The sequence below is a fragment of the Streptomyces sp. NBC_00252 genome, assembly GCF_036187565.1.
Classification (GTDB): domain Bacteria; phylum Actinomycetota; class Actinomycetes; order Streptomycetales; family Streptomycetaceae; genus Streptomyces.
Genome location: NZ_CP108087.1, coordinates 8,968,994 through 9,080,826, shown reverse-complemented (window position 1 = coordinate 9,080,826; position 111,833 = coordinate 8,968,994). Strand labels below are relative to the sequence as shown.

Annotated in this window: 108 protein-coding genes and 3 pseudogenes (2 of these 111 running past the window's edge); 58 read left to right on the top strand and 53 right to left on the bottom strand. The window is 70.2% G+C overall.

Features of this window, described 5'->3' with window-relative positions; genetic code table 11:
- Together OHT77_RS40435 and OHT77_RS40430 are read left to right on the top strand one after the other, a co-directional pair.
- Window positions 1-993, top strand: partial view of an RHS repeat-associated core domain-containing protein gene (locus OHT77_RS40435; RefSeq protein ID WP_328833329.1) — the 3' portion only. Its footprint begins 5,808 nt before the window's first position; only the last 993 of its 6,801 coding nucleotides appear in the window; its start codon lies off the left edge, out of view; it ends in the stop codon at window positions 991-993.
- 2 nt (window positions 994-995) lie between these two features.
- Window positions 996-1,415 (top strand): hypothetical protein, encoded by a 420-nt coding sequence (locus tag OHT77_RS40430; protein WP_328833328.1) that lies wholly within the window; start codon window positions 996-998, stop codon window positions 1,413-1,415.
- 161 nt (window positions 1,416-1,576) lie between these two features.
- Here the strand turns inward: OHT77_RS40430 and OHT77_RS40425 are convergent.
- Both OHT77_RS40425 and OHT77_RS40420 read right to left on the bottom strand, forming a co-directional pair.
- Window positions 1,577-2,127: pseudogene (locus tag OHT77_RS40425) on the bottom strand (site-specific integrase); the annotation flags it as partial.
- A pseudogene (locus OHT77_RS40420) lies at window positions 2,123-2,475 on the bottom strand (transposase); the annotation flags it as partial. The pseudogenes OHT77_RS40420 and OHT77_RS40425, both read right to left, overlap by 5 nt.
- Before the next feature lie 519 nt (window positions 2,476-2,994).
- Here OHT77_RS40420 and OHT77_RS40410 point away from each other — a divergent pair.
- Both OHT77_RS40410 and OHT77_RS40405 read left to right on the top strand, forming a co-directional pair.
- Window positions 2,995-3,561, top strand: a complete 567-nt coding sequence (locus tag OHT77_RS40410; RefSeq protein WP_328833326.1) for a hypothetical protein — start codon at window positions 2,995-2,997, stop codon at window positions 3,559-3,561.
- A 139-nt stretch (window positions 3,562-3,700) separates the two neighbouring features.
- Window positions 3,701-3,820 (top strand): LPFR motif small protein, encoded by a 120-nt coding sequence (locus OHT77_RS40405; protein ID WP_328833325.1) that lies wholly within the window; start codon window positions 3,701-3,703, stop codon window positions 3,818-3,820.
- A 160-nt stretch (window positions 3,821-3,980) separates the two neighbouring features.
- Here the strand turns inward: OHT77_RS40405 and OHT77_RS40400 are convergent, their stop codons facing one another.
- Window positions 3,981-4,229 carry a WhiB family transcriptional regulator gene (locus OHT77_RS40400; RefSeq protein WP_328833324.1) on the bottom strand — a complete coding sequence of 83 codons (249 nt, stop codon included), beginning with the start codon at window positions 4,227-4,229 and terminating at the stop codon, window positions 3,981-3,983.
- A gap of 379 nt (window positions 4,230-4,608) precedes the next feature.
- Between OHT77_RS40400 and OHT77_RS40395 the strand changes: the two genes are divergently transcribed.
- Window positions 4,609-5,265, top strand: a complete 657-nt coding sequence (locus OHT77_RS40395) for an endonuclease (protein WP_328833323.1) — start codon at window positions 4,609-4,611, stop codon at window positions 5,263-5,265.
- 98 nt (window positions 5,266-5,363) lie between these two features.
- Here OHT77_RS40395 and OHT77_RS40390 read toward each other — a convergent pair whose 3' ends face one another.
- Window positions 5,364-5,720 (bottom strand): helix-turn-helix transcriptional regulator, encoded by a 357-nt coding sequence (locus tag OHT77_RS40390; RefSeq protein WP_328833322.1) that lies wholly within the window; start codon window positions 5,718-5,720, stop codon window positions 5,364-5,366.
- Between the two features lie 133 nt (window positions 5,721-5,853).
- Here OHT77_RS40390 and OHT77_RS40385 point away from each other — a divergent pair, with 133 nt between their 5' ends.
- Entirely contained in the window at window positions 5,854-6,615 is a 762-nt protein-coding gene (locus tag OHT77_RS40385; RefSeq protein WP_328833321.1) for an ANTAR domain-containing protein, read from the top strand.
- 153 nt (window positions 6,616-6,768) lie between these two features.
- Here the strand turns inward: OHT77_RS40385 and OHT77_RS40380 are convergent, their stop codons facing one another.
- From OHT77_RS40380 to OHT77_RS40355, 6 genes are all read right to left on the bottom strand, one after another.
- Window positions 6,769-7,317 carry a type 1 glutamine amidotransferase domain-containing protein gene (locus tag OHT77_RS40380; protein ID WP_328833320.1) on the bottom strand — a complete coding sequence of 183 codons (549 nt, stop codon included), beginning with the start codon at window positions 7,315-7,317 and terminating at the stop codon, window positions 6,769-6,771.
- A gap of 559 nt (window positions 7,318-7,876) precedes the next feature.
- A complete protein-coding gene (locus tag OHT77_RS40375; protein WP_328833319.1) occupies window positions 7,877-9,415 on the bottom strand; it encodes a CYTH and CHAD domain-containing protein in 1,539 nt (512 codons plus the stop codon).
- Between the two features lie 193 nt (window positions 9,416-9,608).
- Window positions 9,609-10,370, bottom strand: coding sequence for a glycosyltransferase (locus OHT77_RS40370; protein ID WP_328833318.1), 762 nt, complete (start codon window positions 10,368-10,370; stop codon window positions 9,609-9,611).
- Window positions 10,367-10,981: a class I SAM-dependent DNA methyltransferase gene (locus OHT77_RS40365; RefSeq protein ID WP_328833317.1), complete on the bottom strand. Its 615-nt coding sequence runs from the start codon at window positions 10,979-10,981 to the stop codon at window positions 10,367-10,369. Before OHT77_RS40365 ends, OHT77_RS40370 begins: the two co-directional genes overlap by 4 nt.
- The gene (locus tag OHT77_RS40360; protein ID WP_328833316.1) at window positions 10,978-11,757 is read right to left on the bottom strand and encodes a PIG-L deacetylase family protein; all 780 of its coding nucleotides are present in this window, start codon (window positions 11,755-11,757) and stop codon (window positions 10,978-10,980) included. The genes OHT77_RS40365 and OHT77_RS40360 overlap by 4 nt, the downstream gene beginning before the upstream one ends.
- Window positions 11,754-12,722, bottom strand: a complete 969-nt coding sequence (locus tag OHT77_RS40355; RefSeq protein ID WP_443048177.1) for an acyl-CoA dehydrogenase — start codon at window positions 12,720-12,722, stop codon at window positions 11,754-11,756. The genes OHT77_RS40360 and OHT77_RS40355 overlap by 4 nt, the downstream gene beginning before the upstream one ends.
- A gap of 468 nt (window positions 12,723-13,190) precedes the next feature.
- Here OHT77_RS40355 and OHT77_RS40350 point away from each other — a divergent pair, with 468 nt between their 5' ends.
- The 4 genes from OHT77_RS40350 to OHT77_RS40335 all read left to right on the top strand — a co-directional run bounded on the left by OHT77_RS40350 (window position 13,191) and on the right by OHT77_RS40335 (window position 17,041).
- Window positions 13,191-14,096: an alpha/beta fold hydrolase gene (locus OHT77_RS40350; protein ID WP_328833315.1), complete on the top strand. Its 906-nt coding sequence runs from the start codon at window positions 13,191-13,193 to the stop codon at window positions 14,094-14,096.
- Between the two features lie 115 nt (window positions 14,097-14,211).
- Window positions 14,212-14,472 (top strand): hypothetical protein, encoded by a 261-nt coding sequence (locus tag OHT77_RS40345; RefSeq protein ID WP_328833314.1) that lies wholly within the window; start codon window positions 14,212-14,214, stop codon window positions 14,470-14,472.
- Between the two features lie 676 nt (window positions 14,473-15,148).
- A complete protein-coding gene (locus tag OHT77_RS40340; RefSeq protein ID WP_328833313.1) occupies window positions 15,149-16,789 on the top strand; it encodes an NAD-dependent malic enzyme in 1,641 nt (546 codons plus the stop codon).
- A gap of 81 nt (window positions 16,790-16,870) precedes the next feature.
- Window positions 16,871-17,041, top strand: coding sequence for a hydrophobic protein (locus OHT77_RS40335; RefSeq protein ID WP_328833312.1), 171 nt, complete (start codon window positions 16,871-16,873; stop codon window positions 17,039-17,041).
- Window positions 17,042-17,056: 15 nt separating this feature from the next.
- On the opposite strand, the gene OHT77_RS40330 is transcribed toward OHT77_RS40335, so the two are convergent.
- Window positions 17,057-18,112 carry a CorA family divalent cation transporter gene (locus OHT77_RS40330; RefSeq protein ID WP_328833311.1) on the bottom strand — a complete coding sequence of 352 codons (1,056 nt, stop codon included), beginning with the start codon at window positions 18,110-18,112 and terminating at the stop codon, window positions 17,057-17,059.
- A gap of 476 nt (window positions 18,113-18,588) precedes the next feature.
- Window positions 18,589-19,269, bottom strand: a complete 681-nt coding sequence (locus OHT77_RS40325) for a type III effector protein (protein ID WP_328833310.1) — start codon at window positions 19,267-19,269, stop codon at window positions 18,589-18,591.
- Window positions 19,270-19,396: 127 nt separating this feature from the next.
- On the opposite strand from OHT77_RS40325, the gene OHT77_RS40320 reads away from it, so the two are divergent.
- The 3 genes from OHT77_RS40320 to OHT77_RS40310 all read left to right on the top strand — a co-directional run bounded on the left by OHT77_RS40320 (window position 19,397) and on the right by OHT77_RS40310 (window position 20,887).
- A complete protein-coding gene (locus OHT77_RS40320) occupies window positions 19,397-19,831 on the top strand; it encodes an Hsp20/alpha crystallin family protein (RefSeq protein WP_328833309.1) in 435 nt (144 codons plus the stop codon).
- A 98-nt stretch (window positions 19,832-19,929) separates the two neighbouring features.
- The gene (locus OHT77_RS40315) at window positions 19,930-20,325 is read left to right on the top strand and encodes a DUF2267 domain-containing protein (protein WP_328833308.1); all 396 of its coding nucleotides are present in this window, start codon (window positions 19,930-19,932) and stop codon (window positions 20,323-20,325) included.
- 127 nt (window positions 20,326-20,452) lie between these two features.
- Window positions 20,453-20,887: a DUF2267 domain-containing protein gene (locus OHT77_RS40310; protein WP_328834467.1), complete on the top strand. Its 435-nt coding sequence runs from the start codon at window positions 20,453-20,455 to the stop codon at window positions 20,885-20,887.
- On the opposite strand, the gene OHT77_RS40305 is transcribed toward OHT77_RS40310, so the two are convergent.
- On the bottom strand, window positions 20,842-23,379 hold the full coding sequence (locus OHT77_RS40305; protein ID WP_328833307.1) for an MMPL family transporter: 2,538 nt from the start codon (window positions 23,377-23,379) through the stop codon (window positions 20,842-20,844). The two genes, OHT77_RS40310 and OHT77_RS40305, sit on opposite strands and share 46 nt — an antisense overlap.
- 70 nt (window positions 23,380-23,449) lie before the next feature.
- Window positions 23,450-24,757 (bottom strand): serine hydrolase domain-containing protein, encoded by a 1,308-nt coding sequence (locus OHT77_RS40300; RefSeq protein WP_328833306.1) that lies wholly within the window; start codon window positions 24,755-24,757, stop codon window positions 23,450-23,452.
- A 323-nt stretch (window positions 24,758-25,080) separates the two neighbouring features.
- Here OHT77_RS40300 and OHT77_RS40295 point away from each other — a divergent pair, with 323 nt between their 5' ends.
- Window positions 25,081-26,418, top strand: coding sequence for a sensor histidine kinase (locus OHT77_RS40295; protein ID WP_328833305.1), 1,338 nt, complete (start codon window positions 25,081-25,083; stop codon window positions 26,416-26,418).
- Window positions 26,403-27,047, top strand: a complete 645-nt coding sequence (locus OHT77_RS40290; protein WP_328833304.1) for a response regulator transcription factor — start codon at window positions 26,403-26,405, stop codon at window positions 27,045-27,047. Before OHT77_RS40295 ends, OHT77_RS40290 begins: the two co-directional genes overlap by 16 nt.
- 7 nt (window positions 27,048-27,054) lie before the next feature.
- Here OHT77_RS40290 and OHT77_RS40285 read toward each other — a convergent pair whose 3' ends face one another.
- Window positions 27,055-27,501, bottom strand: a complete 447-nt coding sequence (locus OHT77_RS40285) for a MarR family winged helix-turn-helix transcriptional regulator (RefSeq protein WP_328833303.1) — start codon at window positions 27,499-27,501, stop codon at window positions 27,055-27,057.
- A gap of 142 nt (window positions 27,502-27,643) precedes the next feature.
- Between OHT77_RS40285 and OHT77_RS40280 the strand changes: the two genes are divergently transcribed.
- The 4 genes from OHT77_RS40280 (at window position 27,644) to OHT77_RS40265 (ending at window position 30,548) form a co-directional block, all read left to right on the top strand.
- Window positions 27,644-28,618, top strand: coding sequence for an amidohydrolase family protein (locus tag OHT77_RS40280; protein WP_328833302.1), 975 nt, complete (start codon window positions 27,644-27,646; stop codon window positions 28,616-28,618).
- A gap of 87 nt (window positions 28,619-28,705) precedes the next feature.
- Window positions 28,706-29,692: a YihY/virulence factor BrkB family protein gene (locus OHT77_RS40275; RefSeq protein ID WP_328833301.1), complete on the top strand. Its 987-nt coding sequence runs from the start codon at window positions 28,706-28,708 to the stop codon at window positions 29,690-29,692.
- Between the two features lie 127 nt (window positions 29,693-29,819).
- Window positions 29,820-29,987: a hypothetical protein gene (locus OHT77_RS40270; protein WP_328833300.1), complete on the top strand. Its 168-nt coding sequence runs from the start codon at window positions 29,820-29,822 to the stop codon at window positions 29,985-29,987.
- Between the two features lie 105 nt (window positions 29,988-30,092).
- Window positions 30,093-30,548 (top strand): hypothetical protein, encoded by a 456-nt coding sequence (locus tag OHT77_RS40265; RefSeq protein ID WP_328833299.1) that lies wholly within the window; start codon window positions 30,093-30,095, stop codon window positions 30,546-30,548.
- A 16-nt stretch (window positions 30,549-30,564) separates the two neighbouring features.
- Here OHT77_RS40265 and OHT77_RS40260 read toward each other — a convergent pair whose 3' ends face one another.
- Window positions 30,565-30,735, bottom strand: a complete 171-nt coding sequence (locus OHT77_RS40260) for a hypothetical protein (RefSeq protein WP_328833298.1) — start codon at window positions 30,733-30,735, stop codon at window positions 30,565-30,567.
- A gap of 32 nt (window positions 30,736-30,767) precedes the next feature.
- Window positions 30,768-31,130 (bottom strand): PRC-barrel domain-containing protein, encoded by a 363-nt coding sequence (locus OHT77_RS40255; protein ID WP_266774753.1) that lies wholly within the window; start codon window positions 31,128-31,130, stop codon window positions 30,768-30,770.
- A gap of 171 nt (window positions 31,131-31,301) precedes the next feature.
- Here OHT77_RS40255 and OHT77_RS40250 point away from each other — a divergent pair, with 171 nt between their 5' ends.
- From OHT77_RS40250 to tal, 3 genes and pseudogenes are all read left to right on the top strand, one after another.
- Entirely contained in the window at window positions 31,302-31,775 is a 474-nt protein-coding gene (locus OHT77_RS40250) for a hemerythrin domain-containing protein (RefSeq protein ID WP_328833297.1), read from the top strand.
- Between the two features lie 48 nt (window positions 31,776-31,823).
- Window positions 31,824-34,043: a transketolase gene (gene tkt, locus OHT77_RS40245; RefSeq protein ID WP_328833296.1), complete on the top strand. Its 2,220-nt coding sequence runs from the start codon at window positions 31,824-31,826 to the stop codon at window positions 34,041-34,043.
- A gap of 169 nt (window positions 34,044-34,212) precedes the next feature.
- Window positions 34,213-35,334 (top strand): annotated as a pseudogene (gene tal, locus OHT77_RS40240) (transaldolase); the annotation flags it as partial.
- 712 nt (window positions 35,335-36,046) lie between these two features.
- Here tal and OHT77_RS40235 read toward each other — a convergent pair.
- The 3 genes from OHT77_RS40235 to OHT77_RS40225 all read right to left on the bottom strand — a co-directional run bounded on the left by OHT77_RS40235 (window position 36,047) and on the right by OHT77_RS40225 (window position 37,591).
- Window positions 36,047-36,262, bottom strand: coding sequence for a DUF6243 family protein (locus OHT77_RS40235; RefSeq protein ID WP_328833294.1), 216 nt, complete (start codon window positions 36,260-36,262; stop codon window positions 36,047-36,049).
- Window positions 36,263-36,493: 231 nt separating this feature from the next.
- On the bottom strand, window positions 36,494-36,853 hold the full coding sequence (locus OHT77_RS40230; RefSeq protein WP_328833293.1) for a hypothetical protein: 360 nt from the start codon (window positions 36,851-36,853) through the stop codon (window positions 36,494-36,496).
- 141 nt (window positions 36,854-36,994) lie between these two features.
- Entirely contained in the window at window positions 36,995-37,591 is a 597-nt protein-coding gene (locus OHT77_RS40225) for a TetR/AcrR family transcriptional regulator (RefSeq protein WP_328833292.1), read from the bottom strand.
- A gap of 99 nt (window positions 37,592-37,690) precedes the next feature.
- On the opposite strand from OHT77_RS40225, the gene OHT77_RS40220 reads away from it, so the two are divergent.
- Window positions 37,691-38,551: an SDR family NAD(P)-dependent oxidoreductase gene (locus tag OHT77_RS40220; protein ID WP_328833291.1), complete on the top strand. Its 861-nt coding sequence runs from the start codon at window positions 37,691-37,693 to the stop codon at window positions 38,549-38,551.
- A 62-nt stretch (window positions 38,552-38,613) separates the two neighbouring features.
- Here the strand turns inward: OHT77_RS40220 and OHT77_RS40215 are convergent, their stop codons facing one another.
- A complete protein-coding gene (locus OHT77_RS40215) occupies window positions 38,614-39,387 on the bottom strand; it encodes a response regulator (RefSeq protein WP_328833290.1) in 774 nt (257 codons plus the stop codon).
- A gap of 112 nt (window positions 39,388-39,499) precedes the next feature.
- Here OHT77_RS40215 and OHT77_RS40210 point away from each other — a divergent pair, with 112 nt between their 5' ends.
- Window positions 39,500-41,062, top strand: coding sequence for a sensor histidine kinase (locus OHT77_RS40210; protein ID WP_328833289.1), 1,563 nt, complete (start codon window positions 39,500-39,502; stop codon window positions 41,060-41,062).
- Between the two features lie 51 nt (window positions 41,063-41,113).
- Here OHT77_RS40210 and OHT77_RS40205 read toward each other — a convergent pair whose 3' ends face one another.
- The 3 genes from OHT77_RS40205 to OHT77_RS40195 form a co-directional block, all read right to left on the bottom strand.
- Window positions 41,114-42,730 carry a sulfite oxidase gene (locus OHT77_RS40205; protein WP_328833288.1) on the bottom strand — a complete coding sequence of 539 codons (1,617 nt, stop codon included), beginning with the start codon at window positions 42,728-42,730 and terminating at the stop codon, window positions 41,114-41,116.
- Between the two features lie 100 nt (window positions 42,731-42,830).
- On the bottom strand, window positions 42,831-43,163 hold the full coding sequence (locus OHT77_RS40200) for a hypothetical protein (protein WP_266774742.1): 333 nt from the start codon (window positions 43,161-43,163) through the stop codon (window positions 42,831-42,833).
- A 162-nt stretch (window positions 43,164-43,325) separates the two neighbouring features.
- The gene (locus tag OHT77_RS40195; protein WP_328833287.1) at window positions 43,326-43,982 is read right to left on the bottom strand and encodes a fasciclin domain-containing protein; all 657 of its coding nucleotides are present in this window, start codon (window positions 43,980-43,982) and stop codon (window positions 43,326-43,328) included.
- Window positions 43,983-44,336: 354 nt separating this feature from the next.
- Between OHT77_RS40195 and OHT77_RS40190 the strand changes: the two genes are divergently transcribed.
- Window positions 44,337-44,738, top strand: a complete 402-nt coding sequence (locus OHT77_RS40190; RefSeq protein WP_328833286.1) for an ATP-binding protein — start codon at window positions 44,337-44,339, stop codon at window positions 44,736-44,738.
- A 52-nt stretch (window positions 44,739-44,790) separates the two neighbouring features.
- Here the strand turns inward: OHT77_RS40190 and OHT77_RS40185 are convergent, their stop codons facing one another.
- From OHT77_RS40185 to OHT77_RS40170, 4 genes are all read right to left on the bottom strand, one after another.
- Window positions 44,791-45,543 carry an anti-sigma factor gene (locus OHT77_RS40185; RefSeq protein WP_328833285.1) on the bottom strand — a complete coding sequence of 251 codons (753 nt, stop codon included), beginning with the start codon at window positions 45,541-45,543 and terminating at the stop codon, window positions 44,791-44,793.
- Window positions 45,540-46,124, bottom strand: a complete 585-nt coding sequence (locus OHT77_RS40180) for a sigma-70 family RNA polymerase sigma factor (protein WP_266774737.1) — start codon at window positions 46,122-46,124, stop codon at window positions 45,540-45,542. Before OHT77_RS40180 ends, OHT77_RS40185 begins: the two co-directional genes overlap by 4 nt.
- A gap of 422 nt (window positions 46,125-46,546) precedes the next feature.
- Window positions 46,547-47,155: an alpha/beta hydrolase gene (locus tag OHT77_RS40175; RefSeq protein WP_328833284.1), complete on the bottom strand. Its 609-nt coding sequence runs from the start codon at window positions 47,153-47,155 to the stop codon at window positions 46,547-46,549.
- Between the two features lie 452 nt (window positions 47,156-47,607).
- Window positions 47,608-48,519: a LysR family transcriptional regulator gene (locus OHT77_RS40170; RefSeq protein WP_328833283.1), complete on the bottom strand. Its 912-nt coding sequence runs from the start codon at window positions 48,517-48,519 to the stop codon at window positions 47,608-47,610.
- A gap of 221 nt (window positions 48,520-48,740) precedes the next feature.
- Between OHT77_RS40170 and OHT77_RS40165 the strand changes: the two genes are divergently transcribed.
- From OHT77_RS40165 to OHT77_RS40155, 3 genes are all read left to right on the top strand, one after another.
- Window positions 48,741-49,100, top strand: a complete 360-nt coding sequence (locus tag OHT77_RS40165) for an NAD(P)-binding domain-containing protein (protein WP_443048176.1) — start codon at window positions 48,741-48,743, stop codon at window positions 49,098-49,100.
- A 120-nt stretch (window positions 49,101-49,220) separates the two neighbouring features.
- Entirely contained in the window at window positions 49,221-50,159 is a 939-nt protein-coding gene (locus OHT77_RS40160) for an SDR family oxidoreductase (protein ID WP_328833282.1), read from the top strand.
- Window positions 50,160-50,228: 69 nt separating this feature from the next.
- Entirely contained in the window at window positions 50,229-50,897 is a 669-nt protein-coding gene (locus tag OHT77_RS40155) for an NADPH-dependent F420 reductase (protein ID WP_328833281.1), read from the top strand.
- A 205-nt stretch (window positions 50,898-51,102) separates the two neighbouring features.
- Here the strand turns inward: OHT77_RS40155 and OHT77_RS40150 are convergent, their stop codons facing one another.
- Window positions 51,103-52,866: a glycoside hydrolase family 6 protein gene (locus OHT77_RS40150; protein WP_328833280.1), complete on the bottom strand. Its 1,764-nt coding sequence runs from the start codon at window positions 52,864-52,866 to the stop codon at window positions 51,103-51,105.
- 788 nt (window positions 52,867-53,654) lie between these two features.
- On the opposite strand from OHT77_RS40150, the gene OHT77_RS40145 reads away from it, so the two are divergent.
- The 3 genes from OHT77_RS40145 (at window position 53,655) to OHT77_RS40135 (ending at window position 59,200) form a co-directional block, all read left to right on the top strand.
- Window positions 53,655-56,573: a glycoside hydrolase family 48 protein gene (locus OHT77_RS40145; protein WP_328833279.1), complete on the top strand. Its 2,919-nt coding sequence runs from the start codon at window positions 53,655-53,657 to the stop codon at window positions 56,571-56,573.
- Between the two features lie 240 nt (window positions 56,574-56,813).
- The gene (locus OHT77_RS40140; RefSeq protein WP_328833278.1) at window positions 56,814-57,836 is read left to right on the top strand and encodes a LacI family DNA-binding transcriptional regulator; all 1,023 of its coding nucleotides are present in this window, start codon (window positions 56,814-56,816) and stop codon (window positions 57,834-57,836) included.
- 230 nt (window positions 57,837-58,066) lie between these two features.
- Window positions 58,067-59,200: a GH12 family glycosyl hydrolase domain-containing protein gene (locus tag OHT77_RS40135; protein WP_328833277.1), complete on the top strand. Its 1,134-nt coding sequence runs from the start codon at window positions 58,067-58,069 to the stop codon at window positions 59,198-59,200.
- A 247-nt stretch (window positions 59,201-59,447) separates the two neighbouring features.
- Here the strand turns inward: OHT77_RS40135 and OHT77_RS40130 are convergent, their stop codons facing one another.
- The 3 genes from OHT77_RS40130 to OHT77_RS40120 form a co-directional block, all read right to left on the bottom strand.
- Window positions 59,448-59,918, bottom strand: a complete 471-nt coding sequence (locus OHT77_RS40130) for an SHOCT domain-containing protein (protein ID WP_328833276.1) — start codon at window positions 59,916-59,918, stop codon at window positions 59,448-59,450.
- A 141-nt stretch (window positions 59,919-60,059) separates the two neighbouring features.
- A complete protein-coding gene (locus OHT77_RS40125) occupies window positions 60,060-60,722 on the bottom strand; it encodes an HdeD family acid-resistance protein (protein WP_328833275.1) in 663 nt (220 codons plus the stop codon).
- Between the two features lie 310 nt (window positions 60,723-61,032).
- Window positions 61,033-61,242, bottom strand: a complete 210-nt coding sequence (locus OHT77_RS40120; RefSeq protein WP_328833274.1) for a hypothetical protein — start codon at window positions 61,240-61,242, stop codon at window positions 61,033-61,035.
- A gap of 257 nt (window positions 61,243-61,499) precedes the next feature.
- Here OHT77_RS40120 and OHT77_RS40115 point away from each other — a divergent pair, with 257 nt between their 5' ends.
- Together OHT77_RS40115 and OHT77_RS40110 are read left to right on the top strand one after the other, a co-directional pair.
- Window positions 61,500-63,347, top strand: coding sequence for a glycoside hydrolase family 15 protein (locus OHT77_RS40115; RefSeq protein ID WP_328833273.1), 1,848 nt, complete (start codon window positions 61,500-61,502; stop codon window positions 63,345-63,347).
- Window positions 63,348-63,386: 39 nt separating this feature from the next.
- Window positions 63,387-64,835, top strand: a complete 1,449-nt coding sequence (locus OHT77_RS40110; protein ID WP_328833272.1) for an MFS transporter — start codon at window positions 63,387-63,389, stop codon at window positions 64,833-64,835.
- Window positions 64,836-64,886: 51 nt separating this feature from the next.
- Here the strand turns inward: OHT77_RS40110 and OHT77_RS40105 are convergent, their stop codons facing one another.
- Complete coding sequence (locus OHT77_RS40105; RefSeq protein WP_405879093.1) at window positions 64,887-67,595, bottom strand: helix-turn-helix transcriptional regulator; 2,709 nt, start codon at window positions 67,593-67,595, stop codon at window positions 64,887-64,889.
- 710 nt (window positions 67,596-68,305) lie between these two features.
- Here OHT77_RS40105 and OHT77_RS40100 point away from each other — a divergent pair.
- Window positions 68,306-68,449 (top strand): hydrophobic protein, encoded by a 144-nt coding sequence (locus OHT77_RS40100; RefSeq protein ID WP_328833270.1) that lies wholly within the window; start codon window positions 68,306-68,308, stop codon window positions 68,447-68,449.
- 327 nt (window positions 68,450-68,776) lie between these two features.
- Here the strand turns inward: OHT77_RS40100 and OHT77_RS40095 are convergent, their stop codons facing one another.
- The 3 genes from OHT77_RS40095 to OHT77_RS40085 form a co-directional block, all read right to left on the bottom strand.
- A complete protein-coding gene (locus OHT77_RS40095; RefSeq protein ID WP_328833269.1) occupies window positions 68,777-69,124 on the bottom strand; it encodes a hypothetical protein in 348 nt (115 codons plus the stop codon).
- 100 nt (window positions 69,125-69,224) lie between these two features.
- On the bottom strand, window positions 69,225-69,566 hold the full coding sequence (locus OHT77_RS40090; protein ID WP_328833268.1) for a hypothetical protein: 342 nt from the start codon (window positions 69,564-69,566) through the stop codon (window positions 69,225-69,227).
- A 196-nt stretch (window positions 69,567-69,762) separates the two neighbouring features.
- Entirely contained in the window at window positions 69,763-70,113 is a 351-nt protein-coding gene (locus OHT77_RS40085) for a PRC-barrel domain containing protein (RefSeq protein ID WP_328833267.1), read from the bottom strand.
- 448 nt (window positions 70,114-70,561) lie between these two features.
- Between OHT77_RS40085 and OHT77_RS40080 the strand changes: the two genes are divergently transcribed.
- Both OHT77_RS40080 and OHT77_RS40075 read left to right on the top strand, forming a co-directional pair.
- Entirely contained in the window at window positions 70,562-72,145 is a 1,584-nt protein-coding gene (locus OHT77_RS40080; protein ID WP_328833266.1) for an FMN-binding glutamate synthase family protein, read from the top strand.
- A 37-nt stretch (window positions 72,146-72,182) separates the two neighbouring features.
- The gene (locus OHT77_RS40075) at window positions 72,183-73,943 is read left to right on the top strand and encodes a thiamine pyrophosphate-dependent enzyme (protein WP_328833265.1); all 1,761 of its coding nucleotides are present in this window, start codon (window positions 72,183-72,185) and stop codon (window positions 73,941-73,943) included.
- A 1,524-nt stretch (window positions 73,944-75,467) separates the two neighbouring features.
- Here OHT77_RS40075 and OHT77_RS40070 read toward each other — a convergent pair.
- The 6 genes from OHT77_RS40070 to OHT77_RS40045 form a co-directional block, all read right to left on the bottom strand.
- Complete coding sequence (locus OHT77_RS40070) at window positions 75,468-76,214, bottom strand: hypothetical protein (protein ID WP_328833264.1); 747 nt, start codon at window positions 76,212-76,214, stop codon at window positions 75,468-75,470.
- 194 nt (window positions 76,215-76,408) lie between these two features.
- Window positions 76,409-76,864, bottom strand: coding sequence for an RICIN domain-containing protein (locus tag OHT77_RS40065; RefSeq protein ID WP_328833263.1), 456 nt, complete (start codon window positions 76,862-76,864; stop codon window positions 76,409-76,411).
- A 660-nt stretch (window positions 76,865-77,524) separates the two neighbouring features.
- Complete coding sequence (locus tag OHT77_RS40060; RefSeq protein ID WP_328833262.1) at window positions 77,525-78,454, bottom strand: M56 family metallopeptidase; 930 nt, start codon at window positions 78,452-78,454, stop codon at window positions 77,525-77,527.
- On the bottom strand, window positions 78,451-78,822 hold the full coding sequence (locus OHT77_RS40055) for a BlaI/MecI/CopY family transcriptional regulator (protein ID WP_390918693.1): 372 nt from the start codon (window positions 78,820-78,822) through the stop codon (window positions 78,451-78,453). Before OHT77_RS40055 ends, OHT77_RS40060 begins: the two co-directional genes overlap by 4 nt.
- 176 nt (window positions 78,823-78,998) lie before the next feature.
- Window positions 78,999-79,403: a hypothetical protein gene (locus OHT77_RS40050; protein ID WP_328833260.1), complete on the bottom strand. Its 405-nt coding sequence runs from the start codon at window positions 79,401-79,403 to the stop codon at window positions 78,999-79,001.
- Window positions 79,375-79,746, bottom strand: coding sequence for a hypothetical protein (locus OHT77_RS40045; protein WP_328833259.1), 372 nt, complete (start codon window positions 79,744-79,746; stop codon window positions 79,375-79,377). The genes OHT77_RS40050 and OHT77_RS40045 overlap by 29 nt, the downstream gene beginning before the upstream one ends.
- A gap of 150 nt (window positions 79,747-79,896) precedes the next feature.
- On the opposite strand from OHT77_RS40045, the gene OHT77_RS40040 reads away from it, so the two are divergent.
- The 7 genes from OHT77_RS40040 (at window position 79,897) to OHT77_RS40005 (ending at window position 86,944) form a co-directional block, all read left to right on the top strand.
- Window positions 79,897-81,060: a sensor histidine kinase gene (locus OHT77_RS40040; protein ID WP_328833258.1), complete on the top strand. Its 1,164-nt coding sequence runs from the start codon at window positions 79,897-79,899 to the stop codon at window positions 81,058-81,060.
- A complete protein-coding gene (locus OHT77_RS40035) occupies window positions 81,057-81,719 on the top strand; it encodes a response regulator transcription factor (protein WP_328833257.1) in 663 nt (220 codons plus the stop codon). Before OHT77_RS40040 ends, OHT77_RS40035 begins: the two co-directional genes overlap by 4 nt.
- Before the next feature lie 197 nt (window positions 81,720-81,916).
- Complete coding sequence (locus OHT77_RS40030; protein ID WP_328833255.1) at window positions 81,917-82,585, top strand: DedA family protein; 669 nt, start codon at window positions 81,917-81,919, stop codon at window positions 82,583-82,585.
- A gap of 425 nt (window positions 82,586-83,010) precedes the next feature.
- Window positions 83,011-83,748 (top strand): response regulator transcription factor, encoded by a 738-nt coding sequence (locus tag OHT77_RS40025; RefSeq protein WP_443048175.1) that lies wholly within the window; start codon window positions 83,011-83,013, stop codon window positions 83,746-83,748.
- Window positions 83,745-85,133 (top strand): sensor histidine kinase, encoded by a 1,389-nt coding sequence (locus OHT77_RS40020; RefSeq protein ID WP_328833254.1) that lies wholly within the window; start codon window positions 83,745-83,747, stop codon window positions 85,131-85,133. Before OHT77_RS40025 ends, OHT77_RS40020 begins: the two co-directional genes overlap by 4 nt.
- Window positions 85,134-85,485: 352 nt before the next feature.
- Window positions 85,486-86,133, top strand: coding sequence for a nitroreductase family protein (locus OHT77_RS40010; RefSeq protein ID WP_328833253.1), 648 nt, complete (start codon window positions 85,486-85,488; stop codon window positions 86,131-86,133).
- Window positions 86,134-86,446: 313 nt separating this feature from the next.
- Window positions 86,447-86,944, top strand: coding sequence for a MarR family winged helix-turn-helix transcriptional regulator (locus OHT77_RS40005; RefSeq protein ID WP_328833252.1), 498 nt, complete (start codon window positions 86,447-86,449; stop codon window positions 86,942-86,944).
- A gap of 817 nt (window positions 86,945-87,761) precedes the next feature.
- Here the strand turns inward: OHT77_RS40005 and OHT77_RS40000 are convergent.
- From OHT77_RS40000 to OHT77_RS39985, 4 genes are all read right to left on the bottom strand, one after another.
- Window positions 87,762-88,766, bottom strand: a complete 1,005-nt coding sequence (locus OHT77_RS40000) for a chitinase (RefSeq protein ID WP_328833251.1) — start codon at window positions 88,764-88,766, stop codon at window positions 87,762-87,764.
- Between the two features lie 514 nt (window positions 88,767-89,280).
- Complete coding sequence (locus OHT77_RS39995; protein ID WP_443048174.1) at window positions 89,281-90,474, bottom strand: sensor histidine kinase; 1,194 nt, start codon at window positions 90,472-90,474, stop codon at window positions 89,281-89,283.
- A gap of 18 nt (window positions 90,475-90,492) precedes the next feature.
- Window positions 90,493-91,029 carry a hypothetical protein gene (locus OHT77_RS39990; RefSeq protein ID WP_328833249.1) on the bottom strand — a complete coding sequence of 179 codons (537 nt, stop codon included), beginning with the start codon at window positions 91,027-91,029 and terminating at the stop codon, window positions 90,493-90,495.
- Window positions 91,030-91,133: 104 nt separating this feature from the next.
- Window positions 91,134-91,355 (bottom strand): hypothetical protein, encoded by a 222-nt coding sequence (locus tag OHT77_RS39985; protein WP_328833248.1) that lies wholly within the window; start codon window positions 91,353-91,355, stop codon window positions 91,134-91,136.
- A gap of 290 nt (window positions 91,356-91,645) precedes the next feature.
- Between OHT77_RS39985 and dhaK the strand changes: the two genes are divergently transcribed.
- Genes dhaK through OHT77_RS39970 form a run of 3 tightly spaced genes read left to right on the top strand, consistent with a single transcriptional unit; the run spans window position 91,646 to window position 93,705 of the window.
- Window positions 91,646-92,638 (top strand): dihydroxyacetone kinase subunit DhaK, encoded by a 993-nt coding sequence (gene dhaK / locus OHT77_RS39980; RefSeq protein ID WP_328833247.1) that lies wholly within the window; start codon window positions 91,646-91,648, stop codon window positions 92,636-92,638.
- Between the two features lie 46 nt (window positions 92,639-92,684).
- Complete coding sequence (dhaL, locus tag OHT77_RS39975; protein ID WP_328833245.1) at window positions 92,685-93,293, top strand: dihydroxyacetone kinase subunit DhaL; 609 nt, start codon at window positions 92,685-92,687, stop codon at window positions 93,291-93,293.
- A 1-nt stretch (window position 93,294) separates the two neighbouring features.
- A complete protein-coding gene (locus OHT77_RS39970) occupies window positions 93,295-93,705 on the top strand; it encodes a PTS-dependent dihydroxyacetone kinase phosphotransferase subunit DhaM (protein ID WP_328834464.1) in 411 nt (136 codons plus the stop codon).
- A 213-nt stretch (window positions 93,706-93,918) separates the two neighbouring features.
- Here the strand turns inward: OHT77_RS39970 and OHT77_RS39965 are convergent, their stop codons facing one another.
- Window positions 93,919-94,572 carry a TetR family transcriptional regulator gene (locus tag OHT77_RS39965; protein ID WP_328833244.1) on the bottom strand — a complete coding sequence of 218 codons (654 nt, stop codon included), beginning with the start codon at window positions 94,570-94,572 and terminating at the stop codon, window positions 93,919-93,921.
- A 134-nt stretch (window positions 94,573-94,706) separates the two neighbouring features.
- Here OHT77_RS39965 and OHT77_RS39960 point away from each other — a divergent pair, with 134 nt between their 5' ends.
- The gene (locus tag OHT77_RS39960; protein ID WP_328833243.1) at window positions 94,707-95,468 is read left to right on the top strand and encodes an SDR family NAD(P)-dependent oxidoreductase; all 762 of its coding nucleotides are present in this window, start codon (window positions 94,707-94,709) and stop codon (window positions 95,466-95,468) included.
- A 42-nt stretch (window positions 95,469-95,510) separates the two neighbouring features.
- Here the strand turns inward: OHT77_RS39960 and OHT77_RS39955 are convergent, their stop codons facing one another.
- A complete protein-coding gene (locus tag OHT77_RS39955) occupies window positions 95,511-96,215 on the bottom strand; it encodes a glycoside hydrolase family 75 protein (protein WP_328833242.1) in 705 nt (234 codons plus the stop codon).
- A 478-nt stretch (window positions 96,216-96,693) separates the two neighbouring features.
- Between OHT77_RS39955 and OHT77_RS39950 the strand changes: the two genes are divergently transcribed.
- The 3 genes from OHT77_RS39950 (at window position 96,694) to OHT77_RS39940 (ending at window position 100,089) form a co-directional block, all read left to right on the top strand.
- On the top strand, window positions 96,694-97,716 hold the full coding sequence (locus tag OHT77_RS39950; protein WP_328833241.1) for a fibronectin type III domain-containing protein: 1,023 nt from the start codon (window positions 96,694-96,696) through the stop codon (window positions 97,714-97,716).
- A 21-nt stretch (window positions 97,717-97,737) separates the two neighbouring features.
- Window positions 97,738-98,679, top strand: coding sequence for a LysR family transcriptional regulator (locus OHT77_RS39945; RefSeq protein ID WP_328833240.1), 942 nt, complete (start codon window positions 97,738-97,740; stop codon window positions 98,677-98,679).
- Window positions 98,680-99,540: 861 nt separating this feature from the next.
- Window positions 99,541-100,089 (top strand): hypothetical protein, encoded by a 549-nt coding sequence (locus tag OHT77_RS39940; RefSeq protein ID WP_328833239.1) that lies wholly within the window; start codon window positions 99,541-99,543, stop codon window positions 100,087-100,089.
- Window positions 100,090-100,147: 58 nt separating this feature from the next.
- On the opposite strand, the gene OHT77_RS39935 is transcribed toward OHT77_RS39940, so the two are convergent.
- Both OHT77_RS39935 and OHT77_RS39930 read right to left on the bottom strand, forming a co-directional pair.
- Window positions 100,148-100,684 (bottom strand): PadR family transcriptional regulator, encoded by a 537-nt coding sequence (locus tag OHT77_RS39935; protein WP_328833238.1) that lies wholly within the window; start codon window positions 100,682-100,684, stop codon window positions 100,148-100,150.
- 22 nt (window positions 100,685-100,706) lie between these two features.
- Window positions 100,707-102,722 carry an NADPH-dependent 2,4-dienoyl-CoA reductase gene (locus OHT77_RS39930; RefSeq protein ID WP_328833236.1) on the bottom strand — a complete coding sequence of 672 codons (2,016 nt, stop codon included), beginning with the start codon at window positions 102,720-102,722 and terminating at the stop codon, window positions 100,707-100,709.
- Window positions 102,723-102,918: 196 nt separating this feature from the next.
- On the opposite strand from OHT77_RS39930, the gene OHT77_RS39925 reads away from it, so the two are divergent.
- On the top strand, window positions 102,919-103,659 hold the full coding sequence (locus tag OHT77_RS39925) for a hypothetical protein (protein WP_328833235.1): 741 nt from the start codon (window positions 102,919-102,921) through the stop codon (window positions 103,657-103,659).
- Between the two features lie 37 nt (window positions 103,660-103,696).
- On the opposite strand, the gene OHT77_RS39920 is transcribed toward OHT77_RS39925, so the two are convergent.
- The gene (locus OHT77_RS39920; RefSeq protein ID WP_328833233.1) at window positions 103,697-104,482 is read right to left on the bottom strand and encodes a putative protein N(5)-glutamine methyltransferase; all 786 of its coding nucleotides are present in this window, start codon (window positions 104,480-104,482) and stop codon (window positions 103,697-103,699) included.
- Between the two features lie 288 nt (window positions 104,483-104,770).
- Between OHT77_RS39920 and OHT77_RS39915 the strand changes: the two genes are divergently transcribed.
- The gene (locus OHT77_RS39915) at window positions 104,771-105,172 is read left to right on the top strand and encodes a MarR family winged helix-turn-helix transcriptional regulator (RefSeq protein ID WP_328834463.1); all 402 of its coding nucleotides are present in this window, start codon (window positions 104,771-104,773) and stop codon (window positions 105,170-105,172) included.
- A gap of 34 nt (window positions 105,173-105,206) precedes the next feature.
- Here OHT77_RS39915 and OHT77_RS39910 read toward each other — a convergent pair whose 3' ends face one another.
- Window positions 105,207-105,929: a GNAT family N-acetyltransferase gene (locus OHT77_RS39910; RefSeq protein WP_328833232.1), complete on the bottom strand. Its 723-nt coding sequence runs from the start codon at window positions 105,927-105,929 to the stop codon at window positions 105,207-105,209.
- Entirely contained in the window at window positions 105,926-106,852 is a 927-nt protein-coding gene (locus OHT77_RS39905) for an NADP-dependent oxidoreductase (RefSeq protein WP_328833231.1), read from the bottom strand. Before OHT77_RS39905 ends, OHT77_RS39910 begins: the two co-directional genes overlap by 4 nt.
- 283 nt (window positions 106,853-107,135) lie before the next feature.
- Here OHT77_RS39905 and OHT77_RS39900 point away from each other — a divergent pair, with 283 nt between their 5' ends.
- The 6 genes from OHT77_RS39900 to OHT77_RS39875 all read left to right on the top strand — a co-directional run.
- A complete protein-coding gene (locus OHT77_RS39900) occupies window positions 107,136-107,741 on the top strand; it encodes a sulfite oxidase-like oxidoreductase (RefSeq protein WP_328833230.1) in 606 nt (201 codons plus the stop codon).
- The gene (locus OHT77_RS39895; protein ID WP_328833229.1) at window positions 107,734-108,489 is read left to right on the top strand and encodes a ferredoxin reductase; all 756 of its coding nucleotides are present in this window, start codon (window positions 107,734-107,736) and stop codon (window positions 108,487-108,489) included. The genes OHT77_RS39900 and OHT77_RS39895 overlap by 8 nt, the downstream gene beginning before the upstream one ends.
- 184 nt (window positions 108,490-108,673) lie before the next feature.
- Window positions 108,674-109,258 (top strand): Rv1733c family protein, encoded by a 585-nt coding sequence (locus OHT77_RS39890; protein ID WP_328833228.1) that lies wholly within the window; start codon window positions 108,674-108,676, stop codon window positions 109,256-109,258.
- Between the two features lie 225 nt (window positions 109,259-109,483).
- On the top strand, window positions 109,484-110,452 hold the full coding sequence (locus OHT77_RS39885; RefSeq protein WP_328833227.1) for an acetylxylan esterase: 969 nt from the start codon (window positions 109,484-109,486) through the stop codon (window positions 110,450-110,452).
- Between the two features lie 10 nt (window positions 110,453-110,462).
- Window positions 110,463-110,867: a nuclear transport factor 2 family protein gene (locus tag OHT77_RS39880; RefSeq protein WP_328833226.1), complete on the top strand. Its 405-nt coding sequence runs from the start codon at window positions 110,463-110,465 to the stop codon at window positions 110,865-110,867.
- 98 nt (window positions 110,868-110,965) lie between these two features.
- Window positions 110,966-111,833: the 5' portion of a serine hydrolase domain-containing protein gene (locus OHT77_RS39875; RefSeq protein WP_328833225.1), read on the top strand. The gene runs 299 nt beyond the window's last position; the window shows 868 of its 1,167 coding nt (coding positions 1-868); the start codon lies at window positions 110,966-110,968; its stop codon lies off the right edge, out of view.

Here is a 111,833-nt window from a genome sequence, read left to right as displayed (position 1 = left end):
TGGCGATCCCTGGACCGCGCCTATACGGCGGTCAAGGACGCGGAGGAGGCCGCGAAGCTGGCCGAGGACGCTGTGAAGGCGGAACACGCCGTCGCCGAGGCTCGGGAGGCGGAGAGCGCGGGGGCCGACGCGGCGGGTTGTGCGACACACAGCTTTGTGCCGAGTACCGGTGTGCGTCTGGCTGATGGCACGTCAAAACCGATCAGCAAGGTCAAGGTCGGAGACACGGTCCTGGCGACGGACCCACAGACAGGCGTCACGGCCCCCGAGAAAGTCCAGAACGTCATCGTCACCAATACGGACAAGGACTTCACCACCCTCACCCTGGACACGGCCCCGGTCCGTGGACCGCCGCAGAAGACAAAGGCTGCCGCACCCACTCGGCAAACCCTCACCACGACCTGGCACCACCCCTTCTGGGACGCCACCCACCACCGTTGGACCAACGCCCACGACCTCACCGCCGGCACCAAACTCCGCACCACGGACGGCACCACCATCACGGTGGCCGAGGTCCACAACTTCCACCGGCACCAGACCACTTACGACCTCACCGTCGGTACCCTCCACACGTACTACGTGCTGGCGGGGGCTACGCCGGTCCTCGTGCACAACTGCAACGATGGGTATGCAGATGTCTACTTCGACGACGTCGAGGGACACGCGTCCGTCTCGGTTACGCATGGAGACACGACGATGCACACCGAGGCAGGTTCGCAGCCAGGATCAAATTCGGTTCCTGGTGTCCGCACTCGGCCCCACTCGCCCGGCACGATTGTTGTCAGGGTCCCGCTTCCCAACGCAACGAATGCGCAGCGAGCTCAGTATGCTATGGAGGATGTCAATCTCGGTCCACACGACAATGATACAAACAACTGCGTGACCTATTGCGCGAGAATCTTGAGGGCTGGTGGAGTGGACGTACCGGCCAATGACTCTCAGAATATCGCCGGTTGGCTACTCAATTCTTCCCATACGCAGAGGAGGCTCTAGTCGTGGCAGCTGATGGTTGGGAGTCACTCAAGGGCCAGCCTCCGAACTGGGAAGCACCCGAGCAGTTGCGAGGCCCCACGGCTTCAACGGCGGTCAATCTTGCTGTTCAGATGATGGGCAGCAACATGATCGGCAACGACGTGATCGAGGTTGTCGCGGAGTTCGTTTCCACCAAAGCCCGAATTGAGTTGTGGATGGGGCATCGTGAACCCCCTCTGACGCTTGGCCAGAAGTTTGCTGTTGGTCGGGCCAGTTCGGAGGGGCTGCGAATCGCTTATGAATCCTGGGTCAATTATGAAAGGGCATACGGTTTGGCGGGCGGGAAGATATCACAAGTCAACCAAGAGAAGCGCGCGCTCATCGGTGCCGTTCGTGAGGCTACTGCCATCCTCGCTCGCGCGAAAGCTGACTGCGAGGCTTGAGCCGGTAGGGCGTCCGGGTGCGCTTCTCCGTCATGGTTTACACCGTCGCAAATATGAGGCTCTATCAGGTGTGCTTCGGTGGGGCTTCAGAGCGCCGTGACGGCAGTAGTTGACAGCAACGGCGGCGGACACCAGGTGGCGTCCGCCGCCGTTGCCGTACGTCAGAGGCGGTCAAGGGCGCGGCCGAGGAGATCGATGGCGTCGCGTTGGAGGCGGATCCTTACGTGGGCGTAGACGGTGGCGGTGACGCCGATGTGGGCATGGCCGAGGAGCTCCTTGACCACGACGAGTTCGACGCCCTGTTCCAGGAGCAGGGTGGCCGTCGAGTGACGGAGGTCGTGGAAGCAGATGCGGCGGAGGCCGGCCTTGCGGAGGAGCGTGTTGAAGGTGCGGGTGAGGTTGGTCGGGTCGATCGGTCCACCCTGCGCAGTGGTGAACACGTGCTCGCTCTGCTGCCACCGGTGCCCACGGCCTCCCGCTCGGTCTTCTGCTGCTCGTGGTGGAGCTTCAGCGACTGAAGGCAGCGGGCGGGAAGGGCGATGCGGCGCTCGGAGGCCCGCGTCTTGGTGGGCAGCGTGGTGAGCCCGCCTGCGCTAGTGCGCTGCAAGGTTCGGCGGATTGCGGCGATGCCCGCTTCGAGGTCGAGGTCTTCCCAGCGCAGGCCGAGGAGTTCGCCCTTGCGGAGTCCGGTGTGAAGAGTGAGTTCGAATCTGGATGATCTCGCGCCAGACCTTGTTCTGAGCTGCCCAGTGGAGGGGCAGGTTGCGCAGCCCGGTGGACCGGGCGGCCCGGATCCGGTCCTCGGCTCGGGCCCGCAGCCGGTGACGGAGTTCGAGGGCGGCGATCGGCCGGCCAGGGGTATTGGTCGCGAAGCATGTGATCCGCATGCCGTCCGCGTCCGTGATCCTCAACTGGGCCCCAGGGTGGGGCCGTTCCTTTCGGACGATCAGCCGCATGTCATTTGGCCAGCCGTCCAGGAGCTTGTCGGTGAGCTCGGCGATCCAGGCCCCGTCACGGGTCTCACCGTTGGTCTCGACGGCCGGGTCCAGGCTGAGGCAGGGTGGCGGTCTGTCGGCCGCCCTCCAGCTTGTAGATCTTCGAGTGGAGCCGGCCGAGCGGATCGGCGAGTTGGGTGCCGGTGAGCCGTCCAGCAGGCCCGGTTACAACCACAGTCATGCCGTCGAGGCCGAAGTGCTTGAGGCGGGCAAGGTTGGCCGGGTCGCCGAGTGGTGGTCCTTGCACGATGATCTCGTCGGAGTCGAAGTCGGTGTGCAGGGCCGGGCAGCCGCCGTTGTCACTGTCCGTCCTGTTGAACCGAGCCGGAAGAGTCAGGGTGCGGGTCTCTCCTGGGCTCGGTGTGTGGCCGTGAGACCGCTGTGTGCTCTGCCCGTAGGCGTGGCCTGAGAGTTGGAGCCTGTCTGGGTGATCGCCAGAGGTGTTGTCGGGGTCCGACGCCACCCCGCCTTCTTTTAACTACCTTATATCCAGGGGTAGTTGACGCGATCAGCTCTACGATCGTCTCGACTGTGCGCATCCTGTGCGGCGCCAGAGATCGAACCGGAATCCGAGGAACCGTCCCGTGCCCGAGCGCATCGCTACTGGCATGGGGTGGCGCACGGCAGGCCGTAGAGGGGGCGACATCGTGGCGTACGCGAGAGCACTGCGGGTCAGCGGGGTGGCGGCGGCCTGCGGGGCCCTGGTGCTGGGGTGCACAGAGGGTGGTGGCGGTTCCGCGTCGCCGCCGACGACATCGTCCGGGACGGCCCGGAGCGCTACGGCCGACGCGCGGCCGTCGGCGTCGGCGACCTCCGAGAGGGATCCGGGCAGGGAGCCAAGGACGACAGCGCAGGCTCAGTCGCTGATCCAACAGGTCATCTCCGGCCCGGAATTGTTCGGGACCGGGGTGGTCCGGGCGACGCCGTACGAGAGTGACCCGGCGCAGTGGGCGGTGCTGGGTGACGACTGTCTGTGGCGGCTGCGCCCGTTACCGGCCGACGCGCTGGCCACGCTGACCCGGCACTTCGAGGTGCCCGCGTCCGACGTGTTGGGGGCCGTGCGGCTGTCGGCCACGGTCACCGTGCATCGCACGGCGTTGGACGCGTCGTGGGAACAGGCCAGGATGCTGGAGGAGGACCTCGGTCGTTAGAGCAGGCAGACCACATTGATGCGGAAGCGACGCAGAGATCGAGGCGGGCCGTCTCCCGGGACACCGAGTACCTGATGGCCTGGCGGGTACCCGTCGAGCCGACAGCCGCTCAGAACGCAGACAGATCCTGGAGGTCTCCATGTTCCGCGCCATCGCTGACGTGCTCCGTAGCATCGGCAGCGCGATCGCCACCGTCGTCACGCTGCCGTTCCGGGCCCTCGCACGACTGTTCGGTGGGGCGTCACGTTCCGCGCACTGAGGGCTTCCACGAGTAGGCCGGTGGCAGGCGGGGGCTCCAGTCGACCCCTTCTGCGGGGCGACGGGCCGGGGATCTCGCGGTGCGGCCGCTTGGCGGTTCCGGGCGAGATAGCCCCCGCCGTTCACCGGGCCCCATCATCTGGCGCGTGAGCCCAGCAGGTTCATTCGTGCGCCGCCACAAAGGCAGTCCTCCTGCGCAGTTCGGCGCGCTCCCGTTCGCTCGTTCCGCCCCACACGCCGTGGACCTGACCGCTGCTCATCGCCCAGTCGAGGCACTGCCGGACCACGGGGCACCGGAGGCAGACGCGCTTGGCGGCGAGTTCCTGCCGTAGCGCAGGTCCTGTGGAGCTGAGGGGGAAGAACAACTCCGGGTCTTCATGAGCGCAGGCAGCTCGCTGAGCCCATTCCATGACCGCCTCCTCTGCGACTTGTCCTGAATTCTGCTCGTCCGTCCGCATCCCGGCCCGAGTGCCCAGGTGTCGCGACCGGAAACCGAAGGTCAACCGCGTGGTGGAAAAGGGCTGTTGAGGTTCGCGCTTCGTCGGCTCACGCATCGGGGGTCGCCGACATGGTCTGCGGCCGTGTAGCCACCGTGAGCCGCGCACCCGGGGAGTCGAAGCGCGGGAACCGTTCCGGTACGAGTGCGAGCAGTGCGCCTCCCGTTCCGGCGCCCGTGGGAGACGCGCCTGCCACAGCCCGGTTCGTTTCGAGCCACGCAGATGGGGGCACCCGGGATCTCAATTACGTGCTTCCCGAAACACCGTCCGCGGTCTTCGGAGGTGAGATCGGATGGCGACGACCACTCGACGCGGTGTGATGCGGGCGCTGTTGGAGGCCCACGGCCGCACCTACGCCGACGAGGCGGGCATCCCGCTCAAGGACACCCCTCAACCCCTGTACCGGCTGCTAGTGCTCGCCTGTCTGCTGAGTGCGCGTATCCGTGCAGACATCGCGGTCGCCGCGGCACGGGAGCTGGCCGCCGCCGGGATGCGCGATCCACGCCGGATGGCCGAGGCCACCTGGCAGCAGCGGGTCGACGCACTCGGCCGCGGCGGCTACCGGCGCTACGACGAACGCACCGCCACCCAGCTCGGCGACGGCGCGGCACTGGCCACCGAACGCTACGGCGGTGACCTGCGACGGTTGCGGGACCAGGCCGACGGCGACATCGCGACGATACGGCGCCTGCTCCAGGAGTTCCCCGGAGTGGGACCGGCCGGCGCCGACATCTTCCTGCGCGAGGCACAAGCGGTCTGGCCCGGGACCGCGCCGTATTTCGACGCCAAAGCCCTCCAGGGAGCCCGCGCCCTGGAGCTGCCCACCGAACCCGCCGCCCTGCTTCGCCTGGCGGACGGCGCGGAGCCGGCCGTAGTAGCCGCGGCCCTGGTCCGTGTCGCCCTCGACAAGAAGGCCCCTCCGGCCATCCTCTTAGCCGCCCGCACCTGACAGCCGGTCCACGGGGCGTGGCCTACCGACGACCACGTCCCCCGAACTCACGAGCCCCCTCGATGCAGTCCCTGAAGTCCTTCAACCAGTCCGCCGTCTCACCGGGCGGAGTCGGAATCGCGCTCACGCGGCAGCGCAAGCGGCGCGTCACGCCGTGCGTCCTGCTGCGCGAGCGCGGACAGCAGACCATCGACCGTCATTCCCGCCTCGGCCGGGTGCCGCAGGATGGTCCCGGGCTGGATGCGGTACGCGTTGGTCCGCCCCTCCCGGGTGTGGGTGAGATAGCCGTCCTCCTCGAGATCGGAAATGATCTTCTGGACGGCTCTCTCGGTGAGCCGGCAACGCACGGCGATGTCACGGATGCGAGTGCGGCGATCCTCGGCGATCGCGGCCAGGACCCGGGCATGGCTGGTGAGGAACGTCCATCCAGTGTGTGTCTCGGATGCTTCAACCATGGACCCAGCATAGGATCCAGGTTTCATGCATATCAAGACGCGAAATAAAGTTCATGCATCTCTTGACGTGTTTCACGCGCCCGAAGAAACTTGTGCCGACAGAGCACACGCGAGGGCTTCGGGAGAGACCGCCATGCCGGAACACGACCCTTCCGCTCCACTCAGGAGCAGTGCAGCCGTCCCAGCCGACCGCGCGACTTCACGCGTCCCGACGACGGCCGACCCGTCGACCTTCCTGGAGATCGTGACCCGTCCGGCCGGAGCCCGGACGGTCGTGGTGGTCTCCGGAGAGATCGACATAGATACCGAACAGACGCTGCAGCGCGCCCTGCGGCTGGCGCTCGCCCGGTCGTCCGAGGGAGTGGACCTCGACCTGACCGGAGCCGGTTTCTGCGACTGTTCGGGCCTCAACGTCCTGCTGCGCGTCCGCCGCATCGCCCTGACGGACGGCAAGACCCTCCGCATCCGGGCGGCCGCCCCGGCGGTCGAGAGACTGCTGACCCTCACCGACACGTCGTCGCTGTTCACCGATGCGCGTACCCCCCTCGACGGGGTGGCCCACGACTGGCACCCGCATTCCCCCACGACGCACGACCTCACGGAGGAGTTCGGGGTGTCCGACGAGGCCGAGGAGCTGCGGGTCGAAGTCGCGCAGCTCAAGCGCGCGATGCTGACCCGGCCGGTCATCGACCTCGCCCGCGGAGTCCTGATGGCCTCCTACGGCCTCAGCCCCGAGGCCGCCTGGAACGTCCTTGCCGACGTCTCCCAGCGCACGAACACCAAACTCCACCAACTCGCCGAAGAACTCGTCGATTCGGTCAACGGGCCACCGCTGTCCCAGTCTCTGCGCCACCAGCTGACCGCGGCGGTCGACGCGGTCTCCGACCCGGCCTAGGGGCACCCAGGGCCGGCGTTTCCCGGTGCCGAGTTGGTGGAGCAGTCCCGGATGGCAGTACAGGCGGTGTTCACGTCCTTGCGGATCTCCGACCACTGCCACCCGGGAACGACGCGCAGGGCCAGAGCCCGTTCGTCCGGTCGCGAGGTCCGGTCAGGGTGCCTTCCGGGCCTTGGCGAACTCCACGAGGAGGGCTTCGCAGAACGCCTTCAGATCGTCGGGCTTACGGCTTGTGACGAGCGTGTTCGGGCCGTCGTCGCAGACGCTCACCTGTTCGTCGACCCAGGTGCCGCCCGCGTTGCGGATGTCCGTACGCAGACTCGGCCACGAGGTGAGCGTGCGGCCCGCGACCACGCCGGCCTCGACCAGCGTCCACGGCGCGTGGCAGATCGCGGCGACCGGGCGGCCCAGGTCGAAGAAGTCGCGTACGAACGCCACGGCGTGCTCGTCGGTACGCAGCAGGTCGGGGTTGGCGACCCCGCCCGGGAGCACCAGGCCGTCGAAGGTATCCGCCGACGCGTCGCGCACAGTCAACTGGACCGGGAACACCTCGGCCTTGTCGAGGTGGTTGAACGCCTGGACCTCTCCGGGTTCCGTCGACACGAGGACCGGCTCGTGACCCTGGTCCATGACCGCCTGCCACGGCTCGGTCAGTTCGATCTCCTCGACGCCTTCGGGCGCCATCAGGAATGCGATACGCATGGTGTTCGATCTCCTTCTGCGGGTTGCCGTGTGGTCTCGTCGTCGACCGGTTCTGTGCGGGTCCTGGCCGCCCTGCGCACAAGGGACTCGACCTGATCGCGGTGCAGGCACATCAGGGCGGCGAAGGGCAGGGACTCCTGGGTCCCGGCGGTCTCCTCGATCCGGGTCCGCCGGTACATCCCCCAGTCGGCCGGACCAGGCATGCTGTCTCCTCTTGGGGTGGAGTCCCGGATCTTCAGGTACCGCCACCGCGTACCCGGAGAAAGCTCTCCAACACGGAGGTTTGTCCCGCCGCTCCGAGGACACCCGCGCACTCGGAACGGCAGGTCGGCGCGGGCCGCCGCCCCCTCCAGGAGGTGCGGCGGTGCCTGGATGCCGCCACGCAGGCAAACCGGTCGGTATGGGGTACGCGCCGGGTGGTGAACGGCTGGACCCTGGCCGCGCTCACCGTGACCCGCCCGAAGCCGCCCAGCGATCCCTCAAGGACGGCTCCGCTACGACGCCTGCGGTCCGGCCACATCGACGACTACCCGGCACGGTTGCTGACGGGCACCACCCCTCAACGGCTGAGCGCCTTGCGCAGTGCTCGGTGCGACGCCTCGGCCCACACAGGTGGCAGTTCCCGTTCGGCCCGTTCGGCCGCAGCCTGCTCCTGGCCGTACAACAGGCCCCAGGTGAAGCTCGGTTCACCCGCCGCGTGCGCCGCCAGGGCCACCGTCCGCACGGCGTCGCGCGCCACGACGCTGTCCTGGTGATCGCCGAGCACCTGCTGGACGGCCTTGACCCGCTTGCCCAGACGCTTGGCCGGTTTGCCGAGTGCGTCGCGGGCCGGTTCGGTGGCGTACCGCGTCTTCTTGGCGGCCTTGCGGGCTTCGTGCAGGGCCTTGTCGCGTTTCGTTCCCGGCGGCAGGTCCAGCGCGTGGGCCATGCGGTCGGACAGGCGGCCGTACTCCTTGAGGACGGCCTTTCGCATGGCCTTCTCCGGCGGCCGGGCGGCCCTGCCGCGCAGCGGGGGGCGTTCCGTCAGCGTCGCCAGACTGTTCAACAGGGCCAGGTGGCGAGGGGAGTTCAGGGTGGCGAGCGTCCGTAGGCGGGCCTCTGAGGTGTCGCCGACGTCCCACATCTGGAAGCGTGCGGCGGTCTCGCCGAAGACGAGTTGCCGGGGCAACTCCTCGATCCTGGCGGCCAGTCGCTCGCGCAGGACTTCGTGGTCGCGTTCCGCGCCCAGTTCGGCGCCCAGCCACTTGAGTTCGTCGCGGACGGGATCGGTGACCTCGCGGTCCAGGACCGACCGGTAGGAGCGCAGGACGCTGCGCAGCCGACGGCACGTGGTGCGCATCTGGTGCACGGCGTCGGGCAGGTCGCGGCGGACGGCGGGGTCCAGGTCCACCAGGGCGCGGACCCGTTCGTCCACGTACCGCAGGATCTCGTCGCCTGCGGACCCCGGCACCACGGCCTCGGCACGCCTGTCCGGCACACGGGGCGCCCCGACCCCCGTCTCCTCCAGGGCGCGGGCCAGCTTTGAGGGGCTGTGCGCGCGGCCAATGCCGTGGGAGCCCAGCGTCTTCTCCACGGCGTCCAGCAGCCCGAGGTCGGCGTCCGGGGCGAGTTCGACCTCCATCTCGGTCCACGCGGCCCGGGTACCCGCGCCGAGCAGCGACTCGGCGCGGACCGCGTCCACGCTCAGCTCGGCGAGGGCCGTTCCGTCGGAAGCGACGAGCTGCCGTACACCCCGGTCGGAACGGATGCGCACCACCGGCCGCAGTTCCGCGCCCCGGGTTCGGGAGAGCGTCAACTCCCGCAAGGCGTCAGGGAGTTCCTCGGACAGCGGGGCCCGTACCTCCTCCCGGCTGTCGCCGGACAGCGGCAGTTTGAGGTGCCAGCCCGCGTCGCTCCCGCCCGTCCTGCGCCGGAGCGTGGCCGAGGCGCGGGCCAGCCTCAGGTCGTCGGTGTCGTAGTACACGGCGTCCAGGTCCTCGGTGCCCTGGTCCACGACGGACGCGATCACGTCCGTGCCGGTGAGGTCGGGCAGCCACGAGGTGTCATCGGCCGAGGGGGCTTCGTACTTCCGCTCTGTCTCTCGTTGCGACTCGGTCATGGTGTGCGCGTACACGTCTGGGCTCCGGTCAAACATCGGCGGTCCGTTGACGCGCCGGGAGAAGGGCGGGACGAGAGTGGCCTTCCCGGGCTCCCATGGCGATGGCCCACCGGGCGAAGCCGGAGGGCAGGTCACGGTCTGAGAGCCGACCGGTGCTCGGACCGCACCGACACCCGGGCCGCCCGCCCGCACCTCACCGAGGCAGCCGGGGCCGGGTGGCCGGGGTGGAACGGAGTGTGGGGACCGGCCTGTCCCACACCGAGGAGCGGAGGGTGGCGAGCAGGTCCGCGAGGCCGTCGGGGGCCCGGCCGCGCAGTCGTGCGGCCGTACGGACAGGGGTGCGGTCGGTGCGGGCGATGCGATGGCCCTGAGCGGCGAGACGGGACACGAGGTCGTGGTCCTCGCCGGTGGGCAGCGCGGCGAAACCACCCACCCGCAGGTAGGCCGTGGCCGAGAGACCCAGGTTCGCCCCGTGGACGTGCGGATGGCTCCACGGCTCCCCCGTCCCGGCGGGCCTGGTGCGGAAGTAGCGGGCGTCGTGCAGGGCGGTCAGCCGGCGTGATCCTCCGGCCAGCCGGATGGTGCCCAGCACGACGTCGTGCCCCTGCCGCGCCCAGTCGATCTGGTTGGTGAGCCAGGTGTCGGGCACGGTCGTGTCGGCGTCCGTCATCGCCAGCCAGACGGGCCGCCCTCCGCCCGCGAGGAGGTGCAGCGCGTGGGCGGTCCCGGCGGCGCGCGCGGCTCCCACGCTGCGGTGTTCGAGACGCACCACGTGCGCCCCGGCCCGCGCGGCGACGACCGCTGTGGCGTCCGTGCAGGCGTCCGCCGCCACCACCGTCACGACCGGCAGCGGCGCCACCCGTGCGGCCGCGCGCCGCACACTGCGCAGACAGGCGCCGATACGGTCCTCCTCGTTGTGCGCGGGGACGACGACGGCGACGGCCGCGGGGATCACGCCAGGCCCTCCGCCCGTGCCGGGGAGAGGACGGGGCCGTCTTCCCGGCCGTGCTCGTGGACGGTGAGGGTGAAGTCGGGGTCGTCGTAGCGGGCCAGTCGCTTCAGGTCGGGTACGGCGTCGACCTGTGCGGCGATGTCCCGGCCCGTGCAGGCGTGTTCGGCGACGGGATGGTTCCAGTGCGCCGTGACGAGATGGCCGCCCGGGGTCAGGCTTTCGGTGGCCTGGCGCAGCAGCCGCGCCCGCGTGCTGTCGTCGAAGTAGTAGAGCAGCTCCGAGAGGACGACGAGGTCGAACCGTTCGTCGGGCCACTCGTCGGGAACCGTCATCTGCCGGACGGTGACGTGGTCCGTCCCGTGGGTGCGCCGGGCCGTCGTCGCCACCGCCGAGGCGATGCGGTCGGTGGAGAGCAGCCGGTCGCAGCGGGCGGCCAGCAGAGTGGTCAGCACGCCCACCGAGCAGCCCGGTTCGAAGGCCCGCTCGTAGCGCGGGCGGGGCAGGGCGGCGATGGTCAGGCCGTATTTGCGGCGGTCGTACCAGCGGTCCGCCAGGTGCCAGGGGTCGGTGGCGCCGGCGTACTGGTCCTCGAAGTAGGCGGCGGGGGTGTTCACCGGATCACCGTTTCGAACGCGCGGATGTGATGGGCCAGTTCCTCGGGCGGCAGCACGGGCGGGATGCCGGGGCCACGTGCTTCGAGCTGGCTGGTGAAGCGTGCCAGCGCGGCCTTCTTGCGGCCGAGTGCCACGGGGGTGAGCGGCAGGACAGCGGCCCGCCGCCAGGGCACCCGGGGGTCGTCGGGGCGGGCCCAGTGCCACATCCAGACCGGGAAGGACCACAGCGTGGTGCCCGTCGCGCGGCAGGCACTGCGCGCCGCGCGTCCGGCGGCTTCGTGGTCGCTGTGCAGGTCGTGGTCCCACGGTGCCAGGCACAGGCGCGCGCCCGTCTCGGAGAGCAGACCGGCGATGGCCGCGGTCGCCACGTCCTCGTGCCGGTCAAGGGCCGTGTCCGGGATGCCTGTGTGCAGGGGCGCGTGGAGCGGGCCGAGTTCGTCCAGCGCGGCGGTGAGTTCGCGGCGACGCAGCGCGGCCAGCGTGTCGCGTGCCGGTGCGTCGCCGTCGCCGTGCGAGGCCTCCCCGTCGGTCAGACAGATCGTGTGCACGGGGATGCCCGCGCCGACGAGGGCGGCCATGGTGCCGCCGAAGCCCAGGACCTCGTCGTCGGGATGGGCCGCCACGACCACGACGGGCCCCTCGGGAAGGTCCAGGTGGGGAAGGCGGTCCGGCAGCCGGGCCGTGCGCCAGTCCTTTTCCTCGGTTCCGGGTCCGTCGATCTCCGCGGCGGCCGCCTCGCGCTCCTCCGCGGAGAGGGCGCCTCTCGCCGTCCTCATCGCGTCTCCCGGGAACCGTCGCCGATCGCGTGCCCCAGCTGTGCGAGGTCGCCCTCGGCGTGGTGCTGCCGGATGTACACGGTCAGGTCGGCCACCGCGCGGGCATGGTGTTCGTCGTGGCAGAGCGGGCCGGCGCCCAGGGCCCGCCCGGTGTGGTCGAGGACCTCCGCGCACACCTTCTCGACCAGGGCCCTCACCCGCATGCCGCGCACCCGGGCCTGCCCCCGCTCGTCGAGGGGATCGGCGTCGATGTCCTCGGCCGCCCGGCGCATGACCGTGTCGGCGGTGCTGAGCAGCACGTCCACCGCGCCCAGATGGGCCGCCGCGTGCTCGTTGAGCCGCCCGGCTCCGGAGCGCTCGTACAGCGGTGCCGCGACCGCGTGCGCGCCCCCGAGCCAGCAGGCCGCCACGCCCACCCCTCCGTGCAGGAAGCCGGGCCGCTCCACGTAGGCCCCGGGCTCGCCCACCGCGCGGGCGGGCACGTCGGTGAAGGACACGTCGAGGCTGTCGCTGTCGGCCATCCCGACCGCCGGCCAGGTCCCGGGCAGCGGCGTCACGCCAGCGTGGTCCAGTGCCACGGCGAAGAGGCGGTACCCGTCGTCCGCCTCGGCGGTCACGAGCGCGTGGGTGCAGAACCGGGCTCCGGAACAGTACGGTTTGACACCGCTCAGGCTCCATCCGTCCTCCGTGCGCGTCGCGTTCACGACGGGGCTCGGCGGCCGTGCCGCCCACACTCCCCACCGCTCCCCCGGCCCGGGCAGCGAGCCCTCGACCTCATGGAGGATCGCAGCCGCGTCGAGATGTCCCTCGGCCAGCCGGGCGAGCGACAGGTCCCGGCGTCCCAGCGCGGTGAGGACAGCGAATCTACGGCCCGTCGAGCGTCCCGGAAGCGGTACGGCGGGCGCCTCCCGCTCGACGAACCCGGCGAACATCGCGGACGTCCGCCGCTCACCGGTGTCCGGCATCCCCCCTTCGCGGGCGTCGGGCGCTCTCCCCTCGCCGACGTCGGACGCTCTCCCTCCGCCGGCTGAGGAGGCTCCGGAACGGGCGACATCGGTGGATGTGATCACCGCGGACTCCTTCAGGTGCGACAAATCCGAACATGCGCCCGTGTTTCCAGGGATGGCCAGCGCAAACGCTGTGCCCGAAGTGGTCTCCGGTACCCCTGTCACGTCCCCGTCGTACACCGCGCCGTCTCGCGGGCACCCGCCCGGCTCCACGCCCCCGAACCGGACCCGATCGACAAGACCGGCATCTGCTGAACGGGTTCGAGGAACCGGAACTCGTACACCGGAAGTCACCGAGGAGTGTCCACTCCTGGGCCCGGCGGCTCTCGACGCGGCCGGCATTCCCGCTCGGCGGGCGGCAAACCGAACATCCCGGGTACGCGAGTCACCGTCCGACTCTGTGGTCGTCCACTGGGAGGCAGTGCCTTGTTCGAGGGCTTCGAGATCAGCCGGTTCGAGGTCGAGGACGCGTCGATCTTCGTCCGCCACGGCGGCGAGGGCCCACCGGTGGTCCTGCTGCACGGTCATCCCCGCACGTCCGCGACCTGGCACCGGGTGGCACCGCTGCTGGTACGGCGCGGTTTCACCGTGGTCTGTCCCGACCTGCGCGGCTACGGCCGCTCGCGCGGGCCGGTGCCCACGGCGGACCACACCGGGTACTCCAAGCGGGCTGTGGCCGCCGACGTCGTCGCGGTGATGCGTCGCCTCGGCCACAGCCGGTTCGCCCTCGCCGGGCACGACCGCGGAAGCAGCGTCGCCCTGCGGCTCGCGCTCGATCATCCGGACGCGGTGTCGAAGGTGGCCCTGATCGACAGCCTGCCCGTCACCGAGCATCTGTCCCGGATCACGCCGGAGTTCGCCACCCAGTGGTGGCACTGGTTCTTCTTCGCCCAGCCCGACGTCCCCGAGCGGGTCATCAACGCCGACCCGGACAGCTGGTACAGCGGCGACCCGCGGAGCATGGGCGAGGAGAACCACGCCGAGTGGCGGGAGGCCACGAGAAACCCCGATGTCGTACGAGGGATGCTGGAGGACTACCGGGCCGGTCTCACCGTCGACCGGCGGCACGAGGAGGAGGACCGGGCGGCCGGGGTGCGGATCAGGTGTCCGGCGCTGGTCCTGTGGTCGCTCCGGGACGACCTGGAGGACCTGTACGGCGACCCGCTGAAGATCTGGCGCGCGTGGGCGCCGGACCTGCGCGGTCACGGCATCGACTCGGGGCACCACGTGGCAGAGCAGGCTCCGGAGACGCTCGCCTCCTCCCTGGGGGACTTCTTCGCAGGCGAGGACGCGGACGAACGCCCCGACGGGCACAGCGGCGCAGCCGACTGACCTGGGCGGCGAACAGCGGCGAGGCGTCCGGAGAGTACCGGCCACCCCGTGTGACCGCGCCCAGCGTGGGGTACCCGGGGCCGGGTCGAAGTCCGGCCAAGAGTGGGAGATCAGTGTGAACGAGTACAGTCCGGGCAGTCACGGGGACAGCGTGGGCCGGGAGACCAAGCCCATACCGAGGGACATGCCCGACCAGCAGGCGGGCGCCGCCGGGGAGGCCTGGGAGCCCGACGGCGACGCGCCCCGGCCGGCTGAGGACGAGCAGCCCGACTCGCAGGTCCCCGACACGGACGAAGCCGGTACGGGTCGGCATGGCTCCCCGCGCTCCGGTAGCCCCCGGCCCGAGCACCCGGTGCCCGACGAGCCGTCCGGCTGACCTTCCGCGCCGACCGCCGCGACCGCGCTGCCGGCTCAGCCGGTGGCCCCGTACACGGCGATCCCGTCTCACGGACCCCGCCGTGCCGACCTGGCACGGCGGGGTCCGTCAATGACGTCCTGGAAAAGCAAGAGCCGACGCGGATTCCCGGGGCTCCGCCGCTCTCCTGGCACCGGTTGTGGCGCGACGGCCCTACGCGGCGCCGGCCAGGACGCGTTCGCGCACGGTGGCGCACGAGGTGCTGATCAGCCGGGAGATGTGGCGTGTTTCCTGTCCTGTGCACTCACAAGCCGCTTTCCCACACCCCGCGGTGCTAAAGGACCTGGTGTACGGGGCCCTTGCCCGGCACGTCGAGCCCGCCTCTCCCCGCTCGGCACGGCACCGGAGGCGAAGAGTCCGCTCGGAGGTGCAGGCTGGAGGACATGGCGAAGACCGCGCTGATCGTCATCGTCAACGACGACTTCGGGCAGTGCCGCTCGCACCACGGCGAAATCCGGGAAACAGAGGGCGCACATCACGACCGCGAACGACGTCCGCTTCCCCGACCCGGCCGGCCCCTGACGGACAGCCGCGACCGGTCCCGCTCCCCGGTACCGACTGGATGCCGTCGGAGTGATGACCGTTCCTTGCCGGCGGCTTTGCCGTCGCGTACGCGTTCCCGGGAAGGAGAACCCGCATGACAGTGAACAAATCCCCCCGCGGCACGACTCTGCTCGCGGACCCCCTGCGCAACAAAGGCACCGCCTTCGGCCCCCAGGAACGGGCGGAGTTCGGTCTCGACGGGCTGCTTCCGCCCGCGGTGGAGACGCTCGACCAGCAGGCCGACCGCGCGTACGAGGCGTTCCTCGGCTACGACAAGCCGCTGAACCGGCACATCTATCTGCGCCAGCTGCAGGACACCAACGAGGTCCTCTTCCACCGCCTGGTCACCGGCCATCTGGAGGAGACGCTGCCCGTCGTCTACACGCCGACCGTCGGGGAGGCGTGCCGGCGCTTCAGCGAGATCTACCGGCGCCCCCGGGGACTGTTCCTGTCGTACGAGGACCGGCATCGCTTCCGGGAGATCCTGCGCAACCGCCCGCACGCGGACGTGGACGTCATCGTCGTCACCGACGGCCAGCGCATCCTGGGCCTGGGCGACCAGGGTGTCGGCGGCATGGGCATCCCGGTCGGCAAGCTCAGCCTCTACACCGCGATCGGCGGCATCCACCCGGCCCGCACGCTGCCGATCCTGCTGGACGCGGGGACGGACAACGAGGAGTTGCTGGCCGACCCCCACTACCTGGGCCGCCGGAAGCACCGGGTCACCGGTGACGCGTACGACGAGCTGGTGGAGGCACTGGTGTCGGCGGTGGAGGCCGAGCTGCCGGGCACGCTGCTGCAGTGGGAGGACTTCGCGACCGCCCACGCCCGCCCGATCCTCACCCGCTACCAGGACCGGCTGCTGACCTTCAACGACGACATCCAGGGCACCGCCGCCGTAGCCCTCGGAGCACTCACCACGGCCACGACGGTCGCGGGCACCCGCCTGACCGACCAGCGGATCGTGGTCCTCGGCGCGGGCTCCGCGGCGGTCGGCGTGGCCGACATGATCCGTACGGCGATGACGGACGAGGGCCTGTCACCGGACGAGGCCCGTTCGCGCTTCTGGTTCGTGGACGTCGACGGACTGCTCGTGGACTCGCGGGACGGACTGAGCGAGGAGCAGCGCGTCTACGCCCGCGGCGACATGCCGGAGTCGTACGACCTGGCCGAGGTGGTCCGCCGGGTGGAGCCGACCGTGCTGATCGGGCTGTCCACCGCGAAGGGCGCCTTCACCGAGGAGATCGTGCGGCACATGGCGTCCACGTGCGAGCGGCCGGTGATCTTCCCGCTGTCCAACCCGACCTCCCACTCCGAGGCCGACCCCGCCGACCTCGCCCGCTGGACGGACGGCAAGGCGCTGATCGCCACCGGGTCACCGTTCCCGCCGCTGAAGACCGACGGCCGCGAGGTGCCGGTGGCCCAGGCGAACAACGTGTACGTCTTCCCGGCGATCGGCCTCGCGGTGACGGCGGCCCGTGCGACCAGGGTCACCGACCGGATGCTGGTCGCCGCCGCCCGCGCCGTGGGCCGGTGCGCCGCACGGTCCGTGCCGGACGACGGAGGCCCCGCACCCCTTCTGCCACCGCTCGGGGGCATGCGCGAGGCCGCCCTCGAAATCGCCGTCGCCGCGGCGGTGGCGGCCGTGGAGGACGGCGTGGCACCGGAGGCGACCGAGGACGAACTACGGGCGGCGGTCACCCGCACGCAGTGGGTCCCGCAGTACGAACGCTGACCTCGCGGGCCGGCTCCGCGCCGGGTGCCCGCATGACGTACCGCCCTGCGGGCACTCGGCTCTCCGGAAGGGAGAATCGACATGGTCGCCTTGATTCTTGTTCTGCTCCTCGCCCTCATCCTGGCCGGAGCGGGATTCGCCGTTCATCTCCTGTGGTGGATCGCCATCATCGTCGCGGTGCTGTGGCTCCTGGGTTTCGTGTTCCGCAGCGCCGGAACTGGAGGGTCAAGGGGCCGCTGGTACCGGTGGTGAGCGGGCGGGAGCCGGTCACAGCCATTTCAGGCGCCTGAACAGCGCGTAGAGGATTCCGCAGATCGCCGCGGTGGCGACGATGGTCATCGGGTAGCCCCAACGCCAGTGCAGCTCCGGCATGTTGTCGAAATTCATGCCGTAGTTCCCGACCACCACGGTCGGCACCGCGGCCAGGGCCGCGACCGCGCTGATGCGCCGCATATCGTCGTTCTGGCTGACGCCGACCTCCGCGGTCCAGGCGTCCCTGGCGCTGTCGAGCATCTCCCCGAGCTGCTCGATCTGCTCCACGACCCGTCGCAGCCGGTGCGCGAGGTCACCCAGCGGATCGTCGCCCGGCCCCGACGCGGGGAAGACTTCCGCCGCCGCCCCGAAGGCCAGCGCGGCGGGCCCGGCGGTGCGCCGGAGCCGGAAGATCTGCCGGTGCAGGTGGTGGGCGGCCGCGAGTCGGCGCCGCCGTTCGCCCCGCTCGGCCCGCCGCCCCATCTTCGTCAGCACGTCGTCATCAGGCTCCGGGTCCGCCTCCTCGGTCGCCTCCTCCAGCGCTTCGGCGATCTCCTCGTACTGGTCCGTGACCACGCTGGTCACAAGCCGTACCAGCTCGGTCGAGTCCTTGCCGCCCACGAACCGGTCGTCGAATTTCCGAACGAGGGCTTCTCGCAGCCCGGTCCGGCCGTGCTCCACGGCCAGCGCGAATCCCGGCCCGGCGAACAGGACCACGCATCCGGTACGGCTCACACGTGGCAACCCACCGGCGCCCGCAGGTCCGTCGAGGCAACACGTCCGAAGCGTCAGGACGGTGACGTCGTCCACCCGTGCCAGCCCTGCTCGTGTGCCCGGCGCACTCGCTCGCTCCGCGAGGCCATGGGCCAGACCGCACGCGTCGGCGGCCCTCCGCAGCCCGTCACCGTCGTCGCCGTTCACCATGATCCAGGCGACACCACCCTGCGCGCGGGCCTGTCGCACCAGCTCCGGCAGATCGTCGCCCGACGTCGGCGAGCCCGCGGCGCCGCCCAGCACCACGGCCCACGGGGGCGGCGCGGGACGTGCGGGTCGGGGATCAGAAACGGTCATCGCGGAGCCCTCCCGGCTGACGACTGTCGAGTTCGCATGATCGGCACGTGTGCCCGCGTCTCCGCACGGCACGCATGCGGTGAACTGCCGACTTCCGCGTGAGCGGCGCTTCTCGTCCCGCACCGGGTCGGCCCCCGGCCTGGTGTGGCCGGGCCGCGAGGGGATGCGGGCCATGTGGACGTCGGGAATCCGCACGTCGCCAGGGATCACCGGAGACGCGGGAGTCCAGTTGGCCGCCTTCGCCGCCCAGCATCCCAACGGCCCCGTCCCCGCCTGGACCGCTCACGCCTCGCCGGAGCCCGGCTGTCCCGTGCCTGAGCGTTGGCGACGGCCGGGATGGTCGAAATTCGTCGGGGGCGGCCTACGGGAGTTTCGCCCCTGCCGCGAACGGCTCACGAGAACGCGCCGGGCTCGTCAGAACCGTGCGGCACTTCCACTGCCCGTAGTCCGTGCCCCGTGCCGATGGGGGCCTGGGCTCAGTCTCGGTTGCGGCGCTGGTCGCCGCTGCGTCGGCGGAGTCCGTCGGTGTGGCGGGTGAGGTCGTCGACGCGGGCGGCGAGGTCGGGGTGGCCGGACGCCAGGTAGGGGCGCGTGTCCGTCAGCGGGGTGACGAGGGCGGCCGGGTCGTTGTCGGCGAGGGCGGTGCTGAGTTCGGCGAGCGGCGCGTCGGCTGCGGCGGAGAGGTCGGGCAGTGCGGTGATCTGGCCGGCGAGCTGGCGCAGGGTGGCGGCGTTGGCACGGGCCCAGGCGGAGACGGTGCGGTCGGCGGCACGGCGGTCGCGGGTGGCGGTCACCCGCTGCTCCCCCGTGGACCCGGGCCTGCCGGGGCGGACGCGCAGGTAGCGGCGTTCAGCGGCCTGGCGGCTGGACACGCCCAGGGGGTGAGCGAGATCGGCCCAGCTGGCGCCCGCGTCCCGCGCGGCCTCGATCAGGCCCGGTTCCCACTCGGCGAGCTGCTCGCGCGCTTCCCGCAGCACCAGCAGTGCGGCGAGCACCTGCTCGGAAGTGCCGGCGTCCGGCACGGGGGCTGTGCCGGACGGTGCGGCCTGGGCGGTGTGCAGGGCCTCCCGGATCGTGTCCAGGGCCGCCGCGGCGGCGAGGAAGGATGCCGGCGCGAGATCGGGAGCGCGCGGGGTGGGCTCATCGTCCCTGGTCATCGGGCCTCCAACTCTTTTGTCATCATCTCGATGACTGCGAGCTTGTCATCACCTGGATGACATGTTACAACGGATGGCAGGTAAACGCATTGGCAGTGACCGACCTGAACCCTGGAGGTGTTTGACGATGTTGATGCGTACCGACCCCTTCCGTGAGCTCGACCGGATCGCCCAGCAGGTCCTGAACACGACCGGCACCTGGTCGCGGCCGTCGGCGATGCCGATGGACGCCTACCGCGAGGGCGATGAGTACGTGATCGCCTTCGACCTGCCCGGCGTGGCCAAGGACGCGATCGACATCGACGTCGAGCGGAACATGCTGACGGTCAAGGCCGAGCGGAGGCCCGTCGCCAAGGCGGACGACGTGCAGATGGAGCTCTCCGAGCGGCCCCTGGGCGTCTTCTCCCGCCAGGTGATGCTGGCCGACACCCTGGACACCGAGCGCATCGACGCGGCCTACGACGCGGGGGTGCTGACCCTGCGGATCCCGATCGCCGAGCGCGCCAAGCCCCGCAAGATCGCCATCGGCGGCGGGTCCGCACGCAAGGAGATCAGCGGCTGAGCCGACGCTCAGCCCCACCTGAGGACGGGGGGCCGACCTCCCCCGCGGTCACCCCCGTCCTCCGTCCGACCCGCCCGCGTCCACGCACGGGAGCAGCGATGGTGATGCGATGGGAGGCGTTCCTCGACCAGGTCAAGGAACGTGGCGCGTACGAGAGCACCGAGGAGGCCGAGCGGGCCACGCGCACGGTGCTGGCCCTGCTGGGCGCGCATCTGGTGGGCGAGGTGCGCGCGGACCTGGCCGCCCGGCTGCCGGAGGACCTGGCCCTGGTCCTGCTCAGTCCGCTCCAGGCACGCGAGCCGCTGTCGCCCGAGCGGTTCGTACGGGCCACCGCTGCCTGGATCGAGGGAGCCACCGAACAGACCGCCGCCTGGGACGTGAGCGCCGTCCTCAGCGTGGCCGCCGAAGCCGCGGGCGAGGAACTCACCGGCCACATCCTGCTCCAGCTCCCGGCGGGCTACGACCTGCTGTTCGGCCACCCCCAGCCCGCCTGACCCACCCGGCCGCCAGGCGACCGCACCCCCACTTTCCCGACCCCCGTCGTCACCGATGACGCGAGCCAAGGGCCCCCGGCCACCGGTGACACCCCCACCGCACATGAGGAAGGCAACCGTGTCAGCGATGAATCACCAGCAGCAGCAGTTCCGGTCCACCGCGGGCATGACGTTCGAGCAGATGCTGGCACAGGTGCGGTACGAAGGCGCCTACGCCACCCGCGCCCAGGCCGAACAGGCCGTGCACGCCGTACTGTCCGCCTTCGGACGCCAGGTCACCGGCGAGGAGAGGGTCGAGCTCGCCGCCCGGCTGCCCTACGAGGCCGCCGCCACCTTCACCTCCCAGGTCCCCGCCACCGAGGCCCTCACCGGCTGGGCCTTCGTCAAGGACCTGGCGAGTTCCACCGGCGGCAGCCCGGCCACCACCCGCTGGGACACCGGCACCGTGTTCCGCGTCCTGGCCCGGATCGCCGGCGAGGACCTCCTCTCCCGTGTCCTCGCCCAACTCCCCTCCGGCTACGCCCTGCTGTTCGGCCGCCCCGAACTCATCCAGGCGGCCTGACCCGCGCGTAGTCGTACGTTCGCGCTCCGGACCTGGCGGGGCAGGGTGAAGGCGTCGTACAGCCAGCCGAGTCCGCAGAGGCCGAGGGTGCACAGGTACAGCAGCCCTCGGCCGGTCCTGCCGAGATGGAAGTGGTGCACGCCGAACAGGCCGAGGAAGAACCACCAGAGGTACGCCGCAGCAAGGGACTTGGGGGCACTCGGCCTGCGGTCCTGTCGTAGCGGTGAACCGTGGCGGGAAGGCTGCGGCACCGCTGTCGATCGGCTCGCGGTCGTCGTCACGTCCGGGTGGTGGGGAACCTCCGTCGGCCGCTCCAGCCGAGTGGCACTCGCGGGCGTGCCCTCGATGGACACGCGCGGCAGGGTCCGCTCCAGCCAGGCGGGCAGCCACCAGTTCGCCCGTCCCAGCAGGTGCATCAGGGACGGGACCAGCACGGTGCGCAGGACGAAGGCGTCGATGGCGACGGCCGCGGCCAGGCCCACGCCGTACTCGGCGATGACCCGCTCGCCGCCGAGGACGAAGGCGGTGAACACGCAGATCATGATCAGAGCGGCGGCGTTGATCAGCCGGCCGGTCTCGGCCTGGCCGATGCGGATGGCGCGGTGGTTGTCGCGGGTGCGTTCCCACTCCTCGTGCATCCGGCTGACGAGGAAGACCTGGTAGTCCATGGACAGGCCGAAGAGGATGGCCAGCATGATCACCGGGAGCTCGGCCTCCACCGGCCCGGCCTTCCCGAGGCCGAGGAGTTCGGAGCCCCATCCCCACTGGAACACGGCGACCACGACTCCGAACGACGCGGCCGAGGCCAGCAGGTTCATCACGGCGGCGGTCAGCGGTACGAGAACGCTGCGGAAGGCGAGCATCAGCAGCAGACAGCCGAGTACGACGATCACGGCGAGGAAGATCGGCAGCTTGCCTGCCAGCAGGTCGGCCAGGTCACCTGAGGTGGCTGTCGTGCCGCCGACGTAGACCGTCAGTCCGCTCCCCCGCTCGGCGGCGGGGACAACGTCCTTGCGCAGGTGGGTGATCAGGGTGCTGGTGGCCTCGTCCTGCGGTGCGCCGGTCGGTACGACGTCGATGAGGGACAGCCGTGTCGCGGAGGTGACCGGCTCCGCCGTCGCCGAGGCGACCCCGGGGGTGGCGCGCACGGCCGAGACCAGCTTGTCCAGGGCCAACGCGTCGCTGGGCGCGCCCAGTTGGGCGACCAGCACGAGCGGGCCGTTGGAGCCGGGGCCGAAGCCTTCGGCGAGGAGGTCGTACGCGGCCCGGGTGGTGGTGCCCTTCGGATCGTTGCCGGCGTCCGAGGTGCCCAGGCGCAGGGACAGCGCGGGCAGCGAGAGGACGGCGACGACGAGGAGCGCGGCCAGGGCGAACAGGGTTCTGTGGCGCTCGACTTGCTCGGCCCAGCGGCCTCGGGGGCGTGACGTGGCCCGCGGTTGCCGCGTACCGGCTTCCGAGTCGTGGGCGGTCAGGGTCCGTCGCTGACGCCTCGTCAGAAGCCTGCCACCGAAGAGCCCGAGGAGGGCCGGCAGCAGGGTCACCGACGCAACCACCGTGGCCAGTACGGCCGTTGCGGCGCTGATCCCCATCGCGCTGAGGGGGCCGACGCGCAGGACGAGCAGGCCGAGGAGGGCGGTGACGACGGTGAGTCCGGCGAAGACCACCGCCCGCCCGGAGGTGTCCAGTGCCCGTACCACCGCCTGCTCCGGTGTCAGTCCGTTCCGCAGGCCGGTCCGGTGGCGGGTGACGATGAACAGGGCGTAGTCGATGCCGACCCCGAGCCCGATCAGGGCCGCGACCGTCGGGGCGTCGCTGCCCAGGGTCATCACATGCGAGGTCAGACCGACGGCGAGCAGCCCGGCACCGAGCGCGGCGACCGCGACCAGCAGGGGCAGGAGCATGCCCAGCAGGGAGCCGAAGGCGACGAAGAGGATGATGCCGGCGGCGATCAGACCGATGGCCTCGGTGCTCCGCGTCCCGCCCTCGGCCGCGTCGCTGACCGCCTGGCCGCCGAGTTCCACCCGCAGGTCCGCGTCACGCGCGGCCCGGGCGGTGTCGATGACCCGGGTGACATCGGCGACGGGTATCCGCTCGGCCTGCGCGTCGAACGTGACCGTCGCGTAGGCGGTCCGGCCGTCCTTGCTGATCCTGGCCGCTCCGTCGGGGCCGTACATGCTGGTCACCGAGGCGACCGAGGGAAGTGCGGCGACCCGGTCGAGCATCGAGGTCACCTTCTGCCGGACGGCGGTGTCCCGGACCGATCCGTCGTGACGCAGGTGCACCACGATCTGGTCGGTGTCCCCGGCCTGTCGGGGCTCGGCCGCCTGGAGCCGGGCCTGCGCCTTCGAGGACTCCAGCCCCGGCAGGCTGAAGGCGTCGGAGTAGCTGGTGCCGAGGGTCGCGTACGGCACGGCGAGCGCGACCAGCAGGGTGGCCCAGATCCCGATGACGAGGAGGCGGTGCCGGAAGCACCAGCTGGCTAGTGCGGACATGGCTGAGCAACTTCCTTTGCGATGTGGGGAGTTGGGGTGAGCGGCAGGCGGGACGGCACGGCTTCCGCGCTCATGAGCCGGTCGGCGCGGAGGCGGACGCGGCCGGGACCGGCTTGCCGAGCATGGTGCAGACCGCGGCGTTGAGCAGGGTCTCGGTGGCGGCCGCGGGCTTGGCTGCCGCGATGCCGAAGATGGTCGGGACGTAGACCGAGACGGTGCGTCGGCCGGTGCTGTCGGTGTAGTTCCAGCTGGAGTAGCCGGGAGCCTGCCCGTCGTGGCCCCAGACCGGGCCGCAGGGGGTGGCCTTCTTCTCCAGGCCGAGGCCGTAGCGGTTGGGGTTGCCGCTCTCCTCCGCGACGGTGGTCCTCATCTCCCTCAGCTGGGCGGACGGCAGGAGCTTGCCGGACATCAGCGCGGTGTCGAACCGGGCCCAGTCCTGCGCGGAGGAGACCATGCTCCCGGCGGCCCACTCGGTGTTCTCGTTGATCCGGGTGGCGTCGACGTAGCCGGCCGGCCTGGCGGGCCCGGCGAAGGCCGTCCCGGCGGGGATGCCGGGCCAGAGCACCGGCGCCAGATGGGCCGCGTCGGGTTCGTAGCCGTGGGTGAGTCGGGGGCTCACGGTCCGGTCGGAGCCGTCGACCAGGTAGGTGCTCTTCAGGTGCAGGGGCCCGGCGATCCGCTCCTGGATCAGGTCGCGCAGGCTGTGCCCGGTGACCTTCTCGGCGACCAGGCCGAGCGCGATGTACCCGGTGTTGCTGTACGAGTACTGCGTGCCGGGCGGAAACAGCGGGTCGTGCCGGACGCCCGCGGCGATCAGTTCCTCGGGGGTCCACTGCCGGGCGTCCTGGCCGGTGAACGTCTTCAGGACGTCGGCGTCGCCGGGGATGATGTTGTACAGGCCGCTGGTGTGGTTGAGCAGCATCCGCACGGTGATCGCGGACCCGTTCGGGATGAGACCGGGCAGCCACTTCTCGACCGGGTCGGTCAGCTGGAGCCGCCGTTCGGCGGCCAGTTGGAGGATCACGGTGGCGACCATCGTCTTGGTGTTGGAGCCCACGCGGAACTCGTCGTTCACGGTCAGCGTGTGGTCGGTCCTGGCCCAGGACGCCTGCCGGGCGATCGAGGCCGCCCTTCCGTGGCCGTCGTCGACCCGCACGAGAGCGCCGGGCGCTCCGGCGTCCACGACCTGCTGCGCGAGCGTCGCCAGCCGGGCTTTCTCGGCCGACGTCACGCCGGGCCGCCCGGTCGGGGCGTGGGCGGTGTCCTGCGCCGCGTCCGCCGCCGTGCAGGCCGTGAGCGCGCCGGTCAGTGCGGCGGCCAGGGTCAGCGTCAGGTAGGCCCGCCGGGCGGGGCGCGGGCAGAGGGTGTTCCTGGGCATGGGGTGTCCTCCTGAACATGGGGGAACGGCGGAACGGGCGGCTCGGCCCGGCCCGGGTCATCGGCCGTCGGGGCTGGCGAGAAACGCGGCGGTGCGGGAGGTGCCGCACCACGCCTTCCGACGGCTCCAGCCTTCCGGCCACGGCGACGAAGAACACGGGGGCTGGCGCCCAGCGATGGTGGAGGTAACCCCAGTGCGCCGACTCGGCTCGGCGGGCAATCATCGACTTCTGGCCCGTGACGGTGGCGGTGGCGGTGACGTGGTGCCGGTCGACCGGCCGTTCTGCCGTCCGGCGTGGACCCGATACATGACGATGGAGCGCGATGACGTACCCCGGCGAAGGCCAAGTCCCTTATGAGGGAGGGAAGTCGGGGCAGCGTCCCGCCCCCGGTGTCACCCCGCGCGCCGCGTTCGCCCTGCGGGTGAGCCTGCTGGGGTGGTCGTTCGTCCTGCTGCTCGGCTCGGTCCTGGGATTCGGTCTGCTCACGCTCTGGACGACCTCGCTGACGCTCATGGCGCTCGGGGCAGGCATCCCGCTGACCCTGCTCTCGACGGTCCTGGTGCGCTGGTTCGCCGACCTGCACCGGCAATGGGCCGCCGACCGACTCGGTGAGCCGGTGGCCCGGCCCTACTCCCCTCCCCCGGACGGCAGTTGGGCGGTACGGCTCCGGGCGATCCTGCGCGACCCGGCGACCTGGCGGGACTGGGCCTGGCTGGCGACCAACTCGATCACCGGGTGGTTCACCTGCGGACTGTCGTTCCTGTTCTTCGTCTGCGGCGTCTTCTACCTCAGCTATCCGCTGGTGTTCGCGCTGACCCCTCCCGAGGTGTTCCGCACCCCGTTGGGGAACGGCTTCCGGCTGCACAGCGTCCAGGAGTCGTTCGCCATGGTGCCGTTGGGCCCGGTGTTCCTCCTGCTCTGGTACACCACCGCCGTGCGGCTGGCGAACCTCAACGCCCTGCTGGTCCGCGCCCTAATCGCGCCCACCGCGCAGGCACAACTACGCGCCCGTGTGGCGCAGTTGGCCGCCTCCCGGGCCGAGACCGTCGACACGCAGGCGGGTGAACTGCGCCGGATCGAACGGGACTTGCACGACGGCGCGCAGGCCCGACTGGTGTCACTGGGCATGAGCCTCGGCCTGGCAGAACAACTCCTCCCCGAAGATCCGCAAGCCGTCGCGGAATTGCTGGCGGAGGCCCGCGCGTCGACCGCCGGCGCCCTGACCGAACTACGGGACCTGGTACGCGGCATCCATCCACCGGTGCTCGCCGACCGGGGCCTGGACGGGGCGTTGGAAGCCCTGGCGCTGGCCAACCCGATTCCTACGACGGTGGTCACGAGCCTGCCCGGACGGCTGCCCGCGCCGGTCGAGTCGGCGGCCTACTTCGCCGTGGCCGAGGCACTGACCAACGCCATCAAGCATGCCCAGGCGCAACGCATCGACATCCACGTGGAGTTCACGCCGTACCCCGGTACGACGGCGGGGTCGCTGTCGATTCGGGTGCGGGACGACGGCCGTGGCGGCGCGGCTCCCGAAGCCGGAACGGGACTGCGGGGCGTCGCGCGCCGTCTGTCGGCCTTCGACGGCACCCTGACCGCCGACAGTCCGCCCGGCGGACCCACCGAGATAAGGATGTCGCTGCCGTGCGCATCGTCATAGCCGAAGACCTCGCCCTGCTGCGCGAGGGCCTGATCAGGATCTTCCGGGCCAACGACTTCGACGTGGTCGACGCCGTCGACAACGGCCCTTCCCTGATACGGGCGTTGACCACCCATCGGCCCGACGTCGCGATCGTCGACGTACGCCTGCCCCCGACCTTCACCGACGAGGGGCTGCGCGCCGCGATCGAGGTACGCAAGCGGATCCCGGCCCTGCCCGTCGTGGTGCTCTCGCAGTACGTCGAGCAGTTGTACGCACGGGAGTTGATGTCGGACCGTGCCGGGGCGGTCGGGTATCTGCTGAAGGACCGGGTGATGGCCGTCGAGCAGTTCGTCGCCAACGTCCGGCAAGTCGCCGCCGGCAGCACGGTGATGGACCCGGACGTCGTCGGCGCCCTCCTCACCCACCGCTCGGCGGACCCCCGCCTCCTGGAACTGACACCGCGCGAGCACGAGGTCCTCTCGCTGATGGCCGAGGGCCGTTCCAACACCGCCACCGCCGCGCGCATGTTCGTCAGCGAGGCGACGGTCAGCAAGCACAGCCGCAACATCTTCTCGAAACTCGGACTGGAACCGTCCGAGGACGACCACCGCCGGATCCTGGCCGTCCTCGCCTACCTCCAGGGCTGAGCCGGCATCACCGGTCCCCGGGGCGGGTTCGGGCGACCAGCCGGGTCTCGATGGCGCGCAGGGTCGCGATCACGGCGTCGATGTCGTCGGCATCGGTCACGGCCTCCGCGAGGAGGCCGCTCCAGACCTCACGCAGTCGTTGCAGGTTCTCCTGTGCCTTCTCCGTGGGATACAGGCGCACCCGCCTCGCGTCGTGCTCATCGGCGTCGCGCCGTACCAGCCCCGCCTGCTCCAGGCCCCGCACCGCCCGGCTGAAGTTGCTCGAGATCATCTGGGTGGCTTCGGCGGCCTCGCGGGCCGTCGTGCCCGGGTGGCGGTCGATGTAGCGCATCACCGCTCCCTGCAGCGGCGTTCCCGACTCGACCTCGCCCTCCTTCGACGCCCCGATGTGGCGGCCCACCGCCAGGATCCGGTCGGCGAGTTCGAAAAGCCGCGAGGCCTGCTCCTCGTCCATGCGCCAGGACCTCCGCCGTCATCGTCGATTGCTGTCAGTTGACAGCTACTTTAGTCCGGGCGTTAGCTTTGCTGTCAACTGACAGGTATCGGCGGAACGCGGCCACCGAACGTGCCGCCCGCCCGATCGAAGGACGAAGACCATGACGCTCATCGCCATCGAAGAACACTGGGTGACCCCGGATCTCACCTCCGCTCTCAAGGTCCTGCCCCGCCCGGACGAGAGCCTCGCCTTCAACGAGATGGGCGACCACCTGCACCGCCTGGAGGACCTGGGCGAGGGCCGGATCGCCGCGATGGACGCCCAGGACATCGACATCTCGGTCCTCGCTCTGACCCCGCCCGGAACCCAGCCGCTCCCTCCCGAGCAGGCCCGCCACCTGAGCCGCGCCGCGAACGACATGGCCATCGCGGCCGTGGAAAAGAACCCGACGCGGCTGCGGGCGCTCTCCACGCTCCCCATGTCCTCACCGGAGCACGTCGTCGACGAGCTCGTGCGCGCGAAGGGCCTGGGCCACGTCGGCACGATGGTCTACGGCCGCTCCGGCGACCGCCTCCTCGACGACCCGGCCTACGACGAGTTCTTCGCCGCCGCGGCGGAGCTCGGCCAGCCGGTCTTCCTCCACCCGCAGATCCCCTCGGACGCGGTGCGCGACGCCTCGTACCGGGGCCTCGGCGACCTGACCGATCTGGGCCTCGCCACCTTCGGCTGGGGCTGGCACCTCGACACCGCGACCGCGGCACTCCGGCTCATCCTGCGCGGCACCTTCGACCGCCACCCCGCGCTGCAGGTGGTGCTCGGCCACTGGGGCGAGATGCTGCTGTTCTGGCTCGACCGGGCCGACAGCCTCTCCCGCCTCGCCGGCCTGCAACGGCCTGTCTCGGACTACATCCGGACGAACTTCCACATCACCGCCTCCGGCATGCTCAACCCCGCGCTGCTCCAGCACGCCCTGTCCGTCACCACCGTCGACCGGCTGATCTTCTCCACCGACTACCCCTTCCAGCACCCGGCAGAGGACGAGATCAACTCCTTTCTCGGACACTTCACTTCGGACGAGGACCGACGGAAGTTCTCCTCCGCCAACGCGGCAGCGCTCTTCGGCATCGAACTCTGATCAGGGCGGACCGGACCGGCTGCCGGTGGAATCACTTGGTGGCCGCCCGCCACGCATGGTCGGGCCGAGCCGGGTAACCCCACTGGTATGTCACGAACACCGGGACCAGATGAACAGGTCGAGCGGCGGGCGCCGGACCGGCCCGGCAAACTGCCGAAGCGGTCCTGGTGGGCGGTGCTGAAGGGCACAGTCAGGGAGTTCCAGGCCGACGAACTCGCCGACAGGGCCGCGGCGTTGACGTACTACGGGGTGCTGTCGCTGTTTCCCGCCCTGCTGGTCCTGGTCTCGCTGCTCGGCATCGCCGGCAAGTCGGCGACACAGCAGGTCCTGGACAACATCGCGAAACTGGCGCCGAGTTCGGCCCGGGACATCATCAGCGACGCGGTACGCCAACTCCAGGCGCCCGGCGGCCTCGGCTCGATCGTCGCCGTGGTCGGCATCGTGGTCGCGGTGTGGTCGGCCTCCGGCTACATAGCGGCGTTCATCCGCAGCGCCAACGTCGTCTACGACATGCCCGAGGGCCGCCCCGTGTGGAAGGTGCTGCCGATCCGGGTCGGCGTCACCGTGGTCCTGCTCGTCCTGACGGTGGTCAGCGCGCTCATCGTGGTGTTCACCGGCGGCCTGGCCCGCGCGGCGGGTTCCGCCCTCGGTATCGGGGACGCGGCGCTGACGGTGTGGTCGATCGCGAAGTGGCCGGGGCTGGTCGTCCTGGTCATGGCGATGATCGCGATCCTGTACTGGGCGGCGCCCAACGTGAAAGGCCGCGGCTTCCGTTGGGTCACTCCCGGCAGTGTGCTGGCCCTGGTGGTCTGGATGATCGCGTCGGGGGGCTTCGCGTTCTACGTGGCGCACTTCGCGTCGTACAACAAGACGTACGGCACGCTCGCCGGCGTGATCGTGTTCCTGATGTGGCTGTGGATCAGCAACATCGCCGTCCTGCTCGGCCTCGAATTCGACGCCGAGCTGGCCCGCCAGCGCGCCGTCGCCGGCGGCCACCCGAAGGACGAGGAGCCGTACGTCCCGCCCCGCGACACCCGTGCCTGGAGCAAGAAGGACCACCGCCGCATGGACTGACCGGCCCGGCGGTCGTTCCGGCCCCCGGTGTCCCACCTGGTAGCGGCGCCCGCCGGAGCAGCTGCCTCAGGCGGACCGCAGTAAAATTACAGGCGACCTTGTCGGGTCCAAGGGAGGTGTTCGAGTCGTGGTGCTCTTCCTGCTGCTGGTCCTCGTGGCCGTCGTCCTGGGAATCATCGGGGTGACCGCCAACGGCCTGGGCTATCTGCTGGCCATCGGCATCGTCGTCCTGGTGGCCGACCTCGCCTTCGCAGCCGTACGCCTGTCCCGACGCAGCCGACGCCCTCTCCGCTGACGGCGGCCGACCTCGGACACCACGATCACCCCGCTTCCGCTGAGCCACGCCCGGCGTCCCTCTATCCCTTTGTCAAGGCGGGAAGGGCTTGCCTAGGGTGGCCTGGTGGGGGTTCAGCTGCGGGAACGGTGGGTGCGGCAACCGTTGTGGGCGAGATGGGTTCTCGCGGTGTACTTGATCGGCTTCCTTGAAGGGGCCTGCGCTCACCTGCTCGACCTGATCCGCGGTGGGTTCCACGCCTACGCGTCATTCCCACAGGTTGCCATCCAGTCGTTCTTCATCAGCCTGGCGGTTCTTGATCCGCTGGTCGTCGTGTTGGTGGCGTTCGTGCGGCGCCAAGGGGTCTGGCTTGCGGGCGCCGTGATGGTGCTGGACGTTTCCGCGAACTGGATCGGCAACTGGCAGGGGCTGCGCGATGATCCCGCGGGTCTGCTGCGCCCTGTCGGGCTGTTGCCCATAACCCTCTTCGGGCTGTTCGTCGTGGTGTCAGTGGTCCCCTTGCATCACACCACTGCCATGACGCGATGGAAGCAGGCGCAGATCGGCAGCCAAACGGCATAGGCCACCGCTGACCCCACTACCGAACAGGACGGCTCCCCGCGCGCCGTGACCACCTCACCGCGACGAGGGCCAAGGCTGCCACGAGGACTGCGATGCCTATCACCAGCAGGTAGCCCAGGCCGTTCGCGGTCGCGCCGATGATTCCCAGGACGAGGGCGATCAGGAGGAGCAGCAGGAAGAGAACCATCGCGGAACACCACCTTCAGGTCGGACAGCGGGTCAGCGGCGCGCGAGCTGCCTCTCGCCGCCCGCGCCGGGCCGGTACTCCATGCCGTAGTGCTGGAAGATCGCTTCCTCGCCCTCGGCCGGCAGGACGTCGTCCGTGCCGATCGACGGCGCGTTCTTCACCTGCGCCTTCGGGTAGGTGACCTTCACGTAGCCGGGTCCGAGGACCGCGTCGTCGAGGGGGACGAACGCCAGCCGGTGACGCGTGGGCAGTCCGATGCGGACCGTGGCCATGGCCGACTCGTCGGTGGCGGTGTCCACGTAGACCGATTCGAGTACGCCGATCCTGTGCCCCTCGGAGTCGACGACGTCGCGGTTGCGCCACTCGCGGATGTCTGCCGCACTGATCGTGGTCATGTTCTGTCTCCTGAGCAGCTGGTACAGGACGGGTTCCCCCGGGACCGCCCCTGACACCACAACCGAACCCGGCAAAAGGTGCGCTTCAGGTGGGTCGGATGCGCTGCCGGGGGTAGCCGGAGTGCGGAGGCCGACCGGCTTTCGGAATGCCGACAAGGCGAAGGCGGGCCCATGGACGCGATTGTGCTGCTCAAGGAAGACCACCAGACGGTCGAGAAGCTCTTCAAGGAGTTCGAGCAGGCCGGGGACCGCGCCTACAAGACCAAGCGGAAGATCGCCGACAAGGTGATCGAGGAGCTGACGGTCCACACCTGGATCGAGGAGAAGATCTTCTACCCCGCCGCCCGTGCCGCCGTGCCGACCACCACCGATCATGTGCTGGAGAGCGTCGAGGAGCACCACGTCGTGCTGTGGATGCTGTCCGAGCTGGCGGGCCTGGACCCCGAGGACGAGCGCTTCGACGCCAAGATGACGGTCCTCATGGAGAACGTGCGGCACCACGTCGAGGAGGAGGAGAAGGAGTGGTTCCCCGAGGTCCGCTCCGCCCTCGGCCGCAACCGGCTCGCTGAACTCGGCGAACAGCTCGCCACCGCCAAGACCGACGCCCCCCACGATCCCCTGCGGGTTCCCAGCGCGCAGGAATGACAGCCACGACGACGGAACCGACCACTGATCTTTGCGAGGAGCTAGGGCATGACCACTGAACAGTCCGGCAACACGACCTCACCGGGCCGGTCCGTGACGATGCCCGTGGCGGCTGACGCCGGGTGGGACCAGGTCGACGTACGGGCGGTGGACACCGTACGGGTGCTCGCCGCCGACGCGGTGCAGAAGGCCGGCAACGGCCATCCCGGCACCGCGATGAGCCTGGCCCCGCTGGCACATCTGCTGTTCCAGAACGTCATGCGGCACGACCCGGCCGACGACCGGTGGCTGGGCCGCGACCGCTTCGTCCTCTCCTGCGGCCACTCCAGCCTGACCCTGTACCTCCAGCTCTACCTGACCGGCTACGGCCTGGAGCTGTCGGACCTGGAGGCCTACCGCACCTGGGGCTCGGCCACTCCCGGACACCCCGAGCACCGGCACACCCGCGGCGTCGAGATCACCACCGGCCCGCTGGGGCAGGGGCTGGCCAGCGCGGTCGGGATGGCGATGGCCGCCCGCAGGGAGCGCGGTCTGCTCGACCCCGACGCCGAGCCGGGCAGCAGCCCCTTCGACCACCACGTCTACGTCATCGCCTCCGACGGCGACATGATGGAAGGCGTCACCAGCGAGGCCGCCTCCCTCGCCGGCCACCAGGAGCTGGGCAACCTCGTCGTCTTCTACGACTCCAACCACATCTCGATCGAGGACGACACCGACGTCGCCTTCAGCGAGGACGTCCCGGGCCGCTTCGCCGCCTACGGCTGGCACGTGCAGACCGTCGACTGGACGGGCACGGGCGAGTACGTCGAGGACGTGGACGCCCTGCTGACCGCGGTGCGCGCCGCCCGCGAGGAGGACGGCAGGCCTTCGCTGATCATGCTGCGCACGCTGATCGGCTGGCCCGCGCCCACCAAGCAGAACACCGGCAAGGCCCACGGCTCCGCACTCGGCGCGGACGAGGTCGCCGCGACCAAGCGGCTGCTCGGCTTCGACCCGGAGCGCGACTTCGTCGTGGAGGACGCGGTACTGGGCCGCACCCGCCAGGCCGCCGACCGCGGACGCCGCGCCCACGCCGAGTGGGACGAGGCGTACGCGGCCTGGCGGGCGGCCCATCCCGAGCGGGCCGAACTGCTGGACCGGCTGCTGGCGCAGCGACTGCCGGACGGCTGGACCGACGCCCTGCCCGAGTTCCCGGCCGACCCCAAGGGGATGGCCACCCGTGCCGCGTCGGGCGCGGTGCTCAGCGCGCTCGCGCCGGTACTGCCCGAACTGTGGGGCGGCTCGGCCGACCTGGCCGGGAGCAACAACACCACCATGGACGGCGAACCGTCCTTCGTACCCGCCGACCGCCAGACCAAGGACTGGAAGGGCGGCCCCTACGGCCGCACCCTCCACTTCGGCATCCGCGAGCACGCCATGGGCGCGATCCTCAACGGCATCGCCCTGCAGAGTCTGACCCGCCCCTACGGCGGTACGTTCCTGACCTTCTCGGACTACATGCGCCCGGCCGTACGCCTGGCCGCGCTGATGGAACTGCCCACCACCTACATCTGGACCCACGACTCGATCGGCCTCGGCGAGGACGGCCCCACCCACCAGCCCGTGGAGCACCTGGCCGCGCTGCGGGCCATCCCCGGCCTGGACGTGGTCCGCCCCGCCGACGCCAACGAGACCACCGCCTGCTGGCGTACCGTCCTCGAACACCACGACCGCCCGGCCGCACTGATCCTGACCCGGCAGAACGTGCCCGTGCTCGACCGCGGCGGAGATGCCTGCGCTCCGGCGCGGGATGCCGCCCGCGGCGGATACGTGCTCGCCGACACGGGTGAGAGCGGCTCCGGCCCGGACGTCATCCTCGTGGCGACCGGTTCCGAGGTGCACATCGCCCTGGAGGCGAGCGGGCTGCTGGCGGCCGACGGCCTCGCGGTGCGGGTCGTGTCGATGCCCTGCCGGGAATGGTTCGCCGCTCAGCCCCCGGCCTACCAGGACGAGGTCCTGCCGCCCTCCGTGCGGGCCCGGGTCAGCGTCGAGGCCGCGGTCGGACAGGGCTGGCGGGACGTCGTCGGCGACGCCGGACGGATCGTGAGCCTGGAGCACTACGGCGCCTCCGCCGACTACCAGCGCCTCTACTCCGAGTTCGGTCTCACCCCCGAGGCCGTCGCCGCGGCCGCGCACGACAGCATCCGCGACGCCGATCGCGCCCCGCGCCCGGGCGGCCACCGCCAGACCTCCGCCCCCACCGAGGGCGGCACCGGCGACCGCCCCTGACAACTCGCGTGCGGTGGACGTCAGTTCGTGTTCCGCACCGCCGCACCCGGACGGACCGCGCGGTTTCCGGCCTGCCCGTAGCACTGCTCCCACACGCCCGGCCCCACACGGGCCGGGCGGGCCGCGCGGCTCCCGCGCGACCGATGCCACGCACTTTCTGGAGGTTCGTATGTCCGACGCCGTCGCGTCCGATCCGCTCGCCGACCTGTCCGCCGCCGGAGTCTCGGTCTGGCTGGACGACCTCTCCCGCGAGCTGCTGGCCGGCGGTGGCCTGGCGGAGCTCATCGCGCGCAAGCACGTCGTGGGGGTGACCACCAACCCGACGATCTTCGCGTCCGCGCTGTCCAAGGGCGAGCGCTACAACGAGCAGCTACGACGGCTCGGCGCCCAGGGGTCGAGTGTCGACGACGCCGTCTTCACGCTCACCACCGACGACGTCCGCGCCGGCTGCCAGGCGTTCGCGCCGATATACCGGCGGACCGGCGGGACCGACGGCCGGGTCTCCATCGAGGTGGACCCGCGGCTCGCCAAGGACGCGGACGCCACCGCCGCCCAGGCCCAGAAACTGTGGGACACCGTCGGCGAACCCAACCTGTTCGTCAAGATCCCCGCCACCCGCGAGGGCCTGGCCGCGATCACCGCCGTCATCGCGCGGGGCATCAGCGTCAACGTCACCCTGATCTTCTCGCTGGAGCGCTACCGCGCCGTCCAGGACGCCTACCTGACCGGCCTCGAACAAGCGCGGGCCGCCGGCCGCGACCTGGCGGACATCCACTCGGTCGCCTCCTTCTTCGTCTCCCGCGTCGACTCCGAGGTGGACGCACGCCTCAACGCCCTCGGCACCCCGGAAGCCCTCGCCCTCCGCGGCCGGACCGCGGTGGCCAACGCCCGGCTGGCCCACCGGTCCTTCGAGGAGACGGCCCGCTCGGCCCGCTGGCAGGAGCTGGCGGCGGCCGGCGCGCGTCCGCAACGGCCTCTCTGGGCGTCGACCGGCGTCAAGAACCCCGACTACCCCGACACCATGTACGTGAGCGAACTGGTCATACCGGGGACCGTGAACACCATGCCGGCCGCCACGCTCGACGCGTTCGCCGACCACGGCCACGTGCCGACCGCCGCCCCCGTCGCCGACACCTACGCCGCGGCCGCCGCCCACTTCGAGCAACTGGCCCGCACGGGCATCGACTTCACCGACGTGACCGACACCCTGGAACGCGAAGGGCTGGCCAAGTTCGAGGACAGCTGGGCCGAACTGGGCGCCACCGTGGACCGTGAGATGCGAGCCGAGGGCGAGACCCCGGGCGACGACACCGAGCCGTCGGCGGAATCGTCCAACTCCCCCGCTCTGCTGGCGATCTACCTCAACGACCATCTGGCGGGCGCGACCGGCGGCCTGGAACTCTGCCGCCGTGCCGCGCAGGGACAGCGGGACCCGGAGCGGGCCGCCGCCTTCTCCGACCTGGCCAAACAGGTCGAGGAGGACCGCGACTCCCTGGTGCAGATCATGTTCGACCTGGACGTGTCCACCGATCACCCCAAGGTCGCGCTCGGCTGGCTGGCCGAGAAGGCCGGGCGGCTCAAGCCGAACGGACACCTCTTCTCCCGCTCACCGCTCAGTGACGTCCTGGAGCTGGAGTCGATGCTCCTCGGCGTACAGGGCAAGGCGTCCTGCTGGCGCACCCTGCGCGTCCTCGCCGACAACGACGACCGTCTCTACGCCGACCACCTCGACGCCCTCCTCGAACGCGCCGAGCACCAGACCACGACCCTTGAGGAACTGCTCCTCGCGGCGGTGACACACACGCTGGGGCAACAGGCGACGGCCTGAGCGCCTGGGGCCCGGCGACGCTCGTACTGGCGCTCTCCTACGGAGTTGACGCACACCCCCGCCCACCAGGGCAATCAATCCCAACGGCCGCGCCCCATACGGCAGCAGGGCCCGGACCGCTCGTCGCGGTCCGGGCCCTGCTCCTCGTACGGTGCCGCCTCGCAGCGGCGATACGTCAGCTCTGCGCGGCGCCGTCGCCCGCGGACTCGGCACCCTCAGCCGCAGCCGCCTTCTCGCGCATCTTGCGCACCAGCTCCGCCTTCTGGTCGGCGGCACCCTGCCGGTCGAGGTTGCGGTGCGGGCCGTGGTTCTGCCGTTCGGCACGGGACTGCTTCTTGCGCTGACCGCCGCCCATGCCCACGGGGTTGTTGATGTTCTTGCTGACGGTCACGGGTTCTCCCGGTGGTGATGTGAAGTGATCTACGGATTCATGGGTGGAGCGGGGCGACGTCGAAGGACGTCAGCAGAGGCCCATCACGCTCTCACTCGTAAATCGGCGTCTGGAAGAACATGCCAAGGACGTTACCCGGTCCCGCCGGCCCCGCGCACCAACCAGGTCACCTCCCCGGGCCCACTGGGCGCGACGGGTTCCCGTCGCCGTGGTTCGTCAGCGGCCGGAATGTCAGTGGTCGGAATAGCTGAAGTCGCCGACGGTCCAGGCGCTCACGTCGTCGATCGCGACCCGGTACATCCCGCCCGTCTCCGGGATTCCCACCGTGCCCTGAAGAATTCGGGCGACGTGGAAGTGCAGATGAGTAGGTGGGCCGTCCTCCTTCGTGGGGGTGTCGAACACGGCGGAGAACTCTCCCAGGCGGGCGGAATCCGTCAGCACCTCCGACACCCTTCGCCTCCACACGGCTTCGGGAGCCAGTCGGCCGGTGATGACAGCACCGCCTGTGACCACGGTCAGGGACATCTGGTTGCTCTGCCCGGACTCCACCACGGAGGCGACGTCAACGAGCAACTCGTCATGCTTCGACATGGGTCAGATTGTATTTGCCGGCCAACCGGCTGCTTCAGCGGTGGCGTCACCGGGCGAGGAAGCCGCTCACCTTCTTGCCGCCCGTCGCCGCCGCAGGCCGGCCGGCGACGACGTCCGAGGACCCCGTCGCGATCGGATCAGCTATTCGGCCCGCTCCGGGGTGAAGGCCACCCCCATCGCCCGGTCCAGGATCTCCGACAGCACCCGTGGCTGACCGTCAACCGTCCACGCGGCCAGCGCGGCCTCGACACAGCCCAGGGCCGCGGCGATCACCGCGTCGGCGCGGGGGTCGGTGGCATCGGCCGGGTCGGCTCCCAGACGGCGGGCGATCTCGGGGCGGAGGAGTTCGTGCCAGCGGGAGTTCTTCTCGCGGTGCCGGGCCGCCAGCGCCGGCGTGTTCACCATCAGCCGGGTGAGGCGCCGGGTGCGCTCGTCGTGGCCTTCGTACCGGTCGATCATCGGATCGAGCGCGCGCCGCATCGCCACCCAGGGTGCTTCGTCGGCAGGGCGGGCGGCGAGCGTGTCCCGCAGGTATTCGGGGGCGTCGGCCGTGGGGCCGAAGAGGGCCTCGTCCTTGGAGTGGAAGCACCGGAAGAACGTGCTGCGCGAGATCTCGGCGGCCGCGCAGATGTCGTCGATCGTCGTCTCTTCGTAGCCGTGTTCGAGGACCAGGTCCTGGACGGTCACGGCCACCTCGGCGCGCATGGCCTGGCGTGCCCGCTCTCGTGCGCCACGCATGGGCCGGTTGGGATTCACCCCGTCACGGTACTGCAGTTTATTCTTGGTACCGTGTCCCATCCATGAGACTGAGTCTCTCACGACGGGGAGTGGCAAGCGATGAGTGACACCAAGGTGATCGTCATCACGGGTGCGAGCGACGGCATAGGGGCGGCCGCCGCGCGGAGGCTGCACACGGACGGGCACACCGTCGTCGTGGTGGGCCGCTCCGCCCAGAAGACCCGCGCCGTGGCCGAGGAACTCGGGGCGGACAGCTTCGTCGCCGACTTCACCCGCCTCGACGACATCGAGCGGCTGGCCGCCGAACTCCGCACGGCCTACCCGCGGATAGACGTGCTCGTGAACAACGCCGGAGGGGTGTTCGGCACCCGGACCAAGACCGTGGACGGCTTCGAGAAGACCTTCCAGGTCAACCATCTCGCGCCGTTTCTGCTCACGCGGCTGCTCCTGGATACGCTGATCGCTTCCCGGGCGTCGGTACTCCAGACCTCCAGTACGGTGCGGTTCGCCAAGGAGATCCACCTGGACGACCTCGACCACGACCGTGCCTACGACCCGGTCCACGCCTACGGCGCGTCGAAGCTGGAGAACATCCTGTTCACGGCCGAGCTCCACCGGCGCCACCACGCCGACGGCCTCTCGACAGCCTGCTTCTATCCGGGCAACGTCCGGACGAACTTCGCCTCCGACACCACCAGCGCGATCATGCGTACCGTCCGTTTCCTCGGTACCAAGCCGGTGATCGGGAACCTTCTGCTGTCCACGCCCGAACAGGGCGCGGACCAGATCGTGTGGCTCGCCGAAGGCGTACCAGGAACTGACTGGCGACCGGGCGCCTACTACTACAAGCACAAGGACGTGCAGCCGAAGAATCCGCAGGCTCTCGACACCGACCTGGCACGCGGACTGTGGGAACGCTCCGAGGAACTCCTCGCAGCGCGACTCCCTCGGTCGGCCTGACACGGCCTCGCCCGTCCCACCGACGCCGGGGAAGCAGGCGCAGCTTCAGCGGAAGGTGCGGTTCAGGTGCGGGGCGGTCGGGTCGTGGTCTCCAGGTAGAACGCGTCGATGCTCTGGACGGCCTGCTCGAATTCGTCGAGGTTGACGGGCTTGGTGACGTAGGCGTTGGCGTGGCTGTTGTACGCGCCGACGACGTCGTCCGGGGCGGAGGACGTGGTGAGCACGACCACCGGGATGGTCTGGAGGTCCTGGTCGGCCTTGAGGACGCGGAGGAGCTCGCGGCCGTTCATCCGGGGCATGTTGAGGTCGAGCACGATGAGGTCGGGGCGCGCCTGGTCCGGGCTGCGGAGGTGTTCCAGTGCGGCGACCCCGTCGGTGACCTGGACCAGGTTGCGGGACCCGCGCTCGGAGAGAGCTTCCTCGATGAGCATGGCGTCGGCGACGTCGTCCTCGACGAGCAGGACGTCGAAGGCGCGAGCGGGGGTGGTCATCATCGGATGCTCCGTAGGTGCTTCGTCGGAATGGTGGAAGAGCCCGGGCCAACGGCGCCGGGCGCCTTGGCGGGTCATGTCGCATGCCTCGCCGATCTGCGGGTACCCGGCGCCCGCACGGGCCGCGTCCACGGCCGCGTTCCGCTGAAGCCGTTCGGCGGCCCGCTGGAGGTGGGCCAGTACGTGCAGCCGGGTCAGCGCCTGCGTCGGATCGTCCGCCGTCGACTGCGAGGGATCTTCCAGTAGTTGAAGAACGATGCGCCGTGCAAGGTCGTCCACGGCCCTGTCCGCGATCGTGGCCGTCTGCTGCGGGGTGGTCCGCACGACGAACTTCTTGTCAGGCATACCCGGCAGATTAGGCGCAAGAACAGCCCACGACAACAACTGTTGTCGACCGCCCTCTACAGTGTGCGCTGCGCCGTTCCGCAGACGGCCGCCACAGTGGAGGAGTCGGAGCATGACCGGTGACGAAGGGCTGCCGCGCGAGAGAGGGCTCTCGACGTGGACGACGCGGCGATGGCTTCGCGTGGGGGTGGCCGTGTCCTTGGCCGTCCTGGCCGTTCTCGGAGCGACCGGGGCGTGGGTCCTGGGGCGAACGGCGTCCATCAGTGACGACCTCGTGGACGTGAAGTCTCCGGCGCTGACGCTCTCGATCCGCCTCGAATCGGCCATGCTCAACCAGGAGACCGGCATCCGCGGCTACGGCCTCACCGGTACGCCGGACTTCCTCACGCCCTACAAGCAGGGCCTCACCGAGCAGAAGACGGATACGGCACGGCTCTCGGAGCTGCTGCGGGGCGACACGGCCGGCCTGCGCAGTCTGCGGGCCGTGCAGGCCGCGGTGGAGAACTGGCAGTCGAGGATCGCCCGGCCGATCGCCGCCTCACCGTCCGGGGCGCCCTCACCGCTGGCCACCGAACGCGCCGCCGAGGGCAAGACGGCCTTCGACGAACTGCGCAGAGCCATGACCACCCAGCAGGACGGACTGCGTGCCGACCGGGCGCGGGCCAGGTCGGATCTGGCGTCCACGATGCGGTTGCGGAACTGGGTGTTCTCCACGATCGCGGTCCTCATCGTCGCCCTCGCCGGAGTGGTCTTCGAGGGGCTGCGCCGAGGTATCACCACGCCGCTGGAACATCTCGGGGCGGCGGCCCGCACCATCACCGAGGGCGACTTCGGCCACCCCATCACGCCGACCGGTCCCGCGGACCTGCGCCGGCTGAGCGGCGAGATCGACTCCATGCGCAGACGGCTCGTACGCGAACTGGACTTCAGCGAGGAGGCACGCCTGCGCCTCGACGCGCAGTCGGCGGACCTCCAGCGCTCCAACGCCGAGCTGGAGCAGTTCGCCTACGTGGCCTCCCACGACCTGCAGGAACCCCTGCGCAAGATCTCCAGCTTCACGCAGCTGCTGCAACGGCGCTACGGCGACCAACTCGACGACCGGGCCGACCAGTACATCGACTACGCCGTCGACGGAGCCAACCGTATGCAGGTCCTCATCAACGACCTGCTCGACTTCTCCCGCGTGGGCCGCGTCCACCACCTCCAAGAGGACCTCGACCTCAACTCCGTGATGCGGCAGACCCTTTCCGCCCTCAGCGTCAGCATCGAGGAGACGGGCGCGGTCATCACCCGGGACGAGCTGCCGACGGTGACCGCCGACCCCACGCAGATGGGCATGCTCTGGCAGAACCTGATCGGCAATGCTGTCAAGTTCCGTCGCCCGGGGCAGGCACCGGCGATCCACGTGTCCGCTGTGCAGGACGGTGCGTTGTGGCGGTTCTCCGTCACGGACAACGGCATCGGTATCGATCCCGAGTACGCCGAGAAGGTGTTCGTCATCTTCCAGCGGCTGCACACCAAGGACGCCTACAGCGGGAGCGGCATCGGCCTCGCGATGTGCAAGAAGATCGTCGAGTTCCACGGCGGCACGATCAGCGTCGACCCCGAGTACACCGACGGCACCCGCATCACCTTCACCCTGGCGAGCGAACCGCCCCGGACGAGTGCGCCGTAGGAGACCAGGTCTGCTCGGTGGTGCAGGGAAGGGAGAAGGTGGCTCGTCGGGTCAGTCGACGGTCACGACCACCGAGTGCCAGCCGCTCGCGCCGTCGGGAATGGTGTGGGTGCGCTTGTCCGTCTGCAGCCGGCCGGTGCGGTCGGTGGCGCGGACGGTGAGGGTGTGACCTCCCTTGGTCGCCTCCCAGGGGAAGGACCACTGGCGCCAGGTGTCGCGGGTGTCCTCAGCGGCGAGTCGCGCCTCCCGCCACGGGCCGTCGTCCACGCGGACCTCGACCTTGTCGATACCGCGATGCTGGGCCCACGCGACCCCACCGACCATCACCGTCCCGGCACCGGGCCGGGCGAACGGCTTGGGGGTGTCGATGCGCGACTCGGTCTTGATGGGGGCCTTGCGGGCCCAGCCGCGCTTGACCCAGTAGGGGTCGTAGGAGTCGAACGTGGTGAGTTCGATGTCCTTGATCCATTTGCAGGCCGAGACGAACCCGTAGAGGCCGGGCACGACCATGCGGACCGGGAAGCCGTGCGCGAAGGGCAGTGGTTCCCCGTTCATGCCGAGGGCGAGGAGGGCGTCACGGCCGTCCATCACGTCCTCGACCGGGCTGCCGATCGTCATGCCGTCCACCGAGCGCGCCACCAGTTGGTCGGCGGTCCCGCCCTTCGAGGGCGGCTTCACCCCGCATTCGGCCAGCAGATCGGCCAGTCGTACGCCGATCCAGCGGGCGTTGCCGACGTACGGGCCGCCGACCTCGTTCGAGACGCAGGTGAGCGTGATGTCGCGCTCGATGAGTTCGCGCCGCAGCAGGTCGTCGTAGGAGAGGGTGACCGGGCGTCGTACGCCCGTTCCGTGGATGCGCAGCTGCCAGGTCGCGGCGTTCACCTTGGGTACCACGAGGGCTGTGTCGACGCGGTAGAAGCTGCTGTTGGGGGTGGTGAACGGGCTGATCCCGGGGATCCGGAGCTGGGCGCCCTTGGGTACGGCGGCGGCTGCGGAGGTGGGCCGGGGCAGGACGACCTTGTTGCGTGAGGCGACCGCGTTCTGGCCGCTGGCGCTGTTCAGTGTCCGGCCCAGTACCCCCGCCCCGGCGGAGGCGGCGGCAGCGGCTGTCGCCGCGACGATGAAGCCACGCCGGTCCCAACCCGCTCCGGAAGGCGGGTCTTGCGGCTCGTCACCAGCCGGCTCGGCGGACGGGATCTGCCGCGTGAGGCGGCCCACCAGTACGTAGAGCACCGCGGCTCCCGCGATGGCGCCCACCACGGAGGGCAGCGCGTCGGCGAGACTCGTCGAATCCGGCCGGCTGGTGGCCGACACCGCCCCGACAATGCCGAAGAGCAGAACACCGGCGGCACCGATGCGCCGGAAACGCAGTGCGACAATTCCCAGCACCAGCGCGAAAAGCGCGAGCATCGCGAGAATTCCGAGCTGAAGAAACAACTTGTCGTTGGTCCCGAAGTGCCGGATCGCCCAGTCCTTCACAGCGGCAGGAGTGCGGTCGATCGCCGCACCGCCGACCGCCACGACCGGACTGGCCTGCGGACGTACGGCAGCCGACACCAACTCGGCGACGCAGAGCGAGACGAAGCCGGCCAGCACACCACTGAACGCACCGAGGGCCAAGCGCGCCCAACTCAGGCGGTGTCGTGTTTTCTTCTCATCGTCGGTCACATGGGGAATCCGGTTCCGAAAGACCGGCGGATTGGTCGTCCAGCGGATCGGATGAACTTTTTTCCCGCACCAATCCGCTCCCCATTCGGCTACGCGGGGTTCAGAGGGTGAGCGCGGACCATGCCTGCCAAGCGCTGTGGAGGTCGGTGTGCCAGTGCAGGCGTACGTCGTCGGCCGTCAGGGAGCGTAGGGGGTCCGGGGCCAGGAGATGGATGGTGTGGGGGTCGTCCGGCCACGGCGGGTCCGGCAGGAACTCGGCGCCGGGAAAACGGAGTTGGCGTAGATCGAGCCCGACCACCGTGGTGCCGCGGCACCGGACGGTCAGCTCGGTGCGCAGGGTGCGGCTGGTGAACGGGGTCAGGGTGCCTGCCGCGGCGCACCAGAGGCGGGTGTCCGAGACGGCGAGGACTCGGACGCGGAAGAGTGCCGACATGTGCTGAGCTCCGTCATCTCTCGTCATGTCCCGTAGGGAGTAAGGGAGTTGGGCAACACGGTGAGGGGCGGGGCATGCGCCCCGCCCCTCACCGTCTCCCCGTCACAGGAGTCGGGTGGCCGGGCACCGCGATGTCGGGTGCCCGGCTCTGCTGATGGTCCGTCAGCTGGTGGGCATCAGGACGGTGTCGATGATGTAGACGGTGGCGTTGGAGGTCTTGACGTTGCCGCAGACGACCTTCGCGGAGTCGTTGACCATGTAGTTCTCGCCCGAGCCGGAGGTGGTGAGCTTGGACTTCTCCAGGGTGGTGAAGGAGCCCTTCTCCATCTGCTTGGGCGTGAGCGGCTGACCCACGACGTGGTAGGTGAGGATCTTCGTCAGCTGGGCCTTGTCGTTGAGGACCTTGTCCAGGGTGGCCTTCGGGATCTTCGCGAAGGCGTCGTTGGTCGGCGCGAACACGGTGATGTTCTGGGCGTTGTTGAGGGTGTCGACCAGACCGGCCTTCTTCACCGCGGCGACCAGCGTCGACAGTGCCGGGTTGTTGGAGGCGGCGGTGGCGACGGGGTCCTTGGCCATGCCGTCGAAGGAGCCGGCACCGCTCTTCGGGACGCCGGAACAGGCCGTACCGAAGGGCTGGTCGGCCATCGTGGCACCGGCGTTGTTCATGCTGTCGCTCGAAGAGGACGAGGGCGCCTTGGTGGAGGCGTCGGACTTCGCGGAGTCGCTGCCGCCGCTGCCGCAGGCGCTGAGGGCCAGCGGCAGGACGGCGGACGCGGCGAGGACGACGGCGGTACGGCGGATACGAATACGGGTGCTCATAGTTTTTCTCCTGTTGCTCGTGCGGCGCGTGCCGCCTGTAGACGGGGAAGTGAAGAGCGTTCGAGGTCTGCCGACCGATCGGAGGACAACGCCGAACGCCGGTGAGAATTCCGGGTGGTTCGCGTTTTCCTTCTCGTTGTCGGTCACGTGGGGAATCCGGTTCCAAAAGCCCGGCGGATTGGCCGTTTGCCGGATCGGATGAATCTTTTTTCCGGACCAATCCGCAGCCTGACCGGCTACGGATACATGGGTCGCGGGCATACGTGGCCGCCGCCAGGAATTCCCGTTTCCGCACCCGTCCGCTCCGGTGTCCGTGACGGATTACCTGTGCGCAATGAAAGGAGCTGATCTGCCATGGAACGCTCCTACGTGAGCTTCGCGCCCACCCCGGAGAACGGACTGTGTCCCGTGCGCGGTGCCGTACGCGACCAGTTGGCACGGTGGGGGCGCGGTGAACTCATCGACGACGCCCTGCTCGTCGTCAGCGAACTGCTCGGCAACGCCTTCGGGCACGGCACGACACCGGTCCGTCTGTCGCTCGCTCTGCACGACCGGGCCGGCCATCAGGCGCTGATGATCCAGGTCAGCGACACGAGCCCGGGTTTCGACACGAAGGCGATCCGAGCCGCGTGGACGCGTCCGTCCGCCGCCCTGAGCGGCGGGGGACGGGGACTCCTGCTGGTCGAGGCGCTGTCCCGCGCGTGGGGCGACCGGCACTACCGCCGGGGCCACACGGTCTGGGCCGACCTGCCGTGACGCGTCGCCTGACGGCGGACGCGGCCCCGCCGCATCGCGGGGCCGCGTCCGCTCAGGCGGGGAAGCGGGTCAGGGCGAGCGGCGCGGTCGTGGGCTGCTTCGAGCCGCCCGCGGGTTCGACGGTGATCCCCATGCCCGAGGCTCCGCCCACGGCCCCCCGCAGCAGCACGGTCTGGTCGGCGCGGTCGGGGTTCATCAGGCCGGCCGACCGCATGGTGCCGGCGTCGTCGAACCAGAGTTGGTAGACCTTCCCGGCCGGTGCCTGGGTCATCCCGGCCACCACGAACACCGCCTGGTCCCGGCCGTGCGAGACGACCACGGTGCCGGTGGCATCGCCGGGCAGCGTCACCACTCGGGCTCGCGCGTCAGGCGCGGCCAGCACGGCACTGATCTGCTCCGTTCCCTGTTCGGCCCGGTGCGCCTGGGCGAGCGCGCTCTCGGCCCGCTGGTGCTGCCATACGGCGGTCCCGCCGAGCGCGGCAGCGGCGGCCAGGCAGGCGGCCAGCGCCCACCGCGACAGCAGGCGGGCCCGCAGCACCGCGCGGCCGGAACGCGGCGCGGGACCCTCGACCGGTGTCTCCTGACGGACCGTGGTGATACGGCGCAGCACCTGCCCGCGCGTCTCCCGGTCCGGTTCCACGGACACGGCGAGGCCCAACCGGGCCGCGGTGGCGGACAGTTCGGCGGTCTCCTGGGCGCATGCCTCGCAGCCGGCGAGGTGCCGCTCGAACACTTCACGCTCCTCGTCGGACAGGGCGTGCAGGGCGTAGGCACCGGTGAGCAGGTGCAGGTCGTCGGTGATCACGCGGTCACTCCCAGGCAGTCGCGGAGTCGGATGAGGCCGTCCCTCAGCCGTGTTTTGACGGTGCCGAGCGGCAGCGCGAGCGCCTCGGCCACCTCGCGGTAGGTCAGTCCCCGGTAGTAGGCGAGGGTGACGGCCTGGCGCTGGATCTCGGTCAGCGTGCGCAGACAGCGCCGCACCTGTTCGCGCTCCAGCCGCGCCTCGACCTGCTCGGTGACCTCGTCGAACTCGGGGGTACGGGCGAGCAGCGCGGCCTTGTGGTCCCGGGCCGCCGCCGCGTCCGCGGAGCGCACCCGGTCGATCGCGCGGCGGTGGGCCAGGGTGAGGATCCAGTTGATGGCCGTCCCCCGGTCGGCGCGGTAGCGGGGTGCCGTGCGCCACACCTCCACCAGCACTTCCTGGGCGACCTCCTCCGACTGCGCGTGATCGCGCAGGACGGCACGGGCGACCCCCAGCACCGGACCCGCCACGGCGTCGTAGACAGCGGCGAAGGCCTTTTCGTCGCCCAGGGCGACCCGGCCCACCAGTTCCTGAAGATCTGGCTGCACCGATGGATTTCGACCGATACTGACGACTTCTTTCACAAGGATCCTTCGTGAGCGGGACATCTCCGGACGTAATCCGATCCTGAACCCCACGGAGGATTGGTCCCGGAGCAACACGGGCTTCTTCGGGTGGACCGTTTCGGGGGCAGGGCCGAAAGGGAGCACCTTGGTCGTTCCTGTGCGGGGGCGGGGGTTGTCGGCTCTGGTTCGTGCCGGAGCGCGCAGCGAGCCTGTCACCGGCTCGCCTGAGGACGTGCCCCTCTCTGCTCGCGCAGCGCTGCACGGCAGCCCACGTAGCCGTACCGACTCGGCCCCACCGCAACAGCCACCCGCGTACGGATAACCGGCTCAGGCCGTACGGCCGCGACGACGTCCGAGCGCCGCTTCCAGCAGCGGCGGGTCGCGCACTACGACTGGCCTCCGTAGCGGGCACGATCCGACGAGGTGACAAGGCGGCGGCTCTAGACGAAGACCGGCCCCGAACTGGACCAGACTCCCTGCGGTCCCCGCGCTGGAGGCCGCGAGACCTGGCGTACTGCGGACGCGACCGTGCGATGCCACACGCCGGCCCGCCGCATCATCCACGGACCACCACCCCGGACGACGACCACCCCGACCCGGGCGCCTGCCGCGCGGGCCCGCTCCGCGTAGTCCCAGATGTGGACGCCGGAGGACCGGCCGTCGTGTCCCTGCACCAACAGGACACTCCGGCCTATGAGTTGGGCGACCGGCTCTCCGGCGGGCAGCCACGGGGCCAACGCCACCACGCCCCGAACCTGGGGGTGAGCGGCGACCCGCAGGGCGGCTCGACCACCCATCGCATGCCCTACGACGACCACCGGGACATCGCCGACCAGCCGACCCAGTTCGCTCAGCGCCCGGAGTGCGTCCTGCTCGGCGTCACCGTCGTTCCACCCCTTGCACCGGTAGCGGACCTGGCCCAGCAGCGTCTCGTCCAACGACACGGCCGACGCCGAGGACCGCAGCACGGGCCGCATCCGCAGTGCCGCCAACTGCCAAGGGCGCGCGGGGTGATGTCCGGCGAGCGGACCGCCATGCAAGGTGATCACGGCCGCACGTGTGCGCGGCGGCAAGTGACGCACCCACAGCGCAGACTCCGGCGCCGAATCCCACCACACAGGCATGGGCGCCTCTCCCCCACTGACGGACGCGGATCTCGCGCCTTGGGGAATCCGTTGCCGCCGCCTTGCCTGCTTGCCCGGATCTCGGACTCGATCGGGTGAACTGCCGGGGCCCGCGCGGCCTCCAGAGGGCATCGAGTCCCGGAGAGGTGATGGCCCCGGGGAGGGCGCTCGGCTAGCCCTCACTCCCCCGACGCGTTCGACGGGCGGTGAGGGACTGCAAGGGCTCGGCCCCTCTACGCGTACGCCTTGAGCCCCTCCGGCGTCGGCTCACCTGCGCCCTGCCTCAAAAGACGCCGACACGCACCCAGCCTCAACTGCACCGCTCCGACAGGCCACTTCACTCTTCAGCGCATGACGAACGGGGTCGGTCGAAGTGCTCAAGCGTGCCTGGTGGCGGCATCGCCGCCGAGCTGCCACATCTCGTAGTTCCCGCATTCCGCCGTGATCTCGGCCGCCGACTGGGCCGCAGCGACGAAGTCCTCCACTACCGGTGAGATGTGCGATGCCGCCACCGCGAGGCACACCTGGTCGGGAGTCAGGTCCGGGATGGGCACGTAGACGACGTCCGGATGCGAGTAGAAGACGGACGCCGAACGCGCCAGGAAGGAGATACCCCGGCCGGCCGCGACATGCTCGAGCGTCTCGTCCACCCCGCGCACCGGGTACCCGGCGTTGGGGAGCGGGCGCTTGGTGGGCTGCGTGCTCGGTTCGCCGTGCCAGACCAGCGGTTCGTCGGCCAGGTCAGCCTCGGTGACCTGCTCCTTGCCGGCCAACCGGTGCCCGGCGGACAGCACCGCCACCCGGGGCTCGGCATACAGCGGGGTGACGCGCAGGCCGGTCTCGTCGATGGGCAGCCGCACATAGCCGACGTCGATACGGCCGTCGAGCAGCATGGCGGCCTGGTCGTCCCCTTCGATCCGCTGCACGTCCACGACCACGTCCGGGTGCCGCTTCTCGAACGCACGGGCTGCCGGGGTGACGGCGACGCCGGCCCGGAAACCGACCATCAGCCGCCGCTTGCCACCGGCGGCGGCGGACACCCGGCGGCGGATCGCGTGGGTCGAGGCGAGCAACGGACCGGCGTCGGCCAGCAGTTGCCGGCCCGCGGCTGTCAGCTCCACGCCGTGGCGATCCCTGGTGAAGAGCGAGGCACCGAGATCCTGCTCGAGCGCACGGATCTGCCGGCTGAGCACGGGCTGTGCGATGTGAAGCTCGTCGGCGGCGCGGCCGAAGTGCAACTGGTCGGCCACCGCGACGAAGTAACGCAGTTTGCGCAGGTCCAGATCCATGGCACCCCTCAGCTGGTGATGCTTTCAGGGTATCACCACGCTTGAAAGAGGTCTTGGACGATTCCTCAGGCCAATGGCAGCCTGAATAGGTACCTGATGGAACGAGCGAATTCGGCACCGGAATTCGACGGCGACGGGCCCAGATCCGGACCCAGGCCCGGAATGATCGCATCAGGAATTGGACGCCCGCCCCCTGTCCGGCTCCAGAAAGCAGGAACTCCATGAGCAGCAGCATCAGCATGGTCGGCCTCGGGAACGCGGCCCGCGCCTTCGCCGCCCGGGCGCTGGCCGGCGGCAACGCGGTCGAGATCATCGGCCGCGACTCGGCCAAGGCCAAGGATGCGGCCGCCGAACTCGGTGGCGCCACCGTCGGGACGCCCGGCTCCGCCCCTGCTGGGGACATCGTTGTCGTTGCCGTGCCATACGCCGGCGCCGCGGCGGTGGTGAAGGAGTACGGGGACGCACTGCGCGGCAAGATCATCGTCGACATCACCAACCCCGTGACCCCCGACCAGCTGGGCCTCATGAATCACTCCGTGAAACACGCCAATTTCTCCCTTGGCATCACCCTTCTCAGCTGAGTAAAACCCCTACCACTATTTCTCGTGCCGCATTACACCGGTTCCCTTACGGCGGTCCACACACGCCAGTTCACTCACGGCACGAAAATACCTTGCACCTACCCTCATAAGGACAGTCAGATGCGCGTATTCGTCGCCGGAGGGACCGGCCATTCCGGTTCCTACATCATCCCCGAGCTCATCGCCGCCGGACACGAAGTCACCGGCCTGGCCCGGTCGGACGCTTCCGCGGCGGCCCTGTCCGCGCTCGGCGCGAAGGTGCGTCGCGGCGACATCCAGGATCTCGACGGACTCAAGGAGGCAGCCGCGGACTCCGACGGGGTCATCCACGTCGCTCACAGGCAGGATCTGCTGCCCTCCGGCGGGATGGACGCCGTAGCGGCCGCAGAGCTCCCGATCATGCTCGCGTACGGCGAGGCACTCGCGGGAACCGGAAAGCCGCTGGTCGCAGCGGGGAGTATCGGCTCACCCGGGCAGCACCTGGGCCGGCCGGTCACCGAGGAGGACCCGGCCCTCCCCGCCGGTGAGGAGCACAAGGGCACCCTGCGCGTCCGCAACGTCGTAGAAAGGGCCGTTGTCGACCTCGCCGAGCAGGGGGTGCGGTCTTCGGTCGTGCGAATCGCCAACATCGCGCACGGCACGACCGATCGGGCCGGCTTCCTGCCCACGCTGATCGCGCTCGGGAAGGAGAAGGGGTTCGTCGGCTACCCCGGGGACGGCGCGAACCTCTGGAACGCCGTGCACATCCGCGATGCCGCCATCGTGTTCCGTCTGGCGCTGGAGAAGGGGCCGGCCGGCAGGTACTGGCACGCGGTCGGGGACGGCGGCATCCCGTTCCGCGACATCGCCGAAGCCATCGCCAGTCGCCTGTGCCTGCCCGCCGTGAGCATTCCCGACGATGTCCTGATGACGCCGGGGTATTTCGGCTTCCTCGCGAACATCGCCACGCAGAGCTACCCGGCGTCCAACCTCATCACCCGCCGGACCCTCGGCTGGGAACCCACCGGGCCCGGCCTGCTCGCCGATCTGGACAACGGCCATTACTTCCCCGCCGGGTGACGACACGAACCCGGATCAGAGCCAGCCCGGCAACCGACAAGTTCAGCTCTACAGAAGGACGTTGAGACTATGACGACTGTGGGATTCATCGGAAGCGGAAGCATCGGCAGGGCCATCGCACGACTCGCCGTCGATGCCGGACACCAGGTGGTGCTCAGCAACTCACGCGGTCCCGAGACGCTCGCGGACACGGTCGCGGAACTGGGGCCGCAGGCCTCCGCGGCGACAAGCGAAGAGGCCGCGGCGGCCGGTGACATCGTCGTGGTCACGGTGCCGGTCAGCGCATTCCCCCGTGTGCCCGCCGCTCAACTGGCCGGGAAGACGGTCATCGACACCTGCAACTACGGTGCCGAGCGTGACGGGCACATCCCCGAGCTCGACGACAACTCCCTCACCTCGAGCGAGCTGCTTCAGCGGTATGTCCCGGACGCCCTGCTCGTAAAGGCGTTCAACACCATCTTCTTCAAGCACCTGTTGTCCCTCGCACGCCCGTCAGGCGCGCCCGACCGCTCCTACCTGCCGATCGCCGGAGACTCCGCACCGGCAAAGGCGACGGTGACCGAATTCCTCGACTCCATCGGCTACGGCGTGGTGGACACGGGAAGTCTGGCCGACAGCTGGCGGCAGGCGCCGGGCACTCCGGCGTGGGGAACACCGTACGGGCCGTACTCGAACGAGAAGGGCCAGCCGGCCGACGCGGCCACCATCCGCGCGGCACTGGCGGCCGCGACGCGGTAATCGGTGGCCTGTGTTCGTCGAGTGCCGGGGGAAGGAGGTCGGGGACGCCGTACTCCACCTCCGCGCGCGTGCACGCGGCCAGGATCTGCAGGGCAGCTCACGCTCATGACCGAGCGGCCGTCGGTAAGGCCGCGGGTTTCGCCGGGATCCGTTCCTCGGCAGGGTCGAGGAACGGATCCCGGCGGTCAGGCGCCGCGTGAGGACATCACGACAGCGGCGGGTACGCGTTCTGGATCAACTGCTGGAACTGGGCGGAGAACCAGTGTCCGGCCAGCGGTGAGTTCGGCAGCGCGCCTGTGGGGTTGTTGCCGTTGCGCGCGTTCCCGCCGTACGTCGGGTCGCACATCCGGTCGAAGCCCTTGCCCTCGTCGTTGGGTACGGCGGCACTGTTGCCGTCGGACTCCCCGGGCGGCTTGACCCACACGTAGGCGTCGATCCCGGCGGCCGGAGCCGCGGTCGGCCGTTCCCCGATGCCCGCACCGCTCTGGTTGCACCAGTTGCCGGCGTGGATGCGGCGGTCGACGCGGCTGCTGTCGACGTAGCCGTCCACGGTGGTCGGTGCCCCGGGACCGGTGGGACGTGCGGAGCCGCCCCAGCCGTTGCGTGAGGTGTCGATCAGCATGCCGATACCGGAGTCGAATCCGGACGCGACGAGCTTGCTGCGCAGCGCCTGCGCGAAGGACTGCTCGTCCACGTACTGGTTCCAGTCCACCCACTTCGACTGCCGTACGGTCTGTCCGTTCACCGTGTCGGTGACCTTGAGATACGGCTCCTTGGTGGGACTGTAGTTCGCGGTGTTGACGATGAACCCGGCCACGTCATTCACGCTCGCGCCGTTCGACGTCGCGACCTTGTGGAACTCCTGCACCGCGGGATCGAGGTTGCTGTCCCAGCCGAGCCAGCCGTGGTGGGCGGCGTCGATGTAGTTGTAGACGTTGGGGATGGCACCCAGCTTGTCCAGGGCGTAGCCGACGCCCTTCTCGTAGTTGCCGTTGGACTTCATGGTCACGCAGGCGTCCGTGGTGGTGGGGGTGCCGCCGGCGTTGGTGACCAGGTTGGGCAGTGAGTCGGGCTCGATGACGGTGGCGACCCGCAGGCCCGCGTACTTGGGGTCGGACAGGATCGACGCGATGGGGTCGATGTACTGGGACTTGTACTTGTCGAGGTCGTCGGGTCCCAGTTCGCCGTTGGAGGCGAGGGCGGCGCAGTCGCGGCCGGGCAGGTCGTAGATGACGAGCTGGACGACGAGGTCGCCGGTGCCCTTCTGCTTCAGGGCCTCGTCGAGATGGGCGCGCAGACCCATGCCGCCGTTGACGCCGTTGATGGCCGCGATGCGGTCGAGCCAGACAGCGGTGGGCTGATCGGCGATGCGGCTGCCGCCCGGTTCGGCGGCCGCCTTGGCGGACCACTCGGGGTTCACGTACACCTTGGCGCCGGTGTAGGGGTTGTCGGCACGGCTGCCGGTGTCACCACCTCCACCGCCTCCTCCGGTGCCACCGCCCGTACCGCCGCCGGTGCCACCGCCGCTGCCGCCCCCGGTGCCGCCGCCGTTGTCGACATTGCAGGCGACGCCGTCGAGCGTGAACGTGCCGGGCACGCTGTTGGTGCCGCTGTACGAGCCGTTGAACCCGAAGCTGACCGAACCTCCGCTCGCAAGAGGGCCGTTGTAGCTCTCATTGGCGGCGGTGACGTCGGCACCGCTCTGGCTGAGCTTCGTGTTCCAGGCGTTCGTGACCTTCTGGTTGCCGGCATACGACCACTTCACCGACCAACTCGTCTTGGCGGCGGCGTTGTTGGTGATGGTCACGGCGGCGGTGAAGCCGGTGTCCCACTGACTCTGCACCTTGTAGTCGACGGTGCAGGGGATGGACGAAGTGGCGGCGCCGGCCTGGCCGACAAAGAACGCCGACCCCGTCGTCCCGGCGACCAGCGCCAGGGCGACGAGCAGCGATGTTCTGGTGCGACTCATGTGCGGGTGCTTCCTTCTCTCGTAGGGGAAGTACGGATGAGGACCGCGCGAACGGGCGCGCGACCCCTGCCTGAGGTGCGCGGTGTTGCTGTGATCGGTGAGCTGGTACTTCCGGCGTCGGCTCGAGGGCAGCGCCGTCCTGCCGGCGCTTCGAGGCCTCCGCCGTACGGGAGCGCCCGGTCAGGCGCGGAGACGCCCGGTGGTGCACGAAGGCGCCGGCCGCCGACGGGGATTCCCCGCGGTTCGAGCGACGACTTCGCGCGCTGCGTCTCGTGTCGGGCCACCGGGGAACCGGCGGCGTTGACGCAGCTCGGGGCATGGTTCCCCGCCTCGATCACCGGCAGGGTGCGGAGAACGCGCGGCGCTCGCGAAGCGCGGCCGGACGGTCGTGAATCGGTCGACCGCGCTGTGGCGGGACGCCCATGTCCGGCGTACGTAGCCGTGATGGCCCGAGCCGAGCACACCCGGCGGCGCAGTGCGCGGGAGAGCGTCGCTGACTAAAAGTACTGAATGCGGGGGGTGTCGCATGAGCGAGTCCTTACAGCTTGGCGCGCCGCTACGGACGCGTCACTGATGGAACCGCTCCCACTGGTGGGGAGGAAGTTAGCGTCAACTGACGAGGTTTCATAGGGTCCTTGCGAAACTTTTCGGCTCATCCGCTCGGTTCGAACTTTGAACCTCTCAGCGTCTTGACCGCGGCCGCCTTCGTCTCCACGATGGGAGCGCTCCCACTGGATTCAGGCCTTGGCATCTCTCCGTGAGTCGCGTGACGCAAGGAGGAACAGCACATGGATCCCGGACGCAAACGAAGAGCCGTACGGCGGTTATGGACCGCCGTCGCCGCCGCGTTCGCCCTGCCCCTGTCCATGCTCGCCACCGGCACGACCACCGCGAACGCGGCGACCGTGCAGTGCAGCGTCGACTACAGGACCAACGACTGGGGTTCCGGCTTCACCGCCGATCTCACCCTCACCAACCGCGGCACCACCGCGATCGACGGTTGGACCCTGGCCTACGACTACACGGGCAACCAGCAGCTCGCGAACGGGTGGAACGGCACCTGGTCGCAGGCCGGTCGGACCATCACCGTCAAGAACGCCTCGTACAACGGCACCATCGCTCCGGGCTCCACCGTCTCCGCGGGAGCGCAGTTCAGCTACAGCGGAACCAACACCGCTCCGACGAACTTCACGGTCAACGGCACCAGTTGCGTCGGCGCGCACCAGCCGCCGATCACCGTGCTGACCAGCCCGGCCGCCGGCGCCGTCTACTCGCGCGGGGACGCCGTGCCGCTCGCGGCGACGGCGGCGGCCGCGGACGCCGCGACGATCGCCAAGGTCGAGTTCTACGACGACACCACCCTTCTGGGCACCGACACCAGCGCGCCCTACACCTACTCCGCCTCCGTCCTGGCCGTGGGAAGCCACTCGCTGACGGCGAAGGCGTACGACAGCCTGGGCGCGACCGGTGAGTCCACCCCGGTCGGCATCACGATCGCCGCGGGTCCTGCCGTCGTGGCCTCGACCTCCCAACTCGCCGTCCAGCAGGGCAAGACGGCGACCTACGACGTGAAGCTCTCGACCCAGCCGTCGGCCGACGTCACGGTGACGACCGCCCGGACCGGCGGCAACGCGGGACTGTCAGTGACCGGTGGGAACTCGCTCGTCTTCACGCCCTCGAACTGGAACACCGCGCAGAAAGTGACCGTCACCGCGGACTCCTCCGGGACGGGGGCGGCGACCTTCGAGTCGACCGCGGCCGGGTACGGCACCGCGTCGGTGACAGTCACGCAGATCGCCATGTCCAAGACATACGACGCGCGCTTCCTGGATCTGTACGGCAGGATCACCAACCCGGCGAACGGCTACTTCTCGCCCCAGGGCATCCCCTACCACTCCGTGGAGACCCTGATCGTCGAGGCGCCGGACCAGGGGCACGAGACCACGTCGGAGGCCTACAGCTATCTGCTGTGGCTGCAGGCGATGTACGGCAAGGTGACGGGCGACTGGTCGAAGTTCAACGGCGCCTGGGCCCTCATGGAGAAGTACATGATCCCCACCCACGCCGACCAGCCGACCAACTCCTTCTACAACGCCTCGAAGCCGGCGACGTACGCGCCCGAGCTGGACACCCCGAACGAGTATCCGGCGAAGCTCGACCCCTCGGTGCCGGTGGGATCGGATCCCATCGCCGGTGAACTGAAGACCGCATACGGTACGGACGACGTCTACGGCATGCACTGGCTGGAGGACGTCGACAACACCTACGGCTACGGCGACACGCCGGGCGGCGGATGCGAGGCGGGGCCGACGGCGAGCGGGCCGTCGTACATCAACACCTTCCAGCGCGGAGCACAGGAGTCGGTGTGGGAGACGGTGCCGCAGCCGACCTGCGACGCCTTCAAGTACGGCGGAAAGAACGGGTACTTGGACCTGTTCACCGGTGACTCCTCGTACGCCAAGCAGTGGAAGTACACCGACGCGCCCGACGCCGACGCGCGGGCCGTGCAGGCCGCCTACTGGGCGGACCTGTGGGCGAAGCAGCAGGGCAACGGATCGGCCGTATCGGGCACCGTCGCCAAGGCGGCCAAAATGGGCGATTACCTGCGCTATGCCATGTACGACAAGTACTTCAAGAAAATCGGCAATTGCGTCGGACCCTCGACCTGCCCGGCCGGGGCCGGCAAGGACGCCTCGGACTATCTGCTGTCCTGGTACTACGCCTGGGGAGGCTCCGCCGACACCAGCGGAGGCTGGGCCTGGCGGATCGGATCCAGCTACGCCCACAGCGGCTACCAGAACCCGCTCGCCGCGTACGCGCTCAGCGCCGACGCCGATCTGAAGCCCAAGTCGGCGACGGGTGCGGCGGATTGGAGCACCTCGCTGTCGCGGCAGCTGGAGTTCTACCGCTGGCTGCAGTCGAGCGAGGGCGCCATCGCCGGTGGTGCGACGAACAGTTGGCAGGGTCGGTACGCGACTCCGCCGTCCGGGACGTCGACGTTCTACGGCATGTACTACGACCCGCAGCCCGTCTACCACGACCCGCCGTCCAACCAGTGGTTCGGCTTCCAGGCATGGTCGATGGAACGGGTCGCCGAGTACTACCAGCAGACAGGGAACGCGAGCGCGAAAGCGGTCCTCGACAAGTGGGTCGCGTGGGCACTGTCCAAGACCACGGTCAATCCAGACGGGACGTACCTGATTCCCTCGACGCTGCAGTGGTCGGGACAACCGGACACGTGGAACGCGTCAACTCCCGGCGCCAATACCGGACTTCACGTCACCGTAGCCGACTACACCAATGACGTGGGCGTGGCCGCCGCGTACGCCAAGACCCTGACGTACTACGGCGCCAAGTCCGGCAACACGGCCGCCAAGACCACCGCGAAGGCGCTGCTCGACGGCATGTGGGGCAACTACCAGGACAGCCTCGGCATCGCCGTTCCGGAGACCCGCACCGACTACAGCAGGTTCAACGATCCGGTCTACGTGCCGAGTGGCTGGACCGGCAAGATGCCGAACGGCGAATCGATCAACTCGGCTTCCACGTTCGCCTCGTTGCGGTCCTTCTACAGGAACGATCCGGCGTGGTCGAAGGTCGAGGCGTACCTGAAGGGCGGCGCCGCGCCCGTCTTCACCTATCACCGGTTCTGGGCCCAGGCGGACATCGCCCTGGCCATGGGCTCGTACGCGGAGTTGCTTGAGTAACCCCCCGCCGGCGCTCCGCGTACGGACCCCGTCACCAGACGACGGGGTCACCCGGCCGGGCGGTTCCCACCCCCTAGGGGCCGCCCGGCCATTCCAGGACCAATTCGGGGACATCCACAAGAACGGGAGCGCTCCCAATCCATCCAGGCGGGCCATACCGCCTGCAACTATGCCCCTGGTGAATTCGTGTGCTCACCCCCTCCGGCCGGTAAGATCGGTGATCTCTTGGGGGAGGTGGTCATGGGCAGGCGACGCCCGGGGACACCGACGCTGGAGGAGGTGGCCGCTCATGCGCGGGTGGGACGGGGCACGGTCTCCCGCGTCATCAACAACGCGGCGGGCGTGAAGGATTCGACGCGCCGGGCCGTACAGCAGGCCATCCAGGAACTGGGTTATGTGCCCAATCTGGCCGCTCGTTCCCTGGCGGGACGACGGGCCGATGCCGTCGCCCTGGTCATGACGGAACCGGACTGGCGGCAGTTCGCGGAGCCCTTCTTCTCCGAGATCGTCACCTCGCTCGGCAACGCGCTGACGGACACCGGAATACAACTGCTGCTGACCCTGGTCCGCTCGGACACCGAACGGCAGCGCTTCCTCGAGTACGCACGGGGCGGCCGGGTCGACGGCGTCCTGCTGATGTCCGTGCACGCCGGCGACCCTCTACCCGACATGCTCGCCGAGGCGCGGATGCCGACCGTGCTGCTGGGGCGCCGTTCCGGGGAGGAGTACGTCAGCTACGTCGACGCGGACAACATCGGCGGCGCCCGCAGCGCCGTCTCCCACCTGGTCAAACGGGGCCGCAGAGTCATCGCCACCATCACCGGGCCGCTGGACCTGCACGCCGCGCAGTGCCGGCTGCGCGGTTATGAGGAAGCCCTCAAACTCGCGGGCCTGAAGGGCCTGCCGACCCTTGTCGCCGAAAGCGACTTCACGACGGACAGCGGACGCCGTGCCATGGCCGGCCTCCTCGAACGACATCCGGAGATCGACGGTGTCGTCGCCGCGTCGGACACCACGGCCGCGGGGGCTCTGGAGGCCCTGCGCGCGGCCGGACGCCGGGTACCCGAGGACGTCGCCGTGATCGGCTTCGACGACTTTCCGCTGGCCCAGCAGACCGAACCACGGCTGACGACGGTACGTCAGCCGATCGAGGAGATCGGGCGCGCCATGATCCGGCTGCTCCTGGAGGAGATGGAAGAGGGTGCCGTGGCCTGGCGGCACGTCATCCTCCGTACGGAGCTGGTGATCCGCGACTCGACCTGAGGTCCGTCGCCACACATCCGCCCGGGGTACGCGCCGCCGGCCGCTCGCACGGTGACTCGTCCCCGCGCCTGAGCTGCGACTCCGAAATCGGTTCAACGGGTTCTCGCTCACAGTCTTGTCATGAACCTGGACCATCCCTACAGTCCTGCCGAGTCAAGTTTTGGGAGCGCTCCCATTCACTTAGTCACGGGAGCACTTCCCCACCCCCCATCCCTCGGAAGAGGATCCGCATGCGTCCTTCAACGCACCATGCCCGCAGCGCGCGTGGCCTGCTCGGCGCGCTGCTCACCTCGCTCGTATCGCTCGCCGCGCTTCTGACCACAGCGTCGGTGGCCCAGGCCGACACCTCGATCTGCCAGCCCTTCGGCACGACGACCATCCAGGGCCGCTACGTGGTCCAGAACAACCGCTGGGGCACCAGCGCCGCCCAATGCGTCACGGCGACGGACTCGGGATTCAGAATCACCCAGGCCGACGGATCCGTCCCCACGAACGGCGCTCCGAAGTCGTACCCGTCCGTCTACAACGGCTGCCACTACACCAACTGCTCCCCCGGCACCAACCTTCCGGCGCAGCTCAGCACCATCTCGACCGCGCCGTCGAGCATCACCTACAGCTACGTGAACGACGCTGTGTACGACGCCGCGTACGACATCTGGCTGGATCCCACGCCACGCACCGACGGCGTCAACAGGACCGAGATCATGATCTGGTTCAACAGGGTCGGATCCATCCAGCCCATCGGATCCCCGGTCGGCAACGCCACCGTGGGCGGGCGCGACTGGCAGGTGTGGTCCGGCAACAACGGCTCGAACGACGTGCTGTCGTTCGTCGCGCCGTCGGCTGTCCCCAGCTGGTCCTTCGACGTCATGGACTTCGCCCGGCAGGCCGTCTCGCGCGGACTCGCGCAGAACAACTGGTATCTGACGAGTGTTCAGGCAGGGTTCGAGCCCTGGCAGAACGGCGCGGGCCTCGCCGTGACCTCGTTCTCCTCCGCGGTGAACACCGGGTCCTCCGGCGGTGATCCGGGCAACCCCGGCGGCTCCACGTCCTGCAAGGTGGCGTACGCGACGAACGCCTGGCCGGGCGGCTTCACCGCAGACGTCACCGTCTCCAACACCGGCTCCTCCCCCGTCAACGGCTGGCAGCTCGCTTTCGCCCTCCCCTCCGGGCAACGGATCACCAACTCCTGGAACGCGAACCTGTCCGCGTCGTCAGGAGCCGTCACGGCGAGCAACGTGAGCCACAACGGCCAGATCGCGGCCGGCGGCCAGGTGACCTTCGGATTCCAGGGCACGGTCGACGGAACCTTCGCCAAGCCCGCCGGCTTCAGCCTCAACGGGAACGCCTGCACGACCGTGTGACACACCTTCAGCCTCCGGGTCCACCCGTCGCCACAGCCACCGGCTGGACCCGGGGGTCACACGGAACACCCCTTCCGGTACAGAGCAATTGGAGCGATGACGAGTCCGGCGGTAGCCACGCCGGCGACGTGGCGACGAGCGCCGACGAGGACCGGCATGACGCTCGCGGAGGCGGTCAGGCCCCGGCCCGCCTCCGCTTCGTCGCGTCATCGCACCGGTACCCCTTCTCGTGTCGTGCCGCGCGTACTCATCGTCCGTAGGCGGAGGAGGAGGCGGTACCCGAGCCGGTGACCGGGCCGTGGTCGGTCAGGACCAGTTCCTTCGCCCTGTTGAACTCCTCGTCCGTGATGTCGCCGCGAGCGCGGATCTCGGACAGGGTGGCCAGCTCTTCGACGCTGCTGCGTTGCCCCTGGTCGCCCGCGGCCTGCCTGACGCGGGCGTCGAAGGCTTCCTGCTGTGCTCGGGCCTGCGCTATCTCCCGGCGGCCCATGTTCTTGCCGCGGGCGATCACGTACACGAAGACGCCCAGGAACGGCAGGAGGATGGTGAACACCAGCCAGCCGGCTTTCGCCCACCCGTTCATCGAGTCGTCACGGAAGATGTCGACGACGATCCGGAAGAGCAGGACGAACCACATGATCCACAGGAAGAACAGGAGCATGCTCCAGAAGACGCTCAGCATGGGGTAGTCGTACGCAAGGTATGTCTGCGTGCTCATGTCTGTCCTCCATCCCGGGCGCTCGCCCGGCCGCCGTTGTGCTCGCTTCAGGGTGCGCACGGGCCGGGGCCCGGTACCTCACCCTTCGCGGGTGATCGTGCGGGCCGCTCGGTCCGCCCGGCCGCGCCGGTTCGCCGGTTGTCAGGTCGTCGTGTCGGGGTGGTACGGGCCGGGGCCGCGCGTTCTGCGGAGCGCGGCCCGCCATGCGAGGGCGACCGCCGCTTCGGCCAGACCGAGCAGGACGAGCCACAGGCCGAGCAGCCGGGTCAGGGCGTGGGCCGATTCGGCCGGCAGGGCCAGCACCACGATCCCGGCGACGATGCCGAGCATCGCGACGCCCAGGACGACGCCGCGGTGCGGCAGGTCCTTGTCGGCGATCGCCGTGTAGAGGGTGAGGATGCCGGACACCAGCCAGACGGCGCCGACGATCAAGGACAGCGCGACGATGGTCTGGAGCGGGTTCCGCAGGCACAGCACCCCGGCCAGGACGTACAGCACGGCCAGCAGGAGCCCCGGAAGTCGTTCGCCACGCTCCTCCCGGCCGAAGCAGGACACGAACCGGAACGCCCCGGTCACTAGCAGGTACAGGCCGATGAGGACAGACAGGACGTGCAGGGTCTCGTCCGGCCAGACCAGCACCAGAACGCCCGGCACCACCGTCGCGACCGCCGAGCCCAGGATCCAGGTCCACGAGCGGCCCAGTTGCGCCAGCACGTCCGCGGCGTCACTCACCGGGCGGGGGTCCGCCCCGTCGGCAGGAGGTTCCGGTCCGGCCGACGGCCCCGGATCACGCGACGTGGTCATGGCTCCTCCTCGCACGATCGGGCGGGTCGTTCCCGGACCACCGACGGGGCGGAGCGTGGGGAACCCCTGGCCGCATCAGCATCCCGCGTGCCACCCGGCCGCCGGGTCACCCGCGGCGGGTGATCGGGCGGCACCGTCGTGGCGATGGGATGGGGGGACGGGATGGGGGCAGGACGGGAGCGCAAGTGGATGTGTTCGCCGAGCCTGCGCCGAACGCCCACGTGCGGCAAACGGAACGTAGAGAAGCGAGTTGAGCAGACCCCAAGGCTGAGCGGACGGACTGATCAGACAGGCGTGACCAGGGGAATTGTCAGTCGGCCTGACCCTCCGGAAGCTGCCGCATCTCCAGGACGCGCAGTCCCAGCGACTGGCAGCGGGCCAGCAGACCGTAGAGGTGCCCTTCGTCCACGACGGGGCCGAACAGGACCGTCTGGCCGGACATCACCACGTGGCCCAACTCCGGGAAGGCTTTGGTCAGCGTTTCCGACATGTGTCCCTCGACGCGAATCTCGTAGCGCATGGGCTGTTCTCCCGCGGGCGGCGTGGGGGCAGGCGGACGGCGCCCTTCCCTGCGATCGTGCACCTCCCTGCCCGGCCGGACCTCACCCGGTACAGGTGACCCGCCGCCTGGTGCACCTGTGATTCCGTGTGGTGTGCGACGGCGCGGACCAGGCCCTCGGATCACGCCCGACGGACGTGCGGGCTCCCGGGCTCCGGTCGCCGTACCGGGACGAGTCGCGGTCCAGACGCTCGTGCCCCGCATCACGAGGAGATGCCATGGACGACTACCCTCCGATCGCCGATCACGGGCTCGTCGGCGACCTGCAGACCGCGGCGCTGATCGCCGCCGACGGCACCGTCGACTGGTGGTGCACACCGAGGTTCGACTCTCCGAGCGTGTTCGCCTCCCTGCTCGACAGCGACCGCGGCGGCCACTGCCGACTGACCGCCGACGTCGAGGAAGAGGTCACCGTACGCCAGCTCTACCTCGCGGACACAGCCATCCTGGTGACCCGCTACATGGCCCCGGACGGCGTCGGCGAGGTCGTCGACTTCATGGAGGCGGACCCCTCGACGACCCCGTCCGCCACGCACCGCCTGGTCCGGGTGGCCCGAGTGGTGCGCGGCAGCCTGCCGTTCGAACTGATCTGCCGGCCGCGCTTCGACTACGGCCGAGCCGAGCACTCCCTGAACCTCCTCGACGACGGTTCCGTCGTATTCCAAGGCCCCGACACAGACCTGCACCTGCAGGCCACGGCCCCGGTCGAACTCCACCCGGACGGCAGCGACGCCACCGCCCGGTTCACCCTGCATGCCGGCGAACAGGTCGCGATCGTCCTCACCAGCGAGAGCGGCGACGCCGCCGCCCGCAGCGGGCGCCCCGGCGGCCCGGCTCCCGACATCGAGGCGATCGCGGCGGCCTTCCACGCCTGTCGCGCGTTCTGGCTGACCTGGCTGCGCTCCTGCCGCTACCGCGGCCGCTGGCACGAGATGGTCATCCGCTCCGCTATCACTCTCAAACTCCTCACCTACGCCCCCACCGGCGCCCCGATCGCCGCTGCCACCATGGGCCTGCCCGAGCAGATCGGCGGCGAACGCAACTGGGACTACCGCTACACCTGGATCCGGGACGCGTCGCTCTCGGTCCGCGCACTGATCGACCTCGGTTTCACCGACGAGGCCAACGCCTTCCGCCGCTGGCTCCGTGAACGCATCGATGCCGGCGCGTCCGCCTCCGGCGAACCGCTCCAGATCATGTACCGCGTCGACGGGGAACCCCACCTGAGCGAGGAGGTTCTCGACCACCTGGAGGGATATCGCCGTTCCGCACCGGTCCGGGCCGGAAACGAGGCCGCCGACCAGATCCAGCTCGACATCTACGGCGAGGCCGCCTACGCCATCGCCCAGGCCGAGGACATCGGCGGCATCCGCGGCTGGAAGGTTTTCGCCGACCTCCTGGACTGGCTTGCCGAGCACTGGGACCGTGCCGACGAGGGCATCTGGGAGACCCGCGGCGGCCGGCAGGACTTCACCTACAGCCGCCTCATGACCTGGGTGGCCTTCGACCGCGGCATCAGGCTCGCCACCACCCACTCCCGCCCCGCCGACCTCGCCCGCTGGTGCGCCGCCCGCGACACCGTCTTCCAGCAGATAACGGACCGCGGCTGGAGCGAGAAGCGCCGCGCCTTCGTCCAGCACTACGACACGGACGTACTCGACGCCTCCCTGCTGCTCATGCCCCGCGTCGGGTTCCTCGCCCCCGACGACCCCGACTGGCTGACCACCCTCGACGCCATGGACGAGGAGCTCGTCAGCGACAGCCTCGTCTACCGCTACGACCCGGCGGCCTCCCCCGACGGACTGAAGGGCTCCGAGGGCACCTTCAACCTGTGCACCTTCCTGTACGTCCAGGCTCTCGCCAAGTCCGGCCGCCTCGACCAGGCCCGCTATGCCTTCGACAAGATGCTCACCTACGCCAACCACGTCGGTCTCTTCGCCGAGGAGATCGGGCCGTCCGGCGAGCAACTCGGCAATTTCCCCCAGGCCTTCACCCACCTGGCACTCATCGACGCCGCGATCGCGCTCGACGAGGAGTTCGACAGGGCGGAAGCCGCGGCGGCCTGACCGCCGGCGGTACGACAGGACGCGAGGCGCGGAGGGATCATGACCGAGCAGAAACCCGCGGCGGCCCCCCACACCCCGTCGCGTGCCGGTTCCGCCCGACGGGTCGTGGCACCGCTCGCCCTCGCGCAGTTCATCTGCAGTTTCGCCGGGTCGAACATGAACGTGATGATCAACGACATCAGCCGCGACCTCGACACGACCGTCCAGGGCGTCCAGGTCGCCATCACGATCTTCCTGCTGGTCATGGCGGCGCTGATGATCCCCGGCGGCAAGTTGACCGACATCCTCGGTCGTAGGCGCTGCTTCCTGATCGGCCTCGTCGTGTACGGGGTGGGTGCCGTACTCAGTGCGGTGTCACCAGGGCTCGGGGTGCTGATCCTCGGCAACTCGATCCTCGAAGGCATCGGCACCGCCCTGTTGATCCCGCCGGTCTACATCCTCATCACGCTGCTCTTCACCGAGCTGACCTCACGCGCACGCGCTTTCGGTATCGTCATGGCGGCCGGCGGCGTCGGCGCGGCGGCGGGTCCGCTCATCGGCGGTCTGATCACCTCGGCGATCAGCTGGCGTGCGGCGTTTGTCTTCCAGGCACTGGTGATCGTGCTGATCGTCGTCCTGTGCCTCTCACTCGAAGACCCGCTGCCGCCCGATCCGCACCGGCACTTCGACGGCCCCGGCGCCGTGCTCTCGGCGGCCGGCCTCGTACTGATCGTCACGGGCATCCTCGCCGCGGACAACAACCTCTGGTTGATGGCCGCGCTGCTGGTGGCCGGGATCCTCGTCCTGGTCTGGTTCCTGCTGTGGGCCCGCAGAGAGGAGAGGGCCGGGCGGGAGCCGCTGCTGTCGACCAGCCTGTTCCGCAACGGCCCATCGAACCTCGGCCTGATCACCCAGAACGCCCAGTGGCTGCTGCTCATGGGCACGTCGTTCACGGTCGCCGCGTTCCTGCAGGTCGTCCGCGGCTACGACGCCGTCCAAACGGGCGTGATCTTCACCGCGGCCACCCTTGGCCTGCTCGCTTCCTCGCTCGCCGCCGAACGTCTCGCGAAACGATGGCAGCAGCGCTCGCTGATCATGACCGGGTTCGCACTGGCCCTCGCCGGCATCGGCGTCCTGATCACCCTCGTCGCCGGCTCCCCCGGACCGTGGGCGTTCGCGCCGGGCCTGCTGCTGATCGGTCTCGGGCTCGGCGTGATGCTGACTCCCTCCGTCAACGTCGTCCAGTCCGCCTTCCCCGAGCAACGCCAGGGCGAGATCTCCGGCCTCTCCCGCAGCGTCTCCAACCTCGGCTCGTCCTTCGGCACCGCCATCGCCGGCACCATCCTCGTGGCCGGCCTGTCGAGAAACGCCTACGCATCCGCGATGGCCGTCCTCGCCGTCGTGGGGCTCGGCGGCCTGATCGCCGCCGCCTTTCTCCCCCGTACCACCGCACCGACCCCGAGCCACCACCCGGAAGATCACCGGCAGTCGCCGGGACCACACCGGTGACCGGGCCACAGGCACGCGGGGCATCCCGGCGGAGCCGACGCCGAAGCGGGTTCACAGCAGCTTGAGGTCGCGCGCGCGACGCACCGCTTCGTTGCGCCGGTTCACCGCCAGCTTCCGGTAGACGCTTTTGAGGTGGGTCTTCACCGTATTGACCGACACGTAGAGGTCGGCGGCGATCTCCTCGGTCGACATCATCGCGGCCAGCCGCTCCAGGACGTCGTGCTCACGTCGGCTCAACTCCTCCGCGACGAGCGACAGAGGCCGCTCGTCGACCGCGTTCGGCTCACCCGGCCGTGACGGACCAGGCGTGAGCCAGCCCTCGGCCAGCTCGCGGAGTGGCTCGGTGGACAGGAAGGAGCTGATCCACGGTCGGGCGTCGAGGAACGGTCTCCGCAGTCGCTCGCGCCGGGCCCTGAGGAGTGCCTGCTCGACGAGCCGGCGGGCGGTGGCCCCGTCTCCCGCACCGTCCGCGACCTGGGCTCGGACCAGGCCGGCCCCTACGGAGACCGCTGGACCGGTCTGGCCCCCAGGCGCGATGCTGTCGAGCAGGTCGACCGCCGCTCCCGGACGGCCTGCGGCGAGCAGAGCCCGTGCGGCTTGCACCGCACATGCGGGTTGGTCGCCCGAGACGCCCTGGAGCACCTCGGCGGCTCGGTCCGGCCGCCCTTCGGCCAGATGCGCGGCGGAAGCGACCAGCGCCTCATGACTCGCTGCCCAGGGTGAGGGCACGACGCCACGGACGCCCGAGTCCGCCGCCGCGACGGCAGTACGCGCGTTGCCCCGAGCCAGCAGCAGACGAGCCCTGGCCATGGCATGTCCCGCGGCCATCACCGGGTCGTGTGCCGTGGAGGAGAGCAGAACCGTCTCATGGAGGAGAGCCTGGGCCCGGTCCAGCTCATCGCGGTCGACGGCCACGGCGGCGAGCACCAGCAGTCCTATACCCGTGCCCGTGACCGAGCCATCGGTGCACGGCTGGGCCGCACCGGGCCGCCCCGCCTCGGAGACTCCCGCCAGGGCCTTGCGCTCCGCCCGGCCGATCCAGCCGTTCAGGTAGTCGATCAGTGCCAAGTGCCCCATCGACTCCTCGCGGGGGAGCACGGTGGACGGTCCGCCAGGAGTGTCGGCCGCCGTGGTCAGGGCCGCCCGCGCGTCCTCGAAGCGCCCGGCCCACAGGAGTGTGGAGCCCAGATGGGTCAGCAGGAGCGCGGTGACTTCGGGATGCTTGTCCAGGAGCCGTCCGGGGATTTCCCGCTGGAGTTCGTCGGCCGTCTCCGCGGCCTTCTCGGCCCGCTCGGGAGAGCCGGTCAGCCGGGCGGCCAGTGCCTCCAGCAGCGCGCAGCTCAGTTTCGCGGCCGCACCGACGGGCGCGGCGGCCAACCGCTCCTCGGCGCGGTGCAGGTGGGACAGGCCGCGCTCGACATCGCACTGGGACAGTTCGCGGGCCGCCCGGACGAGGTCCGTGGAGGGGCCGGCGGCCGTGAGGTCCATCCCCGCGAACAACTGGTCCAGTTCACCCGAGCGCAGGCCGGTGAAGAGCTGTCCGATCGCCAGGTCGTCGATGAGGGCGTCAGCGGTGAAACCCCAGTCGCCCGAGGCCGCGCCGTGAGCCAGTGTCTCCGGGAGGGATCCGCAGCTGAGCAGCCACTGCGCGGCCCGCCGGTGGAGTGCCGGCTCCAGCCCGGGCAGGCGCACCCGCAGATGGGCCCGGAGTATCTCCCCGAACAGCGGGTGGAGCCGGTACCACGAGTGCCCGAGGTGCTCGACGAACGCGTTCGCGTGGTGCAGTCCGACGAGAATGGGCTCAGCATCGGTCCGTTCGGTCAGCGCGTTCGCCAGATCGGGACAGAAGCGCTGCAGGACGCTGACGCGCAACAGGAGGTCCTGCGCCTCCTCCTTCTGCCGCTTGAGTACCTCGGCCAGCAGGAAGTCCGCGACCGTACTGCTGCCCGCCTCGAACTCCTTCAGGTAGACCTCCGGGTCGGCGCTCTCCCCCGCGGCCAGGGCGCACAGACGCAGGCCGGCAGCCCAGCCCCGGGTGCGGTCCACCAAGGCGCGCGCGGCGTGGACCGGCAGGCCCAGACCGTGCAGCTCCAACAGGGCGACGGCCTCCTCGGGGGTGAAGGCCAGCTCCGCCGCGCGGATCTCCGTCAGCTCGCCGGCTGTCCGGTAGCGATGCAGTGGCAGCAGGGGTTCCGTCCGGCTGACGAGGACCAGGCGCAGGCCGGCGCCGGCATGGTGCAGCACGAATTCCAGCTGCTCCGCCACCTCGGGGGCGGTCACCCGGTCGTATTCGTCGAGTACGACGACCACGGGCTGGTCCCGTTCGTTCAGTTCGGCGGCGAGCGCCACCAGCAGCCTGTGGTCCACCCTGGCCGCCTCGCTCGGTAGCCCGATGGCACCGGAGGCCGACACACCGCACGCGCGCAGAGCCTGGAGGAGGTACGCCCAGAACACCCCGGGACGCCCGTCCCCCTCCTCGGCGGTGAGCCAGGCGACCGGCTGGCGCAGTCCGGCGGCCCAGTCGGCGGCCAGCAGGGTCTTTCCCGCCCCGGCCGCTCCGTTGAGCAGGGTCAAAGGCGTCTGGAGAGCCTGGTCCAGGTGCCGGACGAGCCGCTGCCGCCGCAGGTACGTCGCCGACCTCGACGGCAGCGCGATCCGTGTGCGGAGAAACGGGTCCCCCAGAGGATCGACACACAGAGCAGTGGGACCGGCCGTTCCTTGAGCACGGTCATCGGCATCCGCCACGGCGCTCACCACCACTGTCCGTCAAAGTCGGGTCCTGGGCAGCGCTCTTACATCCAGCATCCCAGTGTTCCTGCTCCCCCGCGCGGGAGCGTGACCGCTCCGGCGTCCGGCCTGTATCGGGGCGGGACAGGTCACCCACCACGGGGATCCATCGACGCCACCGTGCCTGTGGGGTGGGAATTCCCGGACACCCTGTTCCCACGGTCATCCGGCCGACCGGCACCCGCACGGATCAGAGAGCCCAAGGCATACGAGGTGAACGATCCGAACACCGCGGGGGCGGACCGCACCCGGTCCGGGCCAGGCGGCCACCGGCGACACCGACCGCTCCGCCCCCACCCTTGGGCGGCCACCCTCGCGACAGTGCCATTCCAGGCGCTACCTACCTGTTCGGCGAGGCATCGCGCGCTGATGACGCCGAGGACTGAAGTCGTAGCCGATGGGGGCGACCCTTCCGGCTCATGAGCCGAACCGGAAGAGCCTGACCATCACATTCCCCCGGGGGACATGGCGACGGCTGATGGTCGAGTGCCCACATATCCGTGAGCTACCTGTCGCTGCGGCCTGCAGAATTCAGCCGGTCGGCGTCTGTCGACGCGCGGGTGGCAGCGTCGGAGCGGGATGGGCAACTCAACAGCCGAAAACAGCCACTGCTCTGACGCCTGGTCGGATCGTTTCAGGGCACTCAGCGGTCAGGAGGCGCAATCACGGTTCCCATTCTGCTGATGTTGCTCGTGGTGCTGATTCTCTTAGGCGCCGGTTTCGCGGTCCAGATTCTCCGGTGGATCGCTCTGGCCGTACTCGTCCTCTGGCTCTTGGGATTCCTCGTGCGCAGGACGAGCGAGAGCGGGAGTCGGGGGCGCTGGTAGCGGATGCGCGCGTGCTGTCCAACGGACTGGCAGACCCTGGAAAAAGGCGCCCCCGGGCCCCGACGACAACTTCCCGGCGGTATCGCCGACGAGCACGCCCCGGTCGCTCGGAACTCCTCCAAGTTTCAGGCCTGTTGGAGGGCCCGGGTGCGGGTCTGCCGTCGGCGACGTCGTCCGCGTCAAACACGCACCGCTCGCCGTCGATCACACGCCGCTCGCCGAGATTGCCAAGACGATCATCCAGCCCCCGGCCGGCCAGTTCGCGCACCAGCTCGCTCGCTCGCCGCCTCCAGGGCCGGGGTGATGCCGGAACGGATTCCCGCCTCGTCACCGCTTGCTGCTGAGCCGCAGATCGACCTCTTTCTCCTGGTCACCCGACGCCGCACCCCAGTGGTCCACGGCGAACGCGGCACCCAGCGCTTCGAACAACCGATCCACAGCGGCATAGCCGCCCAGCAAGGTGGCGGATACCGAGCTCTCCAGAGGGATCGGATCGGTCGGGATCCGCTCCTGCGTCGGCTCGAACTCCGCACTCCACACGGTGGGTTGGTCGCCCGACTGTTCCTGGGGGAGGTCATCGGAGGGGCGGCTGTTAGTGGGGAACGCGGTCCGCAGAACACCGAAGACTGCGGCGGCGTCTTCCTTGGATGCTGCGATGAGATTCACAGTGGCCATCAGGCTCACTCTCCTTGTGTCGCGTGGGCCTGGATGATCAGACGCACATGTTCATGGCGCACGCGGGGCGGATCCGGCCAGCTGCCGAGAGACGACCGAGTCACAGGGACAGGCGCGTGCAGCCGTCCCTTGTCCTCGTCGGCAGCCTGTCCCGCGTGACGGTCACGGCTCCTATGTCGCGCGGGGCGTCAGCCAGCCGGTTCGTCGGGCACCGGATGCCCTGGACGTGTGCTGCCAGAATGCGTGGCGCCTCGCCACCGGTGCCGGCCTCGGCCTCGTCGATGTCGCGAGTCTTCTGACCGGCGGTCTCCGCGTCACGCCCCTCCGACTCGCGCCGCTCGTCGGCACCGGCCTGTTGATCGGGCAGGTCCCTCGGTATCGGCTTCGGTTTCGGTTTCGACCCTCCTGCGCCTGCCGAGGTTTCCGGGCTGCGCTCGCTCACGGCGTTCTGGATTCCTCTCACAGGGTGGGTGTCAGAGCCGGGTACCCCGACGACCGACGACAAATCCGACCTCAACACCCCTGACCTGGGGTCCTAAGGATGCGGAGATCCAAGGCATCGATGGGACTGCCCGGGCACGGCGAAGAGCGGGCGCCGACAGAACACCGGTACCCGCCCCTGTGCGCTGAGGCGACCGTCAGGCTCGGTGGTCTCCGTAGTAGCCGCCGACCTGCTCGTGGTAACCGGCGTCACCGATGTGCTTGTCCTTGTCGAACTCGGGGGAGTTCTTGATCTCTTCCTTGGTACGGCCGACGTGGACAGTCCGCTCCGCGACGTCGATGGACGAGATCACACCGGCAGGGAGCAGAACCTGCTTCCCGAAGATCCACACTCCGGTGTCGACGACGATGTACGCGGCACCGACGTCCTCGGAGTGCTTGTCGACCTTGCCGATCGAGCCGTCGCTCGCCTCGACCTTGAATCCGGTCAGGTCGGTACCCGTCTGGTGGCCCGACTCTGCCCGATAACCCCACATGTTGTCCGTCATGCGAAACCTCCCCTTGCAGTGCGTGAATACCGAGGAAGCCCGTCCGGTATTCCGGTGAGCATCCCTCGGCAGGTCGAGTTCCCAGCGTTTCCGGTCCCACACAATTTGAAATATCGACTACGCGTCAGGGTCAGGGGGCGAGCACCACCGGCACCAGAGCCGCCGCGATCCACCACGTCCGGGACCACCTCACGGAACACGAATCACCAATCCGCCAACATCAAAAATCAACCCGCGGAGGAATCAACCCGCAGAGAAGTGCGGCAAGGATCAATACAGCCATGTCGACTCCCCTTTCGAAAAGGTCGTAGTACCCGCCTCACCGAATGACATACAGACGTTTTCCGGCCTCCCTTCCACTCCGTCACCGACCGCGCTGGCCTGGGCCTTTCGCCAGGTCGACGCGGTCAGGCCGCATAAGACGAGGTCGACGGGTTACCCGGGGATCGTGCTGAGAACCGGAATCATCGCGGTGGTCGTGGCCGCCGCCCTCGCAGGGGCCTGTGTGGCCGTCGTGGTGTCGCCTTGGTGGTGGCTGGCGGCGGTGCCGCTGGCCGTGCTCGGCGTGGTCGGCGTGTGGGACCTGGTCCAGCGGCGGCACTCGGTGCTGCGCAACTACCCGGTCATCGGGCACGCCCGTTTCCTGCTGGAGCGCATCCGTCCCGAACTCCAGCAGTACTTCGTGGAGCGGAACTTCGACGGCCGCCCCTTCGACCGCGACATCCGCAGCATCGTCTACGAGCGCGCCAAGGGCACCGCCGCCGAGGAGCCATTCGGCACCGAACGCGACGTCTACCAGCCGGGCTACGAGTACCTGGTGCCGTCGATGGCCCCCCGGCCGGTGCCCGACGACCCGCCGCGGGTGCGCATCGGCGGCCCCGACTGCACCCGGCCCTACGACATGGCCCTGCTCAACGTGTCCGCGATGAGCTTCGGCTCCCTGTCCGCCAACGCCGTACTCGCGCTCAACAAGGGCGCCGCGGCAGGCGGTTTCGCACACGACACCGGCGAGGGCGGCCTCTCCGAATACCACCTGCGCCCGGGCGGCGACCTGGTCTGGGAGATCGGCACCGGCTACTTCGGCTGCCGCACCCGCGACGGGGACTTCGACCCCGGCGAGTTCGCCGAGAAAGCCTCCCGCGACAACGTCAAATGCGTCTCCCTCAAACTCTCCCAGGGCGCCAAGCCCGGCATCGGCGGCGTACTGCCCGGCCCCAAGGTCAACGCGGAAATCGCCCGGGTACGAGACGTCCCGCAAGGCCAGACGGTCATCTCACCGCCGTACCACCGGGTGTTCTCCACACCCCGTGAACTCGTCCGCTTCATCGCCCGGATGCGGGAACTTTCCGGCGGCAAACCGGCCGGCTTCAAACTGTGCCCCGGCTCCCGCCGGCAGTTCCTCGCCGTGTGCAAGGCGATGATCGAGGAAGGCACCGCGCCCGACTTCATCATCGTCGACGGCGCCGAAGGCGGCACCGGAGCCGCCCCGCTCGAGTTCGCCGACCACATCGGCACCCCCCTCACCGAAGGCCTCATCACCGTCCACAACGCCCTCGTCGGCGCCGGCCTGCGGGACCAGATCAAGATCGGCGCGAGCGGCAAGATCGCCACCGGCGCGGACCTCGTCAAACGCATGATCCAAGGCGCCGACTACGGCAACGCGGCCCGCGCCATGATGTTCGCGGTCGGCTGCATCCAGGCCCAGCGCTGCCACACCAACACCTGCCCCGTCGGCGTCACCACCCAAGACCCCCGCCGGGCCCGCGCCCTCGACGTCCACGACAAAGCCGCCCGCGTACAACGCCTCCAACACGCCACCGTCGCCAGCGCCCTCCAGATCATGGCCTCCATGGGAGTCACCGACCCCACCCAGCTCCACCCCCACATGCTGCGCCGCCGCATCGACCCCCAGACAGTGCGCTCCTACGACGTCCTCCACGACTGGCTCTCCCCCGGCCAGTTGCTGGTCGAGCCGCCGGCGGACTGGGCAGCCGACTGGAAGGCCGCCGACCCCGACCACTTCACCATCTGATCCCCATCCATCGCACCACCCGACCTGGAGGAACTCCGTGGCACGTACCGTCGCCCGCGTCATCGTGGACGCCCTGAGCGAACTCGGCGTCCGTCAGGTGTTCGGCGTCGTGGGGGACGCGCTCAACCCCCTCACCGACGCCATCCGCACCACCGACGACGTGGAGTGGGTCGGCTGCCGGCACGAGGAGGCGGCCGCGTTCGCCGCGAGCGCCCAGTCCCAGCTCACCGACCGGCTGGGGGTGTGCATGGGTACGGTCGGGCCAGGCTCCGTCCACCTCCTCAACGGCCTCTACGACGCGGCCAAGAGCCGTACGCCCGTGCTGGCCATCGCCGGCCAGGTCCCGCTGTCCGAGCTGGGCAGCGACGCCTTCCAGGAAGTCGACAACGACCTGCTCTTCCGTGACGTGGCGGTCTTCCGCGCCACCGTCACCGACCCCGACCAGTTGCCGCAGCTCCTGGAGACGGCGGTGCGCAACGCCCTGGGCCACAAGGGCGTCGCGGTCCTCACCGTGCCGGGCGACCTCGGCGACCGGGAGCTGCACCACGACCGTCCCGCACGTTTCTCCCTCACCACACCCACCACCCGCCCCGAAGCGTCCGCCGTACGACGGGCCGCCGACCTCCTCTCCTCTGCGGACCGGATCACCCTGCTGGTCGGGCAGGGCGCCCGTGCCGCCCGCGAGGACGTCCTCGCGCTGGCGGACCGCCTCGCGGCCCCGATGGTGCTGACGCTGAAGGCCAAGGAGGGCTTCGAGGGCGACAACGCCTTCCAGATCGGCCAGACCGGCCTGATCGGCAATCCCGCGGCGGCCGGTGCCATGCACTCCGCCGACACCCTGCTCCTGCTGGGCACCGACTTCCCCTACCGCGACTGGTATCCCGAGGGCCGCAAGGTCATCCAGGTCGACACCGAACCGGCGCACATCGGGCGCCGTGTGCCGGTGGACATCGGGCTCGTCGGCGACGTGGGTGCCACCGTGCGCGACCTGCTCGACCAGTTGTCGGCCGAGCCGACCCGCCCGGACGGCGCGCACAACCGGGGACACCTGGAGCAGGCCCGGAAGCACTTCCTGAGCTGGCGCGAGGACCAGGCCCGTCTCGCCGATCCCGCACACGACAAGAGTCTGGTCGGCAAGGTCCGCTCCGCGCTCGACAACCGCGAGCACGGCATCCGCCCGGAAGCGCTGGCCGCCGCCGTGGACCGCAACGCCACCGACGACGCAATCTTCACCTCGGACACCGGGATGGCCACCGTCTGGCTCTCGCGGTTCGTCGAGATGCGCGGGACGCGTCGACTGCTCGGCTCCTACAACCTGGGCTCCATGGCCAACGCCATGCCGCAGGCACTCGGTGCGCAGCACCTGGACCGGGACCGCCAGGTCGTCGCGTTCTGCGGCGACGGCGGCCTGAGCATGCTCCTGGGGGACCTCATGACCCTCAAGACCTACCAACTGCCGGTCAAACTCGTCGTCTTCGACAACCGCCGCCTCGGCATGGTCAAGCTGGAACAGGAACAAGCCGGTCTCCCCGAGTTCGGAACCGTCCTGGACAACCCCGACTTCGCCGCCGTCGCCACCGCCATGGGCATCACCGGCATCCGCGTCACCGACCCCGCCGACCTCGACGACGCGGTACGCCGCGCCTTCGCCACCGAGGGCCCCGTCCTGCTCGACGTCCTCACCAACCCGGACGAGATCGCCGTACCCGCCAAACCCACCGTCGAACAAGGCTGGGGCTTCGCCGTCGCCAAGATGAAGGAACTCCTACGCAGCCACGGCGACGAAACCCAGCACTGACCACGCCACCCGCTAAGAGCCCATCTTCAAACCCCGTTGATCTCGTGAACGCCGGTGGAGGCAACTACCGGTGGAATTGAAGTCGCGGTTCAATGTCTGGCTTGCCTTGATGTATCTGGTCGGAGCGCTGGTTTTCACGGTGTTCATGATCCGAGGCCATCGAAAAAAATCTCAAAGCTGGACTGAACCTCAGAGGGTCACTCCCCTCTATGGGGAGATGTCGCCGGATCGGCGGCCGACGCAGCCGCCAGCTTCGTCTGCGAAGCGATCGCGGCCGCTTGGGGCCAGCACAGGCGCCTCGAACCTGATAGGCGGATTGCGACCACAGCGGCGAGCGGCCGATAGTGTGCATGCAGAAAGTACCTTCCTGCCGTGGCGGCAAGTGCCCTATACAAGCCTCATAACCCCAGCTCGGAAGGCACTTTCACGTTTCCGCCCAAGATCCGGACGACACCGAAAGTGAAGTGCGAAGGCTTAGATCTTGTGACGTGACGGGAATCTTGGGGGTGAATCAAATACTTCGCCCCCAAGTGTCAGAAGTAGTCGCGGTGTTGCTCCTCCTGGGAAACCAGCAGCTGGAGTGATACCGGTGACGTTCGGCCTTCTACTAATCTCCACTTCCGTCTGAGTAAGAGAAAAGACAAGAGACGCCGAGGTGAATCCTGAATGACCATTCGATCGGCAATTATTGCCCCATCGACCGATGCGCCAGTCGGCATCATATTCGGAACATTCATCGTGGCACTGGCCGTGATCTGCATCTACTACTTTGCCCGAAGAAGGTAGGAACACAGGCGCACAGATATGGCGTCCTGAATTACTGGCTGCACATCCGAGGACGTATCCCTCAGCTTTCCTCGGCAGCAAGCTCCGCCAGCCCTTCGGCTACGCCAGCGCCTACGACCCCACCACCAACCGCTTCACCCAGCCCGACCTCAGCGGCTAGAAAACAAACCCCTACGGCCGCAGGTGTCGCCGTTGGTGGTGCAACGGGGAATCCGATAGCGGGTGCGGCAGCCGGCGACTGTGCCGGCGGAGGTTTGGATGCTTCAGGGAGTACTGATCGCCGAGAGCCTGCGGGTCGGAGCCCAGCTGACCGGGATCCCCCTGCAGATCACCAAGTTGACGCGGGTCGAGATGACGAACCGCAGTGTGGCCAGCCACGGTACTGGACACTCCTGGAATTCTCCGCCGAGGAGTCCGCCGCCCAGCGGCTCGCGGACCAGCTCGCTTCCTGTCTCGCCTCATCGGGAGGTTGGTACACCGATTTCCACACCGGGGACGAGACCTTCGTGATCTTTGCCAATAAGGTCTTCCGCTACCCCCGTGGACAGGCCGAAAGCCGCAGCGAAGCCCAGCAGTATGGGCGCTCCGTCGGTGTCCCCGAGCCGCAACTCGACTGGCAGGTCTGACCTCTGGCTCCGCGCGAGCGGAGCGCCTCAAGATGGCCGCCCTGCTGCGCGCGGTGAACACCCCTCCCATACAACGAAGTTGCCCGTTTCCGCGCAGCCTCGTTCAGGTCGCTTACCCGAACCGCGCACCACGCAAGGCAACCACCCGCTCCGCTACCGAGAAGTCCGTCCCGCAGTCCGGGCAGGCTGCACGCCCGAACAGGTACGCAATGCCGTGAGCCACGTTCCTTTGTCCGTCCGCCGTCGCTCGCGTGAACAACCTCCGCGGCAGCCCGTCCAGGAGCTGGGTTCGCGTCGGCTGGAGGGGCGTCTTCTCCACCTCTCCCAACGCGTAGTCATCACTGCAAGCGAACGACTCGTCCTGGCCGATCACGATGAACACGTTGACGCCGCAGTACGGACAGTCGACCTCGTACTCCCCGCTCGCCAGGCCGTCCAGGCAGCGATCCCAGGTCTCGACGCCCTCGAAGGAGAGCAGGGCCTGCAGCAGGTTCAGGTAGTCCTCAGCCTCGAACGCCCCCTGGCTCAGGAGGTGATCAGTGAGGTGGTGCAGAACTCCGATCGGGGCCGAGTAGATCGCCAGGGGGCTGTCGGGTTCCGACAACCCAGGCGAACAGGACGTGATCGCTCCGGCCGCCAGCAGTACCCAGGCAAGATCGTCCGGGCTGCATGCGGTCGCGATCTCGGCAAGCCGCGGAAGAGCTGCGTAACTGGCGGGGAATGCTGTGTCGAGTTGCGGACACAGATGGTCCATCACCTCGGACCACACACCGCTCGGATCAGCCGCGAACCGGTCCAGGAGACCACGCACATGCTCCGCAGAACCACACGCGTCGGTGAGCGTCGACCAATCCGTCATGCGTTCATCCAACCAGGCGACTCGAGACGGACCACACCGAGTGAGAGCCGCTCCAAGATTCGGCCGGGATCGCATCCGGAACTACCAAGAGGCCCTGCCGTTACGCCGCTGCTGCGCAGGGATCGCCCGAGCAGCAACGGCGTTCAGCCGAGCAAGCCCGCCGAACGGTGAGGGGCAGGCTCATCAGAGACGGCCTAGCTCACGGTCCAGACCTGGGCCGCTGCCGGGTGTGCGTCGTCGCAACTCCACTGCATGAGCTGGCTGCCGGTACTGCTGACCGTGTCGAGGCACAGGTTGGTGCCCACGTGCCTGAACTTCGCGCCGACTTTCTGGTCGACGATCACGGGGGTTTCGACCCACTGCTCCGACGCCAGCCCGTCGCAGAAGTACTCGTCGACGGCCTCGCCCGGAACGCTGGTGCCGTTGTTGACCTCGGCGCAGTACCCGCTCGCCTGATTCACCAGGTAGTAGGTGTCCGCCGAACCGGTCGACACGAACGCCCAGTTCTGGGTGCTGGAGCCGTTGCAGTTGGCCAGCTGGAGTCTGACGTTGAGAACTCCGCCAGGCGCGTCCACGCATTGGCTGTAGGCCATGTTCTTGATCGTGTGATAGCTGCTCGCGGCCGCGGCGTTCGCAATGCGCGCGGACACGCCCGCCGTGGAGTCCGGCGTCGGCGCCGCGGCACTTGCTCCCGTCGCCAACGTAACCATGCCCGCACAGCTCACTAGCGTCGCCGCCAGGACAGTGATCCTGTTCTGGATCTTCATCGTCGCAACTCCTATGACTTGTCGACCGGAACTCGATTCCGTCTCGCTCGTGGACAGCGTGTTCCGGCGAAAGCGCGCAGTCGCCCTCTGTTCCGCCCAGCGGACCAGCCACCGCCTCTCAGCTTGATAGCCGGTCTGTTTGCCCCCGGAGAAAGAGAGACGCACCTCGGCCCCGGCGAGCAGAACAGGGCCCCAACTGCGCCACGGGCTCCGGCAGTTGGAGCGAGTCAGCGAAAGGCGCCAAGACATGCGAGTAGGGGGCCGGCGACGCACCAAGCACCCTGGAGACCAAGTCCGCGGGTGGACCGACGCTTGCGAACACCATCGCGCGCCGAACCCCAGGCAGCTCTACCCGAGGACCGAGCCGCAGTGCGCACGGTGCGGACGGGCTTCACAAGAGTCCCTGCGGTACCCACGCCCACGCCCCCGACCGGGTCCAACTCAGCCTGCTCACCGGCCCGGCAGCTCCCTCGCGCCCCCGACCCCACGCCAACACCCGCGTCACGAGAAGCAGCGCACCAGCCAGTCACCGGATCGAACCGGTCACGGCCCCTCCTCACCTTGCGCGACCTCCACTTGGTGATGAAAGGCGACGACACCGGTCGTTCCGGCGGCGACGGACAGGACCGTGCAGGCCACGAGGAGGAACGCGGTCCAGCGCGTGGGGTGCGAGCGGCCCTCGGAGGATTTGAGGAGTGCGGTGACGCGCTGCGGAACCGGGCCGGTCGTCGCCGCGGGCGCGAAGTCCGGCCGGGTGGACCGCGCGGTGTGGCTGGCCAGGGCGGCGCGGGCAATGGCCGTGGCGATCAGGCGCCGGTCGCCGATGGCGCCGGCCGCGGCCTCGTCGGCGGACCGCTCGGCGGCGAGCCGAATGGTGTCGCGGACGGCGCGCAGCGCGGGGTGACAGTGGGCGGAGAGTTCGGCGGCGGCCAGGAAGTAGTGGTGGCCGGCCCGGTTGTGGGCGCGTTCATGGGCGAAGAGGGCTTCGCGCTCGGCGGGTGCCAAGCTGCGCAGCATCGCCGTGGTGACGACGATCCGGTGGGGCCGTCCGGGCAACGCGTACGCGTCAGGATGTGGCGAATCCACGACGCACAGGTCGCCGGCGGCGGGGCGGCGGTCGGCCTGCGTCCGAGCGGTACGGAAGGCACGGGTCTGCAGGAAGGCCGAGCGCACGAGGGTCCAGGCGCCGAGGGTGAGGACGCCGGTGGCCGCCGCTGCGGCGGGCAGGACGAGGTAGTCCGAGGGGGTGCGCAGGGGGTGGACGAGCTCGCCGAGAGCGGCGAAGGCGGGGAACTTCAGCAGTCCCGTCAGGACCAGCGCCCCGAGAGCCGCGACGCAGGCGCCCGCCAGCGCCAGGGCCGAGGCGGTGAGAACCCACAGCGCGGTGTCGGGGGCCAGACGGTCGAAGGTTCGGCGGGCCAGCCTCGGCGCGAGGAAGGGCAGGACCAACGGTAGGAGCAGCAGAGCCGTCATCGCTCGTCACCCTCCAGAAGCCCCCGTAGGAACTCCTCGTCGCCGGGGTTGAGTTGGGCGACGAAACGGGCCAGGACCGTCTCGCGGTCGGCGTCCCGGTCGAGGACGGTGTGCATGCGCCGGGCGGTCAGACCGGGAGCGTCCTGCACGGGAAGGTAGGCGTACCCGCGGCCCTGCCGTTCGCGGCTGACGACGCCCTTCTCGTGCAGCCGGGTCAATATCGTCGTCACCGTCGTGCGGGCCAGTCCGAAGCCGAGCCCGGTCTGCACCCGCCCCGGCGTGAGCGGAACACCGGCGGTCAACAGCACAGCCATGACGGCGGCTTCGAGCTCACCGGCCGGCCGCCTCTCGTCGGTCATGGGGAACATCCTCACTCCGCCAACGTCTGACGTCTGCAGTTCAGCAGACTGTCTACAAAATTGTAGTCGGTTACCTGGTGCTGCCTATGGACAGGACGCGTGTCGGGGGCGACGAGGACGGCGCACGTGGCTGCCGGTCGTGGTGGATCCGCGAGGACGAACCGTCACCATGGCCAACCGCCGTCTCAGCCCACTCCAGCGGTCTGCCCCCGCATCACCCCACGGTGTCGTGATCCGATCATTCCGACGATTCCCGCGAGGAGAATCCCAAGAACGAGGCTTATGGGCCCGGTGCCCATTTGAAGTCCGTCCCCATAAGGGGCGGGTACGGAAAGCCAGTCCGCGACGGAGGCACCCAGGGGGCGGGTGATGGTGTAGGCGAACCAGAATGCCAGGACTTGGTTGAGACGGAACCAACGATAACCGGCCGCCGGTATCAGGATGATCCCCAGAAAGACGAAGGACGAGGCCAATGTGCCAAGGCCCAGAGTCACGGCGGCGAAGTCACCCGCGGCGGTTCCCAGGGCGAAGGTGCACAGGACGGTCAGCCAGTAGAACAGCTCACGCAGACGGGTGTCGATGCTGTGCACGTCCAGGGTGCGCTGGGTCGTACCAGGCGGCGAAGACGGCGGCCTGGACGGCCACCAGCATCAGCGTGGAGGCGTAGAGCGGCATCCCCAGGTCCTTGTTCAGGAAGTCCGCCGACATCGTCCCGAAAATGCTCACGGCCGTCACCGCGAGCCAGTAGACCCACGGGGTGTATCTGGTGGTGGCGAACTGTACGGCCAGGCATACGAGGAGCAGGCCGAGGCCCATGAGCATGGCCGCGTGCTGTCCGATGTAGTCGTTGAAGAAGACGTAGTCCGAGAAGGACTCACCGAATCCGGTGGTGCAGAGTTTAGCGATCCAGAAGATGAGGGTGATCTCCGGCACCTTCATAACCATGGTCGCTGGTCGAGTTCTCATATCGCGAAGCTAGAAGTGACCCCGCGAGCGGCACATCCAACGATGGTGGTCACTTTCCGCCGGATGTAAGACCTTCGATTGACGCCCCCGGCAGCGCCCGTCCGTAATGTCAGCGAGGTGAAGCACCTCCAGCCGGCGCACCGACTGTCCCGGGACCGCCCGCCGCTCTCCCTCATACTGCTGCTCGGGCCGCCGGTCCTGTGCGCCGTCGCCGCGTCGCACGAGTTGCTCTACAACCGGTCCGGAGCACTGAACTGGGTGCTGGCGATCGCGGTGATCTGCCCCCTCGTGCTGCGCCGCCGGGCACCGGTCGTCGTGTTCTGGTGCTGCTGGGCCGTGGCCATGACGACGTGGGCGCTCGACACGGTGTCGTTCTCCGAGTTCGCGGTGCTCGTCGCGCTCTACACCGTCGCCGCCCACCGCGGCCTGCGGCACTCGCTCACCGCCGCCGCGGCCGTCGAGCTCGGTGTCGTCCTGGTGGCCGTACGGTTCGCTCCGGCCGCGAGCGTCAACGACGCCTTCGTCATCCTCAGCGGGCTGGCCGCCGCGGCGTTCTTCCTCGGCACCACCGTGCGGGCCCAACGCCGCTACCTCGCCTCCATCGAGGACCGTGCGCAACGCCTGGAACAGGAGCGCGCCCAGCAGGCACAGCTCGCCGCGGCGGCCGAACGCACCAGGATCGCACGGGAGATGCACGACATCGTCGCCCACGGTCTGGTGGTCGTCGTAGCCCTATCCGAAGCTGCGGCGGCGACCACGGCGACCGATCCGGAGGGCGCCCGCGGCAAGATGCTCCAGGCCGCGTCGACCGGCCGTCAGTCCCTTGCCGGAATGCGCCGCCTCCTCGGCGTCCTGCGGGCCGACGACGGTGGCGACCGGGCCCCTCAGCCCGACCTCGGCTCGCTCACGGCCCTGGTGGACGAGACCCGCGGCACCGGCCTGGACGTCCGGCTGACCGGGACCGGCGGCCCGGAGACCCTGAGCGCGGATGCACAGACGACGCTCTTCCGGATCCTTCAGGAGTCGCTCACGAACGTCGTCAAGCACGCACGGGACGCGTCGACGGTGGATGTCGTCCTGCGCTACGCCGGTGACCTGGTCGCCTTCAGTGTCACCGACGACGGCAGACCGGCCCCCGCGGCCGACTACGAGGTACATACCGGCAACGGGCTGACCGGGATGCGGGAACGGGTCGCGATGTTCGACGGCGCCCTCCGGGCCGGGCCCACCGCGTCAGGGTGGGTCGTCTCGGGCGAGCTGAAGCTGGGGGAACCGCGATGACCGTCTCGGTCCTCCTCGCCGACGACCAGGCACTCATCCGCATGGCCTTCCGCAGCCTCCTCGACACCATGCCGGACATCACCGTCGTAGGCGAAGCGGCCAACGGGCAGGAGGCGGTCGACCTCACGCGGCGCACGCTGCCGGACGTGGTGCTCATGGACGTACGCATGCCGGTCATGGACGGCATCGAAGCGACCCGGCGCATCACCGGCGGGACGGCCTCCCGCGTTCTCATCCTCACCACCTTCGACCTCGACGAGTACGCCTTCGAGGGCCTCCGCGCCGGTGCCTCCGGATTCCTCCTCAAGGACGTCGTGCCGGCCGTGCTCCAGGCGGCGATCCGGGCCGTGGCCTCCGGCGACGCCGTCCTCACCCCACGCATCACCCGCGGTCTCGTCGACCGCTTCGCCCAGATCGCCCCGTGGCCCCGCGCGGACGACGCGAGCGCGCTCTTCGCCCGGCTGACGGCCCGCGAACGGGACGTGTTCCACCTCATCGCCGCCGGCCTGTCGAACGCGGAGATCGCCGAACGTCTCTTCCTGACCGAAGCCACGGTCAAGACCCACATCACCCGCATCCTCACCAAACTGCAGCTCCGCGACCGGGTCCAGGTCGTGATCTTCGCCTACGAACACCAGCTGCGCACGCACGGCGGATAGGGTCCCCCAGCACGGCCATGACCGCCGCCCCAAGCTCGCCCGTCGGCCGCCTTCCACAACTCGCGTGAGTCACGGGAACGGACCGCACTCCTCCTTCGTCTACAGTTCAGTAGACCGTCTACAGGATTGTAGTCACTTGACGGATGCAGGCGTTGCAGTGATCCGACGGTCCGGACGAAGGACGAAGGGGCTCCACGATGACCACAGCCATGCACCTGGCGTCGCAGCTCGCTGTCAATGTGCTGGATGCGCGGTCCTTGCTGTCTGCCTTCGGCGTGTTGGGCGTCGGCGTGGTGCTGTTCGCGGAGACGGGACTGCTCATCGGCTTCTTCCTCCCGGGCGACTCGCTGCTGTTCACGGCAGGCCTGCTGTGCACCGGCACCGCCGACCGCGGCCTGAAACTGTCGCTCCCCCCGCTCCTGGTCGCGGCGGCGGTGGGGGCACTGGCAGGCTCGCAGTGCGGTTACCTCCTCGGCCGCAGAGCGGGCGGCGCCCTGCTCGCCCGCAGCCGCTCGACCCGCTTGCACCAGGGCGCGAAACGAGCTGAGGAACTGCTGGAGCGCTACGGGCACGCGAAGGCGATCGTGCTGGCCCGCTTCGTCCCCGTGGTGCGCACGGTCCTGAACCCGATGGCGGGCGCACTGGGGGTACCGGTGCGGACATTCACCGTGTGGCAGGTGGTCGGCGGCCTGGCCTGGAGCCTGGGTCTCACCCTGGCGGGCTACGCGCTGGGCTCGTCCGTGCCGAACGTGGACCGGTATCTGCTGCCGATGGTCGCGGTGATCGTGGCCCTGTCCCTGATTCCGCTCGCCGCCGAGGTGTACCGCTCACGGAGGGAGGGGAAGGCGAAGGAGCTCCGCGGGTGATCCTCGCCCTTGACGGCTCGTCCATCGACGGCTCGTTTGTGGACAGCTCATTTGTCGACGGCTGGGCGTACGTCGATGTGGAGCCAGGCGAGGTACGCGGTGACGCCGCTCGTCCCCCGACCGACGGGGGCCACCCTGACTTGCCCGGGACACACGACTCAGGTCGAGTGCTCCCCTCCGGTCACAGCTCCACGGCGGCGCTCATCGCTGGAGTGCTGATCATCGCCGTCGGCATACGCGGCCCGCGAGGGCGATACCTGCCTCTGGGTCCGCTCCTTCACCAACGTCGTCGGCGGCACGCTGTCCGCCCTGGGCCGGCTGGACGTGTGTCTGGGGGCCGTAGCCTCCTGGCCACCCACGCCTCGGCCGCCCGACGCGACGGGGACGACGGCCGCACACAGTGCACGCGCGGGGCCAAGGAAGCGATGGGCGCGACAAGGGGTCGGACGGGCCCGGCACGAGAACGGTCCGGCACGAGAACGAGAACGGCAGGGAAAACCAGGCGCCGGACGATCCTGGTCGTCGAGGACGATCACACCCTGCGGGACGTGCTGATGCGCGGGCTGCGCGACGAGGACTTCGACACCGTGCCCGCGCCGGACAGGACCACCACGCGGCGGTTGACCACCGCCGACGTCTCCGTCGTCGTCCCAGACATCGGGCTGCCCGACGCCGACGGGCGGGACGTTTACCAGGCCATGCGAGCGAACGGCTACCGCTCCCCCGTCGTCTTCCTGACCGCCCAACACCGGCTGTACGACTGCCTGTCGGGGTTCTCGGCCGGAGGCGATGACTATCTGCCCAAGCCGTTCCACCTCACCGAACTCGCCGCCCGGCTACGCGCTGCGCTCAGGCAAGCCGCCCCGCCGCCCGACGCCTCCCTGGGAGACCTCGCCCTGAACGCCGTCCGGCACTCGGTCAATGTCCCGAGCACGCCCGTAGACCTGCCACCGACCGACTTCCGTGTCCTGGCCCCGCTCATGGCGGGCTCCGGCGGCATCGTGAGCCGCCGCGAACTGGTCCGGACGGGCCGGGCCGAAGGCGCCCAGGTCCACGACAACGCCCTCGACCAGTACCTGACCCGCCTGCGCCGAAAGCTCCGCGAGGCGGGCAGCGACCGCACGATCGCGACAGCCCGCGGCATCGGTCATCGCCTGTCATGAGCGACAGCCATCACCAGCCGCGACGGTCGATCGCGTCAGGGACTGCCCGTCTCCACCGCCTGGCACCCCGCACGCTGCGCGGCCGACTCTCGCTGGTGGCCCTCATCACGGCCACGCTGCTGATGCTGGTCCTCACCGTCGCCTTCAACGCCGTGGCGCAGCGCCGCCTCCAGCACCAGGCGGACAACGAGTTGCGGGCCCGAGCCGCCGCCGTAGCCACGACAGTCGACACCAGCGGCACGAAAGTACGGGTCCTGGAGACCTCTCACGACGACCTCCTCGACGCCAACGTGTGGATCTACGCCGGCCCCCACCTGCTCGAACAGCCCCCGGCCGCAGGCCCGTTGACCCGGGTCGCCAACACGCTCGCCGCGCACGGCGGACAGCGGTGCCTCACCACCACGATCCAACGGCCCCTACGGCTGTGCTCCCACCCGGTACCCGGAGCAGGAAACCGCGCCACGGTGGTCACCGCGCTGGACCTCTCTCCCTACCGGAGTTCGGCCGACACCCTGCTCGTGGGGTCCCTCGCCCTGGACGCCCTCATGCTCGCCTGCACCTACGGCCTGACCCGGCTGGCGGTCGGCCGCGCGCTGCGTCCCGTCCGCACGATGACCGACCAGGCCATCCAGTGGAGTGCCGTGGCCTCCGACGAACGTTTCGGCAGCAAGCGTCATCCCGCCGAACTCGCCCGCCTCGGCACTTCGTTGGACGCCATACTCGACCGCATCCGCACGCTTCTGCGCCACGAGCGGCAGCTCACCGGCGAGCTCTCGCACGAGCTGCGCACCCCGCTGAGCCGGATCATCGCCGAGCTCGACTGGTGGCAGGCACACCCCCGCACGGCCGACCAGACCCGCGCCACCCACCAGGTCATCGCGGACGCCGCCGAGTCCATGCGCACCATCTGCGACACCCTCCTGGACGACGCCCGCGACGGCACCCTCACCGCACCGGGCACCACCGAGGTCATGCCCGTACTGCACCGACTCGCCGAAACCCTCGACACGCCAAGCCAGTTGACGCTGACCATCGACGGATCACACCTGACCTCCGGAATCCCACCCTCCCTCCTCGAACGCATCGTCAGCCCGCTCCTCAACAACGCCTGCCGCTACGCCGACTCGGCCGTCACCGTCCGCGCGTACGCCGGGCCCGACGGCGTACACGTCGACGTCGTAGACGACGGACCCGGCGTGCCGCCCCCGTTCACCGGACACCTCTTCGAGCCGGGCCGACGTGCGGATCCCGACGACGGACATGCCGGCGCGGGTCTCGGCCTGCCGCTGGCCCGCCGCCTGGCCCGTTCAGCGGGCGGCGATGTCGCCCACGACCCAGGGCACACACCAGGGGCACGGTTCGTGATCAGCCTGCCTGCCGGGTAGGAGCGGCCGGGCTCGGCGAACTTTCGATCCCGTGCCCTTTGAGATCCGGATAGGGGAGCCACGGTCGAGCGCTCGTGGCCGAGAACGCCGAGCGGCAGCAGCAGGTAACCGACCAGAAGGACGCTGGAAGACATGTTGTCGCAGCGCTGCCGCAACGCGCGGAACCCGATCGGCCCGTGCTGCAGCTCCCAGACGATGCGCAGGTTCCAGCGGCGGCCGAACAGGTCGAGAGCCGCCATGAGGGGGCGCCCGGTACTCGATCCGCGTACCGGCCGATTCGGGATCACAGCCTCACAATCGTCTGTACTCCAATTGTTTGACTCAAGATGACTTTGCCTCTACGGTCACGGCCATGACCCTGGACCTGACCCCCGATCAACTGCTGTCCACGACGCGCGCGGTGCGCAAGCGCCTGGACCTCACCCGTCCCGTCCCCCGTGAACTGATCGAGGAGTGCGTGGACCTGGCCACGCAGGCGCCCACCGGGCGCAACCGGCAGCGCTGGCACTTCCTCGTGGTCACCGAGGAACAACAGCGCCTGGCGGTCGCCGACATCTTCCGGCGCGCCCTGAACACCGGCGGCGGCCAGCCGGTCAATTCCCGCGACCTGCGCCGGATGAACCATCACCCGGGCTCCATGGAGCGCATCTACGACGGCCTTCAGCACCTGTACGCGAATGTGCACCGGGTGCCCGCGTTCGTCATCCCTGCGGTGGAGGGCCGTACCGAGCGGGCTTCCGTCCTGGACCAGTCGATGACGTGGGGGTCGATCCTGCCGGCCGTGTGGAGCTTCATGCTCGCGGCGCGCGCCCGGGGTCTCGGCACGGTCTGGACGACCGCCCAGGGCCCGCTGGAGCGGGAGTTGGCGAAGGTGCTCGGGGTGCCGTACGACGAGGTCATGCTCGCCGCGTTCATCCCGCTGGCCTTCACGATCAGCACCGACTTCAAGCCGGCGCCGCGTGTCCCGCGCGAGGAGGTGCTGCACTGGGACCGCTGGTAGCGGCGACGCTCTCGGCGAGGATCCGGGCGAGTTCCGGACGCGGCCAGGCGGCGGGCGAATCGTCCAACCCGTCGGCGCAGGAGGGCCACCGCCTCGTCGACCGCGCCGCGACCAGCACGGCGCGGGCACCCCTGGGGGGAGAGAGTGTCCGGCGGCTGCCCTCGCTGCACCTCGCCGCGCCACTGGAGCAGGCGGAGTGGCTGGGCGGACTGCTGACCACTTGACCGGTTAAAGTTGGCCCAAGGAAAGTAGTGAGAAAGACATTCTTGGCTCCTCCTACGGCGTCCAGGATGCGCAAGGGACGAGGAAGCCGATGACCACCAACCCACCGCGTACCCGCCGCACCTCGCCGAGCCGGGACGCCGAGGACACCGCCCGACAGCGGTACTTCACCACACTGGCCCTGGCACGTCCGGACATCGCCCTGTGCCGGGCCACCACGGTCGTGGCACGGGCCATCGACGCCGAGTTCACCGCGTACAACGTCACAGCGGCGCAGCACCTGGTGCTGAAAATGCTGAGCGACGTGGGCCCGTGTTCGCAACAGGAGCTGAGCGAGCAACTGCGCATCGACCGCAGTGTGATGGTGGGCTGTATCGACGGCCTGGAGGACTCGGGGCTCGTCCGCCGCGAGCGGCACCCCAAGGACCGCCGGGCCAACGCCATCACGTTGACCCCGGAGGGTCTGGTGGCGCTCGCCGAGGTGGAGAGCGGCGTGCCCCAGCTCCTGGACCACGCCTTCCACGCCCTCACCCCGGCCGAGCGCAAGACGTTGGCCCGGCTGGTGTCGAAGATCCTCGAAGCGAACTGAGCCGGCCGACTCAGGAGCGGGCACGAGTGCCCGCAGCGCGCGGGTCACGCCCTCGGGTCCGGCACCACTCCCGTGCCCAGCCTCAGCCCCGGCGCACAGACAGCGGCGAGCGCGGGCAAGGTTAACCCGTCGTACCCGGCGGCCTCTCCGGTCCCGGAGTCGGTGCAGCCGAGGTCGGGCAACTCCTCCTGGACCGGCCCGAGCCAGTTCCCGGACCCGCTGCCCGCTGCCCGCTGCCCGCTGCATCGACTTCGGCAGCGGGGAGAACAGTTCCGGAGATCACCCGATCTCCGCCGTAACCGCCGGCAACGGACTGCCTGCCACCCGAACCAGGGCCGAGCGACGGGTCGTTGACTGAGGCAGGGCGGTAATCGCAAGGGTGCCGTTCCCCGCCCTCGGCGCGTCCCGCACCTACCGCTCCCCGTCTCGCCCACCATCCGAATGCCGGACGCGAGCCACCGAACCGGGGTAACCGGTCCGACCGCGCGCCCGTGCAACTGGCGCGTCCTGTACGGCAGTCAGGGCATCCACGCGGAATCCCAGCCGCCGTACGGCATCGCGGCCGCGGGTGTCCCGGGGGGCGACGTCCTTGAGCGGGCGCCATCCGCCCTGACCGGAAACGACACCGCCCGCGCCGTGACGATCACGGTGCGGGCGGGTTCCGGCAATGGTCAACGGCGGTGGCGGAGCGGACAGTTGAAGCAACTGGGTCGACCGGGTCGGCACACCGACCGCCGGATGTCCCGAGCGCCGTCCTCACTGACAACCGGTGCCGGTGTGCCCCGGCCCCCCTGCCGCTGGGGACCGTCCGACCGCGTCAGCGGAGCGTGCGGGTGAACTGGTACGCGCTCTGCGACGTGCCGCTGCACGTGTCGGACAGCTGGCCGTTGGTGGCGCAGGCCTTGTCCCGGCCGAGGGACCAGAAGGACAGCTCCTGGATGCCCTTGCTCGCCGCGAAGTTGGCGAGCGTGGTGGCGTTGGCCGTGGTGAACACCTCGGACGTGGAGTCGTTCACGCCGATCATGGGGGTGTTGCCCTCCATGGCCCACAGTTGCGCGGAGGTCTTGGTGGTCCAGATCCGGCCCAGTTGGTCGTGCAGGGCGGTCGCCGCGTCGGTGGCCGCCTTGCCCATGTCCATGGCAGGGCCGTAGTCCATGGTCATGATGTTGACCAGGTTGACCGTCAGGGCGTTGCTCTTGGCGTTGTTCAGCAGGTTGATCGAGTTCTGCTCCAGACCGGTCGGGTTGACCGGGAGGGTGTACTGGACGTCGAGCCGGCGCCCCGCCGTCGCGTATTCGCTCTGCAACTGCGCCAGGGCCTTGTTGCGCCGGTCGTTGGCAGCGGTGTTGTTGAGGGTCGAGCCCTCGATGTCGAGGTCCACTCGGGTGAGGTTGAGGCTGTCGATGACCCGCTTGTACTGGGCCTTGAGGGACGACACCGACGTACAGGCGAGGCCCAGTTCGGTGCCGGAGGCGCCGCCGAAGGATGCGATGACGTCGCCGCCCGCCGCCCGGGTGGAGTTGATGGCGGCGGTCCAGGAGGAGTCGGTGATCGACGTGTCGCCGTTGAAGGTCGCGTTGCAGCCGTTCCCGGCAATGACGAACGCGAGGGTGAAGTACTTCTGCCCGGTGGCGTTGCGGGCGTTGGCGAGGGCGGACGGGGAGTTCCAGGTCTCGGCGTACGGCGCCGAGTACCGGGCGGGGAAGCCCGGACCGGGGTTCGCCGCCGTCGGGGCGGCGGATGCCGAGGGGGCGATGACGGCTGCCACCGCCGCACCGGCGGCAACGGCAACGGCCAGCTTGGAGCTGCTGTTTCGACGCATGAGTCCTCCAGGACGCAGCGCACCCGGTGCGCTGGTGGGGGGTAGAGGAAACCACATCCGTTCATGTACATGAACACCCTCTGTTCATGTGAACGAACTGGAGCCATTAAGGCCTAGACCAATGCGTCAGTCAACCCCTGCGGCAGCAACGGGCGGTCACTACGCCCTTGTTCTCGCGGCGAGTTGGGGAAATCGGCCGGTCGCGACACGGCGACGACCGACGACGCACCGCGGCCCCGAGGCGATCGAAGCACTCGGGGCCGCTCTGCGCGTCGTGGGAATGGAGGGGCGGTCGCCTACGCGGCGATGTGCTCTGCGGGGCTTCAGCCGGACGATCGTCCCCGCAGGCTATAGGTGAGGCCCGGGGACACTGTCCCCTCCGTTCCCACGGTCGTTACAACGACACCGACCCGCCGCTCATTCCCGCATGCCGCAACGGGACAAGGAGAACCCACGCCCGTAGCCGGAGACGACCAAGTCTTCCCCCGCCGCTCCGAGTTCGCCCGACGTACGGTCATTCCGGGATCACCGCCTGCACCTGCCAGCCGCCCCGCTCCGCCCCCTCGACCACCGGTCCCGCGGTGATGGACCCGCCCAGCAGGGCGACGCGCTCGCGCATGCCCAGGAGCCCCATTCCGCTGCCGACACCGGCGGTCGCCTCGCGGGTCTCCGGGCCGTTGCGGATGCTCAGCGTGGTCGACGCGGCGTCGAAGACCAGCTCCACCCGCACGGCGCCGCCCGGGGCGTGCCTGGCCGCGTTGGTCAGCGACTCCTGGGCGATGCGCAGCAGGTTCTGGCTGATCCGCGCGGGCAGCTCACGCACGGTCCCGCCGACGGTAAGGACGTCCCGGTGACCGGAGGACTCGATCATCGCCTCCAGGCTCTCCAGGAGCGGCAACGAGTCCTCGCGCAGCGCGTGCACGGTCCACTGGGCCTGCTTCAGACTCTCCTTGACCATGCTGTGCGCCCTGTCGTGGGCCTCGCGGACCTTCGCCAGATCACCGGTGTCGATCAGCGCGTCCGCCAGCTCCAGCTGCATGTTGATTCCGGCGAGGGAGTGCGCCAGTACGTCGTGGACGTCCCGCGCGATACGGCTGCGCTCGGTGAGTACGGCGGTACGGGCCTCCGCGCGGGCGGCTCGCTCGGCGGACTCGGCCGACGCGATCCTCGCCTCCACGGCGCCCTGTCTGCTGCGGCTGAGGATCCCGACCACCACCGGCAGCCCGGTGGTCACACCGAGCGTCCAGGGGACGAGTTCATGCCCGGGTCCGAGACGGAGGTACAGCACGGCACCGCACAACAGGCTGGACAGCCCGGCGAGCGCGAGTGCCTGCCGCAGGGGCAGGCGGTAGCCGATGTGGCCGACGAGGAAGTACGCGAGCAGATAACCGGAGCCGCTCCTGCTCAACCCGATCAGAGCGGCGGCGGCCACGACACCGACGGCCAGCCAGAGGGGAGCCACGCGGGGCGGGAGCCAGGGCTCCGGCAGATGGCGGGCGGACAGAGCGACCGTGGTGATCACGAGGACGACGGCGACCGCCAGGCCGCGCCCGGTGAAGTCCAGGGGCCTGACGGTGACGAAGGCGATGACGACGATCGCCAGGGTGACGACCCCGTGCAGACGGGGGTCCTGACGGGGTACGCCCCGCGGGCCGGACTCCCTCTCGGGAGCCGGTCCGGGGGCGGGTGCGTTCTCCGGTGCTGACACTGCGACGACAGCTCTCGGTCAGGCCGTGTGGTCGAGGACCGGTGCCGGGCGCGTGCCCGGGGCCACCTCGCGGACGACCAGCCGGCTGCGGACGAAGATCGTGGCCAGGCGGGTGACGACCTCGGTGAGCGCCATCAGTACGAAGGCCGCGACCCACGCCTGGTCGGTGGTGATCTGGTGGGCGATGCTGAACCGCGCCACGTTGTCCGCGCCGCCGTGGTCGACCCACACCTGGAACCCCATGCGTGCGCCCATTCCGACGACCCACAGGATCGCCGAGACGACGCCCGCCTTGATGTAGAGGTGCTCTCCCGCACCACGGATACGGGTGTAGACACCGCCCGCGACACCGAGCGCCGCGCCGGCCGCGATCAAGGTACCGATCAGGACGAGGTCGTTCCCCGCCGTCGGCACGGAGCGCAGGTAGTGGGAGGCCACGAAGGTCACGATGCCCAGCGGGATCAGGTAGGACTTGAGATCGAGTCGCCCTTCACGCAGCTGGCGGAAGACGATGAGGACGAGCGCGATGTCGGTGATCCAGTCCGTTGTGTTCATGCCCTCAAGGCTGCTGCCACCGGCCTTTCCACGCCTGGACCCGTGGGTGGAAGTAAGGGTGGAGAACCGGAGTCCACCGGGATGGAGTCGCTTCGCGGCCGTGATCACACCTGTTCGTGGTGGACCCGGATATCCAGGGGGCGGAAGGTGCGGATGATCGGCCAGAACTCCTGGCGGCGAAGGTCAACGGCCCAGGCGTCGAGTTCGTCGTCCACGAACCTGAGCCACACCTCGACCGGGTCCAGTTCGGCGAGGGGCTGATTTCCACGACTCAGCTCATGTCGAAGTCGCTCCTCGGCCCGGTCCACGGGCGGTCTCTCCGACATGTCGCCCTTCCCGCCACTACCGCACCGAGCCGACTCGCCGCCCATCATCGCAACCTGCCGCACAGGTGAGTCGGCAGAACAGGTCCAGGCAGCAGGGCAGGCCTATAAGCATCCCAGCCCGTGACCTTCACTGCTTCAAGGTCGATACTGGTCGCAAGGGCGTTCCAGTCACCCCCGCCCGGTCAACTCCAGAGACCCGACGGCCCGTCACCCCAGACCGGCACAACCCCTCGCGGACCAGTAAAGACGCAGCTCAGACGCACATCTGCCAGCCCTGCCAGGAGGTACCGATGAAGATGTTGATCAACGTCGCGGAGACCGTGGTCACGGACGCGTTGCGGGGTATGGCGGCCGCTCATCCCGAGTTGACCGTGGACGTCGAGAACCGGGTGATCGTGCGGCGGGACGCTCCCGTGGCCGGGCAGGTGGGGCTGGTTTCCGGTGGAGGGTCGGGGCACGAGCCGTTGCATGGTGGATTCGTCGGGCCGGGGATGCTGTCGGCGGCCTGTCCTGGTGAGGTGTTCACGTCGCCGGTGCCCGATCAGATGGTGCGGGCCGCGGCCGCCGTGGACAGCGGGGCCGGGGTTCTCTTCATCGTGAAGAACTACACCGGGGACGTCCTCAACTTCGACATGGCCGCCGAGCTGGCCGAGGACGAGGGCATCCAGACCGCGAAAGTGCTGGTCAATGACGATGTCGCCGTCACCGACAGCCTCTACACCGCAGGGCGGCGCGGTACCGGCGCGACGCTCTTCGTGGAGAAGATCGCCGGCGCCGCCGCAGCCGAGGGACAGCCCCTGGACCGGGTGGCCGCGATCGCCAAGCAGGTCAACGAGAACTCGCGCAGTTTCGGCGTCGCGCTCAGCGCCTGCACCACCCCGGCCAAGGGCAGCCCCACCTTCGATCTCCCGGCGGGCGAGCTGGAGTTGGGCGTCGGCATCCACGGCGAGCCGGGCCGCGAGCGGCGGGCGATGATGACCTCCGGTGAGATCGCCGACTTCTCCGTCCACGCGATCCTGGAGGACATGACCCCGCGCAACCCGGTACTGGTCCTCGTCAACGGCATGGGCGCCACCCCGCTCCTGGAGCTCTACGGCTTCAACGCCGAGGTCCACCGCGTGCTCGCCGAGCGCGGCGTCGCCGTGGCCCGCACACTGGTCGGCAACTACGTCACGTCCCTCGACATGGCGGGTGCCTCCGTCACCCTGTGCCAGATCGACGAGGAACTGCTGCGGCTGTGGGACGCGCCGGTGAAGACGCCGGGGCTGCGCTGGGGCATGTGACCCGACGGCGTAATCGGCCGACTCGCCCACCACGCAAGGAGATCCAGTGCTCGACGCCGACTTCTTCCGCCGTTGGATGACGGCGACCGCCGCCTCCGTCGCCCGCGAGGCGGACCGGCTCACCGACCTCGACTCGCCCATCGGCGACGCCGACCACGGCGCGAACCTCCAGCGCGGGTTCACCACGGTGACCGCCACCCTGGAGAAGGAGGCACCGGACACCCCGGGCGCCGTCCTCACCCTCGCGGGCCGCCAGCTCATCTCCACGGTCGGCGGCGCGTCGGGCCCGCTCTACGGCACGCTCCTGCGCCGTACGGGCAAGGCGCTCGGGGACGCCCCCGAGGTGAGCGAGGAGGAGTTCACCCAGGCGCTGCGCACGGGGGTCGAGGCGGTCATGACCCTGGGCGGTGCCGCGCCGGGCGACAAGACCATGATCGACGCCCTCGTCCCGGCCGTCGACGCGCTCCCGGACGGTTTCGCCGCCGCACGGGCCGCCGCCGAGGCCGGTGCCATCGCCACCACGCCCCTGCAGGCCCACAAGGGACGCGCGAGCTACCTCGGGGAGCGCAGCATCGGGCACCAGGACCCGGGCGCCACCTCCTCGTCACTCCTCATCGCCGCGCTCCAGGAAGCCTCGGAGGGGACCGGTGAGTGACGTGAGCGGCGAGAAGCTCGTGGGGATCGTGCTGGTGTCCCACAGCGCCGAAGTCGCCGCCTCCGTGGCCGAGTTGGCGCGCGGGCTGTCCGGCGCGGGCACCTCGGTTCCGGTCGCCCCGGCCGGCGGCACCGAGGGCGGCGGGCTCGGCACCAGTTCCGAACTCATCGCCGCGGCGGCCGCGTCCGTCGACCGCGGCGCCGGGGTCGCCGTCCTCACCGACCTCGGCAGCTCCGTACTCACCGTGAAGGCCCTGCTCGCCGAGGGCGACGAACTCCCGGCCGGCACCCGCCTCGTGGACGCCCCGTTCGTCGAGGGCGCGGTCGCCGCGGTCGTCACGGCGTCGACAGGAGCGGACCTGGACGCGGTCGAGGCGGCGGCGACAGAGGCGTACAGCTATCGGAAGGTGTGAGCGAGGCACACGGTTCCCGCCAGGTGGGTGTGATGCGGCCACGCAGTCGGACGGGTGTGGCGCGGGCGCGTAGCTGCCGACACGCGGCAGGTCTCATCTAGCCGACGGCACACGGCAGTTGGCATGTGGGGAGCACCTCCGGCGGGCGCTCCACCGTGTGCCCCCGCACACACCCACCCCCGGCCCCACACCTCCTACGACGCCCACCGCGCCCTACGACACCCCCTCCGCCGCGATCTCCAGCGCCGCCCGCAACGTCTCCGCCACCTCGGCGTCCCCCACCGATGCCTCCCCCGTCTCAACGCCGGGCCCGCTCGCCCCCGCCCCCCACGCGAACCGCTCCACCGCCGCCCGCAGCGCCGCGTTGAGCATCGCCGCCTGGATCATGGGCCGCAGATCGTCCGGCGGCAGCCCCGCCCGGTCGGCCAGGGCTCGGGCGAACGCCGGTTCCGCCTCGTCGTAGGTCTGGAGCCAGATCGCGCGCAGGCCCGGTTCGGTGCGGGTGAGGCGGACCAGGGCGGAGCCGGTCGCGCCGTCGGGGCCGGTGGCCGCGAGGAGGCCGGTCGCGAGGGTGGGGTCGAAGAGTCCGGACAACGGCTGGCCGGGGCGCCACTCCCGCAGGCGGGCGGCGATCACGTCGATACCGGCCGAGAAGAGCGGCCGTACGCAGGCCTCCTTGCTCGGGAAGTAGCGCCACACGGTGCGCGCGGAGACGCCGACCGCCTGGCCGATCTGTTCGCCGGTGGTCGCGGTGACGCCCTGGGCGACGAACAGCTCCACCGCGGCCCGGGCGATCTCCAGGCGGATCTCGGCCTTGCGTGTCTCGGTGAGCGGTGGTCGTCCGGTGCGTCCGCTGGGTGCGGTCATCAGTTCCCCTCCGGCTGCCGTCGTGACCTCCCGGGATTCTCCACCATGACTTTATGTCACTCGAAGACATTAAGTCGTAGGGTGGGCAGACCCCGGGCGGCGCAGAGCCCTCGCACTCAGGACAGGAGCACTTCATGGCCAGTGGACTCGACGGACGCGGCGTCATCGTCACCGGAGCGGGCTCGGGCATCGGCCGGGCCGCCGCGCTGGCCTTCGCCGCGGAGGGCGCCAGGGTCCTGGTGGCCGATCTGAACGCCGAGGGCGCCGAGGCGGTCGTCAAGGAGATCGAGCAGGCGGGCGGGGAGGCCGTGGCGGTCACCGGCGACCTGAGCGAGCAGACGGTCGTGGACGCGGTGGCGGCGACCGCCGTGGAGCGGTTCGGCGGGGTCGACGTGCTGGTGAACAACGCCGGGATCATGGACCGCATGTCGGCGCTGGCGGACGTGGACGACGCGGAGTGGGAGCGGGTCATCCGGGTCAATCTGACCGCGCCCTTCCTGCTCACCCGGGCGGTGCTGCCGCACATGCTGGCGGCGGGCCGGGGCGCGATCGTGAACACCGCCTCCGAGGCGGGCCTGCGGGGCAGCGCGGCGGGCGCCGCCTACACGGCCTCGAAGCACGGGGTGATCGGCCTGACCAAGAACCTCGCCGTGATGTACCGCAAGCAGGGCATCCGCGCGAACGCCATCGCCCCGGGCGGCACGGCGACGAACATCTCCGTGGAGGCCGACCGGGGCGCCCACGGTCCGGCGGCGCTCGGCCCGCACTTCGTCAACGTCGGCCGACTGGCCGGGGCCGAGGAGCAGGCCGCCGCCATCGTGTTCCTCGCCTCGGACGCGGCGAGCAACATCAACGGCGCGATCCTGCCCGTCGACGACGGCTGGTCGGCGGTCTGACGGCCGCCCCTGCGGCCGGATGCTCAGTCCGCGGCCGGAGGCTCAGTCCGCGTCCACGAAGAGACGGGCCAGCCGCCGCCCCGTCTCCACCGCCGCCGCGTGGTCCTCGATGGGCTTGACCTGCGAGTCCTTGAACACGATGTAGGTGACTCCGTCGGCCGTCCCGCCGCCGCGCGGGTCGGTGCGGATGCCGAGGCCCTTGGCGGTGGCGTACGACGCCTCGCCGATGATGTCCCGCGGACCGACGTCTCCTACGACGGCGTACTGCACCCGGTCCCGGTAGACGACCGCGGCGACCGAGCCGCCGCCGATGCCGTGGTCGCGGTGGTTCCAGAGGTCGCTGGCGGCGGGGACGACGATGTACGGGAGCCGTTCGGCGCTCAGATAGCGGCCGTCGGACTGCTGGAACGCCGTCATGGACGAGAAGAGCGGGTCGGTGCGCGCGTTGCAGTGGGCGCCGGCCTGGCCGTCGCAGTCGATGTCCAGGTCGGCCTTCCAGTAGACGGCGTCCTTGGTTCCGCAGACCGGGATCGTCGCGCGTTCCCCGTCGTCGCTGCGGTACCGGCCGCGCGAGACGGGGACGCAGGCACGCACCTTGGCCAGCAGGTCGGCGGCGCGGACGTCACCTTCGCGGACCGCCGCCGGGCCCGCCTGGGGGCGGACGTAGGCGACGGGTGCGGCGGGCAGCGTGGTCGGGGCGAGCAGGGCGGCGCCGGCCGCGGCCAGCGTCAGCGACTGGACACGCACGATAGAGGACCCTCTCCTGGGGGATCTGACGGACACTCAGCCCACCCTGGTGCCGGTCCTCCGACTCGGCCACCGGTAGGGGGCCGGACGGTGCACACCCCAACTCGCGAGGGAAGCGGGAGCCCTGATCCGGCGTCATTCCCGAGGCGGGCCGCGCCCTTGAGCGCGCGTCACTCCCGCGCCGAACCCCGGCCCTGTACCCGCGTCGTTTCCCGACGGGGGCCGGGGGCCCGAGCCCGTATCGACTCAGGTCACCCGGCCACCCGCGCCGGCGCGGGATCAGCGACGACAGCGGTCCGCGCCACCGGCATGAACTGCCCGCGCTCGGGGGCGAGTTCAGCCGTGCGGACTTCAGCATACGTAATGCCCCTGAGTGGTCCACGGCGACGCCCCCTTGATGTGGTCGCACCCCTCGCGTCATATTGGTCCGGACCTTTGCAGTCGGGTGGTGCCCACGCAATGCCGAGGAGGCAGAATCGTGCGACGCGTCCGTACCACCGCCCCCGTCCCCGCCCTCCCCCGCACCGCACAGCTCTGTGCCGTACTCGTGCTGCTCGCCGCGCTCGCCTCCTGCGGCTGGGGCGGCCCGGGCGGCGACGATGACGGGCACGCCCCCGGTGCCCCGGCCGGCGTCACGGCCGCGGCGGGGAGCGCGACCACCGTGCACGTCATGTGGGACGCGGTGACGGCGGACCCGGCCGTCGGCACCTACGAGATATATCGGGGCACCACAAAGGTGAAGGAAGTACCGGGTTCCGAGCACATGGTGGATGTCATCAGGCTCAGGCCGTCCACCATGTACGCCTTCACCGTGCGCGCCCGGGACACCGACGGCCGCCTGGGTCCGCGCAGCCGGGAGGTCCGGGCACGGACCCCGGTCGCCGTCGCGGCCGACCACTCGGCACCCACCGCTCCGGGCGCCGCCCAGGGCCGCGCCATCGGCAGCCGGGCGGCCCAACTCTCCTGGAACGCCTCGAAGGACGACCGGGGTGTGGTGTCGTACGACATCTATCAGGGCGGGGCGAAGATCCACAGTGTGGGCGGAGCGCAGACCGCGACCGTCGTGACGGGGCTACGGCCGAGCACGCGGTACGCGTTCACCGTGCGGGCGCGGGATGCCGCCGACAACCTCTCCGCAGCCAGCACGGTCGTCCCGCTCACCACCGCGTCCGGCAGCGACGACGGGAGCGGCACCGCGCCCACCGACTTCCGCGCGACGACGCACAAGGGCGACGACGGGGCGTACTACATCGACCTGTCCTGGGTGCCGCCGCGCACGGACGGAGTGGTCACGGAGTACCAGATCCGCCTCGACGGCCAGCCGGCCACGTCGCTGGTCTGGGGCGGGACCGCGCCGCGCGGCCGGGCGACGTACAGCTTCTACGCTGGTGGGGACGCCGGGGTCAGCCATCGGGTACGGCTGCGGGCGCGGTTGCCGGACGGTACATGGGGCGGGTTCTCGGTGGAGCGGACGGTGACGACGGGCGACGCCAAGCCATAGATGTTCCTTAGGATCCCTTACATGACCCATGGGGATGCCAATACCTCAACCACCTCGCCGGGGCCGCTCGATCTCTCCCTCCTCCGGACGTTCCTCGCCGTGCACCGGGCGGGTTCGTTCACCGCGGCGGGGCGGCTGCTCGGGCTGTCGCAGCCGACGGTGACGACCCAAATCCGTTCACTGGAAGGGCAGTTGGGGCGGGAGCTGTTCGAGCGGCGGTCGCGCGGGGTCGTGCCGACGGCGGTGGCGGACCAGTTGGCCGCACAGGTCGCGGCACCGCTGGACGCGCTCGCCGTCGTGGCGGACCGGGGCGCTCCCGGCACGGACCAGTCCCCCGAACCCGTGCACATCGCCGGCCCGGCCGAGCTGCTGTGCACCCGCGTGCTGCCCGCCCTGGCTCCGCTGACTGCTGATGGCGTACGGCTGCGGGTGACCCCGGGGCTGACGGACGACCTCCTCGGCGGTCTCCGGGGTGGTCGTTTCGACCTGGTGATCGCCACCGCCCGGCCGCGCGGGCGGACGCTGACGTGGGAGCCGTTGGCGGACGAGGAGTTCGTGCTGGTCGCTTCCCCCGCGTGGGCGGAGCGCGTCGGGGCGGGGCGGGTCGCGGCCGAGGGTCCCGCCGCGCTGCACGGGGTGCCGCTCGTGTCGTACGCGGAGGATCTCCCGATCGCCCGCCGGTACTGGCGACACGTCTTCGGCACCCGCCTCGGCGCCCAGGCCGCGATCACGGTGCCCGATCTGCGCGGGGTGCTGGCGGCGGTCGTGGCCGGCGCCGGGATCACCGTCCTCCCCCGCTACCTCTGCCTGAACGAACTGGCATCCGGCACGCTGGTCCCCCTGCTGACCCCCGAGGACCCTCCGATCAACACCTCCTACCTCACCCACCGCCCCGGCTCCCCGGACAACCCCCACGTCACCCTCGTCCGAGAACGACTGCTTCGGGCGGCGCCTGGGTGGTGAGTACGGGCAGCCCTGCCGGGGCATCGGTCTGGCACCGGCCGCTCGAAGAGACGCGAGTCGGCGGCGGGGCGGCCCAGGACTGAGCCCGCGCACGGATGCGAGTCGGCGAGCGCCCGCGCCCTTGGCAGCGGCCTTCCCATGCCGGCCACCCGGCATGGCACCCGCCCGGTAAACGCCCGCGCCCCCAGCAGCGCTATCCCCTCGAACGGGACACTCGGCGCGACACCCCGCCCGGCGCGCACCCGCGACCCCGACAGCGCTGCCCCAGAGCGGGACACGGCACTCGCCCGGTAAAAGCCCGTGCCCCTCAACAGCGGCTGCTCCCAAGAACCGGACACCCAGCGCGACACCCGCCCGGCGCGCACCCGCGACCCCGACAACTCAGTCCTGGAGCCGGCTACGCGGCAGAGCGCTCGCCCGGTGAACGCCCATGTCACACACTGCGCCACCCCCGGTCCAGGCACCTAGCGCCACACCCCCGCCCAGCGCTCCCCCGTAGCCGGACACCGGGCACGCCGCCTGCCCACTAACGCCCACAGCGCCATCCCCCGAACCAGCCCGCCACCACGGCACCCGCTCTATGAGCACCCGCGCGCCCTCGACCTCGACCCCGACCCCAACCCCGACAGCAGCATCCCCAGAACCCGCGCACCCCCCACCCACCGACCACCCACACCCCACCACCCCACCCCCAGCACCCCCACCCCTAACCCGGACGAAGGAATCCGTCACCTACCCGGTCGCCGTCCGCTCGCGGTAACCCCGCGGGACGCGTTGGCTTCCTTGGAGGCAGCACGGCCGTTTCCCGATCCCGGCGGCGCAAGGGATGTTCCGCCAACCGTGCCGCCGGAGGGCAGTCCCATGCGCACTTTTCAGCTACTACTCCGCTCCGGCCTGACCGTGACAGCCGCCGCTCTTCCCCTCGCTCTGACCGCCACCACCGCGGGCGCGGCGTCGGGGATCTCCGTGAGCACGACCGGGACCACGGTCTCGGTCACCACCAGCGCGTGCTCCCAGAACCGCACCACCGGCATCTGGGGCACCGGCTCACTCCTCACCAGCAGCCAGGGCAGCTTCGCCGAGGGCCGCAAGGCCACCCTGGCGGGGACGACCGTCAGCCAGTCCACCGCCTGGACGAACGTCACTCCGGGCACCTACACCGTCATCGTCATGTGCCAGAACGCCAGCACGCCCGCGGGCACCCAGACCGTGATCGTGAGCAGGTCCACCACCCCCACGGCCAGGGCCACCGCCACGGCATCCCCCTCACGCGGTGTCATGGGCGGCCTCGGCGGTTCCACCAAGGACTACGGCCCGCTCACGCTGGGAGTGGGCGGTGGCCTGGTCGGCGCCGGCGTCATCGCGACGGCGTGGTTCCTGCGCAGACGCGCGAAGCCGTACCGCCTCTGATCTCCCCCGGACCCACCACGAGGGGCCGCCCGCACCCGGACGGCCCCTCCCCCATGCCCTACGACAGCTCCCCGAACTCCTCGATCGCATGCGTGAGCCACCGCGTCCAGAACGTCTCCAGGTCGATCCCGGCGCGCAGCACCAGGTGCTGGAGCCGGTCCTGGGTACTGTCCCGGCCCGGCGGGAAGTCGCGCTTCTCGATCTCCTCGTACTCCGCCAACTGCCCCTGGTGCAAGGCGAGATGGCGGCGCAGGTCCTCCTCGATACCGTCCGTGCCGACCACCGCAGCCGCGCGCAGCCGCAGCAGCATCGTGTCGCGCAGCGGCTTGGGGTCCTGGGACGACGCGGTCCAGCGGGCCAGTTCGGCGCGGCCCGCCGGGAGGACCTCGTAGCGCTTCTTCTGGCCGCGGGCCGGCTGCTCGGACGCGAGCGCCCTGATCTGGCCGTCCGCCTCCAGTTTTCCCAGCTCGCGATAGATCTGCTGGTGCGTCGCCGACCAGAAGTAACCGATCGACCGGTCGAAGCGCCGGGTCAGCTCAAGGCCCGAGGACGGCTTCTCCAGGAGGGCGGTGAGGATCGCGTGCGGGAGTGACATGGGGTCATCCTAGGGACGGCCCTCAGAGGCCGGCCGCGACCTCGGTGCCCTGCTTGATGGCACGCTTGGCGTCCAGTTCGGCGGCCACGTCGGCGCCGCCGATGAGGTGCGCGGAGCGGCCGGCGGCGGTCAACTCGTCGTAGAGGTCGCGGCGCGGGTCCTGGCCGGTGCACAGGACGACGGTGTCGACCTCCAGGACGGTGCTCGTGCCGTCGACGGTGACGTGCAGTCCGGCGTCGTCGATCCGGTCGTACTGGACGCCCGGGACCATGGTGACGCCCCGGTGCTTGAGTTCGGTGCGGTGGATCCAGCCCGTGGTCTTGCCGAGGCCCGCGCCGACCTTGGTCGCCTTGCGCTGGAGGAGGTGGACGCTGCGCGGCGGGGCGGGCCGCTGTGGTGCGGTGAGGCCGCCGGGGGCCGCGTAGTCCATGTCGACGCCCCAGGCGCGGAAGTACGTCGCCGGGTCCTCGCTCGCCTTGTCGCCGCCGTCGGTGAGGAATTCGGCGACGTCGAAGCCGATGCCGCCCGCGCCGAGGATCGCGACGCGGTCGCCGACGGGGACGCGGTCGCGCAGCACGTCGAGGTAGCCGACGACGCTGGGGTGGTCGACGCCGGGGATGTCGGGGGTGCGGGGGCTGACGCCGGTGGCGACGACGACCTCGTCGTAGGCGCCCAAGTCCCCTGCCGTGACAGGTGTGTTGAGGCGTACGTCGACCTCGTGCTCGGCGAGCCGGGTGCGGAAGTAGCGCAGCGTCTCGTCGAACTCCTGCTTGCCCGGGACCTGTCGGGCCACGTTGAGCTGTCCGCCGATCTCGCTCGCGGCGTCGAAGAGGGTGACGTCGTGGCCGCGTTCGGCGGCCGAGACCGCACACGCCAGACCGGCCGGCCCCGCGCCCACGACGGCGACGCGTTTGCGCAACCGCGTTGGGGCGAGGACGAGTTCGGTCTCGTGGCAGGCGCGCGGGTTGACCAGGCAGGAGGTGATCTTCCCGCTGAAGGTGTGGTCGAGGCAGGCCTGGTTGCAGCCGATGCAGGTGTTGATCGCGTCGGACCGGTCGGCCGCGGCCTTGGCGACGAAGTCCGGGTCGGCGAGCATCGGGCGGGCCATGGACACCATGTCGGCGCAGCCGTCGGCGAGCAACTGCTCTGCCAGCTCAGGGGTGTTGATGCGGTTGGTGGTGACGAGAGGGATCGAGACAGCGCCCATCAGCTTCTTCGTCACCCACGTGTACGCCCCGCGTGGCACCGAGGTCGCGATGGTCGGGATGCGGGCCTCGTGCCAGCCGATGCCGGTGTTGATGATGGTCGCCCCGGCAGCCTCGACCGCCTTGGCCAGCATGACGACTTCGTCGAGCGTGGAGCCGCCCGGCACGAGGTCGAGCATCGACAGCCGGTAGACGATGATGAAGTCCTCGCCGACCGCTTCGCGCACCCGGCGCACGATCTCGACGGGGAAGCGCGTCCGGTTCTCGTACGAGCCGCCCCAGCGGTCGTCGCGGTGGTTGGTCTGCAGGGCGATGAACTCGTTGATGAGGTAGCCCTCGGAGCCCATGATCTCGACGCCGTCGTAACCGGCCTGCCGGGCGAGGCGGGCCGCGCGGACGTAGTCCTCGACGGTCTGCTCGACCTCGTCATCGGTGAGCGCGCGGGGCGGGAAGGGGCTGATCGGCGCCTGGACGGCGCTCGGCGCGACGAGGTCCTGGTGGTAGGCGTACCGCCCGAAGTGCAGGATCTGCATCGCGATCCGGCCGCCCTCGCGGTGCACGGCGGCGGTGATCTCCGCGTGCTGCGTGGCCTCGGCGTCGGTGGTCAGCTTGGCGCCGCCCTCGTACGGGCGGCCGGCGTCGTTGGGCGCGATGCCGCCGGTGACGATCAGGCCGACGCCGCCGCGCGCGCGTGCCGCGTAGAACTCCGCCATGCGCTCGAAACCGCGCTCGGCCTCTTCCAGGCCCACGTGCATGGAGCCCATGAGGACGCGGTTGGGCAGCGTGGTGAAGCCCAGGTCAAGGGGGTTCAGCAGGTGCGGGTAACGGCTCATCGGGCCCTCCGTGCGCGGTGTCGTGCCTCTGTTGTAGAGGACGGGAGGGCGTTTGTGCAACTAGTTGCATAAAGCTCGATGAGCCCGCGGGCCCCGGATTCACAGGGATCTATTACCGGTTCTTTATCGGCCGCCCCGGAGAATCACAGGCAGGCGTGCCGGTGGGATGCCGCGCGCGGGGCCTAGGGAGCGAGCCGTGACGCACGATCCTGAGCACGAAGCCGGCGACAGCGCGGCGGTACCTCCGATGCCGGACCACGCTCCCGAGTGGGAGGTCCTCACGGGCCCCGGGGGCGCGGAGCGCGAGCGCGTCGGCATCGACCGGCTGTGGCGACAGCGGTCGCGGCGGGCCCGCGCGGTGATCGCCGTGGCCACGGTGGCCGTGCTGGCACTCGGCGGGACCGTCGCCTACGCGGCGACCTCGGGAGGCTCGGGCGGCGACGCCGTACCGGCCGCGGCGGCCTCCCCCTCGGGCACGCCGTCGCCCGGCGGTCCCGGCTTCCGGCGCGGTGGCGGCTTCGGCCTGGGGGGCGCGGCCGTGCACGGCGAGGCGACGGTCAAGGACAACGCCACCGGCAAGTGGGTCGTACGGATCTGGCAGCGCGGCATGGTCACGAAGGTCGACGGCGACCAGGTCACCGTCAAGAGCGACGACGGCACCTCCTGGACCTGGACCGTGCCCTCCGGAATATCAGCCAAGGGCTCCGCCGCCCTCAAGAAGGGCACCACAGCCTCCCTGACCGGCACCCGCTCCGACTCCGGCACCCGCACCGCCGACCGCGCCTTCACCGGCACCTTCGCCCACAGGGGCCCGGGCCTCGGCCGAGGCGCCGGCCCGGACGACCGGGGCCCCGGCCCCTGGGGACGCGGCAACCACGGTCACGGCCCGAGCACCTCACCCAGCCCGAGCCCGTCCGGCAGCGACGCCACGACCTGACGGGACTCACCGGCCAAGCCCCCCGACACCGCCACCGCTACACCCCCACCCCTCTCACGCCGATCACCACATTCGCGTACAGCTCCTCCGACACAGCGACCCGCGTCTCCAACCCCGCCCCCCTGAACGCCCCCACGGCCGACGGCAGTTGACGCTCGCTCGTCTCCACGAGCAGGCAGCCACCCGGGGCCAGCCAGGCGGGCGCCCCCGTGGCGACCTCCCGGAGTATGTCGAGGCCGTCGCTGCCCCCGTCGAGGGCGACCAGGGGCTCGTGCTCGCGGGCCTCGGCGGGGAGGAGACCGACCTCGTCGGTGGGGACGTACGGGACGTTGGCCGCGAGGATGTCGACGCGGCCGCGCAGCGCGGTGGGCAGCGCGGCGAACAGGTCGCCGGTGTGGACGTGGCCGCCGTAGGGCGCGAGGTTGCGGCGGGCGCAGCGGGTGGCGGCGGGGTCGACGTCGGCGGCGTGCAGTTCGATCGGGCCGAGGGCCGCGGCGAGGGCCGCACCGACCGCGCCGGAGCCGCAGCACAGGTCCACGACGACGGACGCGTCCGGGGCCTGGGCGAGGGCCTGCTCGACGAGGTACTCGGTGCGGCGGCGGGGCACGAACACGCCGGGTTCCACATGGATGCGCAGTCCGGCGAACTCGGCCCAGCCGACGACGTGTTCGAGGGGCAGGCCGGTGACGCGGCGGTCGACCATGGCGGCGAGTTCGTCGGGGGTGCGGGCGGCGGAGAGGATCAGTCGCGCCTCGTCCTCGGCGAAGACGCAGCCCGCGGCACGGAGCGCGGCGACGACGGAGGCGGGGGAAAGAGTGGGCATGAGAGCCGAGGGCCTTTCGGGAGGTAGCCGAAGGGCGCTCTCGCGGTCACCTACTGAAGGTGATCCGAGCCGTCCTGAGGTGAGAGCACCCGGCATGACACAGCGTTGATGGGTCTCACCTCCCGGGAGTTCGGGGCCGCGACCGTCCGCGACCGGGGAGCAACACTACCCCACCCCCGGGGCCCGCGAGAGGCCGCCTTCCCTGCCGAGTTGTACTCTGCAACAACCAGTCGAACGAGGGAGATCCGGGTGCGGGCGGACCAGGCCGTGGAGACCATCCAGCGCGAGATGACGGCCTTCGCGCGGCGCGCCCGGGCCTCGGCGGGCCGTCTGCACCCGGAGCTGTCGCTGGTGTCGTACACCCTGCTCAGTCACCTGGAGGAGCAGAGCGGCTGCCGGGCCACCGACCTCGCCGCGCACTACGCCCTCGACAAGTCCACGGTCAGCCGCCAGGTCGCCGCGCTGGAACGCGCCGACCTGATCGAGCGCCGCCTCGACCCCGAGGACCACCGCGTCCAGGTCCTGCACCTGACCGACGCCGGCCGCCGGATCCTCGCCCAGGTCACCGAGAACCGCCAGGCCGCCTTCCGCGAACGCCTGGCGGACTGGCCGGAGGAGGACCTGACCCGGTTCGCCGGCTACCTGGAGCGCTACAACTCCTGGCCGGGCGACCCCGCGGACGGCGACTGACGACGGCCGGTCCCCCACGGTCGTACGGCCGCTTCTACGACACCCCCACGGGCCGCGTCTCGGTGAGGTGTTCCGGTGCCCGCGCGGCGAGGAACGCGGTGGTCCTGCGCAGCCGGAAGCCGAGCGACTCGTAGAGGCGGATGGCGTTGGTGTTGCCCGCGCCGGTGTGCAGGAACGGGGTCTCGCCGCGTTCGCGGATGCCGTGGGCGACGGCGAGGATCAGGCGGCTGGCGAGGCCTTCGCCGCGGGCGGCGGGGTCGGTGCAGACGGCGCTGATCTCGGTCCAGCCGGGCGGGTGGAGCCGTTCACCGGCCATGGCGACGAGGGCGCCTTCGCGGCGGATGCCGAGGTAGGTGCCGAGTTCGACGGTGCGGGGCAGGAAGGGGCCCGGCTTGGTGCGTTCCACGAGGTCGAGCATCTCGGGCACGTCGGCCGGGCCGAGGACGACCGCCTCCGGGTCCGGTGCGGCGGCGAGCCCGTCGTCGACCATCTGCACGCCGTCGATGTCGAAGGTGACCTCCCAGCCGTCCGGGACCCGCCCCCGGAACCCGAGGAGCGGGATCTCGGTGCCGGGTCCGGAGAGCGCGGCCACGTCCGCCCAGTCATCGGCGTCGGGCTCGTCGGGGAGCGCGAGCCAGGGGGTCACGTCGACCGGGTAGCGCAGGATGCGGCCCCGCTGCTCGGCGAAGTGGGCGTGCGGGCCGGTGAGGGCGGCGCGGGCGGGGTTGTCGAGTACGTGGCGTTCGGCGGTGCTCATGCGGCGACCTCGATCACGATCTTGCCGCGGGCGTGGCCTTCCTCGACGGTGCGCAGGGCCTCGCCTGCCCGGTCGAGCGGGAAGGTCCGCGTCACGTGCGGGTCCAGTTGCCCGTCGACGACCAGCTGTGCGACGGCGTCGAGGACGGCTGCGGTGCGGGCGCGTTCGACCCGGGCGCCGCCGAGCTTCTCGACCTCGGGGGCCGGTGCCCCGGCGGTGATCAGCTTGGTGCGGTCGGTGAGGAGGGTGGCGGCCTCGGCGAGCACGTCGCCGCCGACGAGGTCGTAGACGGCGTCGACGCCGTCCGGGGCGGCTGCCCGCACCCGTGTGGCCAGGTCGGGTCCGGAGGGGACGTGGACCGCGCCGAGCGACTCCACGAAGTCCTTCTTGCCCTCGCTCGCCACACCTACGGCACGCAGGCCCAGCGCGCGGGCGATCTGCAGGGCCGCGGAGCCGACGCCGCCGCCCGCGCCGGTGATCAGGACGGTCGCGCCGGAGGGCAGGTCGAGCTGACGGACGCCGTCGTAGGCGGTCGCCGCGGCGACGGGCAGGGTGGCCGCGTCCGTGAACGACAGCGCGGCGGGCTTGTGCGTGGTGACCGGCGCGGCCAGCAGCGCGAACTCGGCGTACGCTCCGGCCACCGCGCTGCCGAACACCTCGTCGCCGACGGCGAATCCGTCCACTCCGGCGCCGGTCTCCTCGACGACACCCGCGACCTCGTTGCCGAAGACCGCGGGGAACGCGTGCGAGCCGGTCTCGCCGGGCCGCCGGTATCCGGTGCGCTGCTTCCAGTCGACGGGGTTCACCCCGGCCGCGCGCACCGCGACGAGGATCTCACCGGGGCCGGGGCTCGGCCGGTCCACCTCGACGAGCGCCTCGGTCTCGGGTCCCCCGTAGCGCGTGAAAACGTACGCCTTCGGCATCTGCTCCCTCACTCTCCTTACGCAGTCACCGGCTCACCGGCGGTCATCGCACCTTCACGACCGGCGCCGCGGCCACCAGCTGTCCGTGCTCAAGCCGCACTGAAGACCAAGGGCGATCACCGGGCGGCTATTCCCCGGCGCGCGGAGAGTTCATACGGCCGCAATGATCGGCGTTCACCCTCGGACCTGGGCATACCTCGTGGACGCGTACCGTTGAACGGGAAACCATTGATCGCGCTCGCCCGGCGGACCCGCGCCGCGGCGGCCTGGAGGCTCCAGCCGTATGCACGTCACCCGAGGCTTCACCGGACGCCCGCGCGTCCCGGACGCCGGCCTGCCGCCCGGTCAGTACGACGCGGGCGACGACTGGCCCGTCCTGTCCGCCGAGGTCACCCCCGAACTGGCGCCCGCGGACTGGACGTTCCGCGTGGACGGCCTGGTCGAGAAGCCGCGCACGTGGAACTGGACGGAGGCGCACGATCTGCCGTCGTCGGCCTACGAGGGTGACATCCACTGTGTGACGAGCTGGTCGAAGTTCGGCGTGCGGTTCGGGGGCGTCTCCCTCGACGCGTTCCTCGATGTGGTGCGGCCCCATGGGTCCGCCACCCATGTGCTCGCGTACTCGCACACCGGGTACACCACGAACCTCCCCCTCTCCGACGTGACCGGCGGACGCGCCTGGATCGCGTGGGAGTACGACGGCAGGCCGCTGCCCGCCGAGCACGGCGGCCCCGCCCGGCTGCTGGTGCCGCACCTGTACTTCTGGAAGAGCGCCAAGTGGATCGCGGGCCTGCGCCTCCTCGACCACGAGGAGCCCGGCTTCTGGGAGCAGAACGGCTATCACGCCCGGGGCAACCCCTGGGAGGAACAGCGGTACTCCGGTGACTGAGACCGCCGCGCCCGAGACCCGGTTCGCGGTGCCGGGCCGTATCGCCGTGAGCGAGCGCGCCGCCGCCGTGTGGCAGACCGCCACGCTCACCCAGATCCGCAGGGAGACCCCGCACGCCTCGACGTTCCGCTTCGCGGTGCCCGGCTGGGGCGGCCATCTGGCCGGCCAGCACCTGATGCTGCGGCTGCGCGCCGAGGACGGGTATGTGGCGCAGCGCCACTACTCGATCGCCTCGCACCCGGACGACGCCGGGCATGTGGAGCTGACCCTGGACCACGTCGAGGGCGGCGAGGTGTCCGGCTGGTTCCACACGGTCGCCCGGCTCGGTGACGAGGTCGAGGTGCGCGGCCCCCTGAGCGGCTTCTTCGCCTGGCCCGGCGACCGGCCCGCGCTGCTCCTCGGCGCCGGTTCCGGCGTCGTACCGCTGATGTCGATGCTCCGCCAGCACCGGGCCCGCGGCCTGTCCGTGCCGCTGCGGCTGGTGGTGTCGGCGCGCAGCCCCGAGGAACTGATCTACGCGAGGGAGTACGGCCCGGAGACCACGGCCGTCTTCACCCGCAGCGCACCCGAGGGTGTGCCGGTAGGACGTATGGCCGCCGCACATGTGGCCCCGCTCCTGGCCGAGCAGCCGGATGGTGGGTGGGAGGCCTATGTGTGCGGCTCCAACGGCTTCGCCGAGCACGCGTCACGCCTGCTGGTGAACGCGGGACAGCCGGTGGACCGGATCCGTATCGAGCGGTTCGGCTGAGGGCCCGCTCGCCGAGGCCGGATCACCGAGGTCCGCTTGCGCCTCCGGGTGAGCAGGGTGCCTCATAGGGGGTACGACATCTGTGTGGACGCTCGCATGCGTGCGCGGCGTCGAGGAGGCGGTCGCCCGGCCCTGACAGGGGCGGGTCCGGCTCCTCGGCACCGGTGACGGCGAGGAGGTCGACATGCGGACCCGGGTGCGGAGTCGACGCCGGCGGCAGAATCCGTTGCGGCGCCGTTCGGATGTCGTGGAGACGTGGACGGCACTGGCCGTCGCCGTCCTGCTGTTCTTCGGCGCGCCCCTGGTCGGCGCCGCCGCCGGTCTGTGGGCCCACGACCAGGCCCGGACCATCGCCACCACCGAGCGGGCCGACCGGCACCGCGTCCACGCGACGGTCATCGGCTCCCCGCCCGCCGACCTCCCCTCGGTCGAGGACAGCCGCCCCCACGGCTTCCTGGTCGCGGTGCGCTGGACGGAGACGGGAAAGGCACCCCGTACCGCCACGGTCGCGGTCCCGACGGGCACGGCGCACGGTGACGTGGTCGACGTGTGGCTCGACGCCAAAGGGCACAACGTCGCCCCTCCCCCGGGTGAAGTCGCCGTCTGGCAGCACACGTTGACCATCGGCGTGTGGGCGGCGGGCGGCATGGTCGCCCTCGTCCTGCTCACCTCCACGGTGATCCGACGCGTCTCCCTCCGCCACCGGCTGGCCGAGTGGGAACGGGACTGGGCCCTGACCGAACCGCAGTGGACCCGCCGCCGCGCGTGACCCGCACCCACGGCGGTGACCCGACCACCTGCGCCGGCGCCGTGACCTCCCGGCACCTCCCGTTCACCGTCCGCGACGAGCGGTTCGCCGCCTTTGACCAGCGCATCCACACCGAGCGACAGACCGAGACGGCAGACCCGAGGCGTCGCACGAGCCTGGCGAGTCCTCCGATGTCACACGTACGGTGTGATCATCCGCACTCACTCTTCCCAAAGGCGGTCATCGATGGCCCTGTTCGACCTTCCGCTCGACGAACTCCGCGCGTACCGCAGCGATTCCGCAGAGCCCGAGGACTTCGACGCCTTCTGGTCGAAGACCCTCCAGGAGACCCGCGAGCACGACCTGGACGCCCGCTTCGAACCGGTCGACACGGGACTGTCCACGGTGAAGGTGTACGACGTGACGTTCGCCGGGTTCGGCGGTCACCCGGTGAAGGGCTGGCTGCGGCTGCCGGCGGACGCGGCCCGACCCCTGCCGCTGATCGTGGAGTTCATCGGGTACGGCGGCGGCCGGGGCCTCCCGCACGAGAACCTGCTGTGGGCGTCGTCGGGCCGGGCGCACTTCATGATGGACACGCGCGGTCAGGGCAGCGCGTGGGGCGGTGGTGGTGGCACCCCGGACCCGGTGGGCGGCGCGCCCGCGTTCCCCGGCTTCATGACCCGGGGCATCGACGCCCCCGAGAACTACTACTACCGCCGCGTGTTCACGGACGGCGTGCGGGCCGTCGACGCGGCCCGTTCGCACCCGCTGGTCGATCCCACGCGCACGGTGGCGGTCGGCACCAGCCAGGGCGGCGGCATCACCATCGCCGTGGGCGGACTGGTCGGCGACCTCGCCGGGATCGCGCCGGACGTGCCGTTCCTGTGCGACTACCCGCGCGCCGCACGTCTCACGGACCGCCATCCGTACCGCGAGATCGGCAACTACCTGAAGACCCACCGCGGCCGCACCGAGGACGTCCTGCGCACGCTCTCGTACTTCGACGGCGTCCACTTCGCGTCCCGGGGCCGTGCCCCCGCGCTCTTCTCGGCGGCCCTGGAGGACCAGACCTGCCCGCCCTCGACGGTGTTCGCCGCGTTCAACGCATGGGCGCACGAGGACAAGAAGATCGAGGTCTACGACTTCAACGACCATGAGGGCGGCGGCCCTTACCAGGAGGCGGCCAAGCTGGAGTGGCTGCGGTCGTACGTGTGAGGGGTGCCGTATGGACACGAGTGAGGCCGCCGAGCGGTTCGTGAGGGTCTGGGCGCGCGCCTGGGCGGAGCACGACGTGGACGCGCTGCTGGAGCTGTACGCCGAGGACTGTGTCCACCGCTCGATGCCGTTCCGTGAACCGCACCGGGGGCGGGCCGAGTTGGGCGAGTATCTCCGGTGGTCGTTTGCCTCGGAGCAGGTGGGGGATGTGCGGTTCTCGGCGCCCGTCGTCGGTCAACACGGCCTCGCCGTGGCCGAGTTCAGGGTGCTGTCCGAGGAGGACGGTGAGCCGTCGACGCTCGCCGGGTGTGTCTTCGTGCGCTTCGACGGCGTCGGGCTCGCGGTGGAGACCCGCGACTACTGGCACACGGAACCGGGGCACCGGAAGCCGGCCGGCACCCTGTTCCTGAACTGAGCCCACGACATCTTCCGGTCAGTCCGACCAGTCGGTATGTTCAGTGCGTCCGGGCCGCAGCGTCGCGGCCCGGACGTCCGGCACACCACGGAGGCCCCATGTCCGAGCACCAGCCAGCCGTCGAAGGCCACTGCGACCCCCGCTTCACGGCGGTGCGGACGGCGCTCGAGGAGAACTTCCGGGACCGGGGCGAACTGGGCGCCGCGGTCACCGTCACCGTCGGCGGTGAGACGGTGGCCGACCTGTGGGGCGGCTGGGCCGACGCCGCCGGGACCCGCCCCTGGGAGCGGGACACGCTGGTCAACGTGTGGTCGACGACGAAGGGTCCGGTGGCCCTGTGCGCCCACCTCCTCGCCGACCGGGGCCTGCTCGACCTCGACGCCCCGGTGGCCGCGTACTGGCCGGAGTTCGCCGCCGCGGGCAAGGAGAACGTCCTCGTACGCCACCTCCTCTCGCACCGCGCCGGCCTCGCCGGTCTGCGCGAGCCGCACTCCCTCGAGCAGCTCTACGACTGGGAGTTGACCACCGAACGCCTCGCGGCGACGGAGCCGTGGTGGGAGCCGGGCACGCGGTCCGGATATCACGCGCTGACCTACGGCTTCCTCGTCGGTGAAGTCGTGCGCCGCGTCTCGGGGTTGCTCCCGAGCGCCTTCCTGGAGCGCGAGGTCACCGGCCCGCTCGGGATCGACTTCACCATCGGGCTGCCGGAGAAGGAGGCCGGGCGTGCGGCCGAGCTGGTGCATCCGCCCGCCGCGTCGGCGAGTGAACAGGCCGCGGTCTTCAGCCAGTTGGCGCCCGCCGCGATCGCCGCGCTGACCAACCCGGTCGCGGGCGCGGCCGAGGCCAACACCCCGGAGTGGCGCGCCGCCGAGATCCCGGCCGCGAACGGCTACGGCACGGCACGCGCGGTCGCCGCGCTCTATGGCATCTTCGCCGGGCGTGGCTCCTACGACGGCCACCGCGTCC

What these genes read in the sequence shown, in the direction of transcription:
- OHT77_RS40135 (WP_328833277.1), top strand. Translation starts at nt 58,067, where the DNA reads ATGCGTCCTTCAACGCACCATGCCCGCAGCGCGCGTGGCCTGCTCGGC.
- OHT77_RS40020 (WP_328833254.1), top strand. Translation starts at nt 83,745, where the DNA reads ATGAGCGACAGCCATCACCAGCCGCGACGGTCGATCGCGTCAGGGACT.
- OHT77_RS40190 (WP_328833286.1), top strand. Translation starts at nt 44,337, where the DNA reads ATGGAACGCTCCTACGTGAGCTTCGCGCCCACCCCGGAGAACGGACTG.
- OHT77_RS40060 (WP_328833262.1), bottom strand. Translation starts at nt 78,454, where the DNA reads ATGACGGCTCTGCTGCTCCTACCGTTGGTCCTGCCCTTCCTCGCGCCG.
- OHT77_RS40055 (WP_390918693.1), bottom strand. Translation starts at nt 78,822, where the DNA reads ATGTTCCCCATGACCGACGAGAGGCGGCCGGCCGGTGAGCTCGAAGCC.
- OHT77_RS40035 (WP_328833257.1), top strand. Translation starts at nt 81,057, where the DNA reads ATGACCGTCTCGGTCCTCCTCGCCGACGACCAGGCACTCATCCGCATG.
- OHT77_RS40165 (WP_443048176.1), top strand. Translation starts at nt 48,741, where the DNA reads ATGAGCAGCAGCATCAGCATGGTCGGCCTCGGGAACGCGGCCCGCGCC.
- OHT77_RS40100 (WP_328833270.1), top strand. Translation starts at nt 68,306, where the DNA reads ATGTTGCTCGTGGTGCTGATTCTCTTAGGCGCCGGTTTCGCGGTCCAG.
- OHT77_RS40225 (WP_328833292.1), bottom strand. Translation starts at nt 37,591, where the DNA reads ATGCGTGGCGCACGAGAGCGGGCACGCCAGGCCATGCGCGCCGAGGTG.
- OHT77_RS40155 (WP_328833281.1), top strand. Translation starts at nt 50,229, where the DNA reads ATGACGACTGTGGGATTCATCGGAAGCGGAAGCATCGGCAGGGCCATC.
- OHT77_RS40325 (WP_328833310.1), bottom strand. Translation starts at nt 19,269, where the DNA reads ATGACCAGGGACGATGAGCCCACCCCGCGCGCTCCCGATCTCGCGCCG.
- OHT77_RS40140 (WP_328833278.1), top strand. Translation starts at nt 56,814, where the DNA reads ATGGGCAGGCGACGCCCGGGGACACCGACGCTGGAGGAGGTGGCCGCT.
- OHT77_RS40280 (WP_328833302.1), top strand. Translation starts at nt 27,644, where the DNA reads ATGACGCTCATCGCCATCGAAGAACACTGGGTGACCCCGGATCTCACC.
- OHT77_RS40115 (WP_328833273.1), top strand. Translation starts at nt 61,500, where the DNA reads ATGGACGACTACCCTCCGATCGCCGATCACGGGCTCGTCGGCGACCTG.
- OHT77_RS40130 (WP_328833276.1), bottom strand. Translation starts at nt 59,918, where the DNA reads ATGAGCACGCAGACATACCTTGCGTACGACTACCCCATGCTGAGCGTC.
- OHT77_RS40260 (WP_328833298.1), bottom strand. Translation starts at nt 30,735, where the DNA reads ATGGTTCTCTTCCTGCTGCTCCTCCTGATCGCCCTCGTCCTGGGAATC.
- OHT77_RS40230 (WP_328833293.1), bottom strand. Translation starts at nt 36,853, where the DNA reads ATGTCGAAGCATGACGAGTTGCTCGTTGACGTCGCCTCCGTGGTGGAG.
- OHT77_RS39915 (WP_328834463.1), top strand. Translation starts at nt 104,771, where the DNA reads ATGACGGCCTTCGCGCGGCGCGCCCGGGCCTCGGCGGGCCGTCTGCAC.
- OHT77_RS40395 (WP_328833323.1), top strand. Translation starts at nt 4,609, where the DNA reads ATGGCGACGACCACTCGACGCGGTGTGATGCGGGCGCTGTTGGAGGCC.
- OHT77_RS40380 (WP_328833320.1), bottom strand. Translation starts at nt 7,317, where the DNA reads ATGCGTATCGCATTCCTGATGGCGCCCGAAGGCGTCGAGGAGATCGAA.
- OHT77_RS40070 (WP_328833264.1), bottom strand. Translation starts at nt 76,214, where the DNA reads ATGACGGATTGGTCGACGCTCACCGACGCGTGTGGTTCTGCGGAGCAT.
- OHT77_RS39880 (WP_328833226.1), top strand. Translation starts at nt 110,463, where the DNA reads ATGGACACGAGTGAGGCCGCCGAGCGGTTCGTGAGGGTCTGGGCGCGC.
- OHT77_RS40335 (WP_328833312.1), top strand. Translation starts at nt 16,871, where the DNA reads ATGGTCGCCTTGATTCTTGTTCTGCTCCTCGCCCTCATCCTGGCCGGA.
- OHT77_RS40195 (WP_328833287.1), bottom strand. Translation starts at nt 43,982, where the DNA reads ATGAGCACCCGTATTCGTATCCGCCGTACCGCCGTCGTCCTCGCCGCG.
- OHT77_RS39885 (WP_328833227.1), top strand. Translation starts at nt 109,484, where the DNA reads ATGGCCCTGTTCGACCTTCCGCTCGACGAACTCCGCGCGTACCGCAGC.
- OHT77_RS40275 (WP_328833301.1), top strand. Translation starts at nt 28,706, where the DNA reads ATGTCACGAACACCGGGACCAGATGAACAGGTCGAGCGGCGGGCGCCG.
- OHT77_RS39920 (WP_328833233.1), bottom strand. Translation starts at nt 104,482, where the DNA reads ATGCCCACTCTTTCCCCCGCCTCCGTCGTCGCCGCGCTCCGTGCCGCG.
- OHT77_RS40010 (WP_328833253.1), top strand. Translation starts at nt 85,486, where the DNA reads ATGACCCTGGACCTGACCCCCGATCAACTGCTGTCCACGACGCGCGCG.
- OHT77_RS40000 (WP_328833251.1), bottom strand. Translation starts at nt 88,766, where the DNA reads ATGCGTCGAAACAGCAGCTCCAAGCTGGCCGTTGCCGTTGCCGCCGGT.
- OHT77_RS40390 (WP_328833322.1), bottom strand. Translation starts at nt 5,720, where the DNA reads ATGGTTGAAGCATCCGAGACACACACTGGATGGACGTTCCTCACCAGC.
- OHT77_RS40255 (WP_266774753.1), bottom strand. Translation starts at nt 31,130, where the DNA reads ATGACCACGATCAGTGCGGCAGACATCCGCGAGTGGCGCAACCGCGAC.
- OHT77_RS40360 (WP_328833316.1), bottom strand. Translation starts at nt 11,757, where the DNA reads ATGAGGACGGCGAGAGGCGCCCTCTCCGCGGAGGAGCGCGAGGCGGCC.
- OHT77_RS40385 (WP_328833321.1), top strand. Translation starts at nt 5,854, where the DNA reads ATGCCGGAACACGACCCTTCCGCTCCACTCAGGAGCAGTGCAGCCGTC.
- OHT77_RS40285 (WP_328833303.1), bottom strand. Translation starts at nt 27,501, where the DNA reads ATGGACGAGGAGCAGGCCTCGCGGCTTTTCGAACTCGCCGACCGGATC.
- OHT77_RS40200 (WP_266774742.1), bottom strand. Translation starts at nt 43,163, where the DNA reads ATGTCGGCACTCTTCCGCGTCCGAGTCCTCGCCGTCTCGGACACCCGC.
- OHT77_RS40085 (WP_328833267.1), bottom strand. Translation starts at nt 70,113, where the DNA reads ATGACGGACAACATGTGGGGTTATCGGGCAGAGTCGGGCCACCAGACG.
- OHT77_RS40295 (WP_328833305.1), top strand. Translation starts at nt 25,081, where the DNA reads ATGACGTACCCCGGCGAAGGCCAAGTCCCTTATGAGGGAGGGAAGTCG.
- OHT77_RS39945 (WP_328833240.1), top strand. Translation starts at nt 97,738, where the DNA reads ATGACCCATGGGGATGCCAATACCTCAACCACCTCGCCGGGGCCGCTC.
- OHT77_RS40250 (WP_328833297.1), top strand. Translation starts at nt 31,302, where the DNA reads ATGGACGCGATTGTGCTGCTCAAGGAAGACCACCAGACGGTCGAGAAG.
- tkt (WP_328833296.1), top strand. Translation starts at nt 31,824, where the DNA reads ATGACCACTGAACAGTCCGGCAACACGACCTCACCGGGCCGGTCCGTG.
- OHT77_RS39910 (WP_328833232.1), bottom strand. Translation starts at nt 105,929, where the DNA reads ATGAGCACCGCCGAACGCCACGTACTCGACAACCCCGCCCGCGCCGCC.
- OHT77_RS39900 (WP_328833230.1), top strand. Translation starts at nt 107,136, where the DNA reads ATGCACGTCACCCGAGGCTTCACCGGACGCCCGCGCGTCCCGGACGCC.
- OHT77_RS40375 (WP_328833319.1), bottom strand. Translation starts at nt 9,415, where the DNA reads ATGACCGAGTCGCAACGAGAGACAGAGCGGAAGTACGAAGCCCCCTCG.
- OHT77_RS40120 (WP_328833274.1), bottom strand. Translation starts at nt 61,242, where the DNA reads ATGCGCTACGAGATTCGCGTCGAGGGACACATGTCGGAAACGCTGACC.
- OHT77_RS39890 (WP_328833228.1), top strand. Translation starts at nt 108,674, where the DNA reads ATGCGGACCCGGGTGCGGAGTCGACGCCGGCGGCAGAATCCGTTGCGG.
- OHT77_RS40025 (WP_443048175.1), top strand. Translation starts at nt 83,011, where the DNA reads ATGGGCGCGACAAGGGGTCGGACGGGCCCGGCACGAGAACGGTCCGGC.
- OHT77_RS40110 (WP_328833272.1), top strand. Translation starts at nt 63,387, where the DNA reads ATGACCGAGCAGAAACCCGCGGCGGCCCCCCACACCCCGTCGCGTGCC.
- OHT77_RS39930 (WP_328833236.1), bottom strand. Translation starts at nt 102,722, where the DNA reads ATGAGCCGTTACCCGCACCTGCTGAACCCCCTTGACCTGGGCTTCACC.
- OHT77_RS40300 (WP_328833306.1), bottom strand. Translation starts at nt 24,757, where the DNA reads ATGCCCAGGAACACCCTCTGCCCGCGCCCCGCCCGGCGGGCCTACCTG.
- OHT77_RS40310 (WP_328834467.1), top strand. Translation starts at nt 20,453, where the DNA reads ATGAATCACCAGCAGCAGCAGTTCCGGTCCACCGCGGGCATGACGTTC.
- OHT77_RS40005 (WP_328833252.1), top strand. Translation starts at nt 86,447, where the DNA reads ATGACCACCAACCCACCGCGTACCCGCCGCACCTCGCCGAGCCGGGAC.
- OHT77_RS39990 (WP_328833249.1), bottom strand. Translation starts at nt 91,029, where the DNA reads ATGAACACAACGGACTGGATCACCGACATCGCGCTCGTCCTCATCGTC.
- OHT77_RS40215 (WP_328833290.1), bottom strand. Translation starts at nt 39,387, where the DNA reads ATGCCTGACAAGAAGTTCGTCGTGCGGACCACCCCGCAGCAGACGGCC.
- OHT77_RS40340 (WP_328833313.1), top strand. Translation starts at nt 15,149, where the DNA reads ATGACAGTGAACAAATCCCCCCGCGGCACGACTCTGCTCGCGGACCCC.
- OHT77_RS40330 (WP_328833311.1), bottom strand. Translation starts at nt 18,112, where the DNA reads ATGACCGTTTCTGATCCCCGACCCGCACGTCCCGCGCCGCCCCCGTGG.
- OHT77_RS40150 (WP_328833280.1), bottom strand. Translation starts at nt 52,866, where the DNA reads ATGAGTCGCACCAGAACATCGCTGCTCGTCGCCCTGGCGCTGGTCGCC.
- OHT77_RS40405 (WP_328833325.1), top strand. Translation starts at nt 3,701, where the DNA reads ATGTTCCGCGCCATCGCTGACGTGCTCCGTAGCATCGGCAGCGCGATC.
- OHT77_RS39985 (WP_328833248.1), bottom strand. Translation starts at nt 91,355, where the DNA reads ATGTCGGAGAGACCGCCCGTGGACCGGGCCGAGGAGCGACTTCGACAT.
- OHT77_RS40315 (WP_328833308.1), top strand. Translation starts at nt 19,930, where the DNA reads ATGGTGATGCGATGGGAGGCGTTCCTCGACCAGGTCAAGGAACGTGGC.
- OHT77_RS40160 (WP_328833282.1), top strand. Translation starts at nt 49,221, where the DNA reads ATGCGCGTATTCGTCGCCGGAGGGACCGGCCATTCCGGTTCCTACATC.
- OHT77_RS39940 (WP_328833239.1), top strand. Translation starts at nt 99,541, where the DNA reads ATGCGCACTTTTCAGCTACTACTCCGCTCCGGCCTGACCGTGACAGCC.
- OHT77_RS40305 (WP_328833307.1), bottom strand. Translation starts at nt 23,379, where the DNA reads ATGTCCGCACTAGCCAGCTGGTGCTTCCGGCACCGCCTCCTCGTCATC.
- OHT77_RS39960 (WP_328833243.1), top strand. Translation starts at nt 94,707, where the DNA reads ATGGCCAGTGGACTCGACGGACGCGGCGTCATCGTCACCGGAGCGGGC.
- OHT77_RS40170 (WP_328833283.1), bottom strand. Translation starts at nt 48,519, where the DNA reads ATGGATCTGGACCTGCGCAAACTGCGTTACTTCGTCGCGGTGGCCGAC.
- OHT77_RS40400 (WP_328833324.1), bottom strand. Translation starts at nt 4,229, where the DNA reads ATGGAATGGGCTCAGCGAGCTGCCTGCGCTCATGAAGACCCGGAGTTG.
- OHT77_RS40220 (WP_328833291.1), top strand. Translation starts at nt 37,691, where the DNA reads ATGAGTGACACCAAGGTGATCGTCATCACGGGTGCGAGCGACGGCATA.
- OHT77_RS39905 (WP_328833231.1), bottom strand. Translation starts at nt 106,852, where the DNA reads ATGCCGAAGGCGTACGTTTTCACGCGCTACGGGGGACCCGAGACCGAG.
- OHT77_RS40145 (WP_328833279.1), top strand. Translation starts at nt 53,655, where the DNA reads ATGGATCCCGGACGCAAACGAAGAGCCGTACGGCGGTTATGGACCGCC.
- OHT77_RS39935 (WP_328833238.1), bottom strand. Translation starts at nt 100,684, where the DNA reads ATGTCACTCCCGCACGCGATCCTCACCGCCCTCCTGGAGAAGCCGTCC.
- OHT77_RS40320 (WP_328833309.1), top strand. Translation starts at nt 19,397, where the DNA reads ATGTTGATGCGTACCGACCCCTTCCGTGAGCTCGACCGGATCGCCCAG.
- OHT77_RS40095 (WP_328833269.1), bottom strand. Translation starts at nt 69,124, where the DNA reads ATGGCCACTGTGAATCTCATCGCAGCATCCAAGGAAGACGCCGCCGCA.
- OHT77_RS40355 (WP_443048177.1), bottom strand. Translation starts at nt 12,722, where the DNA reads ATGCCGGACACCGGTGAGCGGCGGACGTCCGCGATGTTCGCCGGGTTC.
- OHT77_RS40210 (WP_328833289.1), top strand. Translation starts at nt 39,500, where the DNA reads ATGACCGGTGACGAAGGGCTGCCGCGCGAGAGAGGGCTCTCGACGTGG.
- OHT77_RS39965 (WP_328833244.1), bottom strand. Translation starts at nt 94,572, where the DNA reads ATGACCGCACCCAGCGGACGCACCGGACGACCACCGCTCACCGAGACA.
- OHT77_RS40030 (WP_328833255.1), top strand. Translation starts at nt 81,917, where the DNA reads ATGACCACAGCCATGCACCTGGCGTCGCAGCTCGCTGTCAATGTGCTG.
- dhaK (WP_328833247.1), top strand. Translation starts at nt 91,646, where the DNA reads ATGAAGATGTTGATCAACGTCGCGGAGACCGTGGTCACGGACGCGTTG.
- OHT77_RS40125 (WP_328833275.1), bottom strand. Translation starts at nt 60,722, where the DNA reads ATGACCACGTCGCGTGATCCGGGGCCGTCGGCCGGACCGGAACCTCCT.